Raw genomic sequence first — 115343 nt, forward strand, 5'->3', positions numbered from 1 at the left:
CACGACACGGTTCACGATGCTGCTGCACCTACCGCGACTGGACGGCCACGGCGAAGCACCACGCTCCAGGAATGGACCGGCCCTCGCCGGGCATGGTGCGGAGGCTGTCCGTGACGCCATCACGCGCACCATCGCAACCCTGCCCACGGAACTTCGTCGCTCGTTGACATGGGATCAGGGCGCCGAGATGGCCCAACACGCTGCCCTCAAAATCGACTCAGGGATCCAGGTCTACTTCTGCGATCCCCAGAGTCCTTGGCAGCGCGGCACCAACGAGAACACCAATGGGCTGCTGCGCCAGTATTTTCCGAAAGGCACGGACCTGAGCGCGCATAGCGCCGCAACGATCGCTGCCGTCGCAGCGACGCTCAACGCGAGACCTCGAAAAGCGCTCGGCTGGAAGACGCCAGCTGAAGCGCTTCACCAATGGCTCATGAAAAGAGAAACCGACCCTGTTGCGACGACCGTTTCAATCCGCCCAATACACGAGCGAGCAGTTCCGGCGCCTGATGGCCGACCACGGCATCACCTGTTCGATGAGCCGGTCGGGCAATGTCTGGGACAACGCGGCTATGGAGAGCTTCTTCTCGTCGTTGAAAACCGAACGCACAGCCCGCAAGGTCTACAGGACGAGAGATGCCGCAAGGGCAGATGTGTTCGACTACATCGAGCGCTTCTACAACCCTCGGCGGAGGCACTCTACGCTGGGCTATCTCAGCCCCGTGGAGTTTGAGCAACAAGCTATGTTAGCTTAACCTCGTGTCCGAAAAACCGGCAGCAGGCCAATCAACATATTTAGCATTAAGCTAACTTCTCCACGCCTGTTGCGGAGATATTAGCTAGCAAGATCAGACAGATGGTCCGGATGGCCACCCTCGCTGCGCAGAGAGTTTTGAAGATCGGACCCGGGTACTGAACGGTAAGACCTTATGTCCTTTCCGGTTGCCGGCTGTGAGGTGGTTCGCCCTACACTGGCAGTGGTTGAAACGAGGGTTGCTCATCGAGCCTATCCTCATGCCGGGAGGACGAACCATGGAAGAATATAGCGAAGTTTTTGTAGGATTGGATGTTTCGAAGGATCGGCATGCTGTTGCTCTCGCCGAGAGCGGGCGTAACGGCGAGGTTCGATATGTCGGAGAGATATCCTCCCATAGTGCGTCAGTGCGCCGCCTCGTCCGCAAGATCGGACGCCCGGGTGTACGATTGAGATTTTGCTATGAGGCTGGACCCACCGGATACGGTCTGAAGCGGGAGATCGAAGCGCTTGGCTACGAGTGCGCCGTGATTGCTCCGTCTCTGATCCCGCGCAAGCCTGGTGATCGGGTCAAGACGAACCGCCGCGATGCCGAGAAACTTGCCCGGCTGTTCCGTGCCGGTGAGCTGACGGAGATCTGGACACCGGACGCTGCTCATGAGGCTATGCGTGACCTGATCCGCGCCCGCGAGGCTGCGGTGAAGGATCGAACCCGCAAGCGGCAGGAGATTCGATCCTTCCTGTTGCGACATGGCAAGATTTATTCGGGCCTGAAGGCCTGGGGAACAAAGTATCTCAAATGGCTGCATGGACTGAGTTTCTCATACCGCAGTCAGGACGCTGTCCTGCAGGAGTTGATCCTCGCAGAGTCGCAGTGCCGGGAAAGAGTAGCACGCCTGGAAAAGGCAATCGAAGACGGCCTGCTCGACTGGCCACTCGCGCCGGTAGTCGAACGCTTGCAGGCTTTGCGTGGGGTCCAGCTCATTTGTGCGGCTACCTTCATGGTCGAAATCGGCGATGTACGCCGCTTTGCCAACCCGCGACAGCTGATGGCTTATCTCGGACTTGTCCCCTCGGAGCGCTCGACCGGAGACGCCGTGCGACGGGGCGGGATCACCAAGGCTGGCAATGCCCGAGTGCGCCGCGTGTTGGCTGAAAGCGCCTGGACTTACCGCTATCCGGCCAAATTGGGGAAAAGAAAATACTTCGAAAGCCGCCACCTGCCTGAAGTCGGTACGCATACGACGAAGGCCGCCTACTGACGCGTACCTTGAGGCCTTAGTGTCTTCTGTGGATGGCTCCCGCGATGCAAGAGGTAATTCGACATTATGGCGCGTTGGTCGGGTGCAGTCTTCTGTCCGGCCTGTTGATGCAGCCATTCGAGGCTGCTGGCCCTGATGGGGTCGGCGAACTGGGTCCCAATCTGCTTATCAGGCTATGATGCCTCGGACATTCGACGGGTTGTCCCTGTTCCCGGCCTGACCGGTCTCGCCATCACATCGCGTCGCTCTCACAACCTCATGGAGCCTATCGATCGGCTCGAACTGTTCTCTGCCCTTAAAATTTCATCCTCTTCGAACCTTACGCCGCAAGGCTCGCGGCATGGCGAGCTTGATAGGTTTCGCCGCGCGCCATGATCGCCCACACCACGCGGGCCATCTTGTTTGCCATGGCTACGCTTGCCACGCGCGCTGGCTTCCTGGCGAGCAACGCGAGGAGGCGCGGATCCGCAGCCTCGGGCTTATGCCTTGCCCGTCGGATCAGAGAGGTCGCGCCGATCACCAGGAGCTTTCTCAGATTGCGTGTTTTAGAAATTCGCGGACACCCATTCCGCTAATTCGCGGACAGCGATTTCAGTAATTACGGGACAGTGATTCCGCTAATTCCCGGACAGTTTTTGGGGCGGATATAACGGTCGGTTCTCGGGAGCGCCGTTCTGGCATTTTGCCCTCTCATCATCGGTTGAGAGGGGCCATGCCAAGACGGAAGCAAGCGAGACGAACGACAGTGAAAGACCTACGATCGATCCTGCGCCTGACGCATGAGCAGGGCCTCTCGGTGCGTGCGGTGTCGGAACGGCTGAAGATCAGCAAGACTTCGGTTTCGACCTATCTGTTGCGGGCGCGTGAGGCTGGCATCTCAGGCTGGCCGCTGCCGCCGGGCTATGACAATGACGCATTGCTCGAGCGGCTTCTGTTTCGCCGGGTTGGCCGTCCGCCGCAGGATCTGGACGAGCCCGATTGGGCGATGATCTCGCGCGAGCTGAAGCGCAAGGGCGTAACGCTGACGCTTCTGTGGCAGGAATACCGCGCGGCGCACCCCGATGGTTATGGCTACACCTGGTTTTGCGACCGGTTCGGCGCTTTCCAGCGCCGGTCGAGCGCGACGTTCCGCAATCGCCACGAGGCGGGCGCGGTGATGCAGACCGACTATGCGGGCCACACCGTGCCCGTCGTCGATCCCGATACTGGCGTCATCTGCCAGGCTCAGATCTTCGTTGCGGTGTTGGGCGCGTCGTCCTTCACCTTCGCCCATGCCAGCTTCAGCCAGAAACTGCCGGACTGGATCGAGGGCCAGTGCCGGGCACTTACCTTCTTCGGCGGGGTAACTAAGGCGATCGTCTGCGACAATCTGAAGGCCGGCGTCGCCAAGGCGCTGTGGTTCGAGCCGACGCTCAACCAGACCTTCGCCGCCATGGCCGAACATTACGACCGACGATCCTGCCGACCCGCAGCCGCAAGCCGCGCGACAAGGGCAAGGTCGAGGGCGCGGTGCTGATCGTCGAGCGTTGGGTCCTGGCCCGGCTGCGCAACCGGCGCTTCTTCAGTCTCGGCGATCTCAACGCCGCAATCGCGGTGTTGCTGGAGGATCTGAACAACCGCCCCATGCGCCACGTCGGCAAAAGCCGCCGGGAGCTGTTCGAGGAGATCGAACTAACGGCCCTGTCGCCATTGCCGCCGGCGCCGTTCGAATATGCGGAGTGGAAATCGGCGAAGGTCCATCCCGACTACCATGTCGAGATCGACAGGACCTTCTACTCGGTACCGCACGCGCTGATCGGGCGGCGCGTGGATGTGCGGCTCACTCACCGGGTGGTCGAGCTCTTCCATGATCACAAGCGCGTCGCCAGCCATGTCCGCCGCTCGCAGCGCTGCGGCCATGTTACCGTCAACGAGCACATGCCCAAGGCGCACCAGCGCTATGCCAACACAACGCCGGCGAACCTGATCCGGCAGGCAGCCGGGATCGGCGCCAACACCGCCATCCTGGTCGAGCGGATGATGCGCGACCGTCCCCATCCCGAGCAGGGATACCGCTCCGCGTTTGGCATCCTCTCGCTGGCCCGTCGCTACGAGCGGGATCGGCTCGAGGCAGCCTGCGCGCGGGCACTGACCATCAATGCGATCACCTACTCCTCCGTCAAAGCCATCCTCAAATCCGGCCTCGACCGTGTGCCGCCCGCGGCCGAGCCGGTCAAGCCCACGCCATCGCACACCAACATCCGCGGCGGCTCCTATTATCAATGAAGGAAGGAAACCAACCATGCTGACACATCCAACCCTCGACCAGATGCAGGCTCTCGGCCTTGGCGGAATGGCCGCCGCCTATCGGGACCTGGCCGACCAGAGCAACGCCGACGATCTCAGTCGCGACGAGTGGCTTGGCCTGATGCTCGATCGTGAAGCCGCCATGCGTGCCGACAAGCGTCTGACCAACCGTCTCGCCGTTGCCAGGCTGCGCTTTGTCGACGCCTGCATCGAGAACATCGACTTCGCCGCGCATCGTGGGCTCGACCGGCGCAATACGCTGTCGCTGGCCCAGGGCGCCTGGCTGAAGGCGCATGAGAACCTCATCATCACCGGGCAGACCGGCACCGGAAAGACCTGGCTGGCCTGCGCCTTCGGACGTCAGGCCGCCCGGCTCGACCATTCCGTGCTCTACCTGCGCATGCCGCGTCTGTTCGAGGATCTCGCCCTGGCGCGTCTCGACGGCCGCTTTCCCCGTCTCATCGACAAACTGGCTCGGGTGCAACTGCTCATCTTTGACGACTGGGGCACCCACAGCCTAACCGACCAGCAGCGTCTCGATCTGCTGGAAATCTTCGAGGAGCGCTATCGCCGGAAATCGACGCTGATCACCGCGCAACTGCCGATCGCCCAGTGGCACGCCATGATCGGCGAGCCGACAATCGCCGACGCCATTCTCGACCGGATCATCCACAACGCCCATCGCCTCACCCTCGAAGGCGACAGCATGAGAAAGCAAAAAACACCGCCGCTCTTGACCGGCGCCGAAAACGGCGAAATCAATCGCAAATGAGTTCAACCAGGCAACCGAGGGCTGACCCCATCCTGCTGTCCGCGAGTTAGTGAAACTGCTGTCCGCGATTTAGCGGAACGACTGTCCCGTTTTTGCGAAATACGCACTCAGATACCGGTCGCCCATCTTGGTGATGTGCCCGAGACGGTCCTTTCCGCCGCTCGAGTTTTGCGAAGGTGTCAGCCCAAGCCAGGCGGCGAACTCTCGACCCGAGCGGAACTGTCCCGGATCGGCAACGGATGCAGCCAACGCTGTAGCCCCTACCGGACCGATACCGGGGATCGTCGACAAGCGTCGTGCGACGTCGTCGGTTCGTTGGAGGGCACTAATCGAACGGTCGATCGCCTGGAGACGAACATGGGTGTCGAGCACCTGCCCGCACAGGAGACCGAGAACCTGCGTTGCCATTGCCGGCACTTCCGGCGTCGCTTCCTTCGCGGCGATCTGGTGCGCCAGCCTGAGCGCCCGCTCCAAACCTTGGGGAATGTCGATGCCGAACTCAGCCAACAAGCCGCGGATCATGTTCACGAGTTGCGTGCGCTGCTTGACCAGAAGATTGCGTGTGCGGTGAAGCGACAGGGCCGCCTGTTGCTCGGCCGACTTCATCGCCACGAAGCGCATGGTCGGGCGTGTCACCGCTTCGCAGATCGCTTCCGCGTCCACCGCATCATTCTTGCCGCGCTTCACATAAGGCTTCACGTAGCTCGGCGGCATCAAGCGGACCTCATGGCCGAGAGCTCCGTCAGTTCTCGAGCCCACTGATGTGACGTCCCGCAGGCCTCGATCCCGATCAGGCAGCGCGGTAGCTTGACGAAGAACGGCAGAACTTGCGATCGGCGCAGTGCCTTGCGCACAACAACGTCTCCAGACGCGTCGACGGCGTGAACTTGAAAAATGCGCTTGGCCAGATCGAGGCCCACGGTGGTAATCTGCATGGCGGATGGCTCCTTTGCTCGGGTTGCCTGACAGCAAACCCACTGTGGCACTCAGATGCCGGGAGCGGGAGCCATCCACCTCATCTGCTTAGGTTTAAGTGGGCACTTAGTGAATGAAGTATCTGGCTATGGAGCGGCCGTCGACGGTGGAAGCGAGCACGTCCGTGGCTCTGCCGCTGCCGCCAGGTGCGGGCCGACAGCGGACGCGCCGCTCCTGGACGGTCGAGCAGAAGCTGGCGATAGTGCGTGAGGTGCAGGAGTCCGGTGATCCGGTGTCGGTTGTGGCGCGACGTCACGACATGAACGCGAACCACTTGTTCATCTGGGTGAAACAAGCCCAGCAAGCGCGATTGGGCCGAGCCAACCTCGCTGTCCGAGACCCCACCGATTGCCTTCATTGACATGGGTGTTGTCGGTCCCGGCCTGCACGATGTAGAGCCGGAAGAGTCGGCTCCTGCGCGATCGCACTCTGAAGTACCCGTTACGACCAGCCAAGCGGTGTCTACCGGTGGCCGGATGGAAATCGTCGGGGCCAACGGTCGGCGTGTGATCGTCGACCGCACTGTCGACGTCAGTGTCCTGCTGCGGATCTTGCAGGGGCTGGAAATGCTGCGATGATCCCGACAGAAGGCGTGCGTGTGTGGTTAGCCACAGGCCACACCGACATGAGATGTGGCTTTACTTGCGCTACGGGTGCAGGAGGTCCTCAAACACAATCCCCTTGGGGGCAACCTGTTTTGCTTCAGGGGGAAACGCGGAAATTTTTTGAAAGTCATTTGGCATGATGGCCAAGGAGCATGCCCGTTCACAAAAAGACTCGAGCGCGGCCGCTTCATATGGCCGACAGTTGAGGGTGGAGCTGTGACAGTATCTCCTGCACAGCTGAGTTATCGCTTGTCTGGCATAGACTGGCGCAACCCTCAGGAAACGTGGCGTGCAACTCGGGTTGGGTAGCATTTTTTTATTGAAAATACGATGGAATGTGATCCAATCGGCACATGACTTCGAAGCCGGTTGAGCTCCCCTCGGATCTTGCCAGCGCCTACGTGGCGCTGCTGGCTGAGCGTGAGGCGTTGCAGGCTGAACGCGATGTGGCGGTCGCGGATGCTGCCAACTGGCGGGCTGAAGCCGTCAACGCGCAGGCCATGCTGTCCGACACCGAGGCCCGGATTGCGTATCTCGAGCGACCATATCGCCCCTTGCATGTTCCAATGTCATGGCCCGAATCCTCCATGTTCATCGGCCTCTTGCAAGGTGCCTGGGCGCATCGCTTACGACGGACGCCTCGTTATTGCCGTTGATGAGTTCGGAACGCGCTATTTCAAGCGCATGTGGCGGCCCGGCGCCATTATCTGCTGGAATGCCTCAACCCCGACGGTATGTCACCATGCGACCTCTTGAGCGCCTCCAGAGGAGATGGATTGCCACGCTTGGTGCAAATCCTGGAGATCGTCGGCGTGCTCTTCGAGCAACCCACCTAGGCTCTCGCAATGATCGAGCTCTAACATCCCGCGTTCGCTCTGACGTGCCGTCGATATGTCGATCGCGAGGGGACATGGCTACTGCCATGCATCGCTTCCTGCACTTTGGGGAGCATGAGGTTTTGAGGAGCAGCCACGTTGCGGCCGACCAAACGGGCACTTTCTGTGGCGCGGTTCCGGCCCGCTCAGGGAGCCTCCGTAACCAATCGCGCCACAGTACCTCATGCTCTCTAGTTGTGGTAGAAACTAAATTTAGTCGGTTCAGCTTTTTCGCAGCGGAAACGTAGCCTCATAGGCTGGGAGGATTTTCGTCCGTATCTTATTTCGGATGAGCATCATCAGGAGGGCTGCCCAAAGACTCAAAGTAACTACTGATGACCTGATCGAACGGAGCCGGCTTCCGTAGCACTGGATCGAAACAAAGATTTAGCGTCTCGACTGTACATGCTACGGTGCTGGCGCTCTGGATGCGGTGCATGAGATGGAGCCGTTTTGAATCCCCGCGGTAGCAGTGACGTATGGATCTCAACAGGCGCGGCCAACTTTAGTTCGCGAAGATCGCAGACATACGTTTCGGTTATAACGAACGAAAGATTTCCTGCGCTTGTATTTCCTTCACATCCTGGTATACTAGGAAGTTGACATGGCCGAGCTCGTCGAGCCAGTCATTCGCGACAACTCCATCCCAAGTCTTGATCCAAGTCATGCATTATGACTTTCAAGAGTGTCCCTAACTCGCTTCAATACGCTGCGGATTCCGGCGACTCCAGAATTGCGCAATGCGATTAGCCCTGACTGACCATTGGCTCCAATCTTGCTAGTAATCTGATCTGCATACGCCCGCATCAAATCCTGATCGGGTTGAAAACTTGAAGGAGCCATGTAGCGGCCAGCCTCCATGTCACGACCGAGGATTTCCATTCCTTCGCGGAATGTGGACTCGCGCCTTCCAAGGTAGAACACGGAAGACGCGCCCATCACTGCCCACCGGATACCCGGACCCGCAGCAATCGCCCGATCGATCGCTTCGAGGCTGGCTACGCCTTCCGCCATCAGATACAAAATCTCTCTGAGAACCGCGTACTGAATGCGGTTAGCGATATAGCCAGGAATCTCTCGATCGAGTTCCACAACTTCGCATCCGATTAGACGATAGAAAGCCGTTGCGTCAAGTGCCGCCTTTCGGGCTCCGTCGCCTCCTGCAATTTCCACAAGAGGAATAAGGTAGGGCGGATTGAACGGATGGCCGATCAGAACGCGCTGAGGAGAATGCTTCGCTCGGCTTCTCAAGTCGGAGGCAAGAAAACCGGAAGAACTTGAAGCAATAACAACGTCTGGCGCCGTGCGAGCATCGATCTCAGCGATCAAATCAGTTTTCAAGTCGATATTCTCGGGAGCACTCTCCTGAACAAAATTCGTATTTTCGAGTGCTGTTTCGAGATCGTTTGTGAAATGTACACGTGAGGGTGAGGCCCCTTCCGCCATTCCGATTTCGATCAGAGCAGGCATTGCCTGATTAAGAGTCTCTTTGAGAAAGGTTTCCCCATCAGCGGCCTTGTCGTACACCACGATGTCGAGGCCAGCCCGCATGAAGTGCGCAGCCCAGCCGGCTCCGATTATACCTCCGCCTACACAGGTAACCTTCGCAACGTTGCGAGCGCTTTTCGTCTCAGTTTCTGACATCTTTTATCCTCGTTGAGCCGCACGCAGATGAATGAGAATGAGGACATCAGCTTCGCTTTGGAGGCGCGAAGATCGGAGAACAAGCTTTTCGACCCTGGCGCGAAGTGCATCTCAGCTTCCCCTCTGGCCCGGCATTCAATATCAAGAGTAAGGCGTCGAACCATGTCATATTGTTGGGTGACATGTGAATATTATGCACATATCGCGGCTGAATCAGCTTGCGCTTAACCCATTTTGAGGTGTTTACGGGCAAATTACGGAGAGCCGCGCGAGGCAGGCGACATTCTCTTGCCAGCAAGGCGTGCAAGAGAATTGGCGCGATCAAAAAATGCTGGCCGATGCGATCGCGACGATGCACGCTAGCTTGTCGTCGATCCGGCATTGATTGCCGCCGCCGTCAACGCATTGACGAGCGAGCGGATCAGTCAGTCAATCGCGTCAAGGCCTTCCGTTCAGCCGAGGCCTGACCGGCTACGAGCAGCGATGATGAACGCCGTCTGGCAAGCAGCTGCTGGACGCTAGTAGAGAACGGTTCCAATTCTCGGGGCTTGACTAATCCTGACGATCCAGGAGGATGAGCCGAGGTGTGTCTTGCTATGCCGTTTCGCGAGAATGGTCCTGTTCTTCTGGCCTTGGCCGCCGTTAGCGGGATGTTGGTGCAGCTGCTCCGAACAGCTACCGCATGTTAGTTGGTTCTGGCCCGGTAACGGGCCGCGTCATGCATTGGGCTCAAAACCCCTCAGCCTACAAGGCGGCTCTCACCGGAGGGACACGATCAGACAGCGAGGCTAACACCTACGTAAGACATCATCGCCCACGTCGAGCGAACCAAACGCTTTCTTCGCTCCATCTCGGAGTGGTCCTTGTTGCGACGGATATGTGAAAATGATACACACATCATATGAAGCTGCCACCCATGCAAGCGCTCCGATCATTCGAGGTAGTAGCACGTCTGTCCAGCGTCACTCGGGCCGCTGAAGAGCTTTGCGTCACACATTCAGCCGTCAGCCACCAAATCAGAAAGCTTGAGGAGTGGCTTGGTATATCGCTTGTTGAACGCATTGGTAGGGGGATTCGCCTCACCGAAGCGGGTGACCGCTACAAAACTAGCATCTGTGGTGCGTTCGAAAAGATAAATGCTGAGACGCAGTTGCTCAAGCGTCACGCAGCGCCCTCAATGGTGCGCGTCTCATGCCTCCCGATGTTTGCTGTAGCTTGGTTGATGCCCCGAATGTATGATTTTTGGGCAAAGTTTCCTGACGTGCATGTCGCAATCCAATACGACAGGTCATCCATTGCTTTGGACCCACTATCGGTCGATGTCGCCATTCGGCATGGAAATCCTGCCGAGTTTCCAGATTTCATAGCAGCGCCGCTGCTAGAGGGCACAGCCGTACCCGTTGCTTCTCCCCACTACCTACAGCGGATGAACTATAGAAGTCCTGCTGACTTCTCGAGGCTAAACTTATTGCACGACCAGGACAAGAGGTATTGGGGTCTGTGGTTCACCAAGGCCCTGGATGAAGTCCGAATCCCCGCCGGTCAGGCCGAATTAGGCCAAGTCTTTTCTGATGGGAATCTAACGTTGGCGGCATGTTTGGCCGGCGAAGGTGTCGCCCTGTTGCCGAAAAGTGTAATACTATCACAGCTGCGGGCAAAGACACTCGTGTCATTATCAATAACTGCGATTGAAGATGAAATCTCTTATATTCTTCTAACCCCAAAGCGCCGTTCGATATCGCAGGGCGCGCTGTGTTTTGCTCATTGGATTCAATCTCTTCCAGGGACCACAAAAATTGGAGTGCCAGGGACCTAAATTCCGTGGCCTTGAAAACGAACGACAAGGTGCGGTGGAATAACGTCCAAACCGCTTCACGTGAGAGCTTTTCCGGCGAAGAGCGATGTGACTCAGATTCAACTGTTCTTATCAAACTTTCACTTGTTCAACGGCGAGCGTCAGAGCAATAGGACGGCCTGCGCTATGACCTAAGATATCCTCACTGTCGGAGTTATCAATGAATCGTACGCCCTTCATCACCTGTGCCGTAACAGGTGGCGGTGACGTTGTGGGCAAAAGCCCGCACGTACCAGTAACTCCGTTAGAGATCGCAGACTCTGCACTGGAAGCCCACGAAGCGGGCGCGGCAATCGTTCATTTGCATGTTCGCGACCCGGCAACCGGTGTCGGGAGTCGCGATATCGGCCTCTTTCGAGAACTCGTCACGATCATCCGCAGGCGCAATACCGACGTAATTATCAATTTGACCGGGGGAATGGGTGGGGCAATTGTCTTCGGTCAAAACGACGCACCTTTGGCGTTCGCGGAGGGGACGGATTGCATAGGCCCGCACGAGCGTATGAAGCACATCATAGAGCTGAAACCTGAGATCGCTAGCCTGGATACCGGGTCACTGAATGTTGGCGACTCGCTTTACGCCACGACTCCGACTTGGCTGCGAACGATGGCGGATCAATACAAAAACGCATCGGTATTGCCGGAGATCGAAGTTTTTGAACTAGGGCACATTGAGCTCGCTAAGCAGCTTATTGGCGAGGGAAGAATGCCGCAGCCGCTGCTATTCCAACTCTGTCTCGGAGTTAAGTACGGGGCTCCGGCAACGCCCGACGCTATGCTGGCTATGCGGAACGCTCTTCCGGCAAATGCCGTCTGGGCCGGATTTGGCCTCGGGGCAATGCAACTTCCAATGGCTTCCCAAGCTGTTCTTATGGGAGGAAATATTAGGGTCGGATTGGAAGACAATCTTTATCTCGAACACGGAGTGCTAGCTACCAACGTACAACTTGTAGCGAAAGCCCGGCGCATGGTGGAGGATATGGGTGCCAAGGTTCTATCTGCTTCCGATACACGTGCAGCGCTTGGCTTGAAACCTCGATCATAACGCACGTGAGGGTCGCTCAGGCTTTGGACGACTATTGTCCATGGCGGTGGCCCAGGCATGCACGCCGTTGCATGGGAAGATGCTGGCCTTGCGACACCTAATGCGAGGCTACTTTTTGAATCCATAGACTGGTCAGAAGGAACTGGTGGATTTCACCCACGTCAGTTCTGACCTGCTCTCGCCCAGACTTGGTTGCTCTGCGTCGTCGCGTCGTCCGCTTGGCCTTTGCCCGACGCTTCAGCGTCTTGTTCTCAAGCTGCAGCCCATCTCCTTGTAAAGACCATAGTTAATGATAGAGCGACGTATCGATCAAAAACGTCGCGCATGCCCGGGGCGACCAAAGTCAGCAAGTGTTCCGTAATGGAGAAGTGGTTGCTTCCGCAATGTGGAACGGACGCGCGTCTCGCTTGCAGTAAGAAGGCATTTCAGTTCATTTTACTTGGGATGGAGCGAGTTATGAAGCGCAGACGTATAGCATAACAAAAGGGGTGCCAAATTTATTGGCGCCAAGGCTCTTATCAACTTTATGTATACGCACCCGGAAAGCTTACGCAGCATTTATGAAGAAGATGTTCTACGCGGTTCCTAACAAGAATGCGCTGGCGCTTCTTGATCCTAAATTCGCAGCAACACTCGTCACATCATCGGACAATTTGTCGAAGGTCGTGAAAGTGGACCCCGATTGGCTTAGCGCTAAACACTTTCACCCTTCATTGTGTTCCCACTCTGGTTTGTTGCTTAAACTCACATCGGGCTGACGTCCACCAAGGTTCACGCTGATCCCGATCCGAACGGTCTCTGCCGCCTAATGCGGTTATGTTAGACACAGAGAAGTCGAGCACAAGCCCGCGCTGTTATGATCTGACCCTATCGGTTATGACCGGAGAGTGGTCGGTAACTAATGCCGCGACAAGGTTCTTGAGCGCTGGTCGACCTGGATCAGTGGATGAAATTTATACCACCTGCAGAGCAGGGTTTCTATAGAGACGCACCTGCCGAATGTTGGGTTTCGAACGGAGAGATTTATCACTCACTGGTTCGAGACCCATTCGGCTATCCTGTATCCATCACATCACATCGATAGAGCACATCAGGACCGTGGAAGATGAAGCTCAGTGAATACGTAAAATAGATGCGACGGGCTTGGCGTCTCTCCTGAATGTAGGCGAAGTAACTCCTGCAGAGCTGGTGCGCCTAGCCCGAGAGGCTTATGAAGAGGTCAATCCTCGCATCAACGCGGTCATCGAGTTCTACGAAGATGCTGAGACCGTTGCCGGCGTCGGCGCGGACCATGGGCCGCACGATCAGCGCGGATACTTTGGAGCCGGTCACTCTCAAACTCTACGAACGAGGCTGGAATAAACCTCCATCGGTTTGGAATGAGGTAGATGAAGGTTTCCGGCGAATGCGTTTCCAGGTGGCCGAGGCAATCCATGCCTTCGACTGCTGACCCCCACCCAGCCAATCGTGCCCCCACCGCTGGCGGCATTTACAGTCTGACCCACCCAGCGATCTCCGCAGAAGAGTGGACAGAAAAAGCCTATAAGGGACAAAGTTCCGACGGGCTCCCGATCGGCCTTCAGATCGTCGGACGCTTAGGCGACGAGGCCACACTTGTCCGTGTCGCACGCGATCTGGAGGATGCCAGACCGTGGAGAGAACGGCGGCCAACGGTTCGAGCAGGAAATAGATGACTTAGCACGCGACGAGCAAGGTGGCCTTCGCGTTTCCGCTTTGCAGCCTTTTTTTAAACCGCAGCAGAACAAGAATGCAAAACGGTTCGGCAGTCCCATTGGGCTCGCGTCGGGTTAACCAGAACGCGCGGATTGCGGGATAACAAGTCTCGGCCCGCTCCGCACCGAAAGATTGATCGCGCGCAGATCGCGCGGCGGGTCGGCGAAGCTCTCGCCATGGTCCAGCTCGACGCCTACGGCAGCCGGATGCCCACCCAATTGTCTGGGGGACAGCAGCAACGTGTTGCCCTCGCGCGGGCGCTGGTCTTCGAGCCCCCCGTACTCCTGATGGACGAGCCCCTCGGCGCGCTCGACAAAAAACTTCGCGAACAGCTGCAGATCGAGATCAAGACACTTCAACAGGGTCTTGGCGTTACCGTCATCTATGTGATTCACGATCAGGAGGAAGCCTTGACCATGTCGGACCGCATTGCGGTCATGAGCGACGGTCAAATTGCCCAGATCGGCAGCCCCGCCAGCCTCTACGGCGAGCCAGCCTCTCCGTTCGTGGCGGATTTTATCGGCAAGATGAACTTCCTGCCGGTCGAATATGTCGGATCCGTGAAGCTCGGCCACCAGATCAGAGTCACCGAAGCCTCAACGCTTAATGTGACTCGGCCTCTCAACGGACATGCCCTGGAGGTTTCTCCCGGACTGTCGCTGCAGGCTGCCATCCGGCCAGAAAACATCTCCCTCGCCGCGCGTGGCTTGGGTGGCCCTAACGCCATCGCCGGAACCGTCAACACGTCGATATATCTCGGCACGCACCAGATTCTTCTAGTCGACATCGACGGACGCACCGCCCCCCTCTGCATATCCAGGCGCCGGCAAACCGGAACCTATCGGCATTCTCGCGCGGCGATGCGGTCGACATCTTGTTCGAGGCCGATGCCATTCATCTGTTTTCAGGCAAGGGCGACCGCCGATGAGCAGTCGGCATGTTTCTCCCATCAGTCCCGACCCCGCGCCACGTTTTGGGCGGCTCCTCTTAGTCACCGGAACCGGCGGTAGATATCCGCCGCTCTTGACGACTGTGCTGCTGCTGCCCATCCTTCTGCTTTTATTCTTTAGCTTTCTATACCCGGTTGGCCGCATGCTGGTCGGCAGCCTGTTCAACCCAGGCTTCACCCTCGACAACTACGTCCGCATGTTCACCGAACCGCTTTATCTGAAGGTTCTGCTGCGTACGCTCTGGATCGCATTGGCGACGACGGTCGGTGCCTTCGTGCTTGGATATCCGGTTGCCTTTGCCATGGCGCGGGCGGGGCGCCGAGGTTCGCGGCGGCCTGGGGTAGTTCCTTTGGAATGGTCCGTAGGGCGCCGTAGATCGGCAGGACCATGAACGGAAGCATCCTGAGCGGTTCTTCGATGATGCCGGTCCCAATGAGGAGGTCGTTGAGGACGCGGCAAGCTCAGCCTCTGGATTGCCGCCTGCGTTCTGGTCCCGTTATGGACCTCGGTTCTTGTGCGCTCATATGCCTGGATCATTCTGTTGCAGCGCAGGGGCCGCCGGGCAGACTGAGCGGCAAGGTCACCTTGAAAAAGGTGTTGAAGATGGTCAACGTGACCCTCCGGAATGGCGAAACTCTTTCCGAGCAGGCTGAGATTCCGACTGGCGCCCCGGCGGCGCCGCTTTTGGGCCGGCGGAGGTGGAAGCCAAGTTCCTAACTCTCGTAACCCCCATTATCGGCGAGGCGAATGCCGTACGTCTGAAGGAAGCTCTTCTCAAGTTGGAGGCTCTTTCCGTCCGCGAGGCACTTGAATCATGCGTCGTGGCGTGAGCGTCGCGCATAGGTGCGGCGCCGGTAAATAGTCTGGCCTCCCTTCCGAAACCAATTAGCAAACAAGGCAGCAAGATGTCCACACAGAGCACGCAACCCAAACCCGTTCAAAAGGAATCTTCCGGAGGGGCGTTCTACGCCGGGCGCGGTGTCACCAAAACGCCAACGATTTCGCATGCCAAAGGCATCTTCTTCTGGGATACCGACGGCAAGCGCTACCTCGACGGGTCGTCCGGCGCGGTCGCCGCCAACATCGGCCATGGCAACGAGCGCGTACGCGACGCCATGATCGACCAAGCGAAGCGCTTTAGCTATGTCGTCCGTACGGCGTTCACCAGTGAGGCGACCGAAACGCTATCCAGGATGATCGCGGAGCTTGCGGGCTCGGGATTTGACCAGACTTTTCTTGTCTCCGGCGGTTCGGAGGCCATCGAAGCCACCCTCAAACTTGCACGTCAATACGCCGTGGTCACGGGTCAACCGAAACGCTCGAAGATCCTTGCGCGCATGCCGGGCTATCACGGCTCGACCCTCGGGGCCGCTGCGATCACCGGCGATCCGGATCGGGACCAGATGTTCGGCCCGATTATGCGGATAATGCCGAAGGTCCCGGCACCATTGGACTATCGTATCCCCGAGGGCTACGACGTCCACTCCTATGCCGACCACTGCGCGGACGAGCTCGAAAGACAGGTTCTCGCGGAAGGTGACGACACGGTACTCGCTTTCATCATGGAACCGGTCGGCGGCGTCGCCACCGGCGCATTGGTCGCGCCGAACAGTTACTATTCCAAAGTCCGGAAGATTTGCGACCGCTACGGTGTTCTGCTGATCTTCGACGAGGTGATGTGTGGTGCCGGCAGAACTGGAACCTTCCTGGCCGCCCATCACTGGCCGGACGCCCTGCCCGATCTCGTCGCCTGCGCGAAGGGCTTGAGCGCCGGATACACGCCACTCGGCGCCATGATTGCCCCTAACTGGATCGTCGACAAGGTTGTCGAATCTGGTGGCTTTTTGCATGGCCACACCTATTCCGGCAATCCCCTTTCATCGGCGATCGGAGTTGCGGTTCTCAGTGAGTTGGTGAACCAGAATCTGATGGAAAATGCCCAGCGCATGGGCGTCATCCTTCGGCAAAAGCTAAACGCATTGAAGGACCGAAGCACAACTATTGGCGATGTGCGCGGCATGGGGCTTTTGAACGCGGTAGAGATCGTCGAGGACAAAGCCACCAAGGCAATTTTCGCCGCCTCCAGACAGGCATCTTACCGCGTCTCCGAGATCGCCCGCGATCTTGGCCTCCATATCTATTCCCGCCGCGCGGCGAGCGGAAAGTTCGGGGAATGGTTCATGGCCGCTCCGCCGCTCATCATCAGTGAGCCGGAAATCGATCTCTTCATGGAGCTTCTCACAGAGACGTTCCGCATCTTTGAGCGCGAGGTTCAATGAAGCCCGCTCGTGATCCTGGCCAGACACAATCCACGTTGGGTGCTTTTGATGTGCAGGACCCCCAACCGCTACCTCCACAGGCTCGCATTGCCGTGACAACGCTGGACAATGACCTCATTGCAGCAGCGACCGCATGGCGCCGCGACTTTCACCGCCATCCCGAGCTTCTGTTCGATGTAGATCGCACTGCCGCACACGTCGCCGACCTCCTCCGCGGTTTCGGATGTGACCAGGTCGCGACCGGCATCGGTCGAAGCGGGGTCGTTGCAGTCATCCGGGGTGGAGACGCACCGGCCAGTCGCACAATCGGCATCCGTGCCGACATGGACGCTCTACCCATCCTTGAGACGACCGGGCTGCCTTATGCTTCGGCTACCAAAGGACGGATGCATGCCTGTGGGCATGACGGGCACATCGCGATTCTGCTTGGCACCGTGAAGCATCTAGCCTCTTCGCGCGCGTTTTCCGGCACCTTGGTGGCGATGTTCCAGCCTGCGGAAGAGGGGGGTGGCGGCGCGAAGGTAATGCTCGAGGACGGCCTCTTCGAACGCTTTGGTATCGAGGAGGTCTACGCACTCCACAACATGCCAGGAATGGACGTCGGTACCTTCGCCCTGTCGAGCGGCGTCATGCTCGCCGCATCAGACCGCTTCGATATCAAGATCCTCGGCAAGGGCGGACACGCTGCGCGGCCCACGAAACCATCGATCCGATCTCAATCACCAACACGTGATCAGCGCACTGAATACCATCGTCTCAAGGAGCGTCGACCCCATTGACCCGGTCGTGCTCTCGGTCACGTCGATCCACGCTGGCGATGCCTACAACGTCATCCCGTCCGAGGTCGTACTGAAGGGCACTGTCCGCACCTTGTCAGAGACCAACCGCGACAAGATCGAAAGCCGCGTCCAAGCCATAGCTACCTCCGTCGCAAAGGTGTTTGGTGCCGAGGCCGAAATCGAGTATCGCCGTGGCTACCCGCCGACCGTCGATCATCCCGTCCAGGCCCGCATTCTAGGTGACGCTGCGGTACGCGTTGCCGGAGATGCGGGGGTGCAGCGCGACAACGCACCTATAATGGCTGCGGAGGATTTCTCCTACATGCTGAAGGCCCGTCCCGGAGCCTTCGTCTTTATTGGCAACGGCATGACCGCCTCCCTTCACCATCCCGAATACGACTTCAACGATAACGCCCTGCCAATCGGCTTCGCGCTATGGGTCGATCTGGTGACCAGAGAATGAAACTAGCCTTGACGGCTGGTACATTCAACAAAGTAGACGTTTAAGGCCTGGGGAACGCCCGACTGTTGCCCGACACCTGCCTTACGATACCGAAGAGCGCGCATAGGCGATTTAAGTCTCGCGGCTGACTCAAACCTGCGAGTCGGGCTGGATGCATTCCTTCCAGACGCCGTTTTGCCATGTCCGATCCGAGCTAATTAAGTCGCGGAATCGATGTGGATTTGCGTCTGCCAGACATATGCACAGATCTTCCCGTCTTCGTTCCGCAGAACTGTTTGCCATACCGATATCTGCCGGCCCAAGTGAATCGGTCGGCATTCTGCGGTAACTCTCGCCCCAGCGCACGGGCGCACAAAATTCGTCTTGGATTCGAGCGTCGCCGTTTTCTGCGTCGAACCGAGATTTTGCAACGCCCCATCGCGCCGAGGCTGTCCGCAAGTGACATAAGTATTCCGCCGTGCACCCGCCAACAGAATTGATGTGCCGGTCCTCGATGTCGATATGCGCGGTGATACATTCCGGGGAGACCTCGTCGAGCTCAATCCGAAGAGTCTTCTGAAACCCTCGGGTCGGCATGCACCTGATGTCCTCGTCGCTCCAAGGCCCCGGGTCCGGATGGGATTAAACGTTGCTTTCTCGGTCATTGGCACTCCCCCTCACATAAGCGCTCAGCGTCAATTGCGGTGGCAAAGCCAGCCATAGCTAGAGCATAATCTGACCTGATGGAATCGCGAGGGATTCCCATCGGGGAGAATATCTGATTCATCATGTCGGCTGGGGATGGAGGCCAGCAGGCATGGTTAGAGCCATATCGGAGGATTTGCGTTGGCGAGTGATCGCAGCGGTTGAGAGTGGCCTGTCGCGGCGGGCTGCGGCGGATCGTTTCGGTGTTGCCGCGGCAAGCGCGGTCCGCTGGGTCCGCGAATGACGAGAGAGCGGCGCGACGCGGGCAAAGCCCCAAGGCGGAGACAAGCGCTCCCAGCGGATCGAAGCCTACCGGGATACGATCCTAGCGGTGATCGAAGGTCAGGACGACATCAACTGGTCGAGTTGGCTGAATTTCTCAGGTCGGAGCATGCGGTCGTGTTCGCGCCGAGCACGATCTGGCCGCTTTCTCGACCGTCACTCGATGACCTTCAAAAAAAACAGCGCACGCCAGCGAGCAGGATCGGCCCGACGTGCTCGCGCGGCGACGCGCCTGGTTCAAGGCCCAGCCTGATCTCGATCCCGAACGGTTGGTCTTTATCGACGAGACCGGCGCATCGACGAAGATGGCTCGCCTGCGTGGACGGGCAAAGCGGGGCATGCGGTGCCGATCTCCGATCCCGCACGGGCACTGGAAAACGACTACTTTTACAGGCGCATTGCGCCTGACGGGCATGACTGCGCCGATGGTCCTCGACGGACCGATGACGGGTGAATGGTTCGCCGCTTATGCCGAGCATGTATTGGCGCCTACGCTTCGAGTTGGTGACATCGTCATCCTCGACAACCTGCCCGCTCACAAAGTCGCCGCCGCCCGCCAAGCGATCGAAGCGGCCGGCGCGCGAATGCTCTTCCTACCGCCTTACAGCCCCGACTTTAACCCGATCGAGAATGCCTTCTCCAAGCTGAAGTCGATCCTCAGGAAAGCCGCCGCACGCAACATCCCCGAGCTTTGGGACGCAATCCGCGACGCCTTGCCACGCTTCACCGCCGAGGAGTGCTCAAACTACTTCTGCGCCGCAGGATACGAGCCTGAGTGATCAGATTCTGCTCTAGGCTCGGCAGGCTCTGATCTGAAGCGGAAGATTGATCGCCCGGCGGGTTGCCGCTGGCCGATCAATAAAAAGGAGGAAAGAATGGCCGGAGGTCGATAGGAATCGGCTGTAGCTCTTGAGAGCCTTAGCCGTGTTTGGTGCCTTGCAAACTTCAACAGCATCGGTGATCGTCGCGCGCGCTACCACCTTTCGCATCTCAGCCAACGCCACGCCCCTGCCCTTTGAGCCCGAGCATCTGCCGGGCCTCGTCCGGGGTCGCGATGTCGAAGGGACAAAAGGGTCAGGATGTCCCGCATCCGCGCCACTTGCTCTGCATTGGAGCGGGCGAGCGTGCCTTTCTCGAGGTAGAGGTTGTCTTCCATCCCTACCCGCACGTTGGAGCCCATGGTTGCGCCCATAGTGCATAGCCGAAACTGGTGCTTTCCGGGCGCAAGCACCGACCAGCGGTAATCCGCGCCGAACAACCGGTCGGCGACGTTGCGCATGTGGGTTATGTTGTCGGCATCGAGCCCGATCCCGCCGCTGAACCCGAAACCTGTTTGTATTATGAAGGGCGGCGTCGGCAGGCCCATTTCTGCGAAGTAGGCGACGTTGTACAAATGCCCCACGTCGTAGCATTCACATTCGAAGCGTGTGCCGCCGGCACCGACTTCCTTGATTGTCCGTGTGATGATCTCCTCGGTATTGGGATAGACCCGGGACGGTGCGCCCAAGAACAGCTCCTGCTCCCAAGGGTGCTGCCAGACTTCGAACCTGTCGAGGATCTTCTGCCGTCCGTAGGGGGAAAGCGATCCCATGTTGAGGGAGGCCCAGCTCCGGTTTGAATCGCAGGGCGGCCGCGATCCGATCTTCGACGGTTGCCTTTGGCCCGCCACTCGTCGTGATGTTTACGATCACGTTCGGCTCGCGGCGCACCCGATCGATTGCCAGCGCATATACGTCCGGATCCGGTGTCGGACGGCCGTCCTCCGGATTGCGGGCGTGGAAATGGACAATCGCGGCACCCGCCTCCGCCGCACCGATCGCCTCCTGGGCGATCTGTTCCCGAGTGATCGGTAAATATGGCGACATTGTTGGCGTGTGCGCCGCGCCTGTCACCGCGCACGTGATGATGACTTTGCGTCCAGCGGGCATGAAATCGCTCCAGTGATCTACTGGATGAATCTACTAGGAATGCAATTCAGCGCGCGAGCTGCGAAAGTTATTCCAAGCGGCGAAGATTTATGATCAGGTTCAAATCTCCTATATCATCACAATCCCGCCGAATACGGATCTGCATGTTTGGCCACCAAGCCGGCTGGGTCGGAGGCCAAGATTGGGGGGCGCCCGCGGCCGCCCCGGGCCCGAGCCTATGGGTAGGGCCTTGTGGCGACCGGTCGCCCTCCGGAACGTTGGAGACTCGGTGGTTGCCTTATTGCATGTGGCGTTGGCACGATTATATCGTGATCCAGATGATCCCGGGCCGCGCCACGCCGGTCATCGCCGCCACGGCCGATTTCTTGCGCCCGATCGTTATATATGGCAGGCCCGCAGCATCGCGCGTGGGTCAAAGAAGTTCCTGTTGTCTACTACCCGCGTGCGCCCTTTGGCGTAGTAGCAAATTGACGCCTGAAGGCGGTGCAGAAGTTGGAGGTGTGAGCATAGCCTACCTCGAAGGCAACCCGTTTGAGGGAGGTATCGCCCGTCTCCAGCAGCAAGCTCGCCCGCTTCATTCTGCGCTCGGTAATGTATTGGGCGTAGCTGCTGCCCGTTGTCGGTATGTGCCGGTCGCTTCGCTTCCGTCGGCACGCTCAATACGGAAACTGCTTCCGTCGTTCAGGCGGCGAACAAATTCATCCGTGTTGATCAATTGTTGCCCTCATCGGCGGCTCACACAACCAATGAGGACCCCATGTGCATTGTGCCTTGCGTTACGTACGGCGGGTACGCCGCTCGCCGAACATAGAGATAACGTCTCCCCTTCTTGTCGACACGACAAGGTTTCAATCCATGCGACCGCTAGGACGTCCGCTGAATGGTTGAGGAGGGCCGATGAAACATCGCTCCATCCCGTTATTCCAGTGGCAGTACTTTTACGGCTAAAGTGTGGGAGCGTCAGGCGGCCATGGTAGACGTTGTGCCGTCTGCAGATGCTCCCAGCGCGTCGGACGTCGCGGGACTATTCTGCTTGCGGAGTGCCGACGCAGATTGGCCGAGTTGGTAACGTTGGCCGTGGGCAAACGTGCTTCAGAGTGCGATCGACGGGAAACATCAAACGACGGGGCCCGGAGCGGGATGGGCACTGCTTGTGCTCTGATGTCCGGTTGATCGTAATGTGAACTTTCGGTCGTTATGACAGGCGCGGTTGATTGACCAGAGTCCACCAAGGAGGGTTTGCATGACGCATAGCGCAACGACGCAGGTCTTGGAACGAGGCGCCGGCAAAGCTTGGAGCAAGCCCGGCCGGTGCGTTACGACGTAATAGCTTCCGAGCCAAATTATCATGCCCCGCAAAATGATACGAGACGCCGCATAATAGTTCTTGCCTTCCCAGGCTCTTCGTTTCCTTGGATGGTCGCCGCCAGAACAAAAACGAGGGATCGCTCCGATGCCTAAAAGACGCCATCTCATCAGAAGCGGCGCAGAGCAAACCGCCTCCCGCCGGCACGATTAACTGGCCTATCCGCTGAGCCACACAGTCCAGCCCTCAATAAGGCCGCCTTACTAAGCTGGGCATTGCGGCCACGGGAACACTTCGCAGGCCGATATGAAACTCCGCAATCGGATTTGCGGTACCGACGTAAGAAATAGCCTCTAGGATTTACATCATGCAAAAAAAAACTGTCGACACCCTGGTCGTGAATGGGGACGTCTTCACTGGAGACCGGGATCAGCCGCACTATCGACCCGGTGCCGTCGCCATTAAGGATAGCGTCATTGTGGGCGTTGGTCCCGAGTCCGAAATATTGTCCGTTTATGAGAGCGCCCAGAAGATAGATGCTCGGGGCGCTTTGGTGCATCCTGGCTTCATCGAGACGCACCTGCATATGACAGCCATGGCCTATCATGGCGCTCCTTTTTCACCTCATAGTACTGCCGCAACCAAGGTGAATTATTCCACGCTGAAGAGTGCAACCAACCCGACAATTACTGCTGCGTATACTGCGGCAGCTGCGTGTTCGATGTTGCAGCGCGGGTTCACGCTATTTTTCGAAGCTGGCACGGTTTTCGAGACGGATGCCTTTGCCGAATCTATGACCAAGTGCGGAGTCCGCGCGATGGTCTCCGCCCCATTCGCTTGGGACGACTTGTCGACTTATGAGGAACTCTGGCCACACATGATGCCCGATGCTCTGAAAAGGCGCGCTCCCGCCGATGCCGGCCGCGTCATTGATCAGTGGAAGCACGAGATTGCCCGAAACAAGGACGAAAACGCACTGGTACACGGATATGTCGGACTTTACGGAGAAGCTACAGCCACGGACGAACTCACGCGAGAAGCCGTGAAACTGGCGGCTGAATCAAAAGCCATTTTTTGGCAGCACCAATCATTCAATGCCGAGTTCGATGTCGAAGAAAAGAAAAAGTGGGGCGATACCGGTGCAGTACGTATGGACAGGCTGGGCGCCCTGAATCCCAACACAACGCTGGCGCATATGAACGTCCTATTTGAAAAGGATATTGAGCTCATTCTACTAAAAAGGCCCGGTCTGTCGTGGTGCCCCAACAATGCGTTAGGTTACCGAATAACCCCGCCGAATAAATGCTGGTTCCCGTATCTCTACAAAAACGGGGTAAGCGTATCGCTCGGCGTCGACACAACCGTTATCCATCCGATCGGGATCGCTGGGCTTCTCAGTCTTTATCTTTCCGCGTCATTCGGAGAACGACTAAACGACGCTGATCCATTCTACATGCAGACGATCGACGCGGCGAACAATGTGGGTCTCGGCGACAGGCTTGGCAGTCTAACGGTCGGCAAGCGCGCGGATGTGGTGATCAGGGAAGCTCGCGACATTACCCACCTGTCCTGGCGTGACGACACCGGAATCTTGCTGTCGCTGTCGTCATCGATGATCCCGGTCGATACTGTCATAATCGACGGCAGGATTGTGATGGAGAAAGGCCGCCTCACCACGATGGATCAGGATGCGATTCTCGCCGAGGCGGTGCTCCAGCGCGATCTTCTGGCAGCAAGTCTGTCTACCTGAGCTCTCTAAGAGTCCTCTCTGATTGGGGTGGTTGAGGTCAAGGTGCTCCTGTACTTTTTTCCTGGCCGTTCCGCAGGTCACTCGCTTCTCTTCGCGGTCGGCGCCTTGGCCGCCGCATGATGGGGTCAGGAGAGCGAGGTGTCTCAATCTGTTTCACGACCTTGCCGGGTTTAGCGGCAGGTTCGGGTCTCTCAACGAGATCGCCTCGCCCATCGTCCCCACGGAACGATCTGGACATCGCCCGTTCGGGCGAAAGCTCCTTTCCTAACTCCTTCGATGTTTGCGGCGGGTTCACGCCGCCGGGGTAGCAATTTCCTTTCCAACGCGGAATTCGGTGGCGTCGGCCCACATCCGGTGCAGGATGACCGCCAACTTACGGGCCACCGCCACACCGTGGTGCGGACCAACGCGAAGGTGACCCCGCTCCAGGCCGTCCTGCGGTATCGCGATTTGCTCGAGGTCGAGAGCCTGTTCCGCGCCGCCAAGGCAACCTTCAATACCCGGCCGATCTTCCACCAATCCGATGCCGCCATCCGCGGGCATGTGTTCTGCTCGTTCCTGGCGCTCGTGCTCAGCAAGGAACTGCGCCGCCTCTGCCGGGCCAAAGGCCTGACGCCCGAATGGCAGCCGCTCCTACGCGATCTCGACCGCCTCCAGGAAGCCACCATCGAAAAGGATGGTCGCATCGTCACAACCAGAACTCACGTCACGGGCCAAGTGGGCAACGTCTTCAAGGCAGCTGGCATCGCTCTGCCACACAACCTCGACGAACAACTCGCCTGAGATCACCCCCAAAATGTAGTGGTAACACGCGCCGGCGCGCGCCTACCATGCTGACTTAATGACATATTCTTAAAGGCGGTGTTTAAGTCGGGCAAGGATATCGAGGATCAGCTAAACATTCCCAATGGCCATATCAATCACGGGGACATGTCCCTTGATCAGATGTTCTTTATGCGGCCGTGCCTCACTATTCGGACTATCGATCGCCTATCAAAGGTCGCTATCAATACGGAGCGTCGTGTCATCCCGGAGGCGGTGTCTCCGGCGTGCCCGGCCATAATGCATCGCGGGAAATTCTGAAGGATCTTGGGAAACGTCCGGCGCGCACGGCATAAGGTGGCGTTCGGAACCCAGCGGTTACTAACCATATGAGGAGGTCGTAACGACGACCTGGCGATTTTTCGATGTTCAAGCTGATATCGGGCGAATACGCATCACGCAATCTGGACCGAGATCGACAGCAAGGTGGTCGAGCGCTCCATCCGTCCGATCGCGCTCAACGCTCAACCGCAAGAATGCGGTATTCTCAGGCTCAGAGCGGCGCCGAACATGGGCCATCATCGCCTCGCTGATCGAAACCTTGCAAGCTGAACGGCGTTTAGCCGCTCGTCTATTCGCCGACGTCTTCACCAGAATCGTCAACGGCCACCCCAACAGCTAGATCGACGATCACCTGCCGTGGGCCTACATCAAAAGGCTCAAGGCCGTGGCCTGACAACACCGGTTACTCTTAACTGGAGCCGGCGCCTATCCTGCGTCAAGAACGGCGCTGAGAAATTGTCGCGTCCGTTCGTTCTGTGGGTCGCCGAAGAGTTGATTTGGTGGACCCTGTTCAACAATTTTGCCGCCGTGGAAAAAACAGACGCGATCGGAAAATTCCTTGGCGAAGCCCATTTGGTGTGTGACCATCAGCATGGTGAGGTCATGCTCCGCGCCGAGGTTGCGTATGACGTTAAGTACTTCCCCGACAAGTTCCGGATCCAGCGCCGACGTCACCTCGTCGAACAACATCACCTTGGGCCGCATCGCAAGCGCGCGGGCGATTGCCACTCGCTGCTTCTGCCCGCCCGAAAGCTGGATAGGAAAATGATTTTTCTTATCGCCAAGCCCTACCATACCAAGCAGTTCAGTGGCTCGCGCCTCTGCCTCATTCTCAGCTAGGCCAAGCACTGAAATAGGCGCCGCCATGCAGTTTTCCAGCGCCGTCATGTGAGGAAAAAGATTGAAATGCTGGAACACCATCCCAATCTTGCCACGCACACGCCTGACATGACGTTCATTCGCCGGCACAATCCGGCCATTCTTCTCCATGTGCGTGAGGGGCTCGCCATCAACCCAGATCACACCCTCGTTTATGCGTTCCAGCGTCATCAACATGCGCAATACAGTAGTCTTCCCCGAGCCCGAAGGACCGACGATGCAGACCTTCTCATTGCGCGCAATGTCGAGATTGAGCTCGTTCAGCACAGTCAGCGGGCCGTAGCGTTTTGTGACGTTCTCGAAGCGGACCATAGGCTTGTTCACAGCGGACCTTTATCCTAAATGGTAACGACGGTTCATCCAAAAGCTGACGGCTTGCACGACCGCAGAAGCCATCAGGCTGAACACCAGGTAGAACACTCCAACGAGGGTAATCGCCTCGATATAGCGGTAGTTCTCGGCACCAAAGTTCTTTGCCTGTTGAAGCATCTCAAGAATACCAATTGCCGCGAGGATCGGCGTTTCCTTGAACAAACCGACAAAGTAATTCCCCAAGCCGGGCACAATTGGCGGGATCACCTGCGGAAGGATGATAGTGAGCCACGTCCGTTGCCGCGACAGATTAAGGGCTGTGCAAGCTTCCCATTGCCCGCCGTCTACATTCTCGATGCCGCCTCTGTAGACCTCTGAGCAATAGGCTGCGTAGTGGATACCGAGCACAGCTATGCCAGCCGTCCAGGCCGAGATAACAATGCCCACTTGTGGACCAACATAATAGACGAAGAACACTTGGAGCAGCAGCGGAGTCGAGCGAATGAATTCAACGATCTCCCCCATTACTCTTGACACATGGCGGTTTGGCGACTGGCGAATGAGCGCGAAGATCAGACCAAGCACCAACGCAATGGCAAACCCGAGGATCGTTGCTTCAACAGTAACGATCGCACCGCGATAGAGATAAGGCAATGCCTCCCAAACGATAGACCAGTCCCAAACTCTCACACTAGTGCCTCCCGCACGAAGCCGCGCGAAAAGCGGCGCTCTAACAAACCCTGGAGGGGGGTGATGACGCTGCGCGCGATGAGGTAATAGCCAAACAGCGCCACGGCAAAAAGCAGCAGGTAGTTCCCTGTGGCATCGGCCGCCACCTTCGTGGCGGTTGTGAACTCGGTTATGGTGATAAAGAAAATGAGCGAGGTGCCTTTAAGCAGTGAAATCAGCAAATTGCCCCAGGCTGGCAGCGCGGCGCGGATCGCTTGAGGTAGTATGATGCGGCGCATCATAGTCGTGCGCTTGTAGTTCAGTGCCGTTGACGCTTCATATTGTCCTCGGTCAACGCCCTGAATGGCGGCGCGCAGTAGTTCGGCCCCATAGCCGGAGACATTAGTGCCAAGGCCCAAAATTGCCACGGTCCAAGGCGATAAGAAAACATTGAATACTGGCAAGACAAAGAACCACCAGTAGAGCTGCACTAGAAGAGACGTTCCGCGAAAGAATTCTATGTATGCAATGCCGAACCAGCGCAGCTGCCAATGACTGGAAACCCGCAAAAGGCCTACGATTAGGCCCAGTGCAATCGCTACGAGGGATCCCGCGAAGGTCAAGATGACGGTTACCATGGCACCCCTGGCGAGCGCCGCAATACTGAAATCGAGCATCTGATTGCATTCTTCCTTGCAGTTCTGCCTGACCGCCTTCCGACGCCCGGAAAGCGATCAGGCGCAGAACGCCGCCTCGGTTTCGCTTCAACCTTTGCAGAGATCAGCGGTTTTGGCGTCGCCTGGCAACAGCGACTTATCATACCCGTCATTGCCAACCGCCGTTAGCATCTCAGCCGAGCCGACGTATTCCTTCAAAGCCGCGTTGAAGGCGTCGACCGAAGCGCGATCATCGAGCGGGAAGGCGACAGCGGGAAACCCCGTCTGGTTGGGTTTGGAGGTTGAAGTGGCCAGCTGAAGCTTTTCATCATTGTGAATAGCTTTCTTCAGACCCAAATAGTCGCCGACCCCAGCATCAACTCGACCGGCCTTCATAGCCTGAATAATCTCCGCATAGCCTGGAACCTGCATGATTTGTTCATCCGAGATGCCGGCGTCACGCGCATTCTTAAGAGATGCGAAGGCAGACCCCGTCACAACAGTCGCACCCTTGTCACGGATGTCTTCCAACGAAGTCAGTCCCTTTGGATTGCCTGCTGGCACGACCAGCGCATCTGTGACAGCAGCGTACGGTTCCGTGAACAACACGTTTCGGCAGCGCTCAGGCCGGACATACATGCCGTCAGAAATAAGATCGAAGCGGCCAGCTTGCAAACCGGGAATCAGCGAGCCCCATTCGGTCACGACCGGTTCGAACTTGGTAGCGCCGAGCTTTTTCAAAACCGCTAGCACAACCGTATTGCCTATGCCTTGCGGTTCGTTGTTGTCTCCAGAATAGGCCCAAGGCGCATCGTTAGAGTAGCCGATGCGGATTGGCTCCCCTGCTTTAATCTTGTCGAGCAACGAGTTTGCCGCGGCGGGTGCGGCCAGAGAGCCTGCTACAACCGCTGCCGCACTCAGAGCAACTGCGCCCTTCAGCAAAACATGCCTGAAGAAACCATTCCCGCCTTCGATGCACGGCCACTTTTTCATCTTAATTCTGCCTCTGATTGGGCTGTCATGCCGGAAAAAACCCCAATGTGACGAGAAATCGGAAGGGGCTATCGTTTTCCTTGTACGAAATGTTTTTGCCTATGCCGAAACTCTGGGCGAGATTGACGCGCTAATAAAACGGTTGTCAAGAGGCGTCTAATGTTTTTTGTTTGGTCCGCACTCAGTGTGCTTATCCGTAAGACCTTATGTCCTTTCCGGTTGCCGGCTGTGAGGTGGTTCGCCCTACACTGGCAGTGGTTGAAACGAGGGTTGCTCATCGAGCCTATCCTCATGCCGGGAGGACGAACCATGGAAGAATATAGCGAAGTTTTTGTAGGATTGGATGTTTCGAAGGATCGGCATGCTGTTGCTCTCGCCGAGAGCGGGCGTAACGGCGAGGTTCGATATGTCGGAGAGATATCCTCCCATAGTGCGTCAGTGCGCCGCCTCGTCCGCAAGATCGGACGCCCGGGTGTACGATTGAGATTTTGCTATGAGGCTGGACCCACCGGATACGGTCTGAAGCGGGAGATCGAAGCGCTTGGCTACGAGTGCGCCGTGATTGCTCCGTCTCTGATCCCGCGCAAGCCTGGTGATCGGGTCAAGACGAACCGCCGCGATGCCGAGAAACTTGCCCGGCTGTTCCGTGCCGGTGAGCTGACGGAGATCTGGACACCGGACGCTGCTCATGAGGCTATGCGTGACCTGATCCGCGCCCGCGAGGCTGCGGTGAAGGATCGAACCCGCAAGCGGCAGGAGATTCGATCCTTCCTGTTGCGACATGGCAAGATTTATTCGGGCCTGAAGGCCTGGGGAACAAAGTATCTCAAATGGCTGCATGGACTGAGTTTCTCATACCGCAGTCAGGACGCTGTCCTGCAGGAGTTGATCCTCGCAGAGTCGCAGTGCCGGGAAAGAGTAGCACGCCTGGAAAAGGCAATCGAAGACGGCCTGCTCGACTGGCCACTCGCGCCGGTAGTCGAACGCTTGCAGGCTTTGCGTGGGGTCCAGCTCATTTGTGCGGCTACCTTCATGGTCGAAATCGGCGATGTACGCCGCTTTGCCAACCCGCGACAGCTGATGGCTTATCTCGGACTTGTCCCCTCGGAGCGCTCGACCGGAGACGCCGTGCGACGGGGCGGGATCACCAAGGCTGGCAATGCCCGAGTGCGCCGCGTGTTGGCTGAAAGCGCCTGGACTTACCGCTATCCGGCCAAATTGGGGAAAAGAAAATACTTCGAAAGCCGCCACCTGCCTGAAGAGGCTGGTCCTCTCTTACAACGGGCGTCGGCATTGCCGGCCACAAAGCGGTGCCGGGAATTCCCCATTCAATGCCACGTCCCCGCCGATGGGCGCGATGATTGTGTTGATTATGTCGTCGCGACCGAGGATCAGGTTCCTGCCTGCTGCTCATCCGCTCGGGCGCGCCCACATGAAAGCAGCGAGTTCCCGAGCTATTGCGGTCACAGCCACGGTGCTGCGCTTGCCATGCGCGATCAGGGCCCTGTAGCGCTTGGTCAAGCGCGCCTGTGCGTTCCAGGCTATGTCTCGCACGACAGCTCGTTATGCCCGTCGTCGGCGAGCCCGATCAACATCCCGACGCCGGCAATGCCCTGGCGCGTCATCCCGAACTCGGCCAGGTGGCCGCGCAGCGCGTTCACCAGCATGGTCCGCTGTCGGACCATAAGCTCACGAGCTCGATGCAACATCAGCACACTTTGCTGTTCCTCGCTCTTCACCGGAACGAAGCGCATCGACGGCCGCGTGACCGCCTCGCAGATCGCCTCCGCGTCCATCGCGTCATTCTTCTGCCGTTTGACATATGGCGTCACATAGGAGGCTGCCATCAGCCGGACCTTATGACCCAGCCCCATGAGAACGCGGGCCCAGTCATGGCTCGTTGCGCAGGCTTCAATGCCGATCAGACATGCCCGGTAAAGACGCAAAGAATGCGACGACATCGTCGCGACGCAACTTCCGGCGCACAACCACCGCGCCCTCCGCGTCCACGCCGTGCACCTGAAAGACGTGCTTGGCGACATCCAGACCGATTGTGCTAACCTTCTCCATGGACGGCTCTCCCTCATGTGACCTTCAACAGCCACACTTTGGCACATTGCGACGCCGGGAGCGGATGCCGTCCACCACATCAGGTCACAGGGAACGAAGTGTCTGGTAAGGCAAGGTCTATCGAGGGCCATCTCGCATGGGATTTGGGCTCCGAAGCCGTCGTAAGGCACTGGCCTTGCCTGCGTTAAGGTTTATGGGCGCCTCCTTCCAAGACACGTTTCATGGCCGGAAGAGTTGCTGGAGATCCCGATCCAGTATTTTCTGTCAACATCTATTACCTCGTGACGCGCTGCGCGACGCCTCTTAGAGCCTGACCCGAAACTCGGGATTGGCGTGGAAGCGGTTGAGTGGCCCCGTCCGTTGTGATTCGCTTGAGTTGTCTAGACTTGAACGGGATCACAACATGGGTTGGACGGAGACCACCCGCCGGCGATATTGCCGCGCGGGGCAGCGGGATGCAAACGCGTTGACGGACAAAGAATGGGAGTTGATCGAGCCGTTCCTGCCGGGAACGAAGGCAACGGGACGACCGCGGACGACAGAACTTCGGGCGGTCGTGGACGCGCTCCTCTACATCGCCTGGACCGGCTGCCAGTGGCGGGCATTGCCGGACCGGTTCCCACCGGTTTCGACGGTTCAGCGCTATTTCTATGCCTGGCGGGACAACGGGCTGTGGAAGACCATCAACTTCCACTTGGTGGCTGCGGCACGCCTCGCCCTCGGTCGCGAGGCGAGCCCGAGCGCCGGCGTCATCGACAGCCAATCGGCAAAGACCACGGACGTTGCCGGTTTGCGTGGGTACGACGCCGGTAAGAAGCTCAAAGGCCGCAAGCGCCATATCATTACCGACAACGAGGGGCACTTGGTCGGGCTGGCGGTGCATACGGCCGACATCCAGGACAGGGATGGGGCAGTCGGCGTCATCGCCTCCATTCGACGGCTTTACCCCTGGTTGCGCCATCTATTTGCCGACGGCGGCTATGCCGGAGAAAAACTGACGCAGGCTCTGGCCCAATCTCGGCACATGGACCATCGAAATCATCAAGCGCTCCGACACGGCCAAGGGCTTTGAGGTGCTGCCCCGCCGCTGGGTCGTCGAGCGGACCTTCGGCTGGATGACCCGATGGCGCCGCCTAGTGCGCGACTACGAGCAGCGCATCGACGTCTCTCACGCAATGATCCTCGTCGCAGTGGGCGGCAATCTGATCCGCCGAAACGCTCATCCGTGATTTTCAAAACAGATGGGGTGATTGGGGTCTCGGCCGACGCCGGAAGAGGGCGGCTGCTCCTGTCGTGATGTGAGAACGTGGTCGATGTGGAATCGCCACAAACATCGGGAAGGAGCAGCCATGAAGTACTTTGCCGGACTGGACGTGTCTTTGGAAGAGACCGCGATCTGCGTCGTCGATGAGAGCGGTCGCATCATGAAGGAGGCGCGAGCGGCGAGCGAGCCGCAGGCTTTGGCCGAGGCATTGCGTAAAGTCGACCTGGTGCTGGAGCGGGTCGGGCTGGAAGCCTGTTCACTGACGGCATGGCTTCACGACGGATTGCGCGCCGAAGGGCTGCCGGCGATCTGCATCGAGACGCGGGCTGCCAATGCGGCCATGAAGACGATGCCGAACAAGACCGACAGGAACGATGCCCGCGCGCTGGCGCAGATCATGCGCACCGGCTGGTACCGGCAGGTGCATGTGAAGAGCAGACAATGCCGGCTGTGGCGCTCGTTGCTGGTCGCCCGCCGGACGGTTCTCAACGAAATGCGCACGATCGAGAACGTGGTGCGTGCCATGCTGCGCGAAGCCGGCGTCAAGCTGGGCCTGCCGTCGCGGTCCGCCTTTGCCGGGCGGGTGCGCGAGCTGGTCGGCGCCGACGCCGAAGTGATGGCGATGGTCGAGCCGCTGCTTGCGATCCTCGGCGCCATGCTCAAGGAGTTCGCCCGGCTGACCAGGCAGGTTCTCGACATCGTGCGCAAGGAGGAGGTCTGCCGGCGGCTGATGTCGGCGCCCGGCGTCGGCCCGATCACGTCGCTCACCTTCCGCGCCACCATCGACCGGCCGGAGCGGTTCGGCTCCAGCCAAGCGGTTGGGGCGCATCTGGGGCTGACGCCCGCGCGCTACCAATCGGGTGAGACCGACATCCAGGGCAGGATCAGTCGCTGCGGCGACGAACTCGCCCGCACGGCCCTCTACGAGGCAGCGCATTCGCTGCTCGTACGCTCGAAGAAATGGTCGAGCCTGAGGGCATGGGGCATGAATGTCGCCAAGCGCCGTGGCATGGCGCGGGCGCGTGTGGCGGTGGCCCGTAAGTTGGCGGTCATCCTGCACCGGATGTGGGCCGACGGCGGCCAAGGCGCCGACCGCGAAGAGAAGCGAGTGACCTGCGGAACGGCCAGGAAAAAAGTACAGGAGCACCTTCACCTCAACCACCCCAATCAGAGAAGGCTCTTAGCTCGTTTGACATCCTCGACATGGATCGATTGATCCTCAGCTGTTTCCTGCTCGAACTGTTGGCTGCCGATCTCGCCACGGTCTGGCCTCCTCCAGATCGCGTGCGACACGGACCAGTGTGGCTTCGTCGCCAAAGCGACCGACTATCTGAAGGCCGATCGGCAGCCCGTCGGCACTTTGTGCCAAAGGCAAGGATACTGCAGGTTGTCCCGTGATATTGAATATGGGTCGATGGCAGCCCATGTAAGCCTTTTCTATCCACTCTTCTGCGGAGACCGCTGAGTGGGTCAGACTGTAAATGCCTCCATGCGGTGGGGGCACGATTGGCTGGGTGGGGGTCAGCAGAATGTCGAAGGCATGGATTGCCTCGGCCACCTGGAAACGCATTCGCCGGAAACCTTCATCTACCTCATTCCAAATCGATGGAGGTTTATTCCACCCTCGTTCGTAGAGTTTGAGAGTGACCGGTTCCAAAGTATTCGCGCTGATCATGCGGCCCATGGCCCGCGCCGACGCTTCGAGCGAACTCGCGCTGAGATCGGAAAAGAGGAGAATTATCCGAATGAACTCTTCGAAATCAAACGGCGGCTCGATCTCCGTCACTTGGTGACCCATTTCCTCCAGAAGTGAGGCGGTCGAGTCGACCGCATGCAGGACTTCCGGCTCCAGATCGAGCTTGCCCCATGTAGTCCTCGCGACCCCGACCCGCAGAGTGCCGGTGGGCTGGGAAAGTTCCTCTACATAGGGACGGTTTGGCTGGACAATGACAAACGGATCGCCCGGATGGGGCCCAGAAAACACGTCCAGGGCGGCAGCCATATCGCGCACAGTCCGGCAGAGAACAAACGATCGAGAAAGGCCGCAATTTGCATCCTGCTGATCCGGGCCGCCGGAAATGCGTCCGCGGGAGGGATTAAGCCCCACAACACCGCACCAAGCTGCGGGCCCACGTGTCGACCCGCCAACGTCGCCGCCATGCGCAATCGGAGTGATACCGGCGGCCACCGCCGCTGCGGATCCCCCGGACGAGCCCCCCGCAGTGCGTTCCAAATTCCATGGATTGCGCGTGATGCCATGGAGAACGCTTTCGGTCGCCCCGGATATCGCTAGCTCCGAAGTTGTTGTTCTTCCGATGGTGCGGAGCCCAGCGGCCTGGGCACGACGGAAAAAGAAGCTGTCGGTGTCGGAGCGATGGCCTTTGAACAAGCGGCTTCCTCTTTCCTGCAAGCGGCCAGCTTCAGTAGGTCCTATATCCTTGCGAAGAAATGGCACGCCGTTGAAAATTCCGGAGTTCGCGCCGGGAACGGTCTCAGCATCTTCGTAGAACTCGATGACAGCGTTGATGCGAGGATTGACCTCGTCATAGGCCTTTCGGGCTAGGCGCGCCAGGTTTGCAGGAGTTATGTCCCCGGAATTCACGAGCCTCGCCAAGCCGGTGGCATCGTATTCTACGTATTCACTGAGCTTCATTTTCAATGGTCCGTTATTTGCTACGCCCGGTGTAGGCGGGCAAGGCGAGCGGAAAGGCGTATCGCCACCCGCCAAGCTGGGCACTGCAGTGAGTGGTTAACAGCAACAGGCGCCCCCTTCCATGAACCTGCTCGGGGACCGTCGTTGTGGACATTCCTCCATTCAAGTATTTCGCTCCTATCCGACTGTCTCTCCGTTCTTAAGCTTGTCGAGCAGCGACTCCGCTGAGGCCGAAGCGGCCACCGAGACGATTGTCACCGCCGCCATGCCTAAAGCAGCCATTCCATTCAGAGCTACGCGTCCAAAAGTATTACATCTGCGTTCGACGCATTGCCAGTGACTTATTGATGATTCTTCCTTTTGGTAGCGTATCCCACCGAAAGGCCGCAACAACGTTCACCTTGTTGGCTTCCATGGATCGACGCAGGGTGCCCGTTTGTCACACCGATTGGCGTATTTATTTTTCCGAACATTTGCTAAATCGGTATTTAATTTCTCCTTACCTTCTCATTGTGATGGATCATCACCGCTAGCTTCAGGTGATCTGCGACGACATGTGGGAGTCGCCCTCCCCTGATTTCCTGAGCCGAAACGAGTTTTCCCCTGACGAAACTCCTAGCGAGTCTTCGGGCCTCATAATGTCAATGTCAATAGCTAGCGAATAATTTTTTACATGCTGGCGTGCATCGGCCGCTTCGCGCGCAACCATGGGCCTCAAAGCGCGATATCGCACTTGAAGTGGCGAGCACACCTCTCGGCAACGGCTATGAACGCCTTCCCTCATCGCTCATCGAATTGCGCCATTCAGGCTCGGGTCGGTCGAGAAAGTATACTGCGTCTTGGCCAGGCACACCGCCTCACCGTAGCGGGAAACCTCCCAAAAAATGCAACTGTTACACAGCGACGTGCGGAGCAGACGATCGCCTCTCTGCGGCGGTAGATGCGCTTGAGGATGGATGTGGGTCTTGCCGAATAGAGGTGTCGGGATAGAGCGGCACGAACAGGGAGCCAACGGCCCTCCCACGATTGGTACTCTTGATCCCGACAGGCAGGTTCCCAATGGGGAATTGCCGGTGGGGAGAGTACCAGCAGGGCTCACCGAGTATTTGGAATCGCAGCCTGGCGTCGCCTCCCGCCGCCTTTCCTTGCGGAAGCGGCTTTGAACTTCTGGCGCGGACGCTTGCCTTGAAGGCTGGCGAAGGTCAGACTTTCGTCCGGAGGGCTCGATTGCGTCAGGCAGGTATGACCACCCAAAGACTGATGGAAAGCGGCGATCGCGCCGTGTTCCACACGTTGAGAACGTGATGACACAAAAGTAGGCATCGGAAACCGAGGCCTTCAGGTGTGAAGGTCAACATCTCCGGGGGAACCAGCTGATGCGATGGAACTAGAGCATAATCTGACCTGATGGAATCGCGAGGGATTCCCATCGGGGAGAATATCTGATTCATCATGTCGGCTGGGTATGGAGGCCAGCAGGCATGGTTAGAGCCATATCGGAGGATTTGCGTTCGCGAGTGATCGCAGCGGTTGAGAGTGGCCTGTCGCGGCGGGCTGCGGCGGATCGTTTCGGTGTTGCCGCGGCAAGCGCGGTCCGCTGGGTCCGCGAATGGCGAGAGAGCGGCGCGACGCGGGCAAAGCCCCAAGGCGGAGACAAGCGCTCCCAGCGGATCGAAGCCTACCGGGATACGATCCTAGCGGTGATCGAAGGTCAGGACGACATCACACTGGTCGAGTTGGCTGAATTTCTCAGGGCGGAGCATGCGGTCGTGTTCGCGCCGAGCACGATCTGGCGCTTTCTCGACCGTCACTCGAGGACCTTCAAAAAAAACAGCGCACGCCAGCGAGCAGGATCGGCCCGACGTGCTCGCGCGGCGACGCGCCTGGTTCAAGGCCCAGCCTGATCTCGATCCCGAACGGTTGGTCTTTATCGACGAGACCGGCGCATCGACGAAGATGGCTCGCCTGCGTGGACGGGCAAAGCGGGGCATGCGGTGCCGATCTCCGATCCCGCACGGGCACTGGAAAACGACTACTTTTACAGGCGCATTGCGCCTGACGGGCATGACTGCGCCGATGGTCCTCGACGGACCGATGACGGGTGAATGGTTCGCCGCTTATGCCGAGCATGTATTGGCGCCTACGCTTCGAGTTGGTGACATCGTCATCCTCGACAACCTGCCCGCTCACAAAGTCGCCGCCGCCCGCCAAGCGATCGAAGCGGCCGGCGCGCGAATGCTCTTCCTACCGCCTTACAGCCCCGACTTTAACCCGATCGAGAATGCCTTCTCCAAGCTGAAGTCGATCCTCAGGAAAGCCGCCGCACGCAACATCCCCGAGCTTTGGGACGCAATCCGCGACGCCTTGCCACGCTTCACCGCCGAGGAGTGCTCAAACTACTTCTGCGCCGCAGGATACGAGCCTGAGTGATCAGATTCTGCTCTATGAGGAGATCGCAGCGATCTGTAACGAGTTCGAGCACTATGGCTGGCGCCGTGTCCGAGCCGGTCTTCGGCAAAAAGGCATGATCGTCAATCACAAGAAGATCCGCCGCCTGATGCGCGAGCATGACCTTCAGCCGAGAATGCGCCAGCGCTACACGGTGACCACGGATAGCGATCACAATCAGCCGATCTTCCCGAACCTCGCCCGGGACATCATCTGCGATGGGCCGAACCAACTCTGGGTGGCCGACATCACAGACGTCACCCGTCGGCGGCTTTGCCTATGTTGCCGTTGTCCTGGATGCCTGGTCGCGGCGGGTTGTCGGATACGCCATCAGCCGCTCGATCGACGCACGGCTCAGCTGGCGGGTTTGACCGCCGCAGTCGAAGGACGCAAACCGCCATCCGGCTGCGTGCATCATTCTGATCGCGGGTCACACGGCGGATTGAAACGGTCGTCGCAACAGGGTCGGTTTCTCTTTTCATGAGCCATTGGTCAAGCGCTTCAGCTGGCGTCTTCCAGCCGAGCGCTTTTCGAGGTCTCGCGTTGAGCGTCGCTGCGACGGCAGCGATCGTTGCGGCGCTATGCGCGCTCAGGTCCGTGCCTTTCGGAAAATACTGGCGCAGCAGCCCATTGGTGTTCTCGTTGGTGCCGCGCTGCCAAGGACTCTGGGGATCGCAGAAGTAGACCTGGATCCCTGAGTCGATTTTGAGGGCAGCGTGTTGGGCCATCTCGGCGCCCTGATCCCATGTCAACGAGCGACGAAGTTCCGTGGGCAGGGTTGCGATGGTGCGCGTGATGGCGTCACGGACAGCCTCCGCACCATGCCCGGCGAGGGCCGGTCCATTCCTGGAGCGTGGTGCTTCGCCGTGGCCGTCCAGTCGCGGTAGGTGCAGCAGCATCGTGAACCGTGTCGTGCGCTCCACGAGCGTACCGATCGCCGAACTGCCAAGCCCGAGGATAAGATCGCCTTCCCAATGTCCGGGGACTGCACGGTCATCCGCTTCAGCCGGGCGCTGACTGATCATGATCTCGGATGACACGAAGCCCTTGCCACGCAGGCCGACGCGCGCCCGTGGCGTCCGCAGGGCTCGCCCAGTCCGCAGGCATGCCGTCAACTCTCGCCGCAGCGCTCCTCGACCTTGGACGAAGAGGGCTTGATAGATGGCTTCGTGGCTGATCCGCATCGTCTCGTCATCCGGGAAATCTATCGCCAGACGCTGGGCGATCTGCTCTGGGCTCCATGCCTTGCCCCATCTTCTATCCTTTCGTTGCCCATGCCGGCGTCCGATCCAGGGGACCGTAGGACCAGGAGCGACTATTCCGTCAGGTGCCGCGACTGTTCCGGCAAGCCTTTCCTCGACATAGAGGCGCAGGGCCTGGTTCAGCGCAAGCTTGGCAATCTTCGGGCGCCGGCCTGATCGCGCGGCGTGCCATTGGGCAGTCGACGCACGATACTCCAGGCCACCGCTGCGCGTGGCAGCATTGCGGCGCAACTCGCGGGAAATCGTTGAGGCGGATCGACCAAGGCGGCGACCGATGTTGCGCATCGAAAGGCCCTGGACGCGAAGAATTGCGATCTCTTCACGTTCCGCGAAAGAGAGATACCGGCCGCAGGGCAGCTTGGCCGAAGATCTGAACATCGATGGGGGCATACCGCCTGCCTTTCGGAACAATCTTGCTCCGACAGGCTGCGATATGCCGGCCTCCAACGCAGCATTCTCGCTGGGCATCCCTCGGGCAATCCCCAACCAAAATCGCCGAAGTTCGGATCGCCCCGCTTCTGGCGGCCGTCCAGGTGATGGCAACGGCGCTCGTCCAGATTGGTGTGATCGCCGCTTTTGAATAGTCATCGCAACCTCCAATGTCAGAGTGTTGCGACGACCGTTTGAATCCGCCCAATATGCCGCGACAGCCTATCGCGATCACCTTGCCGCCCACGGCCTGGTCGGTTCCATGGGCCGGCGCGGCAATCCCTACGACAATGCAAAGGCGGAAAGCTTCATGAAGACGCTCAAAGTCGAGGCCGTCTATCCGATGGCCTTCGAGACGTTCGCCGATGTCATCGAACACCTTCCGCATTTCCTTGAGGAGGTCTACAACCGCCGACGGCTTCACTCAGCACTCGGCTATCTCAGTCCAATGCAATTCGAGGATCAACACACCCGGCAAACGGTCAAATCAGCGGCCTGACTCTGTCCGGCCCGCGGGGCCCACTCCAGTGCTCTGGCTCTTTTGCCCGGGTTTTGCAGATGTATTCGTAGCGACCGAAGTTGTAGGCGTCTACGAAGTCGGCGAGATGGGCTTGGAGCTGCTGGTGGCTGTCCTAATGGTAGCGTCTGACGGTTGCCTCCTTGATGGTATGGTTCATCCTTTCGACCTGTCCCTTAGTCCAGGGATGCTTCACCTAGGTGGTGCGGTGCCTCCCGACAGGTGCGCGGATCTGTAGGGAAGCGCTAGGATGAGATGGCGCAGGAACTCGGCCGCGATCATTTTTGTGGCCCGCTCGTGCAGTTCGACATAGGCGAACTTGCTGGTCCGGTCGATGGCCACGAAGAGATAGAGCTTGCCTTCAGCCGTCTGGACGCCGGCGATGTCGACATGGAAGTAGCCGATCGGATAGGTCTTGAACTTCATCTTGGCCGGCTTGTCGCCTTCGACTTCCGGCAAACGGCTGATGCCATGACGCTGCAGGCAGCGATGCAGAGATGACCGAGTCAGGACTGGAATCGTCGGCTGCAGCGCGTAAAGGCAATCGTCGAGCGGCAGCGTGTGCCGCCGGAAGGCAACGATCACCGCCTCCTCTTCGATCGTCAGTACCGTCGAGGTTGGCGTTCTCGGCCCGGTCGGCACATCAGCGACCGACGTCCGCCCCCTCCACTTGATGACTGTCTTCTGGTTGATCCCATAACGCTCTTAGCGGTCCTTGCCGACCTTGCCTTGCTCGATGCGAATGTCATCCGGGTGCTTGTCCGTCACCTGCAGACGCGCCGGCTCCGCGGCGCGTAAGCCCACCGCGTAGGTGGTCATCAGAGCGACCCGGTTCAGCTACCGCGGCAGCGGTTTAGTTTAATCAGATTTGCAAGCCTTTAGGGCGGCCAGATCAGGCAGTTCGCCGGCGTCGAGCGTTCTGGCAAGCTCCTCAGCCAGTTTCGACGGCAATCTTGCAAGCCTGTTTGTCGGGCATTTTCTCGGTGAGAACGTTGAAGGCTCTACGATATTCCAGCCGGGGAAAGAGCTTGTCGCGATAGACGAGACCCCGGAGCGCCATCGGCTTCTTGCGCAGGGAATGAATGACGTGCCGGTAATTGACGACCTGGTCGTGCCGGCCGTCGACATGGCCTCGTCCTCGGGGCAACGTCATCAGATGCGTCCCGCCGATCAAGACCTCGAGGCGATCGTCGAACAGCCGGACGCGAAGCCGATGTCCGATCAGGCGGGAAGGCACAGTGTAGAAGACCTTGCGCAAGGTGAAGCCGCCGGTGCGCGACACGGTGACGACCACCTCTTCGAAGTCGGTGGTGCGGCGGTCGGGAAGTTCCTGCAAATGCGAGCGCTCAGCGTCAATGCGCTTGCAATGTGCGGCATTACGGCGGCTGACGATCTCATCGATGAAGGCGCGGTAAGAGCAGAGATCGTCGAAGTCCCTGGTGCCGCGCATCAGTAGCGCATCGCGAACCGCATTCTTGAGATGGCCGTGGGAGCGTTTCGATCGAGCCGTTCTCGTGCGCGACGCCCTTGTTGTTGCGCGTCGGCGTCATACGATAATGGCCGCACAGTTCCTCGTAGCGATGCGTCAGATCGACCTTGGCGTCGGCATCGAGGTTACGGAAGGCGGCCGACAAGCTGTCGCTGCGATGATAGAGCGGCGAACCGCCGACCGACCACAGCGCGTTCTGCAGACCGATGATAACGCCGAACAATGAACACAACTCGAGGAGTTGATGCCAATCCCGGTTGTTGCGCGCCAATCGAGATGCATCGAGGCTGACCACCAGACCCGCGTTGCCGAGCCCGATCTCGGCGATGAGCCGTTGGAAGCCGCCACGCTCGACTTGGCCGTTTCCCGATTTTCCAAGATCCTCATCGATGATGACGCGATCCGGCGGCCAGCCCAATCTGACGGCGCGGTCCACCAAGCTGTACTGAAGGTCGGTGCTTTCCTGATGGTGGCGCACCTGGTTTATCGAGGATTGGCGCACATACACGTAAGCGAACTTTGAACGCCGGACGGCCGTGAGCCGCTCGTCTGAACTGCTCGGAACAGCCAACATCAAACCGCTCCCTCGCCGCTGGCCCGTTCGGCGACATCCGGCGGATCAGAGTCGCGAGCATCTGCGCGACTTGGTGCTGAGATACCGGTGGGAGATTGTTCCAAAGGCTGGGCGTGTCTGGCTTGATCCTTACCAGTGGAACACTGGTCTCCGGTAGAGACACCGCAATCCGATGCGCCAAAGCATGAGCAACCATCGCAACTCGCCATTGAGTTACCAAAGGTGATTCGCGCATAATACACTAAAGGAAGCAAAGTCCGAACGGATATTAAATTTCTCGCCGCGCTACGATGTTCACGATCATCGTCGATAGCAGGGGACAAATCCGTCACTGACCGGCGGATATTGCGTGACCGTCCATCCGGAAGGCGGATGACAATAAAGGCAGGTCCGCGCCCAAACCGAAGTGAAGCCACCTCAAACCGCTGTCCACAGAGCGCATGTCGACGGTCAACTATCCGTTGTCGTCGCCCCCGGCACAGGGCATGATCGCCTACCACCTGGCCCGCATGACGGCGCCGATCCATACCCGCGTGTCGCCGAAGTCGATCTGCATTTATGACCAGGCGCCGTCTCGAAGCGCACCGTCGCCCGCTTCTGCGCTTTCAACTCGCGCCGCCATTGTCGAACCCGAAGTTCTACCGAGCGCAACCCGATGACGATGCCATGCTCGCTCGCCAACTCCTGGCGAATGACGTCCGCGTTCCCGTCGTGGCGAAAGAAACGCTCCCGAAGCCAATCGTCCAGACCATCAAATGCTGTCCGACGCACGGGCTGGCGGTACGCAACAACGCCACCTTCACGAAGATATCGGCGAACCGTGTTGCGCGCGCATCCAAACTCCTGCGCAATTCGTTTCGCTCCCCAGCCTCGTTCGTGAAGGCTTGGCGCATGGAAATGGCTGGGCTGATCATCCTCGATGGCGGCTGGATGAAGAGCTGGCCCCTATCTCCCTCCGCCGCGACGGAGGGAGATAGGGGCCATGTCGGCCCCATCGCGCTCGGTAACATTCCTCGCTGAGGCGATAGGGGGGGTCAATTTCTCATTTCGCCCGACAGCCGGGGGGGCGGTGTCACGAAGTGAGGCGCGGTGGCGCGCAGGTCTCAGTCATGAACACCACTCTATCATGTCCCAATGACAGAGTCCGCAAGAGTATGAACCCCCCGCTTCCAGCACATCGCCCCATTGCCTATCAGCAATGCTTGCGGCAGGATCGCAACGTGCAGCGTCTCAGAAAGAGGCGGCGATATGAGGTTCGCTTCGCGTAAAGAAAACTACACAAATATTCACACAACAGAGCGCGTAATTATATCATAATCGCCTGGGCATTGACGACAGCTGATCAGCCTGTCCGAAGGCGACCAGTGAGTTTATATACACGAGACAGGGCACGCTAATCATGATGGTAATTGTTTGACCAAGCGGACTGTAAAATGGAAGAGATACCTGTGGTGTCCATTTTTTATCTCCTGAGACATGGTCGCTTTGACACGCTGATGGAGCACTAACGACTTGTGCGTATGTATCACGGATACTCGACAGCAGCATATGGCGGGCATTTTGACGATGTGCGCAGGAGTAATCTGCATCTGTATCAATGACGCTATCGCGAAACTTTTGACCGAGACCTATTCACCGCTCCAAATAGTCTTCCTTCGAAACGTGATCCCACTGCCATTTGCCGTGCTTGTTACAGTGAACACGGGCGGTGCAGCGGCTCTGTGCTCCCACCGCCCCGCCGTTCATCTGCTGCGAGCAGTACTCTGGCTTTCTGGGAGCGTGCTGTACTTCACAAGCATAGTGCATCTCAGATTAGCAGAAGCGACCGCGCTCTATTTTGTGGCCCCCGTATTGATCACTGCTATCTCGGGGTGGTTCCTTGGGGACCATGTGGGATGGCGGCGGTGGTTGGCGGTGATAGCGGGCTTAGCCGGAGTGCTGATCGTAACCCACCCCGGCAGTGGAACCGGCCGGCCGGCCGCCCTGCTGGCCCTAGGTGCCGCCTTTTTTTCCGCACTTCTGTTTGTCAGTGCCCGTTGGGTGCCCTCCCGCGAAAGTGTTTGGACGCTCTTCCTTTATCTAATCGCCACCAGCGCGTTGCTAAGCGGTTTGATAGTCCCATTCGCGTGGACCGCTCTCCGCATCGAGGACCTCTGGCTTTTTCTCGGGATCGCAGTTTTTGGAACGGCTGGCATGACGTTGATGACACAAGCGTTTCGTCTCGCCCCCGCTGCCATGGTAGCGCCGCTGGAATATACTGCGCTTCTTTGGGGGACATCTCTTGGCTGGCTCATTTGGAGCGAGGTTCCCGACTTTGCCACCTTGGCTGGGGCAACCGTCATCATTTTAAGTGGGGTTGTGAGCCTTGTTAAGTGAAGAACCTTTTGAGTTGATGCCGTAGCGAAGCTCGGCGAATACGAGATGAGCGCCGTCGTAGTCCAGCTTGCTGGCGGACAGCGCATTATGCGTCATCATCTTGAACAAGGGCGCGGCATTCGGGTTGCCATGGCGGGTGACGTAGTGGAGTTCGCGTGGGGTGGGAATGACGAGGGCGATGTGTCTTGTCGGCGCCGTTCTCCATGAAGGGGGGCTCGGGCTCGGGCCTGGGCTTGCCGAGGACGGGCGCCCCCTATAGGAGGCACATCGTGTCAATGGTCGCGGTGACGGCCCTAGCCCTGTGATTGCTCGGCGTGAGGGCGGCCCGTCTCCTATGCATGAGGCTCTGCACCGGCCAGCCGGGACTGTCAGGAATTTCGTGTGCGGGTGGGCATAGTGGGTAAAAAGGATTCCCACAATGACCCGACGCAACGAGTCTGCAATACCAAATGATCTTCTCGACCAGCTTCTGGCGGGAGGCGCAGCCAGTGCAGCCTTCGAACAAGGCGTCCTGCTGGATACGCTCAAGAAGGCTCTGACCGAGCGCGCCTTGAACGCGGAGATGGACCATCATCTGGCGAGCGGCGAAGACGCTGGCAATACGCGTAACGGCTACGGCCGCAAGACCGTGGCGACGGAGACCGGCAAGCTGGAGATCGACATACCACGTGATCGCCAGGCCAGTTTCGATCCGCAGTTGATCGCCAAGTATCAGCGTCGCTTCCCCGGCTTCGACGAAAAGATCGTGTCAATGTATCCGCGCGGCATGAGCACCCTGGAGATCACCGGGCACCTGCATGATCTGTATGGCATCGACGTGTCGCCGGATCTGATCAGCACGGTGACGGACGCTCGATGAAGTCGCCACTTGGCAGCAGCGCCCGCTCGATCCGGTTTATCCGCTCATTTTCTTCGACGCGATCCGGGTCAAGATCCGGGATGAAGGGATGGTTCGCAACAAAGCCAACCATATCGCGCTGGGCGTCCGAGCCGACGGCGTGCTTTGCCGACCGTGACAAGGCCCTGGGCGAGGTAGTCGAAGATGGTCTGACCCGACTTGAACACCGCCTTAAGAATATGTCATTAAGTCAGCACGTTAGGCGCGCGCCGGCGCGTGTTACCACTACATTTTGGGGGTGATCTCAGGCGAGTTGTTCGTCGAGGTTGTGTGGCAGAGCGATGCCAGCTGCCTTGAAGACGTTGCCCACTTGGCCCGTGACGTGAGTTCTGGTTGTGACGATGCGACCATCCTTTTCGATGGTGGCTTCCTGGAGGCGGTCGAGATCGCGTAGGAGCGGCTGCCATTCGGGCGTCAGGCCTTTGGCCCGGCAGAGGCGGCGCAGTTCCTTGCTGAGCACGAGCGCCAGGAACGAGCAGAACACATGCCCGCGGATGGCGGCATCGGATTGGTGGAAGATCGGCCGGGTATTGAAGGTTGCCTTGGCGGCGCGGAACAGGCTCTCGACCTCGAGCAAATCGCGATACCGCAGGACGGCCTGGAGCGGGGTCACCTTCGCGTTGGTCCGCACCACGGTGATACCGTCGTAGCGGGCTTCCTCGGCAAGCTTGCCGACATCGATCTTGAAGTTCTTGCCGCTGGCCTTGAGGTAACGGCGGTAGGCCGAGTTGCCGACCAGTGCCTTGTCGCCCTTCTTGAGCTGTGCCCCGAGGCCGGCGATGATCGCCTGGCGGTCGGCCTTGTCCTTCTCGGCCTCGGCGTCATTGCGGCTGACGATGTAGCGGTCTTTACCGACCTTGACCTCTTTGACCCACAACTGAGTTTCACCGCGCTGGCGCTCGAGAACGAGCGGAACCATCGGTGCCGTGTCATTGAGGACGACGTTGTGGATCACGCTGCTCGAGCGTTCGCGGGCCCCCAGAATGTATTCCATGCCCAGCTTTTCGAGCGCGGCGATGGTATCGGCGCTGATCATGCCGCGATCGGCGACAACGCAGGCGCGTGTGACGCCGAAGCGAGTTCGCAGCCGATCGACCACCGGCAACAGGACGGTCACGTCAGCGGTGTTGCCGGGCACCATCTCGGTGCAGATCGGTCGGCCCTCGGCATCAACGACCAGCGCCAGGATCATTTGCGCCAGATCGGGGCGGAAGTCCTTGGAATGCCCGCGCTTGCCCAGCGTCTCGCCGTCCGTGCCATGGAAGGACAACGAGGTTGTGTCCATGAACACAAGGCTGAGGTCGGTGAACAGGTCCTGCCGGCGCGCGAAGAGCTTTTCCTCGATCACGTCTTTCACGCAGCGCGCCACCAGCGCGCCTTGCGCCTTTTCGCCGAGTTCCTCGCCCAGCCACGCCATTGCCCGGTAAAAGTGATGGAGCGCCAGACCCTCGGCGCCCTCGATCCCATAATCGGCCATCCAGTTCGCGCAGTCGCGGTCCGAGCCCCCTTGTTAGCGAATAAAGGCCGTAAGATCGATACAGAACAGGGATAGCAGCACAAATGTTGTTACCACACATTTTCGCGCCGGAAATCCAAGGCAAGTGAAGTCCAATAGCTTAACGGACAGTGTTCGCCATCCGTTCACCTCCAACTGTTCAAGTTGGGCGTCACGGCATCCGGGTAACCGAGCACCTTCCCCTGCCACAGCATCTCGCCGGTCTCGGCGATAACGCAAATAGCTACCGCGTCGAGTGAAGTATCCAGTCCTGCATAAACGCTCATGCCAATCTCCTCTTGCCAGGTCGGCTCTGAGCATCAGACAAACGTCATGATCCGAAAAGGGGCCAGACGTTCAGGGAGCTGAACCGAATACCCCATCTCTTCGGAGAAGCGGCTACGTTTCATGTCCTGGTCCTCTCGATGGGCCAGAACGAACTTCAAACCGGACTAGATCGCAGGGCAACGCTTGGGCTCAGTTCATGGACTCGCTCCTTAGTCCTCCAAGTGCCGCTAGTCGCCTCAGGTGATGGTCTGCATCACCGAAAAGCGTGTCGATCATCACGACGCGCTTGAAGTAGTGACCTATGCTATATTCCATCGTCATTCCAATGCCGCCGTGAAGTTGGATTGACTGATGGCCTATGGCTTTGGATGACCGACCGATCTGAACCTTTGCCGCCGAAACTGCGCGCTCGCGCTGAATCGTGTTGTCTTCGCCCACCATCATTGCAGCGTACAGGCTCATCGATCGAGATTGCTCCAACTCCACAAGCATGTCGACAGCACGATGCTGCAGCACTTGAAAGCTACCGATCTTCGTTCCGAACTGTTCACGCGTCTTCAGGTAACCGAGCGTGATAGCCTGCATGTTTGTGAAGCAGCCAACGGCTTCCGCAGAGAGCGCTGCGACAGCCTCATCAGCAACCCTCGAAATAACTGGGAAGGCCCCTTCTGGGTCGCCAATCAAATTACTCTCGTCAACGCATACATTCTCCAATGTAATTTCCACCCCGCGCAGACCATCCTGTGTCAGGAAGGGGCGGCGAGTCAGGCCCGGCGCATGAACGTCAACAAGGAAGAGCCCAATCCCATTTTTCTCGCGAGTGCCTCCGGCTGTCCGGGCCGAGACTATTATCTTATCGGCCACATCGCCGTGAAGGACGAGAGTCTTGACCCCGCTTAGAGCCCAAAACGTACGTTGCTTGTTTGCTTGAGTCTCAACGTGGAAAAGATCATAGCGCGACTGTGGCTCGGCATATGCAAAGGCTAGTTTGGCTCTACCGTTCACAATCAGGGGGATTAGCTCTGTCTGTAGTGCGTCATTCCCACCCCGGCGAAGCAAACCGCCGGCAAGAACCACCGTTGCGAAATAAGGCTCTAAGATCAAACTCTTGCCGAAAGCCTCCATCACGATCATTGTTTCGATCGGACCGCCGCTGAAGCCGCCATATTCCTTCGAAAACGGCAACGCCAGGAAGCCGAGCTCAGCATAGCGTTCCCACATCGCCTGGCTGAAGCCGGGGCCCTCACCGCCGTATTTGCGACGATCGCCGAAGCCATATTTGTCTAGCATAAGTCGCTCGACGCTTTCCGTTAGGAGCCGTTGCTCTTCCGACAGATCGACCTTCACTGCAAACATCTCCCGAAATTCCCGCGTTGCCAGTGACCACGATCCATCAAAGCCCGAGAACCGCTTTTGCGATGATGTTCTTCTGAATCTCACTGGATCCCGAATAGATCGACGCTGCACGGCTATAGAAATAGGTGGGGGCGATCTTCGCGGCCCACATCGGAAGGATTGGCGGCTGGTTGCGGCTCCCAAGTTCCTCATCCGGGATGTAAGGCAATGCGTTAGGTCCCATTACAGCCATGAGGAGCTCTGCGGCGGCCTGCTCAACTTCCGAGCCCTTCAGCTTCAGGATGGAACTTGCGGGGGCCTGCACTCCTTGTTGCTGCTTCGAAGCATTTGCGATTGCGCGGAGTTGAGTGATCTCAAGTGCTTTTAACTGAACTTCGAGTTCGGCGACCTTTTCACGAAAAGAGGGTTGATCGATAAGTCGCTGGTCACCGACATAGGTCTGGGCCGCAAGTTCCAGAGCGCGCCGCATACGCTCCTTGGAAAGGCCCACGCCAGCATCGCCGAACCGCTCGTTACTGAGCAGATACTTGGCGTAGATCCAGCCGTTGTTCTCTTCGCCAACCAGGTTCTCGACCGGGACGTAAACACCATCAAATAGTACCTCACTGACTTCATGATCGCCATTGATTAGCTGGATCGGGCGTACAGCGACGCCCGGCGATTTCATGTCGATGAGAAGGAAGGAGATGCCTTGCTGCTTCTTCACATCGGAATTGGTCCTTGCCAGACAAAAGATCCAGTCGGCGTAGTGCGCCGATGATATCCAGATCTTCTGGCCATCGACGACGTAATGGTCGCCATCGCGGACTGCCCGCGTCCTAACTGAGGCCAGGTCGGAACCAGCTCCCGGTTCCGAAAAGCCTTGGCACCACCAATCACTTGCGTTAGCGATGCGGGGCAAATAGTACTGTTTCTGCGCCAGATTGCCAAAGGAGTAGATGACTGGACCTACCAAGTCCTCACCCATACCGAACTTCACTAACGCTGGAAAGGAACGCACCTCCTCTTGGAAAATGTACTGCTGCACGAGGGTCCACCCTGCGCCCCCATATTCCTCAGGCCAAGTTGGAACACCTTTCTTGTAAAGGATCCGCGTTCCAGCCGCGATCTCCTCTTTCGACAATTCTAAGCCTTCCTCCAATTTTCGGTGTATTTCCGGGATCATATTGTCGTACAAGAATCTGCGCACCTCCTCCCGGAAAGCGTTATCACCTTCTGTGAACATAAGATCCATGTTTCGATACTGCCTCTCTAAACAATAGTTGCGTCTGCGAAGCTATCGCCTCGCTTCGTGTGTGTGTGTAGGATGGATCATCTGGAGGTAAGTATTACCTATGAGCATTATTTTCCCTTCCAGACGGGATTGCGCTTCTCGGCGAAGGCACTGGGACCTTCAAGTTTGTCCTCTGACCGATGAAGATTGTCGACGGTCACCAGCTGATTGCCTTTCACGCGGTTTATCGCGTCCTGAAAGCTGAGGGCTTCCGCCACGCGCGCCGTCTCCTTGATCGCGGCGAAGACCAGCGGCGGGCCGCCGGCTAAAAGCCGCGCAATTTCCCGGACGCGGTCTTCAAGCTTCTCTCTGGGCAGCACTTCGTTGACCAGGCCCCAGCGATGCGCCTCGGCCACGTCCATCCAGCGGCCGGTGAGCAGGAGGTCCATGGCGACATGGTATGGGATGCGCTTCGGCAGTTTGATCGTCGCCGCGTCGGCCAGCATGCCGGCACGGATCTCGGGCAGCGCGAAGGAGGAATGGTCAGAGGCATAGATGAGGTCGCAGGAGAGCGCCAGCTCGAAGCCGCCGCCCACCGCCATGCCGTTGACGCAGGCGATGACCGGCTTGTTGAGGTCGCGCAGTTCCTGCAGCCCCCCGAAGCCGCCGACTCCATAGTCGCAATCGGTATCGCCGCTTGCACCAAACTTGAGGTCCCAGCCGGCACAGAAGAATTTGTCGCCAGCGGCCTTCAAAATGGCGACGCGGAGTTCCGGATCGTCGCGGAACGCCATGAAGGCTTCACCCATGAGGCGGGATGTTCGCGGGTCAATGGCGTTGGCCTTGGGCCGGTCGAGGGTGACTTCGAGGATCGCGCCTTCGCGGTGGGTGATGATGACGTCAGCCATTCTTCTTTTCTCCAAGCACCAGCAGGGCATCCGCGATCCAGGCGCCCCTGCCTTCCGCGCACACGATCAGCGGATTGATGTCGAGTTCCTCAATCTCACCGGCATTCTTCCGCACGAAAGCGGCAATGCCGGCGATGGCATCGACGGCGGCCCCGACATCCGCCTTCGGTCCGCCACGATAGCCCTCCAATAGCGGATAGAGCTTCAGCCCCCGCAGCGCCGCCTCGATGTCGTGGTGCGTCGCCGGCAGCATCAAGGTTGCGCTGTCGCGCAACAGCTCGACCAAAACGCCGCCGGTACCCACCGTCATCACCACGCCGAACATTGGGTCACGGGTGAATCCAACGATCAACTCGGCGACGCCGTCTCGCACCATGTGCTCGACATAGAGGCCAGTGCCGAGCGGCAGGAGGTCATGTGCGGCATTGTCCACGGATTCAGCATCCTTGAGGTTCAGCCGCACCGCGCCCACTTCCGACTTGTGGGCGATGCCCAGCGCCTTCAGCGCCACAGGGAATCCGAGAGCCTGGGATAAGCTGGCGGCCTCGACCGCGTTGTTCGCTCGCTCGCCCTTTGGTACCGGCAGGCCGGCTTTGATCAGCCTCTCTTTGCCTTCAGCTTCGTCGGGTGTGAAGCGCTCGGTGCCGCACCTTACCGTGGTGTGGACTGGCTGCGCGAACGGTTCGCGCCAGGCGTTGCCGATGAAGGCTGCGGCCTGTGCGGCCTCCATAGCTTCGGGGATACCTAACAACGGCGCGACGCCACGAACGATCAGTCGGTCTGCGTGCTCCTCCGGCAAGTTCTCGGGTATCGAAGAAACAATGGCGCCGTTCGCCTTGTGGGCCTTGAGCGCGGCTTCAAAGGAACGCAATGTTGCCAAGCCCCACTCGTCGACATTCAAACAGCGGTCACGACGCGGAAAATCGATGACCAAAATGTTGAGGTCGAAGCCGCCGGACACCATCGCGGAGAAAGTGGCCGTCATTGCCGGTTCGTTGTTCCAGATGAAGGTATGGTAATCTAGCGGGTTGGCAACCGCCACCAAGGGCCCGAGCGTCGATTCCACACGGGCGCGATGATCAGGTGACAGTACGGGGAAATGCACCGAGCGCCCTTCAGCGCAGTCGGCCATTATGGAGGCCTCGCCGCCCGAACAGCTCATTGACGACAGCCTGCAGCCTGGCAGCGGGCCGGTTATGTGTAGGAGCTTCAACGCCTCGATAAGGGCTGGAATGGAATCAACGCGGGCGACCCCCAGTCGCTTTAGAAAGGCCTCAGAAGCAGCGTCCGAGCCGGCGAGCGAGGCGGTGTGCGATACGGTTGCCTGCCGTGCCTGTTCTGAGCGGCCGACCTTCATAGCGATGATCGGCTTCTTCAGCTCGCGGGCTTCTGCCGCCAGCCTCTCGAAACCGGCGACCGAGTCAAAAGCCTCGATGTGTAGGCCAAGGGCGGTGACGCGCTCGTCCTCGATCAGGTCGAGCGCCATTTCTGAAAGGCCGGTCTGCGCCTGATTTCCGGCCGTCACCAAGAAGGCGAGCGGCAGACCGCGCCTCTGCATAGTTATGTTGATAGCTACGCTAGAGGACTGTGTGACGATGGCGACACCCGTGCCGTCTATTGCCAGTTTGACACCGCCATGGTTGTCAGGCCACAGAAGCGCACCGTCAGCATAGTTGATGAGGCCATAGCAGTTCGGGCCGATAATAGGCATCTGGCCGGCTGCGGCAACGAGTTCAGCCTGCAGCCTCTCACCATCCTCGTCATAAGCGCCGCTCTCTAGAAATCCTGCTGCATAGCAAACGGCCCCGCCGGCTCCACACTCGGCCAAAGCCTTCACGACTTCGACCGTGAGGTAACGATTGACACCCACAAAAGCAGCATCAGGAGCACCGGGCAATTCGGCGACTGAACGGTATGCCCTGTAGCCATCAACATCAGCCTTGTTTGGATGCACAGGCCAAATCTCGCCAGAAAAGCCAATTCTGCTCGACTGAGTGACGACACGAGCCGCCTGTTTGCCGCCGAATACAGCAATCGATTTGGGCCGCAGAAGTCTCTCGAGTTTTTGCATGATCGTTATCTTTTCGTTGAAGCGCGTTTTCCGAGAACCGGATTCAGGCGTCGCGGCCTATCGCCGAAATGACCTCGTTAAAGATTCTGTACCAATCGTCATGGTCACCTCCGCTAGTTGTGGGCGTGCCGTCAAAGACGCATCTACAGTTGGTCGCAAATGGCGTGCCATCCTGACGACCCAGCTGCGGCTTGACGCTTAAGTATGCCAGCAGACCTTTGTTCGCACTTGCTTCTCTACTCTTGCCTCGAGTCAAGCTGAGCACGAAACGCAAAAGTTTTGGCTGCAATTCCTCTGTTCGTCTTGCGACAGTTTCGTTCAATGGCGACAGCTTTTTGCTTGCTATGTATCTCGACATTGAGGAAATTATGCAGCGGCACCGTTCGGTGCATCGCCTTCATATGGTCACGAGTGAGGTCGGGAGTGCCCTTGGATACGGCTCAGCCTCGTCGTTATGGCCGGGCCGCGCCTGGCCGATGGCGAGGTGCGCCAGCTTCCAATCAGTCGGGCAAAGCGATTTCGCAAGGCTTGGAGATCCGACGAACCGTCGGATGCCGTCTCCGGATTGGAAGCTTCCTGCTTCTTGCTGCAGCACTTCGCGACTTTGTTGAGTTCATATCGAGCGCGATGCTCGACCTGCGCTTCACCCGACGCTTTGCCGCGCTTCTCTATTCAACGTGCTAAGAGTCCTCTCTGATTGGGGTGGTTGAGGTCAAGGTGCTCCTGTACTTTTTTCCTGGCCGTTCCGCAGGTCACTCGCTTCTCTTCGCGGTCGGCGCCTTGGCCGCCGCATGATGGGGTCAGGAGAGCGAGGTGTCTCAATCTGTTTCACGACCTTGCCGGGTTTAGCGGCAGGTTCGGGTCTCTCAACGAGATCGCCTCGCCCATCGTCCCCACGGAACGATCTGGACATCGCCCGTTCGGGCGAAAGCTCCTTTCCTAACTCCTTCGATGTTTGCGGCGGGTTCACGCCGCCGGGGTAGCAATTTCCTTTCCAACGCGGAATTCGGTGGCGTCGGCCCACATCCGGTGCAGGATGACCGCCAACTTACGGGCCACCGCCACACGCGCCCGCGCCATGCCACGGCGCTTGGCGACATTCATGCCCCATGCCCTCAGGCTCGACCATTTCTTCGAGCGTACGAGCAGCGAATGCGCTGCCTCGTAGAGGGCCGTGCGGGCGAGTTCGTCGCCGCAGCGACTGATCCTGCCCTGGATGTCGGTCTCACCCGATTGGTAGCGCGCGGGCGTCAGCCCCAGATGCGCCCCAACCGCTTGGCTGGAGCCGAACCGCTCCGGCCGGTCGATGGTGGCGCGGAAGGTGAGCGACGTGATCGGGCCGACGCCGGGCGCCGACATCAGCCGCCGGCAGACCTCCTCCTTGCGCACGATGTCGAGAACCTGCCTGGTCAGCCGGGCGAACTCCTTGAGCATGGCGCCGAGGATCGCAAGCAGCGGCTCGACCATCGCCATCACTTCGGCGTCGGCGCCGACCAGCTCGCGCACCCGCCCGGCAAAGGCGGACCGCGACGGCAGGCCCAGCTTGACGCCGGCTTCGCGCAGCATGGCACGCACCACGTTCTCGATCGTGCGCATTTCGTTGAGAACCGTCCGGCGGGCGACCAGCAACGAGCGCCACAGCCGGCATTGTCTGCTCTTCACATGCACCTGCCGGTACCAGCCGGTGCGCATGATCTGCGCCAGCGCGCGGGCATCGTTCCTGTCGGTCTTGTTCGGCATCGTCTTCATGGCCGCATTGGCAGCCCGCGTCTCGATGCAGATCGCCGGCAGCCCTTCGGCGCGCAATCCGTCGTGAAGCCATGCCGTCAGTGAACAGGCTTCCAGCCCGACCCGCTCCAGCACCAGGTCGACTTTACGCAATGCCTCGGCCAAAGCCTGCGGCTCGCTCGCCGCTCGCGCCTCCTTCATGATGCGACCGCTCTCATCGACGACGCAGATCGCGGTCTCTTCCAAAGACACGTCCAGTCCGGCAAAGTACTTCATGGCTGCTCCTTCCCGATGTTTGTGGCGATTCCACATCGACCACGTTCTCACATCACGACAGGAGCAGCCGCCCTCTTCCGGCGTCGGCCGAGACCCCAATCACCCCATCTGTTTTGAAAATCACGGATGAGCGTTTCGGCGGATCAGATTGCCGCCCACTGCGACGAGGATCATTGCGTGAGAGACGTCGATGCGCTGCTCGTAGTCGCGCACTAGGCGGCGCCATCGGGTCATCCAGCCGAAGGTCCGCTCGACGACCCAGCGGCGGGGCAGCACCTCAAAGCCCTTCTGGTCGTCGGATCGACGGATGATCTCGACCACGAAGTCGAGATAGGTGGCTTTGTCCATGAGCTTCAGCCGGTCATAGGCGCCGTCGGCGAACAGATGGCTTGACCCAGGGCCAGCGCTTGCGGATACCATCCAGGATCGCCTGAGCGCCGGCACTGTCGGAGATATCGGCGGTGGTGAGATTGACCATCAAAAGCCGTCCATCCGTATCGACGGCAATGTGTCGCTTGCGGCCGACAATCTTCTTGCCGGCGTCGTAACCCCTTGTTTCAGCTTGCGGAGCCTTGATCGACTGGCTTCCCTATTCGGCGGTTTAACGTCAAGCACCTCCTAGCTCTTTTTCGCTTTGCCGGCATTTGGACGTCTTTCGCGGGGCCTTGCTTCTCTCCGGGATCGGCGCTCTGGCCCTGCCCTCTATGGGGGTTCAGAAGAATGGGTGGAACAATCTGTCGAGCGCCTTGATTGCCGATGATGGGCAATCGAGCCAAGCCAGTCGACGAACTCACCTCATCCTCGTCCCGCGAAGGACAGCTTTCCACCGATGGGTGGAACTCGTGTCGTCCCCGTCTATCGGGGCGATGTTTAATTGTTCAGCCGGCGACCGGCTTGATTTCCGTCCTGGTCCAGCGGAACTGTGTGCCGTCGCTCCAGATGCGATGCATGATCACCGCCAGCCGGCGGGCGAGCGCAACGATGGCTTTCTGCTGGCCGCGCCGCTTGGCGACGTCCATCGCCCAGGCCTTCAGCCAGGACCATTTCGTCACCCGCGTCAGCAGGGTCTGCGCGGCCTCGTAGAGCAACGTTCGCATCATGCCGTCGCCGCATAACGAGATCCCGCCCACCCGGCGGCTTTCGCCCGATTCATGGAGCGCCGGCGTCAGGCCCAAAATCGGACCGACCGCCTTGGAGTTGCGGAAGCGGGCGGGGATATCGATCGTCGCGGTGTAGGCCAGCGACACGACGGGGCCGACACCGGGGATCGACATCAGCTGGCGGCAAACCTCATCATCCCGGACGATCGCCAGAAGCTTGCGGTGCAGGGCGGCGTAATTCTGGCGCAGCTTGCGGCGCGCGTCGAGCAACGGTTCGACGATCTCGACCAGATCGGGCATGCCTTCGGTGAGCTCGCGGATCCGCTCCTCAAACTTGACCGCACCGACCTTGCCAACCTTGAGACCGAAGTTGCGCAACAGCCCGCGGATGTCGTTCTCGATGGCAATCGCCTTGTCCTTTAAGAGCTTGCGCGCCGTCAGCAGCGCCCGGCGCTTCTGGCTCGTCAGGGTCTTAACATGCACCGGGCGGAACAGATTGACCCGCATCATCTGCGCGATCCCGCGCGCATCATTGCGGTCGGTCTTGTTCACCTGCGCCTTCAAGAATGCCTTGGTGTGACGTGTCTCAATGCAGATCATCGGCAGGCCGGCTTTGGCAAGGCCTTCGAACAGCCATTGCGACAAAGGTCCGGCTTCAAGCCCGACGCGTTCCAACCGCCAGGCGGGATCCTTGAGCACCCGCGCAATATCCTCGGGATGGGTCAGCACCTTCACCTCGCGGCACACTGTGCCCATTTCGTCGACGATGCAAATTGCGGTCTCCTTCACCGAGACGTCCAATCCTGCACAGTGTTTCATGCTACGCTTCTCCTTCCTGATGGCTTGTGGCTGTTCCAGGGAACCGACCACGGTTTATCATCAGCTCGAAGCGCAGCACCTTGATGGCGTCACCGCCAAACGATGAGGCTCAAGCCGAATACCCCATCTGTCGATCACGCCAGCCGTGGGACTGGCCTCGCGCCCAGCTCGCTCGCGATCCAGCATCCGCGCCACGTCGTGGATGGTCTGAAACAGAAAGCGCCGCGCCAATTCGCGGAACCAGCCGTAGACCGTCTGCCAGGGCCCGAAATGGATCGGCAGCATCCGCCAACCGCAACCGGAGCGGACCAGGTAGCGCACCGCGTTGACCACCTCCCGGAAATCAACCTCGCGCGGACGCCCGCGACGCCCAGGCTTGGGCATCAGCGGTGCGAACTGCTCCCACTCCTCGTCCGTCAAATCAGACGGGTAGCGCTTGGTCTTCTTGGCAATCTGGGCCATCCGGCCACGGCTCTGCTCTGTCCACATCCACAGCTTGAATCATAACCCAGCCTCAGACGGAACCCATAGCAAGCCGATTTTCAAAACAGATGGGGTGATTGGGGTCTCGGCCGACGCCGGAAGAGGGCGGCTGCTCCTGTCGTGATGTGAGAACGTGGTCGATGTGGAATCGCCACAAACATCGGGAAGGAGCAGCCATGAAGTACTTTGCCGGACTGGACGTGTCTTTGGAAGAGACCGCGATCTGCGCGTCGATGAGAGCGGTCGCATCATGAAGGAGGCGCGAGCGGCGAGCGAGCCGCAGGCTTTGGCCGAGGCATTGCGTAAAGTCGACCTGGTGCTGGAGCGGGTCGGGCTGGAAGCCTGTTCACTGACGGCATGGCTTCACGACGGATTGCGCGCCGAAGGGCTGCCGGCGATCTGCATCGAGACGCGGGCTGCCAATGCGGCCATGAAGACGATGCCGAACAAGACCGACAGGAACGATGCCCGCGCGCTGGCGCAGATCATGCGCACCGGCTGGTACCGGCAGGTGCATGTGAAGAGCAGACAATGCCGGCTGTGGCGCTCGTTGCTGGTCGCCCGCCGGACGGTTCTCAACGAAATGCGCACGATCGAGAACGTGGTGCGTGCCATGCTGCGCGAAGCCGGCGTCAAGCTGGGCCTGCCGTCGCGGTCCGCCTTTGCCGGGCGGGTGCGCGAGCTGGTCGGCGCCGACGCCGAAGTGATGGCGATGGTCGAGCCGCTGCTTGCGATCCTCGGCGCCATGCTCAAGGAGTTCGCCCGGCTGACCAGGCAGGTTCTCGACATCGTGCGCAAGGAGGAGGTCTGCCGGCGGCTGATGTCGGCGCCCGGCGTCGGCCCGATCACGTCGCTCACCTTCCGCGCCACCATCGACCGGCCGGAGCGGTTCGGCTCCAGCCAAGCGGTTGGGGCGCATCTGGGGCTGACGCCCGCGCGCTACCAATCGGGTGAGACCGACATCCAGGGCAGGATCAGTCGCTGCGGCGACGAACTCGCCCGCACGGCCCTCTACGAGGCAGCGCATTCGCTGCTCGTACGCTCGAAGAAATGGTCGAGCCTGAGGGCATGGGGCATGAATGTCGCCAAGCGCCGTGGCATGGCGCGGGCGCGTGTGGCGGTGGCCCGTAAGTTGGCGGTCATCCTGCACCGGATGTGGGCCGACGCCACCGAATTCCGCGTTGGAAAGGAAATTGCTACCCCGGCGGCGTGAACCCGCCGCAAACATCGAAGGAGTTAGGAAAGGAGCTTTCGCCCGAACGGGCGATGTCCAGATCGTTCCGTGGGGACGATGGGCGAGGCGATCTCGTTGAGAGACCCGAACCTGCCGCTAAACCCGGCAAGGTCGTGAAACAGATTGAGACACCTCGCTCTCCTGACCCCATCATGCGGCGGCCAAGGCGCCGACCGCGAAGAGAAGCGAGTGACCTGCGGAACGGCCAGGAAAAAAGTACAGGAGCACCTTGACCTCAACCACCCCAAATCAGAGAAGGCTCTAAGCCAAAGGCTTCGAGGATCCTGCTTGCCCGCTGCTTTGCCGAGCGCAGCGCGAGCGCCATGGATCATCAATGTGCGCAGATAGCGATCGCCGCGCTTGCTGATGCCGAACAGGCGGGCTCGCCCTCCACTGGATCGTTGTTTCGGCACGAGACCGAGCCATGCCGCAAACTGGCGGCCGTTCTTGAAGCAAGTTCGATCACCTACGGCAGCGATCAACGCTGTCGCGGTCACAGGGCCGATACCTTCGATCTTTCCAAGCCGCTGACATAGTTCGCTGTTGCGAAAGAGCTCCCGAACCCGCCGATCATAGGATGCAATGCGTTGGTCCAGTTCGGCCAACTCCGCTTGCACTTCTCGTATCAGCACCCGCACCAGTTCATTGAGACCATCGTCGCTGCTCCCCGTAATATCAGCAAGGGCCCGGCGCAGCCGTGGGATGTCGCGGGCAATGACCCCTCCATGCTCGGCTAGAAGCCCACGAACCTGATTGACGAGCTTGACCCGATCTGCAACCAGACGGCTGCGAATGCGATGAACCGCTTGAATTGCCAATTGATCGGCTGATTTCGGCGGAACAAAAACGCATCGTCGGCCGGCCAACGGCCAACGGCTTCGCAAATCGCTTCAGCGTCATTCCGGTCATTCTCGTTGGACTTGACGTATGGCGTCACGAACTGAGGGCTGATCAGCCGAACCTCGTGGCCGAGATCGGAAAGCACCCTTGCCCAATAATGCGCTCCGTTCGAGGCTTCCATGCCGACCAGACATCGTGGCAGGTTGGCGAAGAAGCGGGCTACCGCATCGCGGCGTAACGTTTTGCGCACGACGACTTTCCCGTGGCAGTCGACACCGTGAACCTCGAAGACGTATTTCGCTAGATCCAGACCTATTCGAACGATCTGCATGACATCCTCCTTCGTTGCAGTTGGCGTTCGAGATTTCACCTCGCCTGGAGGGCGGGGTCCATACCATTGGCACCCATCAATTTGGCGTCGACGTCTTTCAGATGTGTTTGCAGCTGCGCATATTCCTTGGCATGGAGCGCGAACAGCTCCCGCGCTAAATCCGGTAGCGTCTTATCTGCCGCGATACGATCGAGCAGCGGTTCGATCTTGCACATCCCCCTGGCAGCGATCAGCCCGTATTCTGCCGCATAGCCGCGGATCGCATTGGCGAGCTGCGTGCGATTGCGGATCAGCCGGTCGCGCAGGCCAACCAGGATTAATGCCGCCTGTTGTTTAGCGATCTTGACCGGCACAAACCGTGTCGTCGGCCGGCTCATCGCCTCGCACAGCGCTTCGGCATCGGCCGCATCGTTCTTACCGCGCTTGACGTACGGTTTGACATATTGAGGAGGGATCAGCTTCACCTCATGCCCAAACGATTGCAGCAGGCGTGCCCAGTGGTGCGAGCCCCCGCACGCTTCGGTCGCAACCACTGTCGACGGCAGCTTCTCAAAGAACGCCACCACCTCCGGAGAGTCCAGCCGCGCGCGCCGATCGAAGGGAACGTCCGGGAGCACGGTAAGATGCTGTTGCATGAAGGGGTTGATCCTACGGCCGCATCTTTGCACGCAAAACTGGCGCAGTCCAACCCATCACGTCGCGGGTTGAGGAGTTCGGGATTCCCTGGCCAGAATTCGGGGCAAGAGGTGATCAGAGACCCCAAATGGGGCAAGGGAAGTGACGCCTTGCGCTTGGGACGGGCATCGGCGGGCAAGACCTTAGAAAGCGATTCCGTCCATTGCCGATGAAGGCCCACTTGTTACTTATTATTTGCTCGCGAGAACCACGAGGCGCGGGCCGTAGGGTGTGAACTCGCTGCCGTCCTGCCCATAAGCTTCAATAGTCTCGAACCCCGCGTTTCGTAACATGCGAACATAATCAGAAAATCCATAGTGTCTGACAGAAAGACGCGTTCGTCGAACGGATCCATTGCGGACGACGATCCTCTCGGAATTTCGACGATCGGTAAGCGCGTCGTACTCTATTGTATCGATTCTTATATCATCATTACACTGCACGACCTCGTAGGTAGGCCACTTGTCGCGTAGTAACGCGAAGCGGTTGAGTTGATCGATTAGCAGACGCCCCCCTTTTCGAAGTGAAGAAGCGGCTTCGTTAAGAACTCTCTCATTATCAGCTTCCTCGAAATAACCAAACGTCGTATACCACAGAAAGGCGGCGTCAAAGCGTTCTCGCCAGGGAATGGAACGTATATCGCCAAGAATGTAGTCAACGCGTACTTTGCGTTGTGCTGCATCTGCTTCTGCTTTTTTTAAAACGACTGGCGAGATGTCCAGGCCGGTTACCCGCGCTCCTTTTTCCGCCAATCGGTTGGTGATCCGCCCATAGCCGCATCCTAGTTCAAGCACTGAGCTGCCTTGCCCAAGTGAAAGAAGCTCCCAAATTGCTGCTACTTCCCGGTCGCTTTTCTCCGGCGGATTTACCGCGTCGCTAAAATGCAGGTAATCTTCACTGAAGTAAGTTTCAAGCTCGGACAGTGAAGCTGGGGAGCCCCGATCATGTTTCATTTTATTTTCCATCTCTCAGTTTCTGGGAGGTAAGCTTTGCAGGCCCTGTCGTATTGGCGTGTACTTGGCTTCGTAGCAGCCCTACTCTCATGCGATCAGCCGAGGGACCTGCCGCAGACTCACTTCTCCCGCGTCCCCGCGTTGGGATTGTCCAAGACAACGCCTGAGGATTAGAGCCACATGACGAAGGCGAACGCCAGGCCCATTGGTATTTGAACCCTGCGCAGCCGCAAGCCTCGGCCATGACGCGAAACCCGCCGGTTCGCTGGCGCGTGAAAGAGCGGTCTGGCGGCGGCAACAGCGTTGTCGGTGAGCGCAATCATGTTTGGATTTCTCCTCATTCCGTACGTGTTTGCAGATCACACTGCATAGACCGTGCCAAAAGGAAAAAATCGGGTCAAAACAAGAGTTCGAGCTAACAATGCTATTTCGCATGTCTGACATTCGTCGGATATCGGACAGAGCGGACGCGCTCGGTTACCTGGATTCTTCCGCGTGGAACCAGAATTCACACACATTTTGCCGCTTTCCGAACAGCCGAAGTCCGACAAATGTCAGACGTGCCACATAGCAATTTCAAGGCATCCTTTGGCAGAGGGTAACAGTGCAGGGTCATCCGCAAACGCGCCCCGACTGCCTGCATGCATCACATGCCCCTGCCGGATCAGCGCAACGGTCAAGTCGTTTGGCCGGTCACACTCTGCTGCGGCCTTGGATGGCGCCAGTCGTTACTGAGCAGGAGCCAGTTCTACGCTGCCGAGGGCTGGCAATGTGTCAGATATATAAAGTCATTGGAACCATCGCGACCAGCTTGATGCTCGCCGAACCTCTCTACGATTTTTTGTTTCCGAATTAATAAGACCAGTCGTCTGAAATTGTAACATTGAGGGAATATGTATCTGGTTACACAATAGGTTAATATTTGTGAATGGTATAATTCATGGACAATTCAAACCATTCAAGAAAAAAGCGCGTAGTGTACTCCGCACAATCAACGGCTGGAGAAAGCAATGGACTACGTCACCCGTCCGCTCTCGCATGGCCAAATGGGCCTTTGGCTGCATCATCAAAAAAGGCCAACAGGTAGCGAATACAATCTACCGGTAGAGATGCGCATAAGGGCACCGTTCGACATTGATGCCTTGCGGAGTGCGCTCCAAGCATTGATCGACCGCCATGAAATGCTGCGCACGACCTTTCACCAGGAAGGAGAGCAGGTCGTGCAGCGCATTCATGAGACAGTCTCTCTGAGCTTTCATGTCGTTCAGCTGCAAGGTGCCGAAGAAGCAGAGTTCCATAAATCTATCGCGGCGGAAGCTCGCTCACCTTTCGATCTGGAACATGGTCCGGTGTTTCGCGCTCACCTGTTCATCCGCAGTGCCACGGAGGAGACTCTCCTCCTCAATTTCCATCACATTATTTCCGACGCCTACAGCATTCGCACCTTCCTACGAGAGTTCGGCAGGTTCTACCAGGCGTGCTGCGGCAAGACGGACATGCCAAGTCTTACCACACCGGCTCCTTACGAGGATTTCGTAACCTGGCAGGAACGCCTTCTTGCCGGCGACGACGGAGAACGCATGTGGGCCTACTGGCGCAGCCAATTTGCCGACCATCAGCTCGACCTAGGCCTTCCGACCGACAGAGCACGAGGCGCGCTTGCCACGCACACCGGTGCAGTTGTCTGCCTGGATGTTGAGACGCCACTGGTTGCGCGCTTGGAGGGACTGGCGCACAAAGAAAAAGTAACGCTGTCCACCGTTCTGCTTGCTGCCTACTATGTCCTGCTGCATCGTTATGGCGATCAGGACGACATCACACTCTACGCGCCACGCCTCGGTCGTCCGGCGGGAAATTTTTCGGGGATCTTCGGCTACTTTGTGACTATGGCTGCCCTACGGCAGGATCTTTCCGGAAATCCCATTTTCCTCGACCATTTGCAGCGGGTGCGACACCTGATGCGTAGCGCGCGCAGCAACGAGTATTTTCCTCTTCCACTGCTCCTAGAGAAGCTCAAGCTCCCCGCTGCACCAAATCGCAATCCGCTCGCGCAAGCAGTTTTCAACTTCACTCCCGAGGCGGTGAGTTCTCTTGGCTTCACGCCATGCGACGTCGACCTCTCCGGTTTGCCTGCGCAAATCCGATTTTGTGAGACCGATATCTGGATCGATCTTGATTTCCGAATCCTGGCTGGAAAGGAAAGCCTCCGCCTCCACGCCGTATACAATGCCGATTTGTGGGATCGCAGCAGCATCGAGCGGCTGGCGAAGCACTATTGCTTGTTGCTTGAGGCGATTGCAGATGCCCCCGCACGACGGATAGGAAACTATAGTTTTGTCACACCTGAGGAAGAGCACCAGCTTCTGCACGGCTGGAACGAGACAGCTGCACCTTTTCCGTCCGACATTTGTCTGCACAACCTGATCGCCGAGCAGGCCGCCACTTACCCGGACAATATCGCTGTCAGCTGCGCATCTGAGGCACTCAGCTATACTGTACTTGAGCAAAGGGCAAACAGGCTTGCCCGTCATCTAATTTCAAAAGGTGTCGGCCTCGGAGACGTGGTCGGCGTTCTCGTTGAGCGTTCGTGCGATCTCATTGTCGGGTTCCTAGCGGTCCTGAAGGCGGGGGCCGTCTATCTTCCTCTCGATCCGCGCCTGCCACCCCAGCGCCTACACTTCATGGTGCGGGACGCTGAAGCCACTGCAGTGATCAGCAAGGCAGAGCTTACAGAACAGACGTTCGGGAAAGCCCTATCAGCGCAAAACATTGAATGTGCGAATGGATGCGCGGTAGTTCTCCTCGACAAGGACCGCACCGAAATCGCTCTGCACGAAGTCATGCCTCCGCACTGCCCCGCCCGCCCCTCCGATTTGGCTTACGTGATCTATACGTCCGGTTCCACGGGTCAGCCGAAAGGCGTGATGGTTGAACATCGAAGCGCCTGCAACATGGTGGAGGATCTAAGACGCACCTATCAGCTGGGGCCGGATAGCCGGGTATTGCAGTTCGCTTCCTGCGGATTTGATGCATCGCTTTTCGATTTTATGCTGGCTTTGTCCTCGGGTGGTCGATTGTGCTTGGCGCCCCCGTCGGCATCGCTGCCCGGAGCAGAGCTGGTCGAATTCATGCGCTGTGAGCGCATTACCGCTGCCGGTCTTACGCCGACAGCGTGGATCTCTTTGCCGTCGACTGATCTTCCTGATCTCACTGTGATCAAGTCAGGTGGAGAGCCCTTGCCGTCGAGCCTCATTGAGCGGTGGGGGGAGAAGCGCCGCATCTTCAATTCCTACGGGCCTACCGAAACGACCGTCTATTGCATAAGGACCGAGGTGAAAGCCGAGGGGCAAAAGCCACCCATTGGGCGCCCCGCCATCAATACTAAGGCTTATATCCTCGATCGCTATGGTAATCCGGCACCGGTTGGCGCAATCGGCGAGCTCTACATCGGGGGCGTCGGCATAGCCCGCGGCTACATCAATCACGATGAACTCACGCGGGAGGTTTTCCGGCCAAACCCGTTCGATGATGAGCCGCAATCCAGGCTCTATAAAACTGGGGATCGGGCGCGCTATCGGACAGATGGCAGGATTGAGTTCCTGGGCCGGAAAGACGGACAGATCAAGGTTCGCGGCATGCGGGTCGAGCTTGCCGAAATCGAGCAGTGTCTGATGGAGCACGAGAACGTCAAAGCGTGCTGCTTCACGCCGGCAGACCGTCTCAACGAAAATGCGAACCTAATAGCGTACGTGGTTAGGCGACTGGACAGTTCGGAGGATACCCATGAACTTCAGGCTTTCCTGCGCGCCGCGCTGCCTGGCTATATGATTCCCTCACAGTTCGTGTTCCTTCCACAGCTACCGACCAATCGCAGCGGGAAGATCGATAGGCGAGCTCTTCCCGAGCCGAGCAAAAACACCTCGACATCAAAGGCCGCAACTTTACCGACCCATGGATTGCAGACTGAAGTGGCTGACATCTGGAAGGACATTCTGAAAGTGGACTCCGTTGGCGTCGATGACAATTTCTTCGATGTTGGTGGACATTCCCTGGCCATTGTCCAGGTTCAGGCGCGTATCCACGATCGTTTGGGCATTAATTGCAAGATTCTGAATCTTTTCGAGCACCCCACCATAAGAACGCTCGCAGCGCACTTGGCCGCAATTCCAAGCGCTCGTCACCCCGCGCAGGATTTAACGAAACCAATTGCCTTGGCCTCAATTGAAAACGAGCCCAACCAGGACCGCAATGCTGTTGCGATAATCGGGATGGCGGGCAGGTTCCCGGGGGCGGAGAACGTCGATCAATTCTGGAGCAATCTGGCCAATGGCATAGAGTCCATCGCAGATCTGGATGAGCAGACATTGCGAGAAGCTGGCGTTGATCTGAATACTTTTGGCAAGCCTAATTTTGTGAGGCGCGAAGCCGTCATCAGCGGAGTTGATCTGTTTGATGCAGCGTTTTTCGATCTCTCGCCTAAGGAAGCAGCGTGGATGGACCCGCAACAGCGGATGCTGCTGGAAACGGCGTATCAGGCACTCGATCATGCGGGATACGGATCGCGCGAGACGGCCGAAAGCCGTGTCGGTGTCTTCGCCGGCGTGGGTGCCAACCACTATCTCCCTGAACGTGAAGCAGGCCGCGGCCTGCTGGATTCAGAGAAGTTGCAGATCCGCATTCTTAATGGCTGCGATTTCACGGCGACGCGCATCGCCTATAAGCTCAACTTGACCGGCCCGTGCGTGTCAGTTCAGACGGCCTGCTCCACTTCGCTAGTTGCAGTCCACCTCGCTTGCCAGAGCCTGCGCAACAATGAGTGCGATATGGCACTGGCAGGCGGTGCATCGATTTCCCTGCCCCATGGAAAAGGCTATCTCCATCAACAAGGGCACATTTTGTCTCCTGACGGCCGCTGCCGTGCGTTCGATGCTAAAGCACAAGGAACGGTGAGAGGCAGCGGAGCAGCAGTCGTCGTTCTCAAGCGGCTGAGCGATGCCTGTAGAGACGGCGACTATATCTGGGCAGTCATAAAGGGGACCGCCATCAACAATGATGGCGCCGGCAAGGTAGGCTTCACTGCCCCCAGCGCCGACGGACAGGCTGCTGTGATTCAAGCTGCCCTTACCGATGCTGATGTCTCTGCCGACACTATTGGTTATGTGGAGGCGCACGGTACGGGAACCTATCTTGGGGACCCCATCGAAATCTCCGGCCTGACCAAGGCCTTTCGTTGCCACACAGCACGGAAACAATTCTGCGCAATAGGTTCGGTCAAGACAAATGTCGGCCATCTCGACGCCGCAGCGGGCGTAACGGGATTGATCAAGCTTGCCACAATGCTGAACAGGGGCGTCATTCCCGCTAGCCTGCATTTTGACAAGCCCAACCCAAATATCGATTTTCAGGAGAGCCCGGTGTTCGTAAACAAGACCTGCACCGCTTGGCTCAAGGGCGATGAGCCAAAGCGCGGTGCGGTCAGCTCATTTGGCATCGGTGGCACGAATGCGCACGTGATTCTTGAGGAAGCTCCGCCGCAGAGTGGTGAAGAAAGCGGTCGCAGGCTGCACGTCTTTCCAGTATCGGGGGCGAGCAGGCCGGCACTGAACGAAATGCTTCGGCAACTGGCCGGCTTTATGCGCCAAAGCGATGTTCAGCACCGGGCAGCACAAATCGCTTATACGCTGCAAAAGGGTCGAGCCGCTCTCAGATATCGCACAAGTTTCGTGGGATCCGGTCTGGTGGAACTAGCCGACCAAATCGACCAGGCGGCACTGCAGGCGGGCGCGACGCGAGAGGTGTCAAGCAGTGAACGCATCGTATTCATGTTCTCCGGCCAGGGCGGGCAGCAGATTGGAATGGGTCGGGAGCTCTATGAAGAAGAGCCGGTATTCCGCGCCGCCATCGACGAATGCGCAAACTGGCTTGATCAGCTCGCACATATTGATTTCCGCCCCCTGCTCTACTGCGAAGGCAAATCTGATGGCGAGCTTGAACCTCAGCTGGAAGCCGTCATACAGCCTGTCATCTTTGCTACGCAATATGCAATGACGAAGCTCTTCATGTCGTGGGGCACTATCCCTGCAGCTGTGATCGGCCACAGCATCGGCGAATATGCAGCCGCTCATTTTGCGGGCATTATCTCGTTACCTGATGCTATTCGACTGACGCTGATAAGAGGACAGTTGACGTCGCGTGTGCCTGCCGGCGGGATTGTTGCAGTCAGCCTGTCGCCGGAAGAGCTCCAGCCCTATTGGAACGAACGCCTTTCATTGGCGGCAATAAATGGTCCACGTCAGTGCGTCGTTTCGGGGGCCGCATCCGAGATCGAAGCGTTTCATGAGCGATTGGAGGCGAGATCGATTGCGAGTAAACGAATACGTGCAAGTCATGCCGTGCATTCATCCCTACTCGATGCAATCCTGCCGGAGTTTAAGATTCATGCAGGGCAAGTCGATTTGCACGCGCCGCAAATGCCCTTCATGTCAACGGTGCTCGGTGACTGGCTTGAGCCGGACGTGCCGCTCGATGGCAACTATTGGGTCCGCAATCTGCGAGAGACGGTGCAATTCCATCAGGCCTTCGATCGGCTGGTGCAATCGGGCCACGAGTTCTGTATTGAGATGGGGCCTGGTGCAGCCCTGACGGGACATTCCAAGCGGTCCAAGTCAAAGATCAACCTGCATAGCCCGATCGCCTTTGCGGCCTTGCCAGGAGGCGATCATGGGCAAGGTGATCGCCTGAGACTGTTACAAATACTGGGCAAGCTTTGGGCCTGCGGCGTTCGCATTGATTGGTCTGGCCTGCACGACCATCACCCCCCACAGCGCACCCCTCTCCCGCCTTATCCTTTTGATCGCAAGCATTATTGGCTGGATGCGGTCGCCAGCAAAGAGGGCAGACAAAACGCCGATTTGAATGAATCTGATACTGCGGCCATATCCGTCGATGCCCCGACTGGAAGCGATGAAGCACGCAGCCCGATTGTGATTCAGATGTCCGGTGAGGCAGCTTTGGACCGCCAAATTGCGGCGGTCTATCGGGACATTTTGGGCTTGGATGACGTTGCCTTGACCGACAGCTTCTTTGATCTTGGTGGCGATTCGTTGAGCGCCTTAAGCGTCATCGATCGCATCGAGCAGCTCACGGGAGAGAGATTGGCTGTCAACCTGCTGCTGGAACACCAGACTCCAAGAGGGCTCGCAATAGCCCTCTCGAAGACCGGTGGAAGCACGCGTCCGAGCGCACTAGTGCCGATACAAACCGGCGGTTCGCGGACGCCTCTGTTTTGCCCCCACCCTTTTGGGGGACATGTACTCCTATATACGCCTCTTGCTCAGGCACTTGGCCCGGAGCAGCCGCTCTTCGGCCTGCAGGCGCGCGGTCTGAATGGTGAGGCAAGACCTCACCTGAGCATTCCGGAGATGGCGCGGGAATACGTAGAGGCTATCAAGAGCGTTCAACCGAGCGGCCCCTATCAGCTCGCCGGCTTGTCTATGGGCGGTAGCATTGCTTGGGAAATGGCCTGCCAATTGCGCGACGCTGGTGACGAGATAGCGATACTTGGGCTGCTCGATGCCAAAGCAACTCACAAGGATGAAGAGCACACAAGCGGCCGGTATCATCGCCTGCTCGGCAAGCGCCGTATTCCTGACTGGGTGAGTGAGCAAGCAGTCATATTGAGCGTCCTTTTTCCTGCGCTGAAGAAACATTGGCGAAAACTGAAATCCATCAAACGTGAGCGTCAGGTCACTGTCTTGCTCGAGCTCGGAAGGCAAGCAGGCAACCTCCCCGCCATCAGTGACACGCAGCTCGATAATATCCTGACAGTTGCCGAGGCAAATAGAATTGCGCTGTGTGATTACACGCCTCGGCCCAACGACAGCAGGTCCGTTCTTTTTGCAGCCATTAAAGGGCTACGCGCATCCATGAATGAACCTAATGGTGATCTTGGGTGGAAGCAATTCGCGCGAGGCAGCCTGGAAATTCATAAGGTTCCAGGTGATCATTACACGATGGTCGCTCCGCCACATGTGAGGGTCCTGGCGAAGAGGCTCAAAGGATATCTCAATCGAGAGGACATCTAACTTAACTTAAGCAGCGATGCCGGCAGCACGCTCACAAGAAGCATTGGTCAACCCGCGCACCCAAGCACGAGAGCACCAACCGCAGTAGCACGTGCGATCCAGAGCCCGCCAATACGCTTAACGGTCAGCAGTTGTGACCGACAATCTTGATCTAGCCGACCTGTTGCAATCGGGCGGGGTCCACACATGGCCATGTGGCATCCCGGCCCGGCAGCTCGCCGCGCGGCGCTCGCCGACACGGCCCGATCGAGCGGGCGGTGACCGAAACCGGACGTATGTCACCCGCGATCTGCCTTGGCCTGCGGGAGTTGGGGTCAGCTTGGTGTGTATCGATGCCCGCCAGGCGCACCAGAGCCTCAAGGAGCTCCAGGGCTCGCGTAACTGGCAAGAACGGGCTTCTACAAGGAGGTTCATGTCAAATCGCCGGGGCGAGCACGGTGTACGCAGCATGATCACCGCTCCGGTCATCTGGTGGAGGCCCGTGTCGGCTCGACAACATGATCGGTGGGTTGCGCGCCACCTTCGGGTATAAGCCGGGCGACCGCGTGGTCGTTCGCCGCGTCGAGTCCGAATCACACCGCCGGCGGGATCATCATCCCGGACACGGCAAAGGAAAAGCCGCAGGAAGGCGAGATCATTGCTGTTGGCTCGGGCGCCCGTGACGAAGCTGGCAAGTTGGTCCCCTTGGACGTCAAGGCCGGCAACCGCATCCTGTTCGGCAAGTGGTCGGGCACCGAAGTCAAGCTCAATGGCGAAGACCTTCTGATCATGAAGGAATCCGACATCATGGGCATCATCGGCTGACACGCCGCCGCCTTTCACCCGCACCATCCAATCTGAATTTCGGGCGAAATGCCCAGGAGTAAAAAATGGCTGCCAAAGACGTAAAATTCTCCTGTGATGCCCGCGAGCGCATGCTGCGCGGCGTCAACATCCTCGCCGACGCGGTGAAGGTCACGCTCGGCCCCAAGGGCCGCAACGTCGTCATCGACAAGTCGTTCGGCGCACCGCGCATCACCAAGGACGGGGTCACCGTCGCCAAGGAAATCGAACTTTCCGACAAGTTCGAGAACATGGGCGCGCAGATGATCCGCGAAGTTGCTTCGAAGACCAACGACATCGCCGGTGACGGCACCACAACCGCGACCGTTCTGGCGCAGTCGATCGTCCAGGAAGGCAACAAGGCCGTTGCCGCCGGCATGAACCCGATGGACCTGAAGCGCGGCATCGATCTGGCCGTGACCGAAGTCGTCGCGGCGCTCGGCAAGGCTGCCAAGAAGATCAAGACCTCCGAGGAAGTCGCCCAGGTCGGCACGATCGCCGGCAATGGCGACGAGTCGGTCGGGAAGATGATCGCCGAAGCGATGCAGAAGGTCGGCAACGAAGGCGTCATCACGGTTGAGGAAGCCAAGACCGCCGAGACTGAACTCGAGGTCGTCGAAGGCATGCAGTTCGACCGCGGCTATCTCTCGCCCTACTTCGTCACCAACGCCGACAAGATGGTTGCCGAACTGGAGGACGTCTACATCCTCCTGCACGAGAAGAAGCTCTCCAACCTGCAGGCGATGCTGCCGGTCCTCGAAGCCGTCGTGCAGACCTCGAAGCCGCTGCTCATCATCTCGGAACACGTCGAAGGCGAGGCGCTCGCCACGCTGGTCGTCAACAAGCTGCGTGGCGGCCTTAAGATCGCCGCCGTCAAGGCGCCGGGCTTCGGTGATCGCCGCAAGGCCATGCTGGAAGACATCGCCATCCTCACCGGTGGCCAGGTCATCTCCGAAGATCTCGGCATCAAGCTCGAGAACGTCGGCCTCAACATGCTCGGCCGCGCCAAGAAGGTGTCGATCTCCAAGGAGAACACCACCATCGTCGACGGCGCCGGCAAGAAGGCCGAGATCCAGGGCCGCGTCGCCCAGATCAAGCAGCAGATCGAAGAGACCACGTCGGACTACGACAAGGAGAAGCTGCAGGAACGTCTGGCCAAGCTCGCCGGCGGCGTTGCGGTGATCCGCGTCGGCGGCGCGACGGAAGTCGAAGTCAAGGAAAAGAAGGACCGCGTCGATGACGCCCTCAACGCGACCCGCGCGGCCGTGGAAGAAGGCATCGTTGCAGGCGGCGGCGTCGCTCTCCTGCGCGCTTCGGCCGACATCAAGGTCACCGGCGTCAATGCCGACCAGGCCGCCGGCATCAACATCGTTCGTCGTGCGCTGCAGGCTCCGGCCCGCCAGATCGCGGCCAACGCCGGTGCGGAAGCATCGATCGTTGCCGGCAAGATCCTTGAGAACAAGGGCTTGACCTTCGGCTACAACGCCCAGACCGGCGAATATGGCGACATGATCGCCATGGGTATCGTCGATCCGGTCAAGGTCGTTCGCACGGCTCTCCAGGACGCGGCCTCGGTCGCCGGCCTGCTCGTCACCACCGAAGCCATGATCGCGGAGGCTCCCAAGAAAGAGTCGGCTGGCGGCGGCATGCCTGGCGGCATGGGCGGTATGGGCTTTTAAAGATCCACGCATCTCGACAATTTCGAAAGGGCGGCAAGCAATGCCGCCCTTTCTTCGTATCAATTGCGCGTTGTCGGCGACCCGCAAGCCGGGGTATGCCCGCCAAGGGTTATGCTTATGTTTGGACGGATACTGCCTTTTTTCCTGGGGCTAGCCTTACTGTCGGGCAGCGGCTGCGCGCACAGCGATGATGGTACGGTGATTATTCCGAGATCGCTTGATGCCAGGCGATTCTTTAACAAAGAGCCGACACGCCTGCAGCAGCCGCGGATCGATGCCAGCGTGTTTCCGGTTGCGCCACGAGGAGCCGGAACGGCTCGAACCGCGCCGGACGGCACGTCGCAAGACATCAAAGAGAGTCGTTTGGCGGGCCGCAAGTCCGCCGCTCTCCTCTTCCGAGCCACACAAGCCGCTTGTCTGCAAGAACATCAGTGAGCCCGGCAAGCGGTACCGTGTGGTTTGCGAATAGGACACTTGGTTTGGCCAGCATCCTACCCTTGGAGCGTCGCGGTGCCTTTCCGGATCAGGTTGTCCAGAGCGACGCCTACCTTCTTTCCCCATGACTCAGTCGTTCTAGCATTCCCAGCTTCACGAAACGGAACGAGTTTCGCCGGCGGCTTCCCGCGAAGCGCTTGGCTACCGATCAGAACAGTCTTTGAGAGAAAAGGCCGCGCTCTGCCGCGATCGCAACCGCATGGGCCAAGCTTTTGGCACCAAGCTTGGCCCGTGCCAGATCAAGATGAAATCGGACCGTGCGAGGGGATAGCGACAGTATCTCTGCGGTCCGTTTGACCTTCTCTCCCCTCGCGTACCATTTCAGGCATTCGATCTCTCTATCGGAGCAGACCGTCGGATGGCGGGGCCTTCCTTGGATTCGACCGATAGCATTGTGAAATTCACCGGCGAGATGCTGGAAGTCGCGAACCTCGGATTTGAGAAACGTCTGCCACGCCGCTGCGTTCTCGTTGCTCGTTACGGTCAGAATGCCGCGGTCGCCGTCGACCCCCCTAACCGGGAACGTGACGCCATGCTTCCCGACACCATGTTCCCTCGCTTCACCGAAGAACGTGCGCACGGGCTTGTCCGATAGGTCGATCTCCTTCCAATCAACCAATTTCACAGCACGCAGCCCATAGCGAAGCACGGGATCGATGTCGAAAAAATCCTTCTCGATGTAGCGTTTCACCCAGTCAGGCGAATAGGTGGTCACATAGAACGGCTTACTCGGTTCCTCGTAAACCGGCCTGACGGTAAGAAAGGCCGCCGTCTCAAGACCGTAACTTTCGACAATTGTGTTCAGAAGGTCCGCGGCGTCCGCAGGAGAGGCAACTGCGTGAATACCCTCCGTCACGTCGTGAAAATTTGAGTCAAATCTCGCCATATCCAGCTTATCTCCTTGCTATCGACGCGCCTCTCCAAGCCATTCGCGCGGCTATCGAACTAGGTTGCTCCTCGCTGGATTCCAGCGTCTCACGACCTGTCAAAAATGACAGGCAAAACCACCAGTATACATAGGTTGCAACCCGCATTATTCCAGATTGGATGACCACAACCCGGCGTGGAGGAAACGCCTTGGATACGATTTTACTTTGGTCGAACGATGTGGGTCGGCAGACCAACCCTACGCGTACCTCGCGCCGTGCATCACATCGGAGTTCCGGAACGGACGACCACGAAATTTGCCGTCTCTGCTCGGAGCTAAAACAATTAGACGCTGATCGGGTAGCTCTTTTTGCTTTCGTCCCCCCACCTGCGCCGGGCAACCCTGCGCAGAGTAGGCAGTTTTTCACAAAGCTGAACTCGATTACGGCTCGCTATTTAGCGCTCGAACAGCGGCTTCGAAAGGCTCGCAGCGATATCAGGCAAGGCCGCCCACAAAGCCGCTGAGTTCCTCCAGCGGATGCCGCTGCGACCGCCACGGCATAGCGCGCATTCAGAGTATCGATTGCCTGATGGCCCCGCGTCAACTCGACACCGAGGCCCTACCCGGCCCATCGGGCGCGGATCCGGATACGAGCACCCTCCTCCCCTCGCGGGATATGATTCAGAGACGCTTGCACAGCGATTTGCAAGATAGTTTACTGACTCAATGAATCTGACGAGGAGTGATCCACCAGCAATCAACTTTTGCTTCGTGCACCTGTCGCGGCGTCGACGGCTGCGACCTGGGCCAGACCGCGACGCTGGGAAAGCAGGCGTTGCCTTGTGGGGTTGTCGCCATGGCATGGCTCGTAACCGCCACCTTGAAAAAATGGCTTGTCTGCTCGCCGATCCGGAAAGACGAGGGCGTTGTGCAGCCAGCGAAATGGCCGACGTCGCCGGCGAAAGGCGGAAAACAGGCGTAGCCGTCACTCTCCCCGATGAACTCGATCGTCGCATCCCCTCTACGCCCAGATCCAGCGTCAGGCTCGCAAAACCCATCGCGGCATTTGGGCCAGCACCTTCCAGATGCCTTGGCTTCACCGGAAATTCTCACCTGCAAACCCATGACCCCCGAGCACGATATGCGTTCTTTTCGTCACATCCTCCACCTCGTCGCATCCGCGGCCTTGCTCGCCGGTTGCGCCGAGCGAGTGCCGCATGCTTCACATTCGGCCGGCCCCGTTTCGGCTACGGACTCCTATTGGAAGCCTGATCGGGTCAGTCGCAGCCGGCAAGAATATGCGCCAGACTGGGGGCGCTTCCCGCCGGTCATTACCCGGCGAGCCGGCTACCCAACCGAAGCTCAGGCGAATAGCGCCTTGCGCCGCTCGCATCGGAACTCCGTGCCTGTGCGCACGCTCATCACCAAGGAAGGCATCAAGACGATCTCCGTCCCCGCGGAAGCCCCGGACACGATCGCTGCAGGCGTTCGCGTCTTTGCCTGCCGGCCAGGAGCGCTCAACGGCTATACTGGCCGCGTGCAATTTTACGACGGCCCCGTCGTCGCCTGCGCTTCCGACCTCCTGTCTGCCGATGGTCGCGTGCTCGCCCGAGTACCCCTCAATTTCTACTACTGGCAGAAGGCTTGGCGCGTCCAAGACCCGAGGCCGTCCTACAAGTCTGTCCCGTGGGCCTATCAGGAACCCTCGCCGCCCAAGAGCAAGGGCTGGTTCGGCGACCGCTACTAAGCGGCGGCCGTCACACTGCCGCGTGTCGACTGGCCAGATGCGCACAGAAGCCGACGGCCAAACCAACGGCGCCGGCGTCGGCAAGATTGTCCGCGGGCGTATGCGAGGTACGCTGCGAGCGGCTTTTATGACGCTCCGGATGTGTCGTCACGCAGCGTGCCAATTCACCACCGCGTCTCTTCGTGCAGATCCCAGTTCGAAGATTGCGACGACCGTCTTCGGCGACTTCGAGCGTATTGCGTGTGGTCGCGCCAGCAGTCATGGCGACCTTCAGGCATGGAGGCCGCATCGCTCACCTCCGGGCGAAAAATCATGCTTCCCTATGCGAGACCGATCCTGTCGTTCGGCCAAAGCGTTTCGCAAGGCTCTAGTTCAATCTCTTTCCTGGCGAAATCAGTGTCAGTGCATGGCATTGCTGAAGGTCGTCCACGAAGATCAAACTGCGGGTATCGTGCATTCAGCATTCCGGGGATCGAGCGGCAGGCCGCACAGCCCCTCAAACATGGTAGCTACTTCGCGGTCGAAGTCATCTACCGGTCAGGTTCTGCTCTTCTGCTGGGAGCTCGCTTCGCACGAACACGTCCAGCACTTGCGCGATATCGACCCCTGACGGCGATCCATTGCGCACCAAACCCCTAGATACCGCCGAGCGCATGGCTCCAATGACGCAGCATGCCGCGACGAGCGCTGCCACGGCATCGCCGTCGGCCTCGGTCAAAAGCTGCTCTGCCAGCGCCCTCGCTCCTCGCGGAATTTGATCGACATCTTCACCACCGAGCGACCACTGACGATTTTCTTCCGTCACGGCAACACCTACCGGACTGTTCGATTTGACCATTGGCGGCCGAGCTGCCGGAGCGGATCTCCGATTGCCACCGTCAGCACATGAGACAGCCCGATCGCGACCGCGATCGAGAGCGTTGCCGTCGCCGGAGCGTCCAGGAATTGGCCAAGCGACCAGTTGAACAGCGCCAGCACCGGCAGATGGATCAGATAGAGGGCATAGGAGATGCCTCCCAAGCGGCGCAGCATCCGCCCCGGCCAGTTCACAGAACCATCCCGCAAGGTCGCCCTTGTCACGATCCACCCGCACATCAGCGCCAGCACGGCAGTCGCCACGCGATGCATCGCCGGCGGCAAGATCGCCAACATGAAGGCCGCGATCCACATCCAGAACGCCGCTTCCATGTTACCGATCGCCCGCAGGTGTTCCGCCAGACGGGGCCATGCGCTTGTGCCCATGGTTGCTCCGATCGCCAGCCCGACCGCGATTGCATCGATGCGGAACGTCCAAAGCGTCCCGCCCCAGGGCCGCAGCGTGAACGTCCCGACCACGAGAGCGAATCCGGCCAGCGCGACGAGTGCCCGCCGCGGTAGCAAGAACACCAGGAGCGGAGCCAGTAGATAAAATTGCATCTCGGCCGCGATCGACCAGAATGGCCCAAACGCAAAGGCGTTCCCGCATATCCTGTGGCGCCCCCGAAACAGGGCGCCCAATGCGCATTCGAGATGAAGGCGAATGCCGCCTTCGCGTCTGCAGGCTCAACGCCGCTTCCCGGGATGATCAACCCGATCGAGAGGATGGCGCCGACGCACCAGGCCAGCGGCACGATCCGCACAGCACGCCTGACATAGAAGGCGGAGGCCGCCTCGAGCGCACCGCGCTCGAGGCGCAGGCTTCGCAATGAGCGTTCCACCACCAGGCCGGAAATCACAAAGAACAGGTCGACCCCGACGCTCCACGCCGGCGCAAACAGCAGAGCGGCGACCTTCCCGCCTTCTCCGAAGACCGGCCCGACATGCGACAGCACCACCAGCCCGATCGCCAAGCCTCGCAATTCATCCAGCCCCGATAGGCGGGCTTTTTGTCCCATCCAAATATCACGCTCGACAATCATCACAACATTGATTTAATCATAGGGCACACAAGCGAGGCAAGGAATGCATGCACGCCTGACATTTGTCGCAGTCGCGGCTGCCCTGACATTCGCGCCCCACGCTTCGGCCCAGCCGCTCACGCATGATCCGAACGCCTGGCGCGCCGTCGCCTATGCCGATCTCGAGCTCCCGAACTCGGAAGCCGTGCACTACGCCTCCCTATGGGCCGACCGACTGAAGAAGAACAACCATGCCTACGCGGCCAAAGGCGATACACGCTTTGCGGTCGCCAACGCGCCGGCTTCCGAGAGTCACATCGTCGTTCGCAGCCCGGCCAAAACCGTCGTCCTCTCGGTCCTGCACACGCTCACCGGCTGCTCGCCGATCCGCACCGACCCTGTCGGCAATGCCACACTGAAACGATGCCCCATGCGCTTGGCGATCTACCAGAACAGCCGATCAACGGTCGCTGACGCTGGCTCCGGCTGTTTCATCGAATATGGCGCGCAACCGAATAACGTCCGCCCCGACATCGCTCGGAATGGTGCGATGGGTGCATATGATGTTCAAGCCAAAACCATTCGCGCCGGCATCGTATTCCAAGGTGAAATCGCCCAGGAATGCCAATTCCGGGTCCCTGTCCCGCAACCCTAGAGGAAGCAGCCCACGCCGTTGTGTTTCGGCAACCTCGATATCCCCAAGGAGCGCAATCATGATCGGCACGGAGAACCTGACGTTATTCAGGACACCAGCCAGCCACCAGCCATCGCCAACGGATCAATGCTTCCCTGACGGCGCGCGATGCGCGGCCTTGACCGCGGCTCCTGCCGGCGGCCACGGCGGGATGATGTTCCGGAGATCTGCCATGGCCAGCCGGACAATCTTCGCGACTCTAGCCGTCTTGATCTCGCCGGCAATCGCGCAAGCACTTGATCCGCTCAAGGCTCCGCAGGGATCATATGTAGCGTCCACGCACACATGTGCCGATCTCGACCAAGGCGTCGGCGCTCTCGAACTTGCCGAGTTCGACGGCGACGCAATCACCGTCGGCGCAAGCACCTGCAAGATAGCAGGCACCCGTCATGCAGACGATGCGTTCCAAGCCTCATGTACCGAGCGTGGCAGCAGCTCCCCGGTCAGCACGCCGATGAAGATTACGCGCCCATCCAGCGACGCGCTCTCCATCAATGGCACCATCTATAATTTCTGCCCGGGGAAGTAAGATGCTGCGTCCCTACCCAATACTCCTTTCCGCGCTCCTGGTCGTTGGACAAGCGCCTGTTTCGCAAGCGAATTCCTTTGACCATGATGCAAATTCTTGCGACCTCAATGACAACACAACCTTGCGTTCCCTTTGTACGAACGGAGCGGGTCTGCCGAGCTATCCGCCCACGCAAGAGATGATGGAGCGCAGCCCGAACATCGCCAATATGATTGTCGACGCCGCCAACAAGTATGGCGTTGATCCCAAGCTCGCTCTTGCCGTGTCCGCTCACGAAGGCGCGATGTCAGCATGTGCCGGCTCCTTCAGTGGCGTTCTTGGACCGATGCAGCTTACGGGGGCGACCGGCCGGGCCTACGGAATGGATCGGGGCATCTTGTCCGAAAACATTGAAGGCGGCGTACTGACGCTTCGCGATGCCGTCAAATCGTGCGGCGGCACGTCAAGTATTCGCTGCCTCGCCGATCGTTACAACGGCAGCACTGAAAGCCAGCGCCGTAACTGGACGAACGACGTAAACCGCCGCTATGCCGCCCTCAATTCGGCCGGCCAATCCATTCCTCAGGGATGCGGCGCGCAAGCGGTCTGCCAAATGGGACCAGGCGACTTTCCGACGCCCAACGGTGGTGACACAAAACTCGCTTCATCCGCTCCCGGTCCCGCCGGCAGCGACATCAACGTTGCCCCTGGTCAGGTGTGACGCCGTCTCCCCATTGAGGGCCATGCCCCCGTCGGCCCGCCGCCTTCAATGGGAGAGATTGCGCGACGAGAGCTTTACAAATCCCCGTTTCAGATGGCTTGCCAACTCCTGGCGCACATCATCAGGCCATTGCTCCATCACAACGCAGTTCACTTCGGCCGCAACCAGCGACCAGTACAGCAGATCCGCGTATTGTCCTTCGAACAGAGCCGCCACGATGAACTGTCCGATCACCAAGGTGATCGCCTCGGGCTTGCCTTTCTTCCGCAGAAATTCCGAAACCTCTTCCACCCATGGTTTCGGGTGGCAATCAACAAACGCCGCCGCTTCCTTATAGAGCGCATTGTCTCCTGCGACTTGCCAGATATTCGCTTGCATCGTGAACCCTTCAGCAAAATGATGCCTTTGCATCGACGCTGGCGGATTTTCTGATGCGAGTCAAAGAAATATACAATAGATTTTCTGCAAATCGTAGCAAATGAATCTACGCTGGTAGTTTAGCAGCTTCTACTTTTCTTGTCTCTACTGGTTTGCCCTGCGTCCCTTTTTGGCCGGAGGCAGCCGCTTCTTCTCGGAGGTTGCCCCAGCGGGGCTGGCTGCCTCTTTCAAAGAAGGTACACCACTGAACTCCGTCATCGAGCGCTTCACAGCACGCGTGGCCTCGATATGCCGCGCAATCTCGGTGAAGTTGAAGCCGAACGTCTCGATGTCCCGCTTGACGCTGTCGTCGTCACCAGTCCGACCAATGAGCGCCCACACCGGAACCTTCAGGTGCCTTGCCAGCCGCTCCAGGGTGACGAATGTCGGGTTCCCCTTCCCCGTCCGCAACTGGTAGAGCGTGCCGCGCGATAGCCCCGTAGCGTCGGCAAAACTCGCATAGTCCGGGTACTCGTTCTCGATTTGGCGAAGTCGCAGCGCGAGCAGGATCGAAAGCCAACCATCGCTGTCTTCTGTCTTGTTTTTAAATATCGGCACAGCTGCCCCCCTGCTTATCGGTCGGAATATGACGGCCATTTTTTGCAGAATGTCTAGTGCTCAGGGCTTGTAGCCGAAGCGATCACTCATTGCCCTATTAAAGTGTCGCGGCATCCTCCCCATACTCCCGCAAAGTGACGGCGTACAGCTTTTGACCCGCTAAATCGTTCCAGATGCGCGATAGCATTTGACGATCTGGCATGCCCTGTTGAAAATGAATAATTAAATGAATCCGGTTTGGATCTCGTGGTCCCTTACTAATGAATGTCGTGTGCCACCTCATCCGGAGGGACAACCCTGATCTCTGCCCTTGCGGCAGGCAGGCCCTGCAATCGTTGCCCGATACCTCTTCGAATGACCTGGTTGAGGTCGACCACAAGCGAGACCTCGACGCCGGTGGTTCTGGCGATTACACTTTAGACGGGCCGCAAGTCTTGCCCCCCGGGGCCAATCTCTATGCCTGTTCGAGATGGAAACGGCGCCGGGTAATACTCTGAAGCCGATACCGCCAAAAACGGCACCTTGCCCCAGCCGTCGAAAAACGCTTGATCCATGAGGGGCCATCCTATCTTCATTGATCATTATAATGACGATCGATCTGTGATATTATAATGATCGACATCGAAATAGGAGACTCGCCGTCATGTTCATGAGGTTCGCGTTCGCAATTTTCGCCGGCGGCGTGCTCGCTTTCTTCGCCCTGCCCGATCAGGAAGCCGGCCTTTGCATGCTCAGCTTTTCCACTGCTTTCTTGATCCTGTCCCTCGCCGCAGTCTGCGTCATCAAATTTCTAACCCACAGTATCGGACGTCATCGTCTTCGCTCGTCGTTACAACTGTCGCGCTGTGATGACGATCTTCCTTTGCATGACGCTGCAAAGTTCGAGCGCTCCGCCTGGTCAACGTCCGGCGTCAACCCCCAGGATCCGAAACTGGCCTGGCAGTACCGCGTCAACGATCAGCGCCTTGGCCGCTTCAAACTCTAACAGGCTCTCCTTGCCAGGATCTGCTCAATCACGCACAGAGGATCCTGCTCTTCCGTCAGGTCTGTGATCTCCTGATACGGTAGCCCCAAATGATAGGCTTGCGCAAGGCAGCGTCCCGAATCCCCCAAGGCCCAGACCGAGACGCCCAGGAACGCCGCCATTGTGCCGATCGTCTGAAGGTCGGGTTGCGCGTCCGCGCGCAGTCATAAGGCGTTGCTGCCCAGACACCACCATGCTGCGGTTCGCGTGCAAATGGTTCTCGTCATTACCTCATGCAACGGCTCCTGATCGCTAATCTCGAGTGTTTGCGAATGGCGCTCTCAGCGATGCAGGCTTGGGGCTACCTGGCCGAGGCGATCCTGCCGGCACGACGGCTAAGGCCTGGCCCTTGAAACGCCCCGGTTATTTCGCCGGAAATGTTCAACGCGCTATTACATTATTCTATTGATCCGATAGCGGCCTGGCGGCATTATCAGGTCCATGACAAAGGTGTCGTGGCCAAGCGCTGCGCAGGTATATCGCGCCTTAGGAGGATTCCCGGCGCGCGGCAGCTACTTGTGCCGTTGCCCAGTACCAAGTCACGGGCAAGGCAAAGGCGACCGCCATCCCTCCCTCTCTGTTCGTGACGGGGATTATCGTCTTATGCTGTACTGCTTTGCAGGCTGCGATCCCGTCGACATCGAGACCGCCATTGCGGACCTGGATTTGTCGAAGCGCGCGGCCGAGCCTCTGCGTCGTGTTCGTCCGGCGGCGCCCAAAACCACGGCAGCGGACGCGCTCGCGCTCTGGTCGAGAGCGATTGCGCTCGGCGGCACGCACGGCGAAGCTTATCTTGCCTCTCGCCGTCTGCCGGCGACGTTGCCAACTTTGCGCTTTCTGCCGGGTTATCGGTTGGGAAAGAACCGCTTTCCCGCGCTGGTGGCTGCTCTGCAGGCCCCAGACCGTTCGATCTGTTCGGTGCAGCTCACCCTCTTGCACCCGACACGACCAGAAAAGGCGGCGCTGGACGAGCCACGCCGCATCATCGGCCCGAGCCGGGGCTTTGCCTTGCGGCTCGCCCCAGCGGCCGACGTCCTTGGTATTGCCGAAGGCTATGAGACCGGCCATGCCGTAATGCTGCGATACGGCTTGCCCGTCTGGTGCTCACTGGGAGCACCACGGTTGCCATTTCTTCAGCTGCCCGAATGCGTACAGCGGATCGTCGTCTTCGCCGATCCGGACAAGCCCGGCCTCAGCGCGGCCGAACGCGTTCGCGAAGCCAACCCTGAGCGCCGGGTCCTCATTCATAGACCGCCCGACGACCGGGATTTCGCGAAGCTGTGGGAGGACGATCCGACGCCCGAGACCCTACCCTTGGATCTTCTGCTGCGCGAAACACTCGGCGCAGACACCTGAGCCCCTCGGCGGCCAGCTTGGCCATCAACTTTGATCACAAATTGGGCACCACTTGTTCTGGCGAAGGGTGCCTTCGAGCATCTAGAACCGGCACCAGGTGCGCGCCTATCTCTACTCGACACCCAAGCCTTGGCTTCAGAAGACCAGCGCCGAAGTCTTCCGTCAAAGGATACTGTCGACCACTCGGTGAAGGCGCTAACCCGCCTCGCTGCACAGTCGCTCAACGAGAACTCACAAACGCCAAAAGCGGAGGAAGGGAATTTTACAAGCCGCCACAAATACGCAATTCTCTTTCTCTATAGATTTTATATACATAACTATTCTGTCCCCTCGTCGCGGCTGCGGCCCGCAGTTTCAAGGAGAGGGACAGGACCAAATGACCAGACCCGCAATCGTCGGATTTTACGGCAGTTTCAGTTCTCCTTCCCGGACGCGCGCTTTGGTCGAAGAGATAGCGAGGCGAACGGCGCACCAATATGAGAGAAGCTTCGAGGTCATGGATATTGGGCAGTTCCTGCCTTCGCTCGGCGCCGCGCACCGCCTCTCCGATCTGGACACGAAGGCAAGGCGACTTGTTGACCATCTCCTGCAAGCCGAAGCACTGATCGTCGCAAGGCCGGTCTACAAAGGTAGTTACGCTGGCCTCTTCAAGCATTTCATCGATCTGCTGGAGCCCACCGCCTTCATAGGCAAACCGGTACTTCTGGCCGCGACCGGCGGCGGAGACCGACACGCGTTGATTGTCGAGCATCAGCTACGGCCCCTCTTCGGCTTCTTCGAGGCACGAACGCTGGCGACAGGGATCTATGCTTCAGAGCGCGACTTCGTCGACCAAACCTCCGTATCCCCGACACTGGCGGATCGGCTCGACCGTGCGATCGGGCAATTCGCGCCCTATCTGGCCTCGCGAACTCGAGACCAGTTGGTTTCGGATTCCGACGCGCCTCAGGCGGACATTGCTATCGCCCGGGGCCGGTGGCGCGCTTCGAACCGGGTTTCTAACGCAAATCTCGGCTGAAGCGCCTCCTCCAGCCCTGTCTGGATCTTCGAGAAATCGTCAGCCGCCGCCACAAACTCGATCCGCCTGGAGACTACCATGACCAAGCCTGCTTTCATTGATGCAACCATTCCGGAAGCCGATGTTGCTCCCCTCACAGCACGCGTCGGCGCAGAGATCAGCAACGTTCGTCTATCCGGTGATCTACCCCATGCTGTCGTGGTGGCGATCAACCAGCTTCTCCTGCGCCACAAGGTCGTGTTCTTCCGCGACCAGGGGCACCTTGACGATGCCGAGCAGGAGCGTTTCGCCCAGCGGCTCGGCGATTTGGTTGCGCATCCGACCCAAGGGGCAATCGTCGGCACGGCCTCAGTCCTCGAACTCGATTCAAGTCGCGGCGGCGGGCGCGCCGATCAGTGGCACACCGACGTTACGTTCGTCGACGCCTATCCAAAATTCTCGGTCCTGCGCGGCGTGGTCATTCCTTCGGCCGGTGGCGACACGATCTGGTCGAATACCGCCGCCGCCTATGAGACTTTGCCGCCAACGATCAAGCGCCTCGCCGACGATCTTTGGGCGGTCCACAGCAACGCCTACGACTACGCGGCGGTGCGACCGCGGGCGACAGAGGCGGAAACAAAACACTTCGACGAGGTGTTTACTTCTACGATCTACGAGACCGAACACCCGGTTGTGCGGGTTCATCCGGAGACCGGTGAGCGCACCCTCCTACTCGGCAATTTCGTGCAGCGGTTCGTCGGCCTATCCAGAAGCGACTTCCACCGAGTCTACGAGTTGTTCCAATCCTACATTACCGCACCGGAGAACACCGTTCGCTGGCGTTGGCAGCAGGGTGATGTGGCGATCTGGGACAACCGCGCCACGCAGCACTACGCCATCAACGACTACGGCGATCAGCGCCGGGTCGTCCACCGCGCCACTGTCGACGGTGACGTGCCGGTCGCGGTCGACGGACGACGCAGCGTCTCCCGCACCAAGGCAGCCAAGCCGGCGAGGATCAAGGCGGCCTGAACACGAGGGGACGTCTCTTCAACTGATGCGACAAGAGGGAATTTGATAATGTCCAGACAGATCAAGCTTGGCGCCTTCCTGCCTGGTGGCGGACAGCATATCGCCGCATGGCGCCATCCCGACGCGCCGGCTGACGGCGCAACGAATTTCGAGTTCCACAAGCAGCTGGCTCTGACCGCCGAGCGCGGCCTGTTCGACGCCTATTTCCTCGCCGACAATCTGACGGTCGGCCTCGGCGCCCGCGAAGGCGGCAACGCCAAGATCGCCTGCTTCGAGCCGGTGACGCTGTTTGCAGCTTTGGCGCCGCTGACCACGCATCTCGGCTTCATCGCCACGGCCTCCACCACCTATGAGGAGCCCTACACGCTGGCGCGCAAGTTCGCGTCGCTCGACCTCCTGTCGAACGGCCGCGCCGGCTGGAATGTGGTGACCTCGGCCGGCGACGAGACCGCCCAGAACTTCAACCGCGATGTCCAGCCCAACCATGCCGAGCGTTATGCGCGGGCGCATGAGCATGTCGAGACGGTGAAGGCGCTGTGGGACAGCTGGGAGGATGACGCCTTCATCCGCGACAAGCAGTCGGGCCGCTTCTACGACAAGGACAAGCTGCACGACATCGACCACAAGGGCGAGCACTTCTCCGTCAAGGGCCCGCTCAACGTGCCGCGCCCGGTACAGGGACATCCGGTGCTGGTGCAGGCCGGGCAGTCCGAGGATGGACGCGGGCTTGCCGCGCAGTCGGCCGAGGTGATCTTCACCGCTCATCAGAAGCTCGAAACCGCGCAGGAATTCTATCGCGACATCAAGGCCCGCGTGGCTGCCGTCGGCCGCGATCCCGACCAGGTGCTGATCATGCCCGGCGTGGCGCCCTTCGTTGGCCGCACCACGGAAGAAGCCCGCGCCAAGTATCAGCAGCTCAACGACCTGATCCTGCCGGAGGATGGCGTCGCTTTGCTCAACGGGCTGGCCGGCCAGACGCTCGACATCAGGGGCTATCCGCTCGACGGTCCGCTACCGCCGAGCAAGGAAACCGAAGGCATGAAGAGCCGCCAGGCGCTGATCCGCCAGATCGCCGACGAGCACAACTTCACCATCCGCCAGCTCTACCAGTGGGTGGCGACGGCGCGCGGCCACTACACCATCGTCGGCAGCGCCACTGAGGTGGCCGACCTGCTGGAGGAATGGTTCACCAGCGAGGCGGCCGACGGCTTCAACATCCTGCCGCCCTGGCTGCCCGGCGCGCTCGACGACTTCGTCGACCTTGTCATCCCGGAACTGCAGCGCCGCGGCCTGTTCCGCACCGCTTACGAAGGCAGGACGCTGCGCGAGAACCTTGGCCTCAGGCGGCCGGAAAACCCGTGGACAACAGCCCGCTCGACCGTACTGGCCGCCGAATAGTCCTCCGACGCGCCAACCATCTTTCAGGGAAAGGGCAAGACGATGACTTTGCAGCACATCGAGCGGCCAATCACGATCGGCGCACGCCGCAGCGCAACCGGCCTAGACACCGACTTCCTGCGACCCGGCGGCCGGGCGGCCGTCCGTTTCCTATCGCGCTACGGCGTTCTTCTGGGGTTCCTGGCGCTCTGGCAGGTTGCGAGCAGCGTCGGGTGGGTCAATGCCGCAGTGCTGCCGCCGATCGACATGATCATAGCTGCACTCTGGAAGGGGCTTGCCGGCGGCAGCCTGCTTGGCGACATCGCCATCAGCCTGCAGCGTGCCGGCATCGCCTTCGCCGCCGCCGTCGCGGTCGCCATTCCGCTTGGCCTGTTCATGGGTCAGGTGCGCGCCGTCGAAACCGCGCTCGACCCGATCCTGCAACTGTTCCGGCAGACTTCGGCGCTGGCGCTCTACCCGGTGTTCATCCTGCTGCTGGGGCTTGGCGAAACCTCCAAGATCTTCGTCATCTTCTGGGCGACCTTGTTTCCGCTGCTGCTCAACACCACCAGCGGCGTCAAGGAAGTCGATCCGAAGCTGCTCGAAATGGCGCGCGTCTATGGCGCGACGCGCCTCACCGTGTTCCGCCGCGTCGTGCTGCCCGGCGCCGTGCCCTCGATCTTCGTCGGCTTGCGGCTCAGCGCCACCACGGCACTGCTGCTGCTGATCGCGTCCGAGATGATCGGCGCCAACAAGGGCATCGGCTTCCAGGTGATGAACGCCCAATACAATTTCCAGATCCCGCTGATGTTCGCGGCGATCATCATCCTCGCCGGCCTCGGCCTGATCGCCAACCAGGCGCTGGTTGTCCTGCAGCGGCGACTGTGCCGCTGGAGCAATCCCGTCAACTGACCAACCCTCTCAATCCAGGCCTGCCCCTCCTCTCGACTTAGGAAAGATCGGACCATGAAAATCACGCGTCGTTCCCTGCTTGCCGGTGCACCGCTTGCCGCCGGCATCATCGCCGCCGGCCTGCCCCGCTTCGCCTTTGCGCAAGCCGCACCCGTCAAGTTCCGCTACCTCGCCAGCCGCGGCAGCATTTCCCCGCACGAACTGGCCGCCGAGCTCGGCTACTACAAGGACCTCGGCATCGAACTGGAGAATGTCGGCTATGCCGCCGGCGGCCCGGAATCGCTGTTTGCGCTTGCCTCGGGCAGCGTCGACCTCGGTTCGGCCGCCACCGCCGCGGTGATCAACTCGATCTCCGGCGGCAACGACTTCGTCGCCGCCTATCCGAGCAACGGCATCAACAGGCAAGTCAAAAGCGTCTTCTACGTGCTCGAAGACAGCCCGATCAAATCGATCGCCGACATCGCCGGCAAGACCATCTCGGTCAACACGCTCGGCGCCCATCTCGACTATACGGTGCGCGAGGCCCTGCACAGCGTCGGCCTGCCGCCGGATGCCGCCAACCTTGTGGTCGTGCCCGGGCCGCAGCTCGAACAGACCTTGCGCTCGCGCCAGGTCGATATCGCCGGCCTCGGCTACTGGCAGGCGACCTTTGCCGGCGCGCTGGTCGCCAATGGCGGCGTGCGCGGCGTGTTCAACGACACCGACGTGCTGGGCGAACTCGCCGGCGGCTTTGTCGTCCTGCGGCGCGACTTCATTGCCGCCAACCCGGACGCGGCGCGCAACTTCGTCGAGCAGTCCGCACGCGCCTCCGACTGGTCGCGGCAGAATCCGGACGAAGCCCGCAAGGTGCTGGCCGACATCCTCAGCAAGCGCGGCGAAAATGGCGATCTCGCACGCTACTGGACCGGCTTTGGCCTGCGTGAAGGCGCGCAAGCGACCGACCGCGACATCGACTTCTGGGTCGCCGTGCTGGAGCGTGACGGACGCCTGGCCAAGGGCAAGCTGAAGGCGGCCGACATTCTGTATCGGCCAGGCGAAACCAAGACGAACTGAGAGCTGAAATGGACTGGAAGCTAAAATGAACGGCACCAACCGTGGCGGAGAGGTCTCGATCCGCGACCTCTCCAAATCCTTCACGCTCGGCGGGCGTCAGCTTGCCGTGTTGAGGACGCTCAACCTCGACGTCCGTTCCGGTGAATGCCTGATCATCGTCGGCGCCAGCGGCTCGGGCAAAACCACGCTGCTGCGCATCCTCGCCGGGCTGGAGGCCGCCGACAGCGGCGGCGTCGCCATCGACGGCAAGCCGGTTCACGGCGTCGGCGCCGAGCGCGCGGTGATCTTCCAGGAACCGCGCCTGCTGCCCTGGCTGACCGTGCTCGGCAATGTCGCCTTCGGCCTCGAAGTGCGGGGCGTCGCGAAGGCGGACGCCGAGGAGAAGGCCCGCTTCTACATCGCGCTCGTCGGTCTCGCCGAATTCGCCGACGCCTTTCCCCGGCAGCTTTCCGGCGGCATGGCCCAGCGCGTCGGCATCGCCCGGGCGCTGACCGTGCAGCCGGAGATCCTACTGCTCGACGAACCGCTGGGCGCGCTCGACGCCATGACCAAGATCGGCATGCAAGAGGAACTGGCGCGCATCTGGAGCGAGGAGAACGTCACCATGGTGATGGTCACTCATGATCTGGAAGAGGCGATCTATCTCGCCGACCGGGTGCTGATCCTGCCCAGGGAGAAAGGCGGCGCTGCACGGTTGATCGATGTCGACCTGCCCCGCCCGCGCGACCGCAGTGAAAGCCGGTTCGTGCGCTACCGTGAAGAGTTGCTGCGCGAGTTTGGCCTGCACTGACGGAAGTGAACGGATTAGCCCATCTCCATTGGCCGGTGTGGGAACCCTGCGGGATGGGCAAGAAAAGCCGCTGAGGAATGCTCAAGCGCGATCAGTCCTACGTATGAAACGAGGATATCTCAACGCTTTGAGCCATATGCGGTAGCTCTGGAATAGTAGGGACAGAAAGCCCCTCCCGTTACGCGCCAAACAGCCGCCGGTCCCAGTAGACAGGCTGGTGGAGACTCGTCTGGATACTTGAAAACTCCGGATGCGCTGGATTGATCAGCACATTGCTATCGAGACGCGCCACGACGCTCGGCACCAGCAGGATGACGCTGCGCCGTTCTAAACACCAGGTTTCGCCAAATCCCTTGCTCACCGTCGCCGGCATCGTGTCCCAGCCGGGCAGTGACGGCTGGGAAAAGACCTCATAGCTCAGCCCGCGCGGGATTGTGATTTCGATGTAGTGCTGGTTGGGCGGCAGTCGGCCGCTGCCATGCACCAGCTTTTCCAGGAGGGCCGTCGAATAGTGCTCGCTCGTGTAGATGATAGGGCTTCCGGGCGTGTTCCATCGCCCTGGTGCGACTGTCGAGCCTGTCGCGTCGAAGATCGGGTAGGTGCCGGCCGGATCGCCGACACGAAAGGACAATAGGGTGCGATCGAGAGTCTGCGCCGTCACGCAGCACTGCCATACTTCAGACCTCCGAGGATATCGACCACCATTTCGGCGCCGAACTCGCTGAGGATAACGATGTCGATCGGCCGCTTGTCCTCAATCATCGGATGCGGCCGAAACAAGAAATCGCGTGCTTCCTCTTCGTTCTGCCAGACATCGACAGCAAGCCCCCAGACCCGCGCCACACGGGCCAATCGTGTGCCCTCATCCGACGACAGGCGATGCGCCGTCTTGCGCCGCTCGTAGGTTGCTTTGGGGATCAGCCGGTATTTGAACTGAGCATCTCCCGGGGCAACGAGATGGGCAACGCGCTCGACCACCCCAATGGGAAGTCCATTCTCGATCCGGGAGATCAGTCCGAATGGCGACCGCGCCGCCACCTCCTTAGCAGGCAGCCCCAACACGTCGGCTACATTTCCGAACGCCAGCATTCCACTCTCCATTCATGTGAGGCACAATATAGCCTCACATGATGCGCCCTGCAAGTCCCTGCGTCAGCGCGAACCGATCCGATCACCCAGCGATCCTTGCTGTCACGCGTAGCCTTTGGCGCCCGCCAGCAGCATCAATCCTACCGACACCTCGCCTGCGTAGCCCTTCGAAAAGCGCTAAGGCGGCGAGTGCGAACCGCCTTGGTCGCGAATGATTGACACCAGGAAAAACGCGTTTCCGCCAGCGCTGAACAAGGAAGCCCGGAAGAAAGAATGGCCGGGCTCGGATACGGCCCGGCCAAAGAAGGTTAAAGCCTTCAGGGAGGAAAACCGTCCGGTGGAAATGGGAGGAAACCATCGAACGATTTTACCTGTTTGATCTTATTTCAACGCGTTAGCGACGAATGCGATTCCAAAGAACATATAAAACGGCAAAAATTTGTGCGCCACATTACAGAACGTCACAAGCGCGCGGTTCCGGTCTTGAGAGGTCACCATAGTGGCGTAGCTTCGTCGCATCATCCGGCACGAGGACATGACCGCGTGCTCTTCATGCACGCCATCGATGAGACAGTCTAAGTCGACGGATTGTCATCATGCTTCACCATCCCAGGCGGATCACGCCGCGGACGGCTACATCGCCGCCACAGCCGCTGCTTGCGGCTCTATGGTCGCCTACCTGAAACATCAGCCCATTCGAGTCTGCTGGGTTAACCACTGTCAATCCATGGGAAGCATCGTTGAACCCAATGGGTTGAACGAAACATCGGTTCAATGATTTAATCATAAGGCGAACAATCTTAAGTCGGATGGCACCTTATGAGTGACTTTGCTGTTCTGGGTCGCACGGTTGGCCCCCAGCACCCGGAAATTCAGACGCTCTTGCGTCAGGCGCGGGATCAGCAGGCTCGCGTCTTGTGTTTGTGTCGGCATCCCGGGGTGCCGATGTACATCGCCGCCGTCGGCGAGGAATTGATCATCAAGCGCATGCCGAACACCGGCAAGGACCATGCGGTCGACTGTGATCGCTATGAACTGCCCCTTGCACTGTCGGGAAAGGCGGAGATCCTGGGTCAAGCAATCATCGAGGATCCTGCATCGGAGGCGGCGCGGCTGAAGCTGGCCTTCGCACTGACACAAGGCAAGGCGCGACAGGGATCATCCGGCGAGGGGGCTTCCAACCATACTGTGAAGGCCGATCCGAAGAAGCTCACGCTGCGAGGCTTGCTCGACTATCTCTGGGAAGAGGCGGAGCTGACATTAATGGCACCCGGCTTTGTGGGAAAAAGAAATTGGGGGTTGGTCCGGAAATTTCTTTGGGGCGCGGCCGATGCGAAGTCGAGCCAGAAGTTCCAGTTGCGCGAGCTGCTGTTTATGCCGGCAATGTACTCCCCTGAGCACAAGGATCGCCTGGCAGCGGATCGGGAGCGGGCTTTCGCGGCGGCAGCCAAGGCCAAGCACAAGAAGATCGTGATCGGCATTGTGAAATCGCTCGATCCTGCCCGGTTTGGCGGCAAGCTGTCGGTCAAGCATATGCCCGACGCGCCGCTCTTCATGGATGAGAAAATGTTCAGGGCAGTGCCGAAGCGCTTTGCAGCAGAATTCGACCTGTGGCGACTGCACGAAAATTCGCACCTGATCACCATCGCAACGGTCATGCAGATGCCGTCCGGCATTCTGGCGATCGACGAAATCGGCTTTATGAACGTGACGGAGAACTGGATTCCGTTTCAGCACAACGACGAAAAGGAATTGATCGAGGTCCTGACCGGGGAGCATCGGCGGTTTGTGAAAACGTTGCGCTACAACGTGCTGCCGGCGGTACCGATGGCGTTCGGTCTTCTGACCGACGTTGACCAGCAGGGAACCGCGCTTTTTGTCGTACCGCACGATGCCAAGGAGGCGATACGGGCGGAATTCGACAATCTGATTTCAAGCTGCGAGCTCGAGACCTGGCGCTGGGACGCAAGCGGCCCCCGACCGGCGCTACCGGGCAAACAGCAGCGGCTTTCGCCTCCGCCCGGCAGGCAGACTCTGGAATATCGACCGAACAACTGAAAAGCCGAAGCGCGTGCGAGGCTGCAGCCGTAATTGGACCCAGCCAGGACATAAAAATCGTGAACAAGCGAAAGACAAGATGAGGGCAAAGATTCGATGCGGTTGGCGAGGGTCAGGTGAGCGCGACGAAGCGCGGACGACGGCTGGCGCACCCGTAGGGCAGGCTACGCCTGAGCTTGCGTCTGGCGCCGGCGTTTGCGCTGGAAGCGATCGTTGATCGGGGCCGTGACCAGGGAGTGCGAAAAGGAGAAAGCGATGCTGAAGAAATTCGACATGGATCCGGGAGCGGGCATCGTCATAGCAATCAAGGGAATCGGCATCAGGGCCATTGCTCGTAAGCTAGGTCGGCCGCCGAGCACAATCTCGCGGGAGGTCAGGCGCAATGCCGCGACGCGCAGCGGCAATCTGGATTACCGGCCAGTGCCGCCCAATGGCACGCCGATCGTGAGTCCCGGCGGCCTCCTGGCAAGCTGGCGGTCAATCCGGCTCTGCGTGAATATGTTGAGGAGCGCTTGGCCGGCAAAGTCACCAATCCCAATGGCGCCTCATTCGAGGGCCCCAAGGTGGGTATGGAAAAACGACAGAGCCGGAGGTGGTCGGCAACCTGGAGCCCCGAGCAGATCGCTAAATCGGCTTCAGATCGATTACCCAGAGGATCAAACCATGCGGATCAGCCACGAGACGATCTATCAGTCCTTGTACATTCAAGGACGCGGAGCATTGCGCCGAGGACTGACCGCATGTCTGCGTTCACGCCGAGCGTTGCGCGTACCGCGCGAACGGGCCCGAGTTCGCAACAAGTCCTTCATTGGAGACGCCCTTATAATAAGCGACCGTCCGGGCGAAATTGCCGATCGGGCTGTCCCCGGACATTGGGAAGGCGACCTCATCCTTGGCCTCGGAAGCTAGGCGATCGGTACGCTCGTGGAACGAAGTTCACGCTTCACAATGCGTGCTTCACCTGCCGCGCATGCATGGCTATCAGCAGAGCCTGCGCATCAAGAACGGTCCACCACTTGCCGGCCACGGCGCTGAAGCAGTCGGCAGAGCCATAGCCCGATCCATGGGCAAACTTCCCGAGCAACTGCGTCAGTCGCTGACTTGGGACCATGGAGCGGAAATGGCGCAGCAGCCGACCTGCGCATCGACACCGGGCTCGAGATTTACTTCTGCGATCCCCAAGCCCGTGGCAGCGAGACTCCAACGAAAACACCAACGGCTTGCTGAGACAGTACTTTCCAAAGGGCACGGATCTCAGTCGGCACACAGCCCGGGAACTGGACGCAGTTGCCCATGCTATCAACACAAGACCGCGCAAAACGCTCGGCTGGAAAACACCTGCCGAACTCCTCGACCAGCTCCTTGGGGGACAGTATGATGCCGGTGTTGCGACGATCCGGTTGAATCCGCCTTGGCTGCCTCTATCGCTGTGATGGATGAGCCCGCCTCCCCGCGCGGGCCGCCGATCATGGAGAGCCTGTTCCAGGGCATCGAGAACGAAGGCTGCATGCGCCGTCCGGCTCACCCGCCAGCCGACGATCCGACGGGCATAGGTGTCGACAAACGCGACATAGACGAAGCCCGTCCAGGTCGCGACGCAGGTGAAGTCGGAGACCCGCAGCATGTTCGGCGCCGGAGCATGGAACTGGCGGTTGACGTGGTCGAGAGGGCAAGGTGCGGCCTTGTCGCTCACCGTAGTGCGGATCGGCTTGCCGCGGACGATGCCTTCGAGGCCCATGGCCTTCATCAAGCGGGCAACCGTGCAGCGGGCGACCTCGAAGCCCTCGCGACGCAACCGCCGCCAGACCTTGCGAACGCCGTAGACACGGAAGTTCGCCTCAAACCGTCGGACCTCATCCTTCGAGGCTGTATCCCATCTTGCCCGAGCCGACAGCCGGCAGGGGTCGACGCGCTTGGCGACATGGTCGTGGTAGGTCGACGGGGCGATCGGCAGCACCTTGCAGATCGGCTCAACCCCATGCGCCTTGCGGTGATCGTCGATGAACGCGATCGTGGCCTGAACCGGCGGTCGAGCTTCGCCTGGGCAAAATACGCGGAAGCCTTGCTCTCGTTGGCCTGCGAAGCTCGCGGCTCTCGCGTTCCAGAGCCTTCAGTTTCGTCGCAGCATCCGTGGGAACTCCGGCGCGCACGCCGCCGTCACGCTCGGCTTTCTTGCAGCCGATCTTGGCGGCGATCGATGAAACCGCCGCCCACCGCGACGTATGCTCGCGTTCGTGATCCAGAACCAGCCGCACCGCGGGGGGTCCGGACCTCGGGAGAGAACTTGTTGGTCGCCTTGCTTGTCATGGTTTCACCTTCTCAGGAGTTGGAGCCTCCGATCAACCCGCGGCGGTACACAACAAGGGTCACGGATCATTCTGGGCGGGAACCCTAGAGAATCAGCCCTCAGAGCCTTTGGTAATAGACCGACCCCTCGCACCTGTTTGGGCTGGGTGTACAAGTCAGGTTTTCATCAGGTTGGACGAGTATGTCTGGCAGTAGAGCGCGACCACTTCCGTGCCCGCCCGCTCGTCTGGCAGACACACAAAGGAGAAAGATATGCCGTCAGCTACAAGCAGCGCCATCGTTTCCTGCCGCAGATCATCGCCCATCCGGTCTGGCCCTCCTTCAGGTCCCCTTGAGCCTGTGTCTCGTCGAGGAAATGGCCTGGGAGCGGGATCGTGGTTTCGTATGAGACAATCCGCCGGTGCGGCGACAAATGCGGTCCGCATACGGAGCCATTACGTCGCGGCACTTGATATTGCAGTGCAGCAAAGGTAGAGGGCCGCCCCTTATCGGAGTGTCGTCCATGGCCCTTACCAATGCTGGTAGCGAGGCAGAACCCGTCGAACAATCGAGCCATCCCGAAATCGAACAGCACAGCACCAAGGTGCTGATGCTAGGCGCGCTCGGTGTGGTCTATGGCGACATCGGCACCAGCCCGATCTACGCCTTCCGGGAAGCGCTTGTTGCGTCCTCCGGCGGCGAAATCGCCGAGCGCGGCGATATTCTGGGCGTGCTGTCGCTGATCATCTGGTCGTTGACGATTATCGTCACCATCAAATACATCATGTTCGTACTCAGAGCCGACAACCGAGGCGAGGGCGGCGTGCTGTCGCTGATGGCGCTAGCGCGCGGCAGTTTCCCCAAGCGGTCGGCGGTGATCCTGGGCATCGGCATCGTCGGCGCCTCGCTGTTTTTCGGCGACGCGGTCATCACGCCCGCGATTTCGGTGCTGTCGGCGGTCGAGGGTATGAACGTCGTCACGCCGACCTTCCAGCCCTATGTGGTGCCGCTGACACTGGTCATCCTGGCCATGGTGTTCGCGGTGCAGCGCTTTGGCACCGGCGGGGTGGGATTGGTGTTCGGCCCGGTGACCGCCGTATGGTTCCTGGCAATTGGCCTTTCCGGTCTCAACCACATCATCGCCGATCCCGAAATCCTGTGGGCGGTGAGCCCGCACTACATCGTCGCCTTCCTGATCAATTCGCCCGACGTCGCTTTCGTGACCATCGGCGCCATCTTCCTCGCCGTCACCGGCGCCGAAGCACTCTATGCCGATCTCGGCCATTTCGGCTGCAAGCCGATCGTGCTGGCCTGGCTGGCGATCGTGTTTCCCTGCCTGCTGCTCAATTATGCCGGGCAAGGCGCCTTCGTGCTGGCCAAGAACGGCGTCGTCGGCCATCCATTCTTCGAGATGAACGAAGGCTGGACGCTGATCCCGATGGTGGTATTTGCAACCGCGGCGACGGTTATCGCCAGCCAGGCGGTCATCTCCGGCGCCTTCTCGCTGACCCGGCAGGCGGTGCAGCTCAATATGCTGCCGCGCCTCGAAATCCTGCACACGTCGGAACGGCAGTCGGGCCAGATCTACATGCCGCGCGTCAACGTTATGCTGGCGTTGGCAGTGATGTTGCTGGTCGTCGGTTTCGGCGAATCGAGCAAGCTGGCCTCCGCCTATGGCATCTCGGTGACCGGCAACATGCTGGTGACGACGGTGCTGCTGTTCGTCGTCATGACGCGCATTTGGAAATGGCGCCTGTGGGTGGCGGTGGCGATGACGGCGGTGTTCGCGTTCATCGACATCGGCTTCTTTGCCTCCAACATCGTCAAGGTGTTCGAGGGCGGCTGGGCGTCGCTTGCGGTGGCCTTCACCATCGTTCTGGCGATGTGGACCTGGGTGCGCGGCAGCCGCTATCTGTTCGATAAGACCCGGCGCAACGAAATCCCGCTTGATTTCCTCGCCGGCAATCTGCTGAAGAAGAAGCCGCAGCTGGTGTCCGGCACCGCCGTGTTCCTGACCAGCGATCCGCAAAGCGCGCCGACAGCGCTGATGCACAGCCTGAAGCACTACAAGGTGCTGCACGAGCAGAACGTCATTCTGTCGGTGGTCACCGCACCGCAGCCGCTGGTGCCCGACAGCGAGCGGGTCAAGATGGAGACAGTCAACGAGTTGTTCATGCGGGTGACGCTGACCTTCGGCTATATGGAGCAGCCCAACATTCCGCGCGCGCTGGCGATCTGCCGCAAGCAGGGCTGGAAGTTCGACATCATGACGACGTCGTTCTTCTTGTCGCGGCGCTCGCTCAAAGCATCGCCCAATTCCGGCATGCCGGTGTGGCAGGACAAGCTGTTCATCGGGCTCGCCCGCTCGGCGGCCGATGCGACGGAGTATTTCCAGATCCCGACCGGACGTGTGGTCGAGATCGGCACGCAGGTGGCGATCTAAGGGCATGCCGCGGTTGAGAAGAATCGGTGCTGTCACATTGATTGAGCGGGTAAGGAAATTCAGGTAACAGCGCGCCCGGCACTGTAAGTTTCAGCGGCTTGATGCACGCGATAGCTGGCCGGGACGGCTGTCACGCTGTGGCGACACACGCGATTTTGTTCCAGATTTGCATGGGGGCGTTACGCAGGTCTCGATGTTGAGCCGATGACAGCGCATTGCAGGGAAAGTGAGCAGGTCGGCAATCGGATCATGGATGGAAACGAACCGCTGAAGCTGGCGTGCCGACTTGAAGCGTTTCATGATCCTTTCGCGTCGTCGAGTCGGCTGGTGCGAATTTTCCGCTCGATTATTCAGGCCTGTGTGCGACCGGTGTTCGACGCCGGGCAAGAGGTCGCGCATGGCGGCATCATAGGATCGGAGCTTGTCGGTGATCATGATCCGTGGTGTCCGCCCTTGAGCTTTCAGCAACTTGCGCATCAGACGCTTTGCCGCCTTGGCATTTCGGCGGCTTTGTACCAGCACTTCGAGGACGAAGCCGTCCTGATCGACGGCACGCCAGAGCCACTGCTTCTTGCCACTGATAGCCACGACACATTCGTCGAGATGCCATTTGTCGCCCAGGCAGCCGGCTGATATTGATCTCCTGGGCGAAATGCCGTCCGAATTTCTCCGCGCAGCTTCGAACGGTCTGATGCGTGACGATGATGCCGCGGGCCGCCAGCATGTCCTCAACCATGCGCAGGCTGAGCGGAAAGCGAAAGTAGAGCCATACCGCGTGCGCAATGATCTCGGGGGAAAGCGGTGGCGACCATAGAGCGGACCACGAGCAACTTCTGACATGGCCCAATGTAAGCACATCTTCATAAGCTGTCGGTTGACTTTACGGTGCCGCGCCAAGCGAGCAGCATCCGGCCGGCGGGGCCGACCCCGTCTCCCGGCCGTGAGCAGAACGGCATCACGCAGGGGCCGCTTCATCCTCGACGCGGCCAGCCTGCTTTGCCGTTACCGCCGCCGCCGAAAGCGCCAGGCGTTGCCGCCAGGCGCCGGTCCGCCGGCAGCGGTTCGTCTCCACCGATGATCCGATTGCCAACCAATTCCAATTTCCCCCATACCTGCGTAACGCCGCTATGCAAATCTGGACAAAATCGCGTATGTCGCCGCAGCATGACAGCCGTCCCGACCAGCTATCGCTGCATCAAGACGCTGATATCTTTACAGTGCCCGCACGCCTCTCGCGCGCCAACGGCCAGTCGGTGTCGCGAATTGAGGCGCGCTGAAGCCGTCCGGCTCAGCCGATCATGGCGCTTCGGTTGCCGGGTTCGAGGTCGTGGCCTCTGCCGCTGCGCGATTCTAGCAATTGCGCCTTGGAGAGCTCTGCTTCAGCCTCGGCGAGGCATGGCTCGGCTGCGGTTCTCTGCCGCAGAAGGTCCGATTGCGAATTCTTGACGTTGTCACGACGTAGGCGAGCGGCCTTGGCGAACGTCGGATAAGCGAAATGATTGACATCGGAGATGCCGCCCTTCGTTTCCTCGGCGTTTATCTGGAACTCCAGTTCTCGCGCCATGCGTTCGAAATCGGCAATCATGATGTCTAGCTGGTGCAACTGTCGTCGCTTCTCATTCACCTGAAATTGCTTCAGTCGGACCAGATTACCTCGTGGCTTCATGACTCGGTACTCCGGTACCCATTTCGTCCAATCAAACCGCTCTCTCCCCTTGACGTTAGGCCTACAGCGACTCTCACGTTTTCTGCTGCGAGCGGAAACATATTTTCCAAAATCCTTGGCCGATGGCTATGAGTTCAATGCATCGACAAGCATGCGAGCGGGGGACTTAAGGGGCGGTAAAAAAAGGCGGAATAGGGCGATTTTCACAATGTCTGCATATGAACGCGTTGAGACCTGCGGCGGGCTTGACACACAAAGCAATCGTCAAGATTTGCGACATGGACGCCGGGGGGCATGAATACGCCCGCCGTCAGCTACACGCCCCCCGATTTCCGCCGCCTATTATCGCCCACGCGCTCTGGCTTTATTTCCGGTTTCCGCTGAGCCTGCGCCTGGTTGAGGACATGCTGCTGGAACGCGGCATCGTGGTTTCGTATGAGACAAGTCGCCGGTGGGGCATCTAAGTTCGGGCTGGACTGCGCTCACTGCTTGCGCCGCAAGCCGCCGTGCCGGAATGATGTCTGGTACCTGAACGAAGTGGTCGTCACCATCGCCCGGCAAAAAGCTTTGGTTGTGGCGCGCCGTCGACCAGGATGGATATGTGCTGGACGAAATCGTGCAAAACCGCCGCAACACCAAGGCCGCCAAGCGCTTGCTGACGCGGCTGTGGAAGAAGCAGGGGCTCGCGCCGAAGCGCATGATCACCGACTAGCTTCGCTCGTATGGAGCGGCAAAGCGACAGATGATGCCGGACGTCGAGCACCGGTCGCACAAGGGGTTGAACAACAGAGCGGAGAATTCCCAGCGCCGCGAAAACGGGAGCGGATGATGCAGAGGTCCGATCGCAGGGAGGCCTGCAACGCTTCGTCTCGACCTTGTCAGCCCTCCGCAACCTCTTCGTCCCGCCCCAAACGTTCTGCTCTCGCCATACATGTTCATCGCCTCAGCGCGATGGCGCTGGTGATATCACGACGCGTTTGTACCGCTCGACCTACGCCACAGGTGCCGACGCTGCGACGAGCTTCGTCGGTCGCGTGTCGAGTGACGGCACCGGGGACAATTATCGTCGACCGCAGTCCGTTGCCCAGACCAAGGCGCTTCTCGGCGTCGGCACGATGGCAAATCGCAGCGTCACGATCTCGGCCGCTGCCCCTTCTGGCGGCGTGGACGGTGATTTCTGGGTGCAGCCGTAATGGCCCTTTACGTCAAAGCCTCCGGGGTCTGGGGGGCGGCTAGCGCCGTATGGGTGAAAATCTCAAGCCTCTGGACCAAGGCTCGACAGGTCTATGTGCGCAGCTCGGGCGTCTGGGAGAAAATGTTCCCGATAGATCTGGTCTTCAATGGCACTCACGAAGACTCGACTGCCACGACCGTTTACACCCACACCAGCATTCCGCTTCTTGTCGCGCCACACGCTAATCGTCGTGTCATCGTGACAACTGAGACCACTGACACCGAAAGTGCAGTGACCGTCAACAGTATGACGATTGGGGGTGTGGCTGCCACCCTTCTCGCTCAGGTGGAAAGCATCTTCAATTCTGGTGTGGTCTATCTGTCAGTGTGGTCGGCCCTCGTGCCAACCGGTACGACGGCAACGATCGTGACCACGTATAATGAGAGCGTGTTCCGTGACTACATGTCGGTCTATACGACCACCAATTGGGATGGTGTGGTGGGCACTGTTGCCTCTGACAACAATTCAACGGGTGGCCTGACAACGACCGTCAGCATTGGTGCCCTGGGCGCAGCGATCGCAATTGCGGGCAACGCCACCAAGGGGGCATCGGCACTGCGACATGGACCGGGCTGACCCAACAGTTCTCAAACACACCAGTCACGAATAGAAACCACAGCGGAGCAATGGCAATAGCTACCGCCGCCCAAGCTGCCCTCACCGTAACCTGTGCCTACAGCACTACTCCAGCACTTGTCGCACTGCTGGTGGTTCCGCGGTGCGCAACTCCTGACTGGCGACGGCGTCGGCGACATGCCTTACGGACTCGTATTGCCAGAGCTTGTAATCGTCGACAAACCAGCCAAGTCGGCTCTCGATCGCCGTAGCAAGCTCGTTATAGTCGAGGCTGTCGAGGCCGAGATCCCGCATTCTGGTTGTCATCGACACCTCTAGTTTTTCGGCAACTAGAGCGTTGAGGGTTTTGAGAACCAGTTGTTCAATTTCAAGTAATCTCATCACTAATACATGCCTTTTGCTTGCAGATTCAGGTAATGCAACCCTGATCGGGGCGCAACCCCCAAAACGAGGTGTGCCGTTGAAACATGTTCTTGTCATTGACGATGATGCCGCAATGCGGCGCCTCATCGCCGATGCATGCCCTGAAGGTAACCGCAGTCCACGATAGCAAGCAGTTTGACTATGTTCTTTCACGTGAGCCAGTCGATCTCGTGGTTGTTGACCTTAACCTAGGCCGGGAGGATGGACTTGCGATCGTCCGCAATCTGGCGACAAAATCGGATGTTCCTATCATAGTGATCAGCGGCGACCGGCTTGATGAGGCGGAAAAAGTGGTTGCACTGGAGCTCGGCGCAACCGATTCATTCCCAAGCCTTTCGGGATGCGCGAATTCTTGGCCCGCATTCGAGTAGCGCTACGCCAGCGCATTTCTAGTCCGCGAACCAGAGAGCAGCGCTCATTTCGCTTTGGGGCCTGGAAGCTCAGCGTGAAGCAGCGGCGACTGATCTGTGCGGAGCGTGGCGAGGTCAAGCTTACCGCATGTGAGTTCAATCTCTTGATCGCATTTCTGGAGAACCCCCGCAACGTGCTATCCAGAGAACGGCTTTTGCTCGCGAGCCGTGTGCGTGGAGAAGAGGTGTACGATCGAAGTATCGATGTCCTAATCATGCGCTTGCGCCGAAAGCTGGAGGCTGATGCGGCCAACCCTCGCCTGGTCAAAACATCCCGTGGCGCAGGGTACTTCTTCAACGCTGACGTAGATGTTAGCTACGGAGGCACGTTGGCCGCGTGACAGTGAGCTATGCTGGAGATTGGGGTGACGAGGCTGATCAAGCCTTCCAACAGTACCAGCCTGATCAATTACAGCGAGAGCTACCGGTCCGGAGATCGCATCAGCGCCTCTGTCGTCAAGAGAGCTGTTCTGCTTGACCACAGCCATGGGAGCTCAACGCCCCGCGTCGGAGCGCTCCCTGCTTCTGAAGGAAGCCATTAGGTCCGCTCGGGCTTGATCGGAGGCTTGGCTGATGGACGTCGTGGTTGCTTCGCTCAGTTGCCGCCCCATGGCGCGGCTTTGCGGATTATCAGTCCTCTGCCTCTTCGCCGGTCTCAACAGCGCTGTGTAATGTTCATTGTTTATGATGACGCCCCCGCTGTTCACGAGGTTGCTCCTGTCAAGTGTACTCGTCAGTCCGTCCTGGGCCTCACGCTTCTTGCCCAAGTGCCGTTCAAACGGCGCTGGCGCGACTTGTTGAGCTCGAGAGATGGGTCCCTGCTCTCCTGCGTGGCCATGAGCTTGTGCCGCGGTCTGCGCAGCGGCGTCCCCAATGGCACGAGCCTCCATGCCGACTGCGTCTTCCGGACGAGCAGCAAGGGCAATTTCGCGCCCGAGTGCGAACTTCCGGACATGAGTTAGTGCACTGATGTCAGCGGTTTTCATATAGCGCTTGGCATCTTCATCCAGCGACCGCTCGTGAAGCCGATCCGCAATCCCCGGCTTTTTGTTTTCAACCAGGCATTGACTGAAACGTCTAAGGGCAGACCCATAGACCTCAACGGTACGGGGTTTCGGCCCGGTCGGCGCTGCCTCGTACGCTTTGATGAGAGCCGCTGTGTACTCTCTGATGAGCACGGCGTCGGCAGGGTGGGGATTCAGGGCAGGGCGGCCCACCACTGGCGCTCCGCCCGCCCACGTCTTGAGACGACCCAGTGACCCAGCCACGGCCGAGGGGCCGCCACCCCAGATCTCGTACTCCTTGCGATCCCGATCCAGCGACGAATCGTGAAGCCGATCCGCAATCCCCGGCTTGTTATTTTCAACGAGCCAATGACCAAAGCCGAAAAGAATATCTACATGGCGCTTGACCGTGATCTCCCCGACCTTACCGGCATAGAGTGCTGACCTCAGCCCTTCGACAAGGGTCGCATCGTTGGAATAAAGAGGACCCTTGTCGGGACCGGAGACCACTTTTGGGCGATCTGGCTGCACCGCCGCCGGCACAGAACGAGCATGGTCACGCAACTCGGACGGTGCGGGGGGATTCAGATCAACCACTGACGAATCCGGCGCATGATGACGGCGCGCCGTTGAGTGACCCGGCTGCAGCACCGAGGCACCCAGCATCGACCCACTGCCTCCGGCGTACGGCGCCGCGGCGTGTTCTTGTCCGCTCCCTTGCATCATGGGCTGCGCCTCCCATGGCAATGCACCCACTTGATGGGTGGGGGCCTGCATCAGCACGCGAGCGCCTGAATTGCCGATCGCGCTCAGCTGCGGCTCAGTGGCAACGTCCTGCAGACGACTGTTCAGGGGCCTTTGCCTCTTCGCTGGTCTCAACTCCGCTGTATCATGCTCACGGTTGATGAGGACCTCCTCGCTTGGTAGCTGGTTGCTCCTGTCCTGTGCAGCGATCCGCTCGTCCGGCGCGCGCTGGTCGCCGTCGCGCCAGCTCAGGGGAGGAAAGGACCCTGCGGGATCCGAGGCTTGGTGATGGGGCCCAGTTGGCACGAAAGACGATGCCAGAACAGCGTCGTCTTCATTAGCTTTCCCAGGGGGGAGATACTCTGGCCAACTGTATTCCTCCTGCGGCCCGCTGCGCTGCGCAGCGGCGTCCCCCTTGCTCTCAAGACTTTGAAATTTAAATGGGTCCCCGGGAGCAACGTCTGGCGCTGACTGGCCGAGCCGCTTGATCTGCTGGTGAAACGTCCCAACGGGGCTTTCCTTAACCGCGTCTCGGGCCTGTCGGTCCATGAGTTCAAAGTTCGTAAGATTATTTGCCGTTCCGAATGTATTGTCACCCCTGAGGCGGGTTTGTAGTGCCTGCCGATTGACGACGAGGTTGTTGAGGTTCAGGTTATCTGGCTGCGATTGCAATCGCCCAACCAGCGCCCGCGTGCCGTCCACCACGTAGACTCCGCAATCCACCACGTTGCTCTGCTGGGCGATGCGGGATACGCCCACGCGGGTCTCCAGGCTGGCGCCCAGATTTTCTGCGAGCTCTTTTGCAAGCGTGTCATTGCATCCGTTGTAGGAGTCATAATGATAGGCAACCGGCCGTTCCCGGTCGCTGCGATCAACGAACAGCAGCGACCAATGGGTGCCGCGCTCCGCAAGAGTCTTACCGCCATCGCTCACTGGCACGAACAGGAAGTCGGCTGTGTCGTTACCGTTCTGATGGACGATGCGCTGGAATGCGCTTAGCATGACGCTCTCGGAGCCCAAGCGCAGATGATAATTGGCTACGAGGGGATCCACGAACCGCGTCCGGGCGGCGAGATCTGGATTGTTCCCCTGCAACTCCTGCTCCAGGAGTTGGTAATCCCTCTGGATATGTTCGTCGCCTAGCCATTCCAATGCGCCGAGCACCCGCCCGTCTTTAGCTTCCCCAGGGGGCCTCTCTGGCCGACCCAATGCCTCCTGCGTCCCGCTGCGCTGCGCAGCGGCGTCCCCAATGGCACGAGCCTCCATGCCGACTGCGTCTTCCGGACGAGCAGCAAGGGCAATTTCGCGCCCGGGTGCGAACTTCCGGAGATGAGCTAGTGCACTGATCCTCCGGTTACCACCGGAGTTCACATAGCGCTTGGCATCTTCATCCAGCGACCCCTCGTGAAGCCGATCCGCAATCCCCGGCTTTTTGTTTTCATGCAGGTATTCACTGAAACGTATAAGAGTAGATCCATAGACCTGAATGGTACCGCGATTCGGCCCGGTCGCAGGCGCTTCTTTGTACTCTTTGATGAGAGCCGCTGTGTAATCTCTGATGAGCGCGGCGTCGGCAGGGTAGGGATTCCGGACAGGGCGGTCGACCACTGGCGCTCCGCCCGCCAACGTCTTGAGACGACCCAGTGCTCTAGCCACGATCGAGGGGCCACCCCTGCTCTCGTACTCCGAGGGGCCACCCCTGCTCTCGTACTCCTTGCGATCCTGATCCAGCGACGATTCGTCAAGCCGAGCAGCAAATCCCGGCCTGTTATTGTCAAAGAGCCAACGACCAAAGCCGAGAAGAGAATTTACATGGCGCTTGACCGTGCTCTCCTTGACCTTACCCGCGTAAGCTGACCTCAGCCCTTCGACAACGGTCGCATCGTTGGAATAGAGGGGACCCTTGTCGCGACCGGAGACCCCTATTGGAGGATCTGGCTGCACCGCCGCCGGCACAGAACGAGCATGGTCACGCAACTCGGACGGTGCGGGGGGATTCAGATCAACCACTGACGAATCCGGCGCATGATGATGGCGCGCCGTTGAGTGACCCGGCTGCAGCACCGAGGCACCCAGCATCGACCCACTGCCTCCGGCATACGGCGCCGCGGCGTGTTCTTGTCCGCTCCCTTGCATCATGGGCTGCGCTTCCCATGGCAATGCACCCACTTGATGGGTGGGGGCCTGCATCAGCACGCGAGCGCCTGAATTGCCGATCTCGCTCAGCTGCGGCTCAGTGGCAACGTCCTGCAGACGACTGTTCAGGGGCCTTTGCCTCTTCGCTGGTCTCAACTCCGCTGTATCATGCTCACGGTTGATGAGGACCTCCTCGCTTGATAGCTGGTTGCTCCTGTCCTGTGCAGCGACCCGCTCGTCCGGCGCGCGCTGGTCGCCGTCGCGCCAGATCAGGGGACGAAAGGACCCTGCGGGATCCGAGGCTTGGTGATGGGGCCCAGTTGGCACGAAAGACAATGGCAGAACAGCGTCGTCTTCATTAGCTTTCCCAGGGAGCTCGCGCCCGAGTTCGGACTTCCGGAGATGAGCTAGTGCACTGATCCCACCGGAGTTGTTATAGCGCTTGGCATCTTCATCCAGCGACCCCTCGTGAAGCCGAGCCGCAATCCCCGGCTTTTTGTTTTCAACCAGGTATTCACTGAAACGTCTAGGAGCAGATCCATAGGTCTGAATGGTAGCGGGATTCGGCCCGGTCGGCGCTGCCTTGTACTCTTTGATGGGAGCCGCTGTGTAATCTCTGATGAGCGCGGCGTCGGCAGGGTCGGGATTATTCAGGACAGCGGCGCGGTCCAGCACTGGCGCTCCGCCCGCCCACGTCTTGAGATGACCCACTGCTCTAGCCACGTCCGAGGAGCCACTCTTGCTCTCGTACTCCTTGAGATCCGGATCCAGCGACTCCTCGTGAAGCCGAGCAGCAAATCCCGGCCTGTTATTATCAAAGAGCCAACGACCAAAGCCGAGAAGAGAATTTACATGGCGCTTGACCGTGCTCTCCAATGCTGACCTCAGCCCTTCGACAATGGTCGCATCGTTGGAATAGAGAGGACCCTTGTCGCGACCGGAGACCCCTATTGGAGGATCTGGCTGCACCGCCGGCGGCACAGAACGAGCATGGTCACGCAACTCGGACGGTGCGGGGGGATTCAGATCAACCACTGACGAATCCGGCGCATCATGATGGCGCGCCGTTGAGTGACCCGGCTGCAGCACCGAGGCACCTAGCCTCGACCCACTGTCTCCGGCGTAGGGCGCCGCGGCGTGTTCTTGTCCGCTCCCTTGCACCATGAGTTGCGCCTCCCATGGCGATGTATCCACTTGAGGGCCGGGATCATGCACTGGTTCGTCCATTTGCTTTTGCAACCGAGCCCACCTTTCGGCCACCGCGGCCTCGCCAACCGCGGAGGGCGTCTCCTCAGCCCTGGCGAACGCTGGCCCGGCAGGCGCCGCCGGCACAGAACGAGCATGGTCACGCAACTCGAACGGTGCGGGGGGATTCAGATCAACCACTGACGAATCGCGCGCCGTTGAGTGACCCGGCTGCAGCACCGAGGCACCCAGCATCGACCCACTGCCTCCGGCGTAGGGCGCCGCGGCGTGTTCTTGTCCGCTCCCTTGCGTCATGAGTTGCGCCTCCCATGGCGATCGTAGAAGGTCCGCGTGCGGAATCGAGTCGAAATATCCCGACAAATCAGCGTCGACCTTCTGCTTTTGCAACCGAGCCCACCTTTCGGCCACCGCGGCCTCGCCAACCGCGGAGGGCGTCTCCCCAGCCCTGGCGAACGCTGGCCCGGCAGGCGCCGCCGGCACAGAACGAGCAGGGTCACGCAACTCGGACGGTGAGGGGGGATTCAGATCAACCACTGACGAATCCGGCGCATGATGATGGCGCGCCGTTGAGTGATCCGGCTGCAGCACCGAGGCACCCAGCATCGACCCACTGCCTCCGGCGTAGGGCGCCGCGGCGTGTTCTTGTCCGCTCCCTTGCACCATGAGTTGCGCCTCCCATGGCGATGTATCCACTTGAGGGCCGGGATCATGCACTGGTTCGTCCATTTGCTTTTGCAACCGAGCCCACCTTTCGGCCACCGCGGCCTCGCCAACCGCGGAGGGCGTCTCCTCAGCCCTGGCGAACGCTGGCCCGGCAGGCGCCGCCGGCACAGAACGAGCAGGGTCACGCAACTCGAACGGTGCGAGGGGATTCAGATCAACCACTGACGAATCCGGCGCATCATGATGGCGCGCCCTTGAGTGACCCGGCTGCAGCACCGAGGCACCCAGCATCGACCCACTGCCTCCGGTATGCGGTGCCAGGTGCTCGTCCCCCAGCATCATGGGCTGCGCCTCCCATGGCAATGCACCCACTTGATGGGTGGGGGCCTGCATCAGCACGCGAGCGCCTGAATTGCCGATCTCGCTCAGCTGCTTAGCTTTCCCAGGGAGCTTCTCTGGCCGACCCAATGCCTTCTGCGGCCCGCTGTGCTGCGCAGCGGCGTCCCCAATGGCACGAGCCTCCATGCCGACTGCGTCTTCCGGACGAGCAGCAAGGGCAATTTCGCGCCCGAGTGCGGCGTACGGCGGGAACTTCCGGAGATGAGCTAGTGCACTGATCCACCGGTTACCACTGGAGTCCAAATAACGCCTGGCATCTTCATCCAGCGACCCCTCGTAAAGCCGAGCCGCAATCCCCGGCCTGTTGTTTTCATGCAGGTATTGACTGAAACGTCTAAGAGTAGCCGCATAGTCCTGAGTGGTTTTGGGATTCGGCCCGGTCGCAGGCTCTGCCTCGTACTTTTTGATGAGAGCCGCTTTGTAATCTCTGATGAGCTCGGCGTCGACAGGGTCGGGATTCAGGGCAGCGCGGCCCACCATTGGCGCTCCGCCCGCCGACTCTTTGAGACGACCCAGTGCTCTAGCCACGTTCGAGGAGCCACTCTCGCGCTGGTACTCCTTGAGATCCTGATCCAGCAACGGATCGTCAAGCCGAGCAGCAAATCCCGGCTTGTTATTATCAAAGAGCCAACGACCAAAGCCGAGAAGAGAGTTTACATGGTCCGTGACCGTGCGCTCCCCGACCTTACCGGCATAGAGTGCTGACCGCAGCCCTTCGACAACGGTCGCATCGTTGGAATAAAGAGGACGCTTGTCGCGACCGGAGACCACTACTGGAGGATCTGGCTGCACCGCCGCCGGCATAGAACGAGCATGGTCACGCAACTCGAACGGTGCGGGGGGATTCAGATCAACCACTGACGAATCCGGAGCATGATGATGGCGTGTTTCCCCGGGAACAACGTCCCGTACGAACACCGAGTCTGGGTTGCCTTGGTCCGGCGCGACTGGAGCCAGGGCTCTGTCGTGTAACGCTCGCGCTGACTGGCCGAGCCGCTTGATCCGCTGGTGAAACGTCCCAACGGGGCTTTCCTTAACCGCGTCTCGCGCCTGTCGGTCCATGAGTTCAAAGTTCGTGAGATAATTTGCCGTTCCAGATGTATCGTCACCCATGAGTCGGGTTTGTAGTGCCTGCCGATTGACGACGAGGTTGTTGAGGTTCAGGTCTGGCAGGTCTGGCAGGTCTGGCTGCCATCTTTGCAATCGCCCAACCAGCGCCCGCGTGCCGTCCACCACGTAGACTCCGCAATCCCACTCGTTGCTCTGCTGGGCGATGCGGGGTAAGTCCACGCGGGTCTCCAGGCTGGCGCCCAGCCTTTCTGCGAGGTGTTTTGCAAGCTTGTCATGCCATCCGCTGACGGAGTCATAATGATAGGCAACCGGCCGTTCCCGGTCGCTGCGATCAACGAACAGCAGCGACCAATGTTTGCCGCGCTCCGCAAGAGTCTTACCGCCATCGCTCACTGGCACGAACAGGAAGTCGGCTGTGTCGTTACCGTTCTGATTATGGACGATGCGCTGGAATGCGCTTAGCTTGTCGCTCTCGGAGCCCAAGCGCAGATGATAATTGGCTACGAGGGGATCCACGAACCGCGTCCGGGCGGCGAGTTCTGGATTGTTCCCCTGCAACTCCTGCTCCAGGAGCTGGTAATCCCTGTGGATATGTTCGTCGCCTAGCAATTGCAATGCGCCGAGCACCCGCCCGCTGGGGTCGCCGAAAACACCAAAAAACCCTTCGACCGCGGGGGACATCCCCTCAGGAAAGAGCTCTGGCGAGGCGGAATTCCCCGCCCGCAAGCTGGGCGGAGCGAATTCCGGTGGCCTCAGTGGCACCTCCTCGCTTGGTAGCAGGTTGCTCCTGTCCTGTGCAGCGATCCGCTCGTCCGGCGCGCGCTGGTCGCCGTCGCGCCAGATCAGGGGACGAAAGGACTCTGCGGGATCCGAGGCTTGGTGATGGTGCCCAGTTGGTACGAAAGACGATGGCAGAACAGCGGCGTCTTCATTAGCTTCCCCAGGGAGCTTCTCTGGCCGACCCAATGCCTTCTGCGGCCCGCGGTGCTGCGCAGCGGCGTCCCCAATGGCACGAGCCTCCATGCCGACTGCGTCTTCCGGACGAGCAGCAAGGGCAATTTCGCGCCCGAGTGCGGCGGACGGCAGGAACTTCCGGAGTTGAGCTAGTGCAATGATCCTCCGGTCACCACTGGAGTCCTTATAGCGCTTGGCATCTTCATCCAGCGACTCCTCGTGAAGCCGATCCGCAATCCCCGGCTTGTTGTTTTCAACCAGGTATTCACTGAAACGTCTAAGAGTAGCTCCATAGTCGTGAATGGTTTGGCGATTCGGCCCGGTCGCAGGCGCTCCCTTGTACTCTTTGATGAGAGCCGCTTTGTACTCTTTGATGAGCACGGCGTCGGCAGGGTCGGGATTCAGGACAGCGCGGCCCACCATTGGCACTCCGCCCGCCGACTCTCTGAGACGACGCATTGCCACAGCCACAGTCGAGGAGCCACCACTGCTCTCGTACTCCTTGAGATCTTCATCCAGCGACTCCTCGTGAAGCCGAGCAGCAAATCCCGGCTTGTTATTTTTAAAGAGCCAACGACCAAAGCCGTAAAGAGAATTTACATGGCGCTTGACCGTTTCCTCCTTGGCCTTACCCGCGTAGAGTGACCTCAGCCCTTCGACAACGGTCGCATCGTTGGAATAAAGAGGACGCTTGCAGCCGCGACCGTCGGAGACCACTACTGGAGGATCTGGCTGCACCGCCGCCGGCACGGGGGAACGAGCATGGTCACGCAACTCGAACGGTGCGGAAGGATTCAGATCACCCACTGACGAATCCGGCGCATGATGATGGCGCGCCGTTGAGTGACCCGGCTGCAGCACCGAGGCACCTAGCATCGACCCACTGCCTCCGGCGTACGGCGCCGCGGCGTGTTCTTGTCCGCTCCCTTGCATCATGGGCTGCGCTTCCCATGGGGCCGCGCCTTCGATGAGGCTCAGGTCTCCCTGAGACGGATGAGGATGGAACGGGTCTGGCAGAGCCGGAACGCCGGGGGCGGGAATTTGGGCAGCGGCTTGGCGCGCCTCGCCCGAGCGCTGCTCAAAGCCCTCTTGCCCGGCCTGTGCCGCTTGCTCTTGAGATGCCGGGGGCTGCACCTGCCGCCAACCTGTTACATTGGATAGGTCAAATTTGTGCCGGTTCACGCTAGCCTCACGTCCACAGATCAGCTGAGCAACCTACTCGGGCATACTTACGAGAAGCTGACGAGGTCCGCGGTCCCGGAGCGGGTAGGCCTAATTTTCTGCGCGCCGATTGCGCTGGCGCGACGTAGCCCAGCCTTTTGCCAGCTCGGCAGCTACGGCTCGCAAAGAGCGTCGTAAGGCTTGCGGAGCCGCCCCTCAGCTCCCGTCGAGGAGCAATCCACAATTCACATATTTGGAGATGGCTCGCTGGTTTACCGGTCTGCGAGCCCCTGCAAGCCCATGCTTCAGATGCCGCCCGTGCAGAGGTATTTCATTTCGAGGTAGTCCTCGAGGCAATGGCGGGAACCCTCCCGCCCGATGCCGGACTGCTTCACTCGGCCGAAAGGCGCGGCTTCCGACGACATGCGTCCCGTGTTCATACCACTATGCCATATTCCAAGGCCTCGGCCACACGCAAAACAAGCTTCCGTTTGAGGCACAAATGTGGGGGAAGGCCTTAGATCGTGTCGTTGGCCTCATGCACGACCTATCCGCATCGAAGCAATCACAGGCGCCAGCCGCCCGAATGTCTCTTTCTTGCGCGATGGTCATCTCGCTGGAGACAGGACCGATAGTTCGACGTGCCATTCGCGCGATGCGTTTGCCCCCGCATCGAATTCTGCGGCCTTTCGCGACGGTATTGGCGATATGGGATTCGATTTTGGCCAGAGCCTGCCTGTCGATCAGCGCACCGATCGCCACTCCGGAGCAAAGCCCTCGCCAACGATAAGTGGCGGACTTTCTCCACGAACTCTCGACAAACACCTTCGTGAACGCCTGACTGGACGGGGGTAGCCATGCCGAACAGGTCGCATAACCACGCCATCGTTCGGCGACTGCAGCCGCGAAGCGTCTCGAACACATCGGCTCGATGCGGTTGCGTCCAGAATGCATCAGCGAGCGGCGGGAGTCTTCGCTATATTCGCCCCCGACATCCCGAGGTCCACCAGCTTGCCTGCCAAAAGGGGTGTTGCATGAAAAGACCCGCTTTCGTCGCCGTCAGCCGCGTGCCCAGGAGGACGACAGCCTCCATAGCAAGAATGCGAGATGATCATCGTATTCAGCGGCAGCGTGCCGGCCAAATTGGGTTTTCGGCAAGCCAAATAGGGCGATGCAGAAGGATGGTGAGGATTTCGCGTCCGCCACTGCGATGCATAGAGCCACCCTTCGGAACCGACCAGCGCAACAAAGCTCGTTATGCGGCGCGTAGGTTCGTAGACGCTTATCCAGTATCGAGATAACAACGCCGCTGCGCAGGAACGAACTCTGAGAGCGCACCCTGCGAGAGGTTGCGCTTGCTGACGCGGCTGTGGAAGAAGCAGGGGCTCGCGCCGAAGCGCATGATCACCGACTAGCTTCGCTCGTATGGAGCGGCAAAGCGACAGATGATGCCGGACGTCGAGCACCGGTCGCACAAGGGGTTGAACAACAGAGCGGAGAATTCCCAGCGCCGCGAAAACGGGAGCGGATGATGCAGGGGTCCGATCGCCGGGAGGCCTGCAACGCTTCGTCTCGACCTTGTCAGCCGTCCGCAACCTCTTCGTCCCCCGCCCCAAACGTTCTGCACTCGCCATACATGTTCATCGCTTGCAAGCCATCGCCGAATGGAAGGCCGTGACTGGAACGCCCGCACGATTCAGCAGCAGCAGCCCTCGGCCGGCCAATTTCAGACAACGTGACAAGCCCGACCAACAAGCCTGTGTCGTCAAATCGCCAAACCGACGCAAATTGTCGGACAGGGGAGGCCGCTGAGCCTCATCCGCTTCGATGAGAGCGGCGTCGGCGGGTTCTGTCGCAAACTTTTCGGAAAGCTCATTTGCCGCAAAAAATCGCTTGCGGCATCGCGACGAGCACTGAAGTCGATCAGCATCCGCAAGAGCCAGTATGTCAGCAACCGGGCTCGAACACATCTCAACCGGTGAAAAGGTTCTCGAAGTCCGCGAGGCCCCCGCGGCGGTCATCATCATGTACGCGCTGCGGCACCTCGAAACCGCTTCCCTTGGCGTCGGATCAATCGTGTTGAATCAAGGGCTTGAGCAAGCCTGGTCCCAGGAGGCGGTTTCAGGTGCATGGGGCAGTACTATTCACAAGAGGGTGCGAACGGGGCATAGCGTGCGCGCTCGAAGGCGTCAGCGGGAGCGTCAGCTACATAGTCGATAAGACGCGCTTTTTACCTCGGTCTCGGCTCGCAACGATGGATTGCTAACGGCGAACTCATGCTGGTCGGCAAGGCGATACTGGCTGGAGCATCAACTCGGCCGACGAGAGTGGCCACACCATCCTAGACAGGATCGGCCGATATTCCCGCATCGCCGCTCTGCAAAAAGCACAGCGGGCATCCAGACGTTGCCGGGTTGACTATGGGTGTCCGAACCGCGAAAAGAGGCCGCTCTTTATGAGTGGCGTGCGCTGGCAGTCTAACCCCAAGCCCCCCGCCCGGGCTGCCGGCGCGCTTCTAGGAACATCGAGGTAGATGACGAGACTCCGAACTACATTTCCAAAGCTATCGGTGGATTCACATTTCAAGCCAAATCGATTTCCTACAGCCAGGCGCGAACGTTCGATTGGAACGTTCAGAATTCACATCAAGGTGCACCGCTATTGCGTCCCGAACAGGTTCGGCTGCTCGATGACGACTACGAGATTGTTCTTATCAAAGGTCTGCCACCATTAAAATTGAGGAAGGTGCGATATTTTTCGGATCGCATTCTGAAACGCATCTTTGAAAGCCAGACAGGCGCCCTCCCGGAGCCGGCGCCCTTGACGGGAGCAGAGGAGGCGCTCTCCGCAGAATCTCAACTCGATGAGCCGCTGTGTGACTTGGCGCAGGACTTTGACGATACAGTTTGATGTGAGGCTAGTATGAACCGGCGAAATAGTAATCCATCCCGTTTAACAGCTTTGTCGCAGGTGCAGGACGCCGGCTTGGAAGACGGGCAAGCGGTCCAGGCCCGGCGAGTGGGCTTTGAGCAGCACGTGTCCGAGGCGCTCCGGCCACTGTTCGATGGTCGAGCTGACGAGCCGCCTACCGGTCCAGAGGAGATTCTGCGACTGGAAAAAGGGTTTCGCGAGGTGCTTCAGCGAGGGCAGGATCATCAAGCCGCCTCGTCTTTTTTCAGCGATCCAAGGATGCCCGCTGGACGGGATGACCCCAAGGGAAGCGTGTCGGACGCTTTCGCAGCAGCCGGCTCTAGGCACGCCGGAGTTGAGGCCGCCGCCCCGCCAGTGTTAGCTGCCAGCCAACAGCAGATCCGGCCCTCGCCAGTTGCGTTTGACCGGCCGGTATCATCCTCGGCTGCTGCAGGCGTGCGCTTGTATGCCCCTTCGATGATCTCTCGGAAGACCAGTTCCGAAAACTGCGATCAGTTGCCCGCCTTGTGCTGCCGCCTCGCCGTCGAGGTCGAAACGCCCGCGAATCAATGGAAGGTCAGCGGGCCATGGGGGCAGAGTGCAACGGCGTCTACACCGCCTATTTGAGGGGAGAGGTACACTTGGCTTTCCTGTTCCAGCAGCATCCGGCCGCACACCGACGCGATGGGGAGCTAGAATTCAAATCGGACCTTCGCAAGGCACGCACCGCGGATCAAACGCCGTTCGTTTGGGAAAAATGGCTCAGTACCGACAAAGCTTCTGTAATGGCCCTAGTGGCCTCGGTCGCGCTCTTGGTCGCGATACAGTGGCAAGACCCCCAGATCAACGAGGCGGTCCTAAGCGAACTGCGGACGATTCAGATCAACTACGCATTGCTCCAGCGAGACGTCGCCCGCGCCGACATGGCATTGGACTTCCGTTCCGTTGCTTCTACCGGGCAAGCATTAAAAAGGAACCTTCAACGCCTTGTTGAGATTTCGCCCAATGAGAGCTCCGGGGTGCACTCCAGGTTGGTTGCACAGCTCAAAAATTCCCTCGAAAACACAGAAGCTGCCATCTCGGCCTCGGCCGCGCAAAATGAGCTTCTGCAAAGCTCTCTCGTACGCTTTGCTCGCTCGGCTAATCGCCTTCGGGGGGGATTGTCGAACAGGCCTGAATTTTCCAATCTGATCCTTCAATTTTCGGCCAGACCGGGATTCAGCCTCGCATTACAAATCGATCAGTCTCTCCGCCGACTTCCTCCTAGCCAGGACCAAGTCACGGAGGATGTTGCCCGCGAGGGCCGCGCTATCCTGTCCTCAATGTTGAGGTTGGACCGCGCTGTCAATCGGATCCCATCCTTCGACACGTTCGCCAAGGCTGCCGAATTGGAGCGAGAACATCTGAAAGCCTACAGCTTCGCCAGCGCGCAAGCGCAGCGTACACGACTTTTCTTTGGCTTGGTGTCCATATGCCTCTGCTTGTTTGCGACCATTCGAGCCTCCACGCTGCATGTGCGGACGAACCGGTTGGAAAGGCGGTTAGAGCTTGAAGCGGCGATGAGTGAGATCGAAGCTTGTTTCATCGACAGTCAAGCAACGAAGGCTTCGCGGCGCTTCTCCACCGAAGCAGCGCTTAGACTCATTCAATGCGTTTTCGATGCAGATCAATGCGCGCTTGCTCTGGTGGATCCGAGTATCAGCAGGAATACCGAGTACTTTGTCGCGAACAAGCGCATGCGCGTCTGGAACGCCACGCTAATCCATGAAGTCGTCTCACTTGTACACCCGGAACAGCCAGTGTTTCGCGTCGTTCCGGCGTCGGAAGTGGTTCGGACTGCCGTAGGCACTACCGGTGTTTGTCAAATTGTTGGTTGCAGGGCCTCCGATCAGCAGGCTGCGGTTTGTATCCTTGTTTTTGAAGGAGATCGCTCACCACCCTCCACAGACGACCTCCTGGTTCTGGCGAGCGCTACTGTGCGTTTAGGCAACCATCTTGAAATGCAACGTGTACACACGGAACGTAACCTTTTTGAGAGTCGATGGGAGCATGCGGAAAGGCTGACGGCGGTCGGCACAATCGCAAGCGGCGTTACACATGAATTCAATAATGTTCTAGGAGCAATAGTCGGCTACGCAGAGATGGCTAAAGGTCTTGTGCGCCGCCCCTCGAGAATTCGGGGCCACATCGGCCAAATTATCTTGGCCAGCAACCGAGCCAAGCTGATTATTGATCAAATTTTGTCACTAAGCCGAACTCGGAAGCGCGTGACGATGCCTTTCGACGTCTCGGAGAGTGTAATGGATCTCGCGCCATTGCTGCGGGTTACACTTCGTGCGGATGTTCAGTTGAACTTCAAGATCAACGAGTGGCAAACGGTGATCGAGGGCAGCCCGACCGAGATACAGCAAATCCTTATGAATCTATGCAAGAACGCGTCGGAGGCTCTCTTGAATGAGGGCCGTGTCGAGATTAGCGTTTCTCGCGCTCACGTCTGTCAAACGAAGCCCGTGGCTAAGGGCACCTTGAAACCGGGAGATTACGTTCTCCTCTCCATCAGCGACGATGGCCAAGGAATCGCAAGTTCGGTGCTTCCGCACATCTTTGAGCCCTTTTTTACCACGCGCTCTCGCGTCGGCGGGACCGGACTGGGTCTTGCTGCGGTGGACCGCCATGTGAGCGCGCTCGCAGGATGCCTTGACGTCACCTCGGCTGTTGGCCGAGGTACACGCTTCGATCTCTACTTACCGGCCTGCGCTGAGGAGCAGGTCAGAGCTGATAGCGCTTCCGGTCCATACGATGGATCACTTGGCAATGGAGAAATCATTGCAGTCGTGGAGTCCGATCCAGCAGCGTTGGAGATCTACAACGATAAGATCGCCGCGCTTGGTTATAAGCCTGTCGGCTTCGCGACCTTCGAAAGTCTTTGCGACTGGATCGAGAGCGGGAAGGCAGCCGACCTCCTAATTTTCGATCAAGCGACTTCCCTCGGGCCAGGACAGCCTGAAGCCGTACGTACCACCCTGATGACGGTGCCCATCATCGTCGTTGGTGGAAGCGACCCCATGCCGATCACATCTGGTAATCAGACCTTCGTCCTTTGGCTAGCCAAACCGGTCTCGTCCAGGACGATGGAGCATGCAATCCGTAGGATGATAATGGCATGATGCCGCCGACGCGCTCAGGCTACCGAGCTACCGAGGCAATCGGAGGCGGAGCCGGCTGGGATCCAGCAAATACAAGAGCGTCGGACGATCTCTGCGCACCCGGCTCATGGCGAGTTCCCCTCGAACACTGTCGTCGGCTTC

63 protein-coding genes, 37 pseudogenes and 1 other annotated feature (1 of these 101 cut by a window edge) are annotated in these 115343 nt (G+C 59.4%); of the genes and pseudogenes, 51 read left to right on the forward strand and 49 right to left on the reverse strand.

Annotated features, from left to right (window positions below; translation table 11 throughout):
• The 3 pseudogenes from NLY42_RS00760 to NLY42_RS00770 all read left to right on the forward strand — a co-directional run.
• A pseudogene (locus tag NLY42_RS00760) lies at nucleotides 1-328 on the forward strand (IS30 family transposase) (its annotated part extends 725 nt beyond the left edge of the window); the annotation flags it as partial.
• A 27-nt stretch (nucleotides 329-355) separates the two neighbouring features.
• Nucleotides 356-755: pseudogene (locus NLY42_RS00765) on the forward strand (integrase core domain-containing protein); the annotation flags it as partial.
• A 277-nt stretch (nucleotides 756-1032) separates the two neighbouring features.
• A pseudogene (locus NLY42_RS00770) lies at nucleotides 1033-1962 on the forward strand (IS110 family RNA-guided transposase); the annotation flags it as partial.
• A gap of 373 nt (nucleotides 1963-2335) precedes the next feature.
• Here the strand turns inward: NLY42_RS00770 and NLY42_RS00775 are convergent.
• Nucleotides 2336-2572, reverse strand: a pseudogene (locus tag NLY42_RS00775) (IS110 family transposase); the annotation flags it as partial.
• Nucleotides 2573-2728: 156 nt separating this feature from the next.
• Here NLY42_RS00775 and istA point away from each other — a divergent pair.
• Together istA and istB are read left to right on the forward strand one after the other, a co-directional pair.
• A pseudogene (gene istA, locus NLY42_RS00780) lies at nucleotides 2729-4281 on the forward strand (IS21 family transposase).
• Nucleotides 4282-4297: 16 nt separating this feature from the next.
• Entirely contained in the window at nucleotides 4298-5074 is a 777-nt protein-coding gene (gene istB / locus NLY42_RS00785) for an IS21-like element helper ATPase IstB (protein WP_023699544.1), read from the forward strand.
• Between the two features lie 108 nt (nucleotides 5075-5182).
• Here istB and NLY42_RS00790 read toward each other — a convergent pair.
• Nucleotides 5183-6009 (reverse strand): annotated as a pseudogene (locus tag NLY42_RS00790) (IS110 family RNA-guided transposase); the annotation flags it as partial.
• A 128-nt stretch (nucleotides 6010-6137) separates the two neighbouring features.
• Here NLY42_RS00790 and NLY42_RS31925 point away from each other — a divergent pair.
• The 3 genes and pseudogenes from NLY42_RS31925 to NLY42_RS00805 form a co-directional block, all read left to right on the forward strand.
• The gene (locus tag NLY42_RS31925) at nucleotides 6138-6410 is read left to right on the forward strand and encodes a transposase (RefSeq protein ID WP_502882210.1); all 273 of its coding nucleotides are present in this window, start codon (nucleotides 6138-6140) and stop codon (nucleotides 6408-6410) included.
• A gap of 292 nt (nucleotides 6411-6702) precedes the next feature.
• Entirely contained in the window at nucleotides 6703-6963 is a 261-nt protein-coding gene (gene tnpB / locus NLY42_RS00800) for an IS66 family insertion sequence element accessory protein TnpB (protein ID WP_353622731.1), read from the forward strand.
• Between the two features lie 44 nt (nucleotides 6964-7007).
• Nucleotides 7008-7193 (forward strand): annotated as a pseudogene (locus NLY42_RS00805) (IS66 family transposase); the annotation flags it as partial.
• A gap of 999 nt (nucleotides 7194-8192) precedes the next feature.
• On the opposite strand, the gene NLY42_RS00810 reads toward NLY42_RS00805, so the two are convergent.
• On the reverse strand, nucleotides 8193-9173 hold the full coding sequence (locus NLY42_RS00810) for a 3-hydroxyacyl-CoA dehydrogenase NAD-binding domain-containing protein (RefSeq protein ID WP_023756117.1): 981 nt from the start codon (nucleotides 9171-9173) through the stop codon (nucleotides 8193-8195).
• A 901-nt stretch (nucleotides 9174-10074) separates the two neighbouring features.
• Between NLY42_RS00810 and NLY42_RS00815 the strand changes: the two genes are divergently transcribed.
• Both NLY42_RS00815 and NLY42_RS00820 read left to right on the forward strand, forming a co-directional pair.
• A complete protein-coding gene (locus tag NLY42_RS00815; RefSeq protein ID WP_023756116.1) occupies nucleotides 10075-10989 on the forward strand; it encodes a LysR substrate-binding domain-containing protein in 915 nt (304 codons plus the stop codon).
• Nucleotides 10990-11188: 199 nt separating this feature from the next.
• Nucleotides 11189-12073 (forward strand): beta-keto acid cleavage family enzyme, encoded by an 885-nt coding sequence (locus NLY42_RS00820; protein ID WP_023756115.1) that lies wholly within the window; start codon nucleotides 11189-11191, stop codon nucleotides 12071-12073.
• Nucleotides 12074-13267: 1194 nt separating this feature from the next.
• On the opposite strand, the gene NLY42_RS00825 is transcribed toward NLY42_RS00820, so the two are convergent.
• Nucleotides 13268-13405 (reverse strand): hypothetical protein, encoded by a 138-nt coding sequence (locus NLY42_RS00825; RefSeq protein WP_023756114.1) that lies wholly within the window; start codon nucleotides 13403-13405, stop codon nucleotides 13268-13270.
• Between the two features lie 494 nt (nucleotides 13406-13899).
• On the opposite strand from NLY42_RS00825, the gene NLY42_RS00830 reads away from it, so the two are divergent.
• The 4 genes and pseudogenes from NLY42_RS00830 to NLY42_RS31930 all read left to right on the forward strand — a co-directional run bounded on the left by NLY42_RS00830 (nucleotide 13900) and on the right by NLY42_RS31930 (nucleotide 18278).
• Complete coding sequence (locus NLY42_RS00830; RefSeq protein ID WP_023756113.1) at nucleotides 13900-14817, forward strand: ABC transporter ATP-binding protein; 918 nt, start codon at nucleotides 13900-13902, stop codon at nucleotides 14815-14817.
• Between the two features lie 13 nt (nucleotides 14818-14830).
• Nucleotides 14831-15148 (forward strand): ABC transporter permease family protein, encoded by a 318-nt coding sequence (locus tag NLY42_RS00835; protein WP_156933868.1) that lies wholly within the window; start codon nucleotides 14831-14833, stop codon nucleotides 15146-15148.
• A 514-nt stretch (nucleotides 15149-15662) separates the two neighbouring features.
• Entirely contained in the window at nucleotides 15663-17036 is a 1374-nt protein-coding gene (locus NLY42_RS00845; protein ID WP_023756110.1) for an aminotransferase family protein, read from the forward strand.
• Between the two features lie 86 nt (nucleotides 17037-17122).
• A pseudogene (locus NLY42_RS31930) lies at nucleotides 17123-18278 on the forward strand (M20 aminoacylase family protein).
• Nucleotides 18279-18475: 197 nt separating this feature from the next.
• On the opposite strand, the gene NLY42_RS31695 reads toward NLY42_RS31930, so the two are convergent.
• Nucleotides 18476-18922 (reverse strand): PaaI family thioesterase, encoded by a 447-nt coding sequence (locus tag NLY42_RS31695; RefSeq protein ID WP_084779948.1) that lies wholly within the window; start codon nucleotides 18920-18922, stop codon nucleotides 18476-18478.
• A gap of 152 nt (nucleotides 18923-19074) precedes the next feature.
• On the opposite strand from NLY42_RS31695, the pseudogene NLY42_RS00855 reads away from it, so the two are divergent.
• Nucleotides 19075-20023: pseudogene (locus NLY42_RS00855) on the forward strand (IS630 family transposase).
• A 211-nt stretch (nucleotides 20024-20234) separates the two neighbouring features.
• Here the strand turns inward: NLY42_RS00855 and kce are convergent.
• A pseudogene (kce, locus tag NLY42_RS00860) lies at nucleotides 20235-21172 on the reverse strand (3,5-dioxohexanoate:acetyl-CoA acetone transferase).
• A gap of 434 nt (nucleotides 21173-21606) precedes the next feature.
• Nucleotides 21607-21750 carry a helix-turn-helix domain-containing protein gene (locus tag NLY42_RS31700; RefSeq protein ID WP_084779944.1) on the reverse strand — a complete coding sequence of 48 codons (144 nt, stop codon included), beginning with the start codon at nucleotides 21748-21750 and terminating at the stop codon, nucleotides 21607-21609.
• A 1095-nt stretch (nucleotides 21751-22845) separates the two neighbouring features.
• On the opposite strand from NLY42_RS31700, the gene NLY42_RS00865 reads away from it, so the two are divergent.
• The 3 genes and pseudogenes from NLY42_RS00865 to NLY42_RS00875 all read left to right on the forward strand — a co-directional run.
• Nucleotides 22846-24228, forward strand: coding sequence for an amidohydrolase family protein (locus tag NLY42_RS00865; protein ID WP_023756105.1), 1383 nt, complete (start codon nucleotides 22846-22848; stop codon nucleotides 24226-24228).
• 390 nt (nucleotides 24229-24618) lie between these two features.
• Nucleotides 24619-25011: pseudogene (locus tag NLY42_RS00870) on the forward strand (IS1634 family transposase); the annotation flags it as partial.
• Between the two features lie 450 nt (nucleotides 25012-25461).
• Nucleotides 25462-25672: pseudogene (locus tag NLY42_RS00875) on the forward strand (IS66 family transposase); the annotation flags it as partial.
• An 86-nt stretch (nucleotides 25673-25758) separates the two neighbouring features.
• On the opposite strand, the gene ehuA reads toward NLY42_RS00875, so the two are convergent.
• The 4 genes from ehuA to ehuB all read right to left on the reverse strand — a co-directional run bounded on the left by ehuA (nucleotide 25759) and on the right by ehuB (nucleotide 28841).
• Nucleotides 25759-26523 carry an ectoine/hydroxyectoine ABC transporter ATP-binding protein EhuA gene (ehuA, locus tag NLY42_RS00880; protein WP_023756229.1) on the reverse strand — a complete coding sequence of 255 codons (765 nt, stop codon included), beginning with the start codon at nucleotides 26521-26523 and terminating at the stop codon, nucleotides 25759-25761.
• A gap of 21 nt (nucleotides 26524-26544) precedes the next feature.
• A complete protein-coding gene (gene ehuD, locus NLY42_RS00885) occupies nucleotides 26545-27213 on the reverse strand; it encodes an ectoine/hydroxyectoine ABC transporter permease subunit EhuD (RefSeq protein WP_023756230.1) in 669 nt (222 codons plus the stop codon).
• The gene (gene ehuC, locus NLY42_RS00890) at nucleotides 27210-27869 is read right to left on the reverse strand and encodes an ectoine/hydroxyectoine ABC transporter permease subunit EhuC (protein ID WP_023756231.1); all 660 of its coding nucleotides are present in this window, start codon (nucleotides 27867-27869) and stop codon (nucleotides 27210-27212) included. Before ehuC ends, ehuD begins: the two co-directional genes overlap by 4 nt.
• A gap of 87 nt (nucleotides 27870-27956) precedes the next feature.
• A complete protein-coding gene (gene ehuB, locus NLY42_RS00895; RefSeq protein ID WP_023756232.1) occupies nucleotides 27957-28841 on the reverse strand; it encodes an ectoine/hydroxyectoine ABC transporter substrate-binding protein EhuB in 885 nt (294 codons plus the stop codon).
• Between the two features lie 309 nt (nucleotides 28842-29150).
• On the opposite strand from ehuB, the pseudogene NLY42_RS00900 reads away from it, so the two are divergent.
• Nucleotides 29151-30080 (forward strand): annotated as a pseudogene (locus NLY42_RS00900) (IS110 family RNA-guided transposase); the annotation flags it as partial.
• A gap of 171 nt (nucleotides 30081-30251) precedes the next feature.
• Here the strand turns inward: NLY42_RS00900 and NLY42_RS00905 are convergent.
• Both NLY42_RS00905 and NLY42_RS00910 read right to left on the reverse strand, forming a co-directional pair.
• Nucleotides 30252-30392, reverse strand: a pseudogene (locus tag NLY42_RS00905) (IS110 family transposase); the annotation flags it as partial.
• Between the two features lie 71 nt (nucleotides 30393-30463).
• A pseudogene (locus tag NLY42_RS00910) lies at nucleotides 30464-30911 on the reverse strand (IS110 family RNA-guided transposase); the annotation flags it as partial.
• 403 nt (nucleotides 30912-31314) lie between these two features.
• Between NLY42_RS00910 and NLY42_RS00915 the strand changes: the two are divergent.
• Together NLY42_RS00915 and NLY42_RS00920 are read left to right on the forward strand one after the other, a co-directional pair.
• Nucleotides 31315-32140 (forward strand): IS5 family transposase gene (locus tag NLY42_RS00915; protein WP_286489000.1). Its coding sequence is split into 2 segments (ribosomal slippage): nucleotides 31315-31923 and nucleotides 31925-32140, totalling 825 coding nucleotides; the frame shifts between segments, so codons are not numbered across the junction.
• A 120-nt stretch (nucleotides 32141-32260) separates the two neighbouring features.
• Nucleotides 32261-33253: pseudogene (locus NLY42_RS00920) on the forward strand (IS110 family RNA-guided transposase); the annotation flags it as partial.
• A 141-nt stretch (nucleotides 33254-33394) separates the two neighbouring features.
• On the opposite strand, the gene NLY42_RS00925 reads toward NLY42_RS00920, so the two are convergent.
• Nucleotides 33395-34828: an amidase gene (locus NLY42_RS00925; RefSeq protein ID WP_023756283.1), complete on the reverse strand. Its 1434-nt coding sequence runs from the start codon at nucleotides 34826-34828 to the stop codon at nucleotides 33395-33397.
• 1481 nt (nucleotides 34829-36309) lie between these two features.
• Between NLY42_RS00925 and NLY42_RS00930 the strand changes: the two genes are divergently transcribed.
• Together NLY42_RS00930 and NLY42_RS00935 are read left to right on the forward strand one after the other, a co-directional pair.
• Nucleotides 36310-37258, forward strand: a protein-coding gene (locus NLY42_RS00930) for an IS630 family transposase (protein ID WP_286489001.1) whose coding sequence is annotated in 2 segments (ribosomal slippage) — nucleotides 36310-36653 and nucleotides 36652-37258 — 951 coding nt in all. Because the reading frame shifts where the segments join, the coding sequence is not laid out codon by codon here.
• Nucleotides 37259-37289: 31 nt separating this feature from the next.
• Complete coding sequence (locus tag NLY42_RS00935; RefSeq protein ID WP_245271321.1) at nucleotides 37290-37760, forward strand: IS3 family transposase; 471 nt, start codon at nucleotides 37290-37292, stop codon at nucleotides 37758-37760.
• Here the strand turns inward: NLY42_RS00935 and NLY42_RS00940 are convergent.
• Nucleotides 37729-39126: pseudogene (locus NLY42_RS00940) on the reverse strand (IS30 family transposase); the annotation flags it as partial. The gene NLY42_RS00935 and the pseudogene NLY42_RS00940 sit on opposite strands and share 32 nt — an antisense overlap.
• Nucleotides 39127-39148: 22 nt before the next feature.
• Here NLY42_RS00940 and NLY42_RS00945 point away from each other — a divergent pair.
• Nucleotides 39149-39466 (forward strand): integrase core domain-containing protein, encoded by a 318-nt coding sequence (locus tag NLY42_RS00945; RefSeq protein ID WP_198022244.1) that lies wholly within the window; start codon nucleotides 39149-39151, stop codon nucleotides 39464-39466.
• Here the strand turns inward: NLY42_RS00945 and NLY42_RS00950 are convergent.
• From NLY42_RS00950 to NLY42_RS00960, 3 pseudogenes are all read right to left on the reverse strand, one after another.
• Nucleotides 39450-40189, reverse strand: a pseudogene (locus NLY42_RS00950) (integrase core domain-containing protein); the annotation flags it as partial. The gene NLY42_RS00945 and the pseudogene NLY42_RS00950 sit on opposite strands and share 17 nt — an antisense overlap.
• 168 nt (nucleotides 40190-40357) lie before the next feature.
• Nucleotides 40358-41547, reverse strand: a pseudogene (locus NLY42_RS00955) (recombinase family protein); the annotation flags it as partial.
• A gap of 517 nt (nucleotides 41548-42064) precedes the next feature.
• Nucleotides 42065-42429, reverse strand: a pseudogene (locus tag NLY42_RS00960) (IS21 family transposase); the annotation flags it as partial.
• Between the two features lie 666 nt (nucleotides 42430-43095).
• Between NLY42_RS00960 and NLY42_RS00965 the strand changes: the two are divergent.
• Together NLY42_RS00965 and NLY42_RS00970 are read left to right on the forward strand one after the other, a co-directional pair.
• Nucleotides 43096-43923, forward strand: coding sequence for a DMT family transporter (locus NLY42_RS00965; RefSeq protein ID WP_023756252.1), 828 nt, complete (start codon nucleotides 43096-43098; stop codon nucleotides 43921-43923).
• 418 nt (nucleotides 43924-44341) lie between these two features.
• Nucleotides 44342-44921: pseudogene (locus tag NLY42_RS00970) on the forward strand (IS256 family transposase); the annotation flags it as partial.
• Nucleotides 44922-45065: 144 nt separating this feature from the next.
• Here the strand turns inward: NLY42_RS00970 and NLY42_RS00975 are convergent.
• The 10 genes and pseudogenes from NLY42_RS00975 to NLY42_RS01020 form a co-directional block, all read right to left on the reverse strand.
• Nucleotides 45066-46325: pseudogene (locus NLY42_RS00975) on the reverse strand (IS1634 family transposase); the annotation flags it as partial.
• 137 nt (nucleotides 46326-46462) lie between these two features.
• The gene (locus NLY42_RS00980) at nucleotides 46463-46603 is read right to left on the reverse strand and encodes a hypothetical protein (RefSeq protein WP_023756226.1); all 141 of its coding nucleotides are present in this window, start codon (nucleotides 46601-46603) and stop codon (nucleotides 46463-46465) included.
• Nucleotides 46604-46793: 190 nt separating this feature from the next.
• Nucleotides 46794-47960: an acyl-CoA dehydrogenase gene (locus tag NLY42_RS00985; RefSeq protein ID WP_023756224.1), complete on the reverse strand. Its 1167-nt coding sequence runs from the start codon at nucleotides 47958-47960 to the stop codon at nucleotides 46794-46796.
• Nucleotides 47961-47997: 37 nt separating this feature from the next.
• Nucleotides 47998-49194, reverse strand: a complete 1197-nt coding sequence (locus tag NLY42_RS00990; RefSeq protein WP_023756223.1) for an acyl-CoA dehydrogenase family protein — start codon at nucleotides 49192-49194, stop codon at nucleotides 47998-48000.
• 107 nt (nucleotides 49195-49301) lie between these two features.
• Nucleotides 49302-50081 (reverse strand): carnitinyl-CoA dehydratase, encoded by a 780-nt coding sequence (locus tag NLY42_RS00995; protein WP_023756222.1) that lies wholly within the window; start codon nucleotides 50079-50081, stop codon nucleotides 49302-49304.
• Nucleotides 50074-52152, reverse strand: a complete 2079-nt coding sequence (locus tag NLY42_RS01000; protein ID WP_031245064.1) for an acetate--CoA ligase family protein — start codon at nucleotides 52150-52152, stop codon at nucleotides 50074-50076. The genes NLY42_RS00995 and NLY42_RS01000 overlap by 8 nt, the downstream gene beginning before the upstream one ends.
• 966 nt (nucleotides 52153-53118) lie before the next feature.
• Entirely contained in the window at nucleotides 53119-54156 is a 1038-nt protein-coding gene (locus NLY42_RS01005) for an IS110 family RNA-guided transposase (RefSeq protein ID WP_023756614.1), read from the reverse strand.
• A gap of 120 nt (nucleotides 54157-54276) precedes the next feature.
• A pseudogene (locus NLY42_RS01010) lies at nucleotides 54277-54742 on the reverse strand (IS5 family transposase); the annotation flags it as partial.
• A 292-nt stretch (nucleotides 54743-55034) separates the two neighbouring features.
• Nucleotides 55035-56075, reverse strand: coding sequence for an IS110 family RNA-guided transposase (locus NLY42_RS01015; protein WP_023756615.1), 1041 nt, complete (start codon nucleotides 56073-56075; stop codon nucleotides 55035-55037).
• Nucleotides 56076-56177: 102 nt separating this feature from the next.
• Nucleotides 56178-56564: pseudogene (locus NLY42_RS01020) on the reverse strand (transposase); the annotation flags it as partial.
• Nucleotides 56565-56734: 170 nt separating this feature from the next.
• Here NLY42_RS01020 and NLY42_RS01025 point away from each other — a divergent pair.
• Nucleotides 56735-57771: pseudogene (locus NLY42_RS01025) on the forward strand (IS110 family RNA-guided transposase).
• Between the two features lie 284 nt (nucleotides 57772-58055).
• Here NLY42_RS01025 and NLY42_RS31935 read toward each other — a convergent pair.
• The 3 genes and pseudogenes from NLY42_RS31935 to NLY42_RS01040 form a co-directional block, all read right to left on the reverse strand.
• Nucleotides 58056-58963: pseudogene (locus NLY42_RS31935) on the reverse strand (IS110 family RNA-guided transposase); the annotation flags it as partial.
• A 74-nt stretch (nucleotides 58964-59037) separates the two neighbouring features.
• Nucleotides 59038-59598: pseudogene (locus NLY42_RS01035) on the reverse strand (IS110 family RNA-guided transposase); the annotation flags it as partial.
• A gap of 231 nt (nucleotides 59599-59829) precedes the next feature.
• Nucleotides 59830-60591, reverse strand: a complete 762-nt coding sequence (locus NLY42_RS01040) for a class I SAM-dependent methyltransferase (protein ID WP_032903405.1) — start codon at nucleotides 60589-60591, stop codon at nucleotides 59830-59832.
• Nucleotides 60592-61601: 1010 nt separating this feature from the next.
• Between NLY42_RS01040 and NLY42_RS01045 the strand changes: the two genes are divergently transcribed.
• The 3 genes and pseudogenes from NLY42_RS01045 (at nucleotide 61602) to groL (ending at nucleotide 71176) form a co-directional block, all read left to right on the forward strand.
• On the forward strand, nucleotides 61602-68675 hold the full coding sequence (locus tag NLY42_RS01045; protein WP_031245046.1) for a hybrid non-ribosomal peptide synthetase/type I polyketide synthase: 7074 nt from the start codon (nucleotides 61602-61604) through the stop codon (nucleotides 68673-68675).
• Nucleotides 68676-69172: 497 nt separating this feature from the next.
• Nucleotides 69173-69479, forward strand: a pseudogene (locus NLY42_RS01050) (co-chaperone GroES).
• A gap of 65 nt (nucleotides 69480-69544) precedes the next feature.
• The gene (gene groL, locus NLY42_RS01055; protein WP_286489010.1) at nucleotides 69545-71176 is read left to right on the forward strand and encodes a chaperonin GroEL; all 1632 of its coding nucleotides are present in this window, start codon (nucleotides 69545-69547) and stop codon (nucleotides 71174-71176) included.
• A 643-nt stretch (nucleotides 71177-71819) separates the two neighbouring features.
• Here groL and NLY42_RS01060 read toward each other — a convergent pair.
• A complete protein-coding gene (locus NLY42_RS01060; protein WP_023755759.1) occupies nucleotides 71820-72557 on the reverse strand; it encodes a helix-turn-helix transcriptional regulator in 738 nt (245 codons plus the stop codon).
• 1390 nt (nucleotides 72558-73947) lie between these two features.
• Here NLY42_RS01060 and NLY42_RS01065 point away from each other — a divergent pair.
• On the forward strand, nucleotides 73948-74286 hold the full coding sequence (locus NLY42_RS01065; protein WP_245263590.1) for a hypothetical protein: 339 nt from the start codon (nucleotides 73948-73950) through the stop codon (nucleotides 74284-74286).
• A gap of 10 nt (nucleotides 74287-74296) precedes the next feature.
• Here the strand turns inward: NLY42_RS01065 and NLY42_RS01070 are convergent, their stop codons facing one another.
• The 4 genes and pseudogenes from NLY42_RS01070 to NLY42_RS01085 all read right to left on the reverse strand — a co-directional run.
• On the reverse strand, nucleotides 74297-74548 hold the full coding sequence (locus NLY42_RS01070; RefSeq protein ID WP_286489012.1) for a hypothetical protein: 252 nt from the start codon (nucleotides 74546-74548) through the stop codon (nucleotides 74297-74299).
• A 264-nt stretch (nucleotides 74549-74812) separates the two neighbouring features.
• The gene (locus tag NLY42_RS01075; RefSeq protein WP_023755762.1) at nucleotides 74813-75091 is read right to left on the reverse strand and encodes a hypothetical protein; all 279 of its coding nucleotides are present in this window, start codon (nucleotides 75089-75091) and stop codon (nucleotides 74813-74815) included.
• Nucleotides 75092-75099: 8 nt separating this feature from the next.
• Nucleotides 75100-75783 carry an acyltransferase family protein gene (locus NLY42_RS01080; protein WP_280800267.1) on the reverse strand — a complete coding sequence of 228 codons (684 nt, stop codon included), beginning with the start codon at nucleotides 75781-75783 and terminating at the stop codon, nucleotides 75100-75102.
• Nucleotides 75784-75887: 104 nt separating this feature from the next.
• Nucleotides 75888-76184, reverse strand: a pseudogene (locus tag NLY42_RS01085) (acyltransferase family protein); the annotation flags it as partial.
• A 43-nt stretch (nucleotides 76185-76227) separates the two neighbouring features.
• On the opposite strand from NLY42_RS01085, the gene NLY42_RS01090 reads away from it, so the two are divergent.
• The 3 genes from NLY42_RS01090 to NLY42_RS01100 are packed head-to-tail and all read left to right on the forward strand — an operon-like array spanning nucleotide 76228 to nucleotide 78086.
• The gene (locus NLY42_RS01090) at nucleotides 76228-76818 is read left to right on the forward strand and encodes a hypothetical protein (RefSeq protein ID WP_023755763.1); all 591 of its coding nucleotides are present in this window, start codon (nucleotides 76228-76230) and stop codon (nucleotides 76816-76818) included.
• Between the two features lie 58 nt (nucleotides 76819-76876).
• Nucleotides 76877-77386 carry a hypothetical protein gene (locus tag NLY42_RS01095; RefSeq protein WP_023755764.1) on the forward strand — a complete coding sequence of 170 codons (510 nt, stop codon included), beginning with the start codon at nucleotides 76877-76879 and terminating at the stop codon, nucleotides 77384-77386.
• A gap of 1 nt (nucleotide 77387) precedes the next feature.
• Nucleotides 77388-78086 (forward strand): transglycosylase SLT domain-containing protein, encoded by a 699-nt coding sequence (locus NLY42_RS01100; protein ID WP_198022223.1) that lies wholly within the window; start codon nucleotides 77388-77390, stop codon nucleotides 78084-78086.
• Nucleotides 78087-78131: 45 nt separating this feature from the next.
• On the opposite strand, the gene NLY42_RS01105 is transcribed toward NLY42_RS01100, so the two are convergent.
• Nucleotides 78132-78464 (reverse strand): hypothetical protein, encoded by a 333-nt coding sequence (locus NLY42_RS01105; RefSeq protein ID WP_023755766.1) that lies wholly within the window; start codon nucleotides 78462-78464, stop codon nucleotides 78132-78134.
• A gap of 144 nt (nucleotides 78465-78608) precedes the next feature.
• Nucleotides 78609-79061, reverse strand: a complete 453-nt coding sequence (locus tag NLY42_RS01110; protein ID WP_023755767.1) for a helix-turn-helix domain-containing protein — start codon at nucleotides 79059-79061, stop codon at nucleotides 78609-78611.
• A 643-nt stretch (nucleotides 79062-79704) separates the two neighbouring features.
• On the opposite strand from NLY42_RS01110, the gene NLY42_RS01115 reads away from it, so the two are divergent.
• The 8 genes from NLY42_RS01115 to NLY42_RS01150 all read left to right on the forward strand — a co-directional run bounded on the left by NLY42_RS01115 (nucleotide 79705) and on the right by NLY42_RS01150 (nucleotide 87602).
• Complete coding sequence (locus NLY42_RS01115) at nucleotides 79705-80046, forward strand: hypothetical protein (protein WP_023755769.1); 342 nt, start codon at nucleotides 79705-79707, stop codon at nucleotides 80044-80046.
• 642 nt (nucleotides 80047-80688) lie between these two features.
• Nucleotides 80689-81441 carry a DUF7146 domain-containing protein gene (locus tag NLY42_RS01120; protein WP_031193865.1) on the forward strand — a complete coding sequence of 251 codons (753 nt, stop codon included), beginning with the start codon at nucleotides 80689-80691 and terminating at the stop codon, nucleotides 81439-81441.
• A gap of 376 nt (nucleotides 81442-81817) precedes the next feature.
• A complete protein-coding gene (msuE, locus tag NLY42_RS01125) occupies nucleotides 81818-82459 on the forward strand; it encodes an FMN reductase (RefSeq protein WP_023755772.1) in 642 nt (213 codons plus the stop codon).
• 78 nt (nucleotides 82460-82537) lie between these two features.
• Complete coding sequence (locus NLY42_RS01130) at nucleotides 82538-83470, forward strand: TauD/TfdA dioxygenase family protein (protein WP_023755773.1); 933 nt, start codon at nucleotides 82538-82540, stop codon at nucleotides 83468-83470.
• Between the two features lie 48 nt (nucleotides 83471-83518).
• A complete protein-coding gene (locus NLY42_RS01135; protein WP_023756611.1) occupies nucleotides 83519-84868 on the forward strand; it encodes an LLM class flavin-dependent oxidoreductase in 1350 nt (449 codons plus the stop codon).
• 42 nt (nucleotides 84869-84910) lie between these two features.
• Complete coding sequence (locus NLY42_RS01140) at nucleotides 84911-85759, forward strand: ABC transporter permease (protein WP_023755437.1); 849 nt, start codon at nucleotides 84911-84913, stop codon at nucleotides 85757-85759.
• Between the two features lie 54 nt (nucleotides 85760-85813).
• Entirely contained in the window at nucleotides 85814-86812 is a 999-nt protein-coding gene (locus NLY42_RS01145; RefSeq protein ID WP_023755436.1) for an ABC transporter substrate-binding protein, read from the forward strand.
• Nucleotides 86813-86837: 25 nt separating this feature from the next.
• Nucleotides 86838-87602 carry an ABC transporter ATP-binding protein gene (locus NLY42_RS01150; RefSeq protein ID WP_023755435.1) on the forward strand — a complete coding sequence of 255 codons (765 nt, stop codon included), beginning with the start codon at nucleotides 86838-86840 and terminating at the stop codon, nucleotides 87600-87602.
• Nucleotides 87603-87780: 178 nt separating this feature from the next.
• Here NLY42_RS01150 and NLY42_RS01155 read toward each other — a convergent pair whose 3' ends face one another.
• Nucleotides 87781-88263: an RES family NAD+ phosphorylase gene (locus NLY42_RS01155; RefSeq protein ID WP_023755434.1), complete on the reverse strand. Its 483-nt coding sequence runs from the start codon at nucleotides 88261-88263 to the stop codon at nucleotides 87781-87783.
• The gene (locus NLY42_RS01160) at nucleotides 88260-88691 is read right to left on the reverse strand and encodes an Xre family toxin-antitoxin system antitoxin (protein ID WP_023755433.1); all 432 of its coding nucleotides are present in this window, start codon (nucleotides 88689-88691) and stop codon (nucleotides 88260-88262) included. The genes NLY42_RS01155 and NLY42_RS01160 overlap by 4 nt, the downstream gene beginning before the upstream one ends.
• Nucleotides 88692-89510: 819 nt before the next feature.
• On the opposite strand from NLY42_RS01160, the gene NLY42_RS01165 reads away from it, so the two are divergent.
• Together NLY42_RS01165 and NLY42_RS01175 are read left to right on the forward strand one after the other, a co-directional pair.
• On the forward strand, nucleotides 89511-90749 hold the full coding sequence (locus tag NLY42_RS01165) for a DUF1173 family protein (protein WP_084779928.1): 1239 nt from the start codon (nucleotides 89511-89513) through the stop codon (nucleotides 90747-90749).
• A 79-nt stretch (nucleotides 90750-90828) separates the two neighbouring features.
• Nucleotides 90829-92182, forward strand: a pseudogene (locus NLY42_RS01175) (IS30 family transposase).
• On the opposite strand, the pseudogene NLY42_RS01180 reads toward NLY42_RS01175, so the two are convergent.
• Together NLY42_RS01180 and NLY42_RS01185 are read right to left on the reverse strand one after the other, a co-directional pair.
• A pseudogene (locus tag NLY42_RS01180) lies at nucleotides 92161-93056 on the reverse strand (IS3 family transposase); the annotation flags it as partial. The pseudogenes NLY42_RS01175 and NLY42_RS01180 overlap by 22 nt on opposite strands.
• Nucleotides 92689-92805: a sequence feature (AL1L pseudoknot), on the reverse strand. Its footprint overlaps the pseudogene before it by 117 nt.
• A gap of 155 nt (nucleotides 93057-93211) precedes the next feature.
• The gene (locus NLY42_RS01185; protein WP_023703136.1) at nucleotides 93212-93361 is read right to left on the reverse strand and encodes a hypothetical protein; all 150 of its coding nucleotides are present in this window, start codon (nucleotides 93359-93361) and stop codon (nucleotides 93212-93214) included.
• A 197-nt stretch (nucleotides 93362-93558) separates the two neighbouring features.
• Here NLY42_RS01185 and NLY42_RS01190 point away from each other — a divergent pair, with 197 nt between their 5' ends.
• Nucleotides 93559-95478: a potassium transporter Kup gene (locus NLY42_RS01190; RefSeq protein WP_286489014.1), complete on the forward strand. Its 1920-nt coding sequence runs from the start codon at nucleotides 93559-93561 to the stop codon at nucleotides 95476-95478.
• Between the two features lie 130 nt (nucleotides 95479-95608).
• On the opposite strand, the pseudogene NLY42_RS01195 reads toward NLY42_RS01190, so the two are convergent.
• The 3 genes and pseudogenes from NLY42_RS01195 to NLY42_RS01205 form a co-directional block, all read right to left on the reverse strand.
• A pseudogene (locus NLY42_RS01195) lies at nucleotides 95609-96318 on the reverse strand (IS6 family transposase).
• Between the two features lie 50 nt (nucleotides 96319-96368).
• Nucleotides 96369-96532 (reverse strand): annotated as a pseudogene (locus NLY42_RS01200) (DUF1403 family protein); the annotation flags it as partial.
• A 234-nt stretch (nucleotides 96533-96766) separates the two neighbouring features.
• Nucleotides 96767-97144, reverse strand: coding sequence for a hypothetical protein (locus NLY42_RS01205; RefSeq protein WP_023690673.1), 378 nt, complete (start codon nucleotides 97142-97144; stop codon nucleotides 96767-96769).
• Between the two features lie 278 nt (nucleotides 97145-97422).
• Here NLY42_RS01205 and NLY42_RS01210 point away from each other — a divergent pair.
• Both NLY42_RS01210 and NLY42_RS01215 read left to right on the forward strand, forming a co-directional pair.
• Nucleotides 97423-98101: pseudogene (locus tag NLY42_RS01210) on the forward strand (IS6 family transposase); the annotation flags it as partial.
• A 235-nt stretch (nucleotides 98102-98336) separates the two neighbouring features.
• Entirely contained in the window at nucleotides 98337-98954 is a 618-nt protein-coding gene (locus NLY42_RS01215) for a hypothetical protein (RefSeq protein ID WP_023756276.1), read from the forward strand.
• Between the two features lie 105 nt (nucleotides 98955-99059).
• Here NLY42_RS01215 and NLY42_RS01220 read toward each other — a convergent pair whose 3' ends face one another.
• Entirely contained in the window at nucleotides 99060-99464 is a 405-nt protein-coding gene (locus NLY42_RS01220) for an acyl carrier protein (protein ID WP_084779926.1), read from the reverse strand.
• Between NLY42_RS01220 and virG the strand changes: the two are divergent.
• Nucleotides 99415-100128 (forward strand): annotated as a pseudogene (virG, locus tag NLY42_RS01225) (two-component system response regulator VirG). The gene NLY42_RS01220 and the pseudogene virG overlap by 50 nt on opposite strands.
• Before the next feature lie 153 nt (nucleotides 100129-100281).
• Here virG and NLY42_RS01230 read toward each other — a convergent pair.
• On the reverse strand, nucleotides 100282-109146 hold the full coding sequence (locus tag NLY42_RS01230) for a Ulp1 family isopeptidase (RefSeq protein ID WP_286489015.1): 8865 nt from the start codon (nucleotides 109144-109146) through the stop codon (nucleotides 100282-100284).
• 284 nt (nucleotides 109147-109430) lie between these two features.
• Nucleotides 109431-109565 carry an aldehyde dehydrogenase family protein gene (locus tag NLY42_RS01235; protein ID WP_023671820.1) on the reverse strand — a complete coding sequence of 45 codons (135 nt, stop codon included), beginning with the start codon at nucleotides 109563-109565 and terminating at the stop codon, nucleotides 109431-109433.
• A 912-nt stretch (nucleotides 109566-110477) separates the two neighbouring features.
• On the opposite strand from NLY42_RS01235, the pseudogene NLY42_RS01240 reads away from it, so the two are divergent.
• Both NLY42_RS01240 and NLY42_RS01245 read left to right on the forward strand, forming a co-directional pair.
• Nucleotides 110478-110817 (forward strand): annotated as a pseudogene (locus NLY42_RS01240) (DDE-type integrase/transposase/recombinase); the annotation flags it as partial.
• Nucleotides 110818-111657: 840 nt separating this feature from the next.
• Nucleotides 111658-112035: pseudogene (locus NLY42_RS01245) on the forward strand (type IV secretory system conjugative DNA transfer family protein); the annotation flags it as partial.
• 42 nt (nucleotides 112036-112077) lie between these two features.
• On the opposite strand, the gene NLY42_RS01250 reads toward NLY42_RS01245, so the two are convergent.
• Nucleotides 112078-112281, reverse strand: coding sequence for a hypothetical protein (locus NLY42_RS01250; RefSeq protein WP_023756235.1), 204 nt, complete (start codon nucleotides 112279-112281; stop codon nucleotides 112078-112080).
• A 395-nt stretch (nucleotides 112282-112676) separates the two neighbouring features.
• Here NLY42_RS01250 and NLY42_RS01255 point away from each other — a divergent pair, with 395 nt between their 5' ends.
• Nucleotides 112677-115202 (forward strand): two-component system VirA-like sensor kinase, encoded by a 2526-nt coding sequence (locus NLY42_RS01255; protein WP_031244973.1) that lies wholly within the window; start codon nucleotides 112677-112679, stop codon nucleotides 115200-115202.
• Nucleotides 115203-115343 lie beyond the last annotated feature (141 nt).

The sequence above is a fragment of the Mesorhizobium sp. C372A genome, assembly GCF_030323245.1.
Lineage (GTDB): Bacteria > Pseudomonadota > Alphaproteobacteria > Rhizobiales > Rhizobiaceae > Mesorhizobium.

Coding starts and splice junctions, on each gene's coding strand:
- istB (WP_023699544.1), top strand. CDS start 4,298: ATGCTGACACATCCAACCCTCGACCAGATGCAGGCTCTCGGCCTTGGC.
- NLY42_RS31925 (WP_502882210.1), top strand. CDS start 6,138: ATGGAGCGGCCGTCGACGGTGGAAGCGAGCACGTCCGTGGCTCTGCCG.
- NLY42_RS00810 (WP_023756117.1), bottom strand. CDS start 9,173: ATGTCAGAAACTGAGACGAAAAGCGCTCGCAACGTTGCGAAGGTTACC.
- NLY42_RS00815 (WP_023756116.1), top strand. CDS start 10,075: ATGAAGCTGCCACCCATGCAAGCGCTCCGATCATTCGAGGTAGTAGCA.
- NLY42_RS00820 (WP_023756115.1), top strand. CDS start 11,189: ATGAATCGTACGCCCTTCATCACCTGTGCCGTAACAGGTGGCGGTGAC.
- NLY42_RS00845 (WP_023756110.1), top strand. CDS start 15,663: ATGTCCACACAGAGCACGCAACCCAAACCCGTTCAAAAGGAATCTTCC.
- NLY42_RS31695 (WP_084779948.1), bottom strand. CDS start 18,922: ATGACCGAGAAAGCAACGTTTAATCCCATCCGGACCCGGGGCCTTGGA.
- NLY42_RS31700 (WP_084779944.1), bottom strand. CDS start 21,750: ATGAAGCGGGCGAGCTTGCTGCTGGAGACGGGCGATACCTCCCTCAAA.
- NLY42_RS00865 (WP_023756105.1), top strand. CDS start 22,846: ATGCAAAAAAAAACTGTCGACACCCTGGTCGTGAATGGGGACGTCTTC.
- ehuA (WP_023756229.1), bottom strand. CDS start 26,523: ATGGTCCGCTTCGAGAACGTCACAAAACGCTACGGCCCGCTGACTGTG.
- ehuC (WP_023756231.1), bottom strand. CDS start 27,869: ATGCTCGATTTCAGTATTGCGGCGCTCGCCAGGGGTGCCATGGTAACC.
- ehuB (WP_023756232.1), bottom strand. CDS start 28,841: ATGAAAAAGTGGCCGTGCATCGAAGGCGGGAATGGTTTCTTCAGGCAT.
- NLY42_RS00925 (WP_023756283.1), bottom strand. CDS start 34,828: ATGAAGCTCAGTGAATACGTAGAATACGATGCCACCGGCTTGGCGAGG.
- NLY42_RS00965 (WP_023756252.1), top strand. CDS start 43,096: ATGGCGGGCATTTTGACGATGTGCGCAGGAGTAATCTGCATCTGTATC.
- NLY42_RS00980 (WP_023756226.1), bottom strand. CDS start 46,603: ATGAGCGTTTATGCAGGACTGGATACTTCACTCGACGCGGTAGCTATT.
- NLY42_RS00985 (WP_023756224.1), bottom strand. CDS start 47,960: ATGTTTGCAGTGAAGGTCGATCTGTCGGAAGAGCAACGGCTCCTAACG.
- NLY42_RS00990 (WP_023756223.1), bottom strand. CDS start 49,194: ATGGATCTTATGTTCACAGAAGGTGATAACGCTTTCCGGGAGGAGGTG.
- NLY42_RS00995 (WP_023756222.1), bottom strand. CDS start 50,081: ATGGCTGACGTCATCATCACCCACCGCGAAGGCGCGATCCTCGAAGTC.
- NLY42_RS01000 (WP_031245064.1), bottom strand. CDS start 52,152: ATGCAAAAACTCGAGAGACTTCTGCGGCCCAAATCGATTGCTGTATTC.
- NLY42_RS01005 (WP_023756614.1), bottom strand. CDS start 54,156: ATGAAGTACTTTGCCGGACTGGACGTGTCTTTGGAAGAGACCGCGATC.
- NLY42_RS01015 (WP_023756615.1), bottom strand. CDS start 56,075: ATGAAACACTGTGCAGGATTGGACGTCTCGGTGAAGGAGACCGCAATT.
- NLY42_RS01040 (WP_032903405.1), bottom strand. CDS start 60,591: ATGAAACATGATCGGGGCTCCCCAGCTTCACTGTCCGAGCTTGAAACT.
- NLY42_RS01045 (WP_031245046.1), top strand. CDS start 61,602: ATGGACTACGTCACCCGTCCGCTCTCGCATGGCCAAATGGGCCTTTGG.
- groL (WP_286489010.1), top strand. CDS start 69,545: ATGGCTGCCAAAGACGTAAAATTCTCCTGTGATGCCCGCGAGCGCATG.
- NLY42_RS01060 (WP_023755759.1), bottom strand. CDS start 72,557: ATGGCGAGATTTGACTCAAATTTTCACGACGTGACGGAGGGTATTCAC.
- NLY42_RS01070 (WP_286489012.1), bottom strand. CDS start 74,548: ATGACTGCTGGCGCGACCACACGCAATACGCTCGAAGTCGCCGAAGAC.
- NLY42_RS01090 (WP_023755763.1), top strand. CDS start 76,228: ATGCATGCACGCCTGACATTTGTCGCAGTCGCGGCTGCCCTGACATTC.
- NLY42_RS01095 (WP_023755764.1), top strand. CDS start 76,877: ATGATCGGCACGGAGAACCTGACGTTATTCAGGACACCAGCCAGCCAC.
- NLY42_RS01100 (WP_198022223.1), top strand. CDS start 77,388: ATGCTGCGTCCCTACCCAATACTCCTTTCCGCGCTCCTGGTCGTTGGA.
- NLY42_RS01105 (WP_023755766.1), bottom strand. CDS start 78,464: ATGCAAGCGAATATCTGGCAAGTCGCAGGAGACAATGCGCTCTATAAG.
- NLY42_RS01115 (WP_023755769.1), top strand. CDS start 79,705: ATGTTCATGAGGTTCGCGTTCGCAATTTTCGCCGGCGGCGTGCTCGCT.
- NLY42_RS01120 (WP_031193865.1), top strand. CDS start 80,689: ATGCTGTACTGCTTTGCAGGCTGCGATCCCGTCGACATCGAGACCGCC.
- msuE (WP_023755772.1), top strand. CDS start 81,818: ATGACCAGACCCGCAATCGTCGGATTTTACGGCAGTTTCAGTTCTCCT.
- NLY42_RS01130 (WP_023755773.1), top strand. CDS start 82,538: ATGACCAAGCCTGCTTTCATTGATGCAACCATTCCGGAAGCCGATGTT.
- NLY42_RS01135 (WP_023756611.1), top strand. CDS start 83,519: ATGTCCAGACAGATCAAGCTTGGCGCCTTCCTGCCTGGTGGCGGACAG.
- NLY42_RS01140 (WP_023755437.1), top strand. CDS start 84,911: ATGACTTTGCAGCACATCGAGCGGCCAATCACGATCGGCGCACGCCGC.
- NLY42_RS01145 (WP_023755436.1), top strand. CDS start 85,814: ATGAAAATCACGCGTCGTTCCCTGCTTGCCGGTGCACCGCTTGCCGCC.
- NLY42_RS01150 (WP_023755435.1), top strand. CDS start 86,838: ATGAACGGCACCAACCGTGGCGGAGAGGTCTCGATCCGCGACCTCTCC.
- NLY42_RS01160 (WP_023755433.1), bottom strand. CDS start 88,691: ATGCTGGCGTTCGGAAATGTAGCCGACGTGTTGGGGCTGCCTGCTAAG.
- NLY42_RS01165 (WP_084779928.1), top strand. CDS start 89,511: ATGAGTGACTTTGCTGTTCTGGGTCGCACGGTTGGCCCCCAGCACCCG.
- NLY42_RS01185 (WP_023703136.1), bottom strand. CDS start 93,361: ATGGGCGATGATCTGCGGCAGGAAACGATGGCGCTGCTTGTAGCTGAC.
- NLY42_RS01190 (WP_286489014.1), top strand. CDS start 93,559: ATGGCCCTTACCAATGCTGGTAGCGAGGCAGAACCCGTCGAACAATCG.
- NLY42_RS01205 (WP_023690673.1), bottom strand. CDS start 97,144: ATGAAGCCACGAGGTAATCTGGTCCGACTGAAGCAATTTCAGGTGAAT.
- NLY42_RS01215 (WP_023756276.1), top strand. CDS start 98,337: ATGGCCCTTTACGTCAAAGCCTCCGGGGTCTGGGGGGCGGCTAGCGCC.
- NLY42_RS01220 (WP_084779926.1), bottom strand. CDS start 99,464: ATGAGGCGCCGCATTGCGGCATCATCGTCAATGACAAGAACATGTTTC.
- NLY42_RS01235 (WP_023671820.1), bottom strand. CDS start 109,565: ATGAACACGGGACGCATGTCGTCGGAAGCCGCGCCTTTCGGCCGAGTG.
- NLY42_RS01250 (WP_023756235.1), bottom strand. CDS start 112,281: ATGATCCTGCCCTCGCTGAAGCACCTCGCGAAACCCTTTTTCCAGTCG.